Annotated in this window: 103 protein-coding genes, 4 tRNA genes, 2 rRNA genes and 1 other RNA gene (1 of these 110 running past the window's edge); 77 read left to right on the plus strand and 33 right to left on the minus strand. The window is 57.3% G+C overall.

The window, feature by feature from the left end; all coding sequences use genetic code 11:
* The first annotated feature begins 1 nt into the window (after position 1).
* The 16 genes from C7H08_RS12415 to C7H08_RS12490 all read left to right on the plus strand — a co-directional run bounded on the left by C7H08_RS12415 (position 2) and on the right by C7H08_RS12490 (position 14,191).
* Positions 2 to 78: transfer RNA gene (locus C7H08_RS12415), tRNA-Ile, on the plus strand.
* Between the two features lie 95 nt (positions 79 to 173).
* A tRNA-Ala gene (locus tag C7H08_RS12420) sits at positions 174 to 249 on the plus strand.
* Positions 250 to 578: 329 nt separating this feature from the next.
* A 23S ribosomal RNA gene (locus C7H08_RS12425) occupies positions 579 to 3,469 on the plus strand.
* A gap of 90 nt (positions 3,470 to 3,559) precedes the next feature.
* Positions 3,560 to 3,675: ribosomal RNA gene (gene rrf, locus C7H08_RS12430) — 5S ribosomal RNA — on the plus strand.
* A gap of 113 nt (positions 3,676 to 3,788) precedes the next feature.
* Positions 3,789 to 5,339, plus strand: coding sequence for a 2-isopropylmalate synthase (locus C7H08_RS12435; RefSeq protein ID WP_106672361.1), 1,551 nt, complete (start codon positions 3,789 to 3,791; stop codon positions 5,337 to 5,339).
* A 38-nt stretch (positions 5,340 to 5,377) separates the two neighbouring features.
* Complete coding sequence (locus tag C7H08_RS12440) at positions 5,378 to 6,202, plus strand: hypothetical protein (RefSeq protein ID WP_106672363.1); 825 nt, start codon at positions 5,378 to 5,380, stop codon at positions 6,200 to 6,202.
* Positions 6,199 to 6,678, plus strand: coding sequence for a ribosomal protein S18-alanine N-acetyltransferase (gene rimI / locus C7H08_RS12445; RefSeq protein ID WP_106672365.1), 480 nt, complete (start codon positions 6,199 to 6,201; stop codon positions 6,676 to 6,678). Before C7H08_RS12440 ends, rimI begins: the two co-directional genes overlap by 4 nt.
* Before the next feature lie 61 nt (positions 6,679 to 6,739).
* On the plus strand, positions 6,740 to 8,320 hold the full coding sequence (gene prfC, locus C7H08_RS12450; RefSeq protein WP_106672369.1) for a peptide chain release factor 3: 1,581 nt from the start codon (positions 6,740 to 6,742) through the stop codon (positions 8,318 to 8,320).
* A gap of 21 nt (positions 8,321 to 8,341) precedes the next feature.
* Positions 8,342 to 9,130: a TatD family hydrolase gene (locus C7H08_RS12455; RefSeq protein ID WP_106672371.1), complete on the plus strand. Its 789-nt coding sequence runs from the start codon at positions 8,342 to 8,344 to the stop codon at positions 9,128 to 9,130.
* Positions 9,131 to 9,336: 206 nt separating this feature from the next.
* Positions 9,337 to 9,765, plus strand: coding sequence for a 50S ribosomal protein L13 (gene rplM, locus C7H08_RS12460; RefSeq protein WP_106672373.1), 429 nt, complete (start codon positions 9,337 to 9,339; stop codon positions 9,763 to 9,765).
* 12 nt (positions 9,766 to 9,777) lie between these two features.
* Positions 9,778 to 10,170, plus strand: coding sequence for a 30S ribosomal protein S9 (rpsI, locus tag C7H08_RS12465; protein ID WP_106672376.1), 393 nt, complete (start codon positions 9,778 to 9,780; stop codon positions 10,168 to 10,170).
* 236 nt (positions 10,171 to 10,406) lie between these two features.
* Positions 10,407 to 11,000, plus strand: coding sequence for a ubiquinol-cytochrome c reductase iron-sulfur subunit (gene petA / locus C7H08_RS12470; RefSeq protein ID WP_106672379.1), 594 nt, complete (start codon positions 10,407 to 10,409; stop codon positions 10,998 to 11,000).
* Complete coding sequence (locus tag C7H08_RS12475) at positions 11,000 to 12,232, plus strand: cytochrome b (protein ID WP_106672383.1); 1,233 nt, start codon at positions 11,000 to 11,002, stop codon at positions 12,230 to 12,232. The genes petA and C7H08_RS12475 overlap by 1 nt, the downstream gene beginning before the upstream one ends.
* The gene (locus C7H08_RS12480; RefSeq protein WP_106672386.1) at positions 12,232 to 12,987 is read left to right on the plus strand and encodes a cytochrome c1; all 756 of its coding nucleotides are present in this window, start codon (positions 12,232 to 12,234) and stop codon (positions 12,985 to 12,987) included. The genes C7H08_RS12475 and C7H08_RS12480 overlap by 1 nt, the downstream gene beginning before the upstream one ends.
* A 105-nt stretch (positions 12,988 to 13,092) precedes the next feature.
* On the plus strand, positions 13,093 to 13,722 hold the full coding sequence (locus C7H08_RS12485; RefSeq protein ID WP_106672389.1) for a glutathione S-transferase N-terminal domain-containing protein: 630 nt from the start codon (positions 13,093 to 13,095) through the stop codon (positions 13,720 to 13,722).
* Between the two features lie 58 nt (positions 13,723 to 13,780).
* On the plus strand, positions 13,781 to 14,191 hold the full coding sequence (locus C7H08_RS12490) for a ClpXP protease specificity-enhancing factor (protein ID WP_188445305.1): 411 nt from the start codon (positions 13,781 to 13,783) through the stop codon (positions 14,189 to 14,191).
* Between the two features lie 30 nt (positions 14,192 to 14,221).
* Here the strand turns inward: C7H08_RS12490 and C7H08_RS12495 are convergent, their stop codons facing one another.
* The 3 genes from C7H08_RS12495 to C7H08_RS12505 are packed head-to-tail and all read right to left on the minus strand — an operon-like array spanning position 14,222 to position 17,130.
* Positions 14,222 to 14,812 (minus strand): D-sedoheptulose-7-phosphate isomerase, encoded by a 591-nt coding sequence (locus C7H08_RS12495; protein WP_106672395.1) that lies wholly within the window; start codon positions 14,810 to 14,812, stop codon positions 14,222 to 14,224.
* An 8-nt stretch (positions 14,813 to 14,820) separates the two neighbouring features.
* Positions 14,821 to 15,186, minus strand: a complete 366-nt coding sequence (locus tag C7H08_RS12500) for a YraN family protein (protein ID WP_106672396.1) — start codon at positions 15,184 to 15,186, stop codon at positions 14,821 to 14,823.
* Between the two features lie 12 nt (positions 15,187 to 15,198).
* Complete coding sequence (locus C7H08_RS12505) at positions 15,199 to 17,130, minus strand: penicillin-binding protein activator (RefSeq protein ID WP_227663416.1); 1,932 nt, start codon at positions 17,128 to 17,130, stop codon at positions 15,199 to 15,201.
* Positions 17,131 to 17,235: 105 nt separating this feature from the next.
* Between C7H08_RS12505 and rsmI the strand changes: the two genes are divergently transcribed.
* The 18 genes from rsmI (at position 17,236) to lpxC (ending at position 36,903) form a co-directional block, all read left to right on the plus strand.
* The gene (gene rsmI, locus C7H08_RS12510) at positions 17,236 to 18,108 is read left to right on the plus strand and encodes a 16S rRNA (cytidine(1402)-2'-O)-methyltransferase (RefSeq protein WP_106672397.1); all 873 of its coding nucleotides are present in this window, start codon (positions 17,236 to 17,238) and stop codon (positions 18,106 to 18,108) included.
* 39 nt (positions 18,109 to 18,147) lie between these two features.
* Positions 18,148 to 18,498: RNase P RNA component class A (gene rnpB / locus C7H08_RS12515), an RNA gene on the plus strand.
* Positions 18,499 to 18,803: 305 nt separating this feature from the next.
* The gene (gene mraZ / locus C7H08_RS12520; RefSeq protein ID WP_106672399.1) at positions 18,804 to 19,256 is read left to right on the plus strand and encodes a division/cell wall cluster transcriptional repressor MraZ; all 453 of its coding nucleotides are present in this window, start codon (positions 18,804 to 18,806) and stop codon (positions 19,254 to 19,256) included.
* Positions 19,253 to 20,209 carry a 16S rRNA (cytosine(1402)-N(4))-methyltransferase RsmH gene (rsmH, locus tag C7H08_RS12525; protein ID WP_106672401.1) on the plus strand — a complete coding sequence of 319 codons (957 nt, stop codon included), beginning with the start codon at positions 19,253 to 19,255 and terminating at the stop codon, positions 20,207 to 20,209. The genes mraZ and rsmH overlap by 4 nt, the downstream gene beginning before the upstream one ends.
* Before the next feature lie 26 nt (positions 20,210 to 20,235).
* Complete coding sequence (gene ftsL / locus C7H08_RS12530; protein WP_106672403.1) at positions 20,236 to 20,640, plus strand: cell division protein FtsL; 405 nt, start codon at positions 20,236 to 20,238, stop codon at positions 20,638 to 20,640.
* A gap of 31 nt (positions 20,641 to 20,671) precedes the next feature.
* Positions 20,672 to 22,414, plus strand: coding sequence for a peptidoglycan D,D-transpeptidase FtsI family protein (locus C7H08_RS12535; protein WP_106672831.1), 1,743 nt, complete (start codon positions 20,672 to 20,674; stop codon positions 22,412 to 22,414).
* A 4-nt stretch (positions 22,415 to 22,418) separates the two neighbouring features.
* Positions 22,419 to 23,903 (plus strand): UDP-N-acetylmuramoyl-L-alanyl-D-glutamate--2,6-diaminopimelate ligase, encoded by a 1,485-nt coding sequence (locus C7H08_RS12540; protein WP_106672406.1) that lies wholly within the window; start codon positions 22,419 to 22,421, stop codon positions 23,901 to 23,903.
* Positions 23,900 to 25,297 (plus strand): UDP-N-acetylmuramoyl-tripeptide--D-alanyl-D-alanine ligase, encoded by a 1,398-nt coding sequence (locus C7H08_RS12545; RefSeq protein WP_106672409.1) that lies wholly within the window; start codon positions 23,900 to 23,902, stop codon positions 25,295 to 25,297. The genes C7H08_RS12540 and C7H08_RS12545 overlap by 4 nt, the downstream gene beginning before the upstream one ends.
* The gene (gene mraY, locus C7H08_RS12550) at positions 25,282 to 26,367 is read left to right on the plus strand and encodes a phospho-N-acetylmuramoyl-pentapeptide-transferase (protein ID WP_106672412.1); all 1,086 of its coding nucleotides are present in this window, start codon (positions 25,282 to 25,284) and stop codon (positions 26,365 to 26,367) included. The genes C7H08_RS12545 and mraY overlap by 16 nt, the downstream gene beginning before the upstream one ends.
* Positions 26,368 to 26,382: 15 nt before the next feature.
* Complete coding sequence (gene murD / locus C7H08_RS12555) at positions 26,383 to 27,723, plus strand: UDP-N-acetylmuramoyl-L-alanine--D-glutamate ligase (RefSeq protein ID WP_106672417.1); 1,341 nt, start codon at positions 26,383 to 26,385, stop codon at positions 27,721 to 27,723.
* The gene (gene ftsW / locus C7H08_RS12560) at positions 27,723 to 28,922 is read left to right on the plus strand and encodes a putative lipid II flippase FtsW (protein ID WP_106672419.1); all 1,200 of its coding nucleotides are present in this window, start codon (positions 27,723 to 27,725) and stop codon (positions 28,920 to 28,922) included. The genes murD and ftsW overlap by 1 nt, the downstream gene beginning before the upstream one ends.
* A complete protein-coding gene (gene murG / locus C7H08_RS12565) occupies positions 28,915 to 30,000 on the plus strand; it encodes an undecaprenyldiphospho-muramoylpentapeptide beta-N-acetylglucosaminyltransferase (protein WP_106672421.1) in 1,086 nt (361 codons plus the stop codon). The genes ftsW and murG overlap by 8 nt, the downstream gene beginning before the upstream one ends.
* Positions 29,993 to 31,438, plus strand: coding sequence for a UDP-N-acetylmuramate--L-alanine ligase (gene murC / locus C7H08_RS12570; RefSeq protein ID WP_106672423.1), 1,446 nt, complete (start codon positions 29,993 to 29,995; stop codon positions 31,436 to 31,438). The genes murG and murC overlap by 8 nt, the downstream gene beginning before the upstream one ends.
* A complete protein-coding gene (locus tag C7H08_RS12575; RefSeq protein ID WP_106672832.1) occupies positions 31,431 to 32,408 on the plus strand; it encodes a D-alanine--D-alanine ligase in 978 nt (325 codons plus the stop codon). Before murC ends, C7H08_RS12575 begins: the two co-directional genes overlap by 8 nt.
* Positions 32,401 to 33,240 (plus strand): cell division protein FtsQ/DivIB, encoded by an 840-nt coding sequence (locus C7H08_RS12580; RefSeq protein WP_106672425.1) that lies wholly within the window; start codon positions 32,401 to 32,403, stop codon positions 33,238 to 33,240. The genes C7H08_RS12575 and C7H08_RS12580 overlap by 8 nt, the downstream gene beginning before the upstream one ends.
* A 36-nt stretch (positions 33,241 to 33,276) precedes the next feature.
* Positions 33,277 to 34,512 (plus strand): cell division protein FtsA, encoded by a 1,236-nt coding sequence (gene ftsA / locus C7H08_RS12585; RefSeq protein WP_106672428.1) that lies wholly within the window; start codon positions 33,277 to 33,279, stop codon positions 34,510 to 34,512.
* A gap of 102 nt (positions 34,513 to 34,614) precedes the next feature.
* On the plus strand, positions 34,615 to 35,772 hold the full coding sequence (gene ftsZ, locus C7H08_RS12595; RefSeq protein ID WP_106672430.1) for a cell division protein FtsZ: 1,158 nt from the start codon (positions 34,615 to 34,617) through the stop codon (positions 35,770 to 35,772).
* A gap of 213 nt (positions 35,773 to 35,985) precedes the next feature.
* On the plus strand, positions 35,986 to 36,903 hold the full coding sequence (lpxC, locus tag C7H08_RS12600; RefSeq protein WP_106672432.1) for a UDP-3-O-acyl-N-acetylglucosamine deacetylase: 918 nt from the start codon (positions 35,986 to 35,988) through the stop codon (positions 36,901 to 36,903).
* 11 nt (positions 36,904 to 36,914) lie between these two features.
* On the opposite strand, the gene C7H08_RS12605 is transcribed toward lpxC, so the two are convergent.
* Positions 36,915 to 37,367 (minus strand): DUF721 domain-containing protein, encoded by a 453-nt coding sequence (locus tag C7H08_RS12605; RefSeq protein ID WP_106672434.1) that lies wholly within the window; start codon positions 37,365 to 37,367, stop codon positions 36,915 to 36,917.
* Between the two features lie 216 nt (positions 37,368 to 37,583).
* On the opposite strand from C7H08_RS12605, the gene C7H08_RS12610 reads away from it, so the two are divergent.
* From C7H08_RS12610 to ribA, 6 genes are all read left to right on the plus strand, one after another.
* Positions 37,584 to 38,537, plus strand: a complete 954-nt coding sequence (locus tag C7H08_RS12610; protein WP_106672436.1) for a M23 family metallopeptidase — start codon at positions 37,584 to 37,586, stop codon at positions 38,535 to 38,537.
* Between the two features lie 89 nt (positions 38,538 to 38,626).
* Positions 38,627 to 41,365 carry a preprotein translocase subunit SecA gene (gene secA / locus C7H08_RS12615; RefSeq protein ID WP_106672438.1) on the plus strand — a complete coding sequence of 913 codons (2,739 nt, stop codon included), beginning with the start codon at positions 38,627 to 38,629 and terminating at the stop codon, positions 41,363 to 41,365.
* Between the two features lie 102 nt (positions 41,366 to 41,467).
* On the plus strand, positions 41,468 to 42,685 hold the full coding sequence (gene argJ, locus C7H08_RS12620; RefSeq protein WP_106672440.1) for a bifunctional glutamate N-acetyltransferase/amino-acid acetyltransferase ArgJ: 1,218 nt from the start codon (positions 41,468 to 41,470) through the stop codon (positions 42,683 to 42,685).
* A complete protein-coding gene (locus C7H08_RS12625; protein ID WP_423793512.1) occupies positions 42,648 to 43,652 on the plus strand; it encodes a Nudix family hydrolase in 1,005 nt (334 codons plus the stop codon). Before argJ ends, C7H08_RS12625 begins: the two co-directional genes overlap by 38 nt.
* A gap of 103 nt (positions 43,653 to 43,755) precedes the next feature.
* Complete coding sequence (gene moaC / locus C7H08_RS12630; protein ID WP_106672447.1) at positions 43,756 to 44,238, plus strand: cyclic pyranopterin monophosphate synthase MoaC; 483 nt, start codon at positions 43,756 to 43,758, stop codon at positions 44,236 to 44,238.
* A 132-nt stretch (positions 44,239 to 44,370) separates the two neighbouring features.
* Complete coding sequence (ribA, locus tag C7H08_RS12635) at positions 44,371 to 44,982, plus strand: GTP cyclohydrolase II (protein WP_106672450.1); 612 nt, start codon at positions 44,371 to 44,373, stop codon at positions 44,980 to 44,982.
* Positions 44,983 to 45,033: 51 nt separating this feature from the next.
* On the opposite strand, the gene dxs is transcribed toward ribA, so the two are convergent.
* From dxs to C7H08_RS12655, 4 genes are all read right to left on the minus strand, one after another.
* Positions 45,034 to 46,965: a 1-deoxy-D-xylulose-5-phosphate synthase gene (dxs, locus tag C7H08_RS12640; RefSeq protein WP_106672452.1), complete on the minus strand. Its 1,932-nt coding sequence runs from the start codon at positions 46,963 to 46,965 to the stop codon at positions 45,034 to 45,036.
* 136 nt (positions 46,966 to 47,101) lie between these two features.
* Complete coding sequence (ispA, locus tag C7H08_RS12645) at positions 47,102 to 47,998, minus strand: (2E,6E)-farnesyl diphosphate synthase (RefSeq protein ID WP_106672455.1); 897 nt, start codon at positions 47,996 to 47,998, stop codon at positions 47,102 to 47,104.
* Positions 47,998 to 48,255 carry an exodeoxyribonuclease VII small subunit gene (locus C7H08_RS12650; RefSeq protein ID WP_106672458.1) on the minus strand — a complete coding sequence of 86 codons (258 nt, stop codon included), beginning with the start codon at positions 48,253 to 48,255 and terminating at the stop codon, positions 47,998 to 48,000. The genes ispA and C7H08_RS12650 overlap by 1 nt, the downstream gene beginning before the upstream one ends.
* A gap of 57 nt (positions 48,256 to 48,312) precedes the next feature.
* Positions 48,313 to 49,086, minus strand: coding sequence for an NRDE family protein (locus C7H08_RS12655; protein WP_106672460.1), 774 nt, complete (start codon positions 49,084 to 49,086; stop codon positions 48,313 to 48,315).
* A 95-nt stretch (positions 49,087 to 49,181) separates the two neighbouring features.
* Here C7H08_RS12655 and C7H08_RS12660 point away from each other — a divergent pair, with 95 nt between their 5' ends.
* From C7H08_RS12660 to C7H08_RS12675, 4 genes are read left to right on the plus strand one after another with little or no spacing between them, the layout of a single operon-like run.
* Positions 49,182 to 49,979, plus strand: a complete 798-nt coding sequence (locus tag C7H08_RS12660; protein ID WP_106672463.1) for a sulfite exporter TauE/SafE family protein — start codon at positions 49,182 to 49,184, stop codon at positions 49,977 to 49,979.
* A gap of 10 nt (positions 49,980 to 49,989) precedes the next feature.
* Positions 49,990 to 50,778 carry a prolipoprotein diacylglyceryl transferase gene (gene lgt / locus C7H08_RS12665; protein ID WP_106672465.1) on the plus strand — a complete coding sequence of 263 codons (789 nt, stop codon included), beginning with the start codon at positions 49,990 to 49,992 and terminating at the stop codon, positions 50,776 to 50,778.
* Complete coding sequence (locus C7H08_RS12670; protein WP_106672468.1) at positions 50,775 to 51,614, plus strand: thymidylate synthase; 840 nt, start codon at positions 50,775 to 50,777, stop codon at positions 51,612 to 51,614. The genes lgt and C7H08_RS12670 overlap by 4 nt, the downstream gene beginning before the upstream one ends.
* 35 nt (positions 51,615 to 51,649) lie before the next feature.
* Positions 51,650 to 52,165, plus strand: coding sequence for a dihydrofolate reductase (locus tag C7H08_RS12675; protein WP_106672469.1), 516 nt, complete (start codon positions 51,650 to 51,652; stop codon positions 52,163 to 52,165).
* A 21-nt stretch (positions 52,166 to 52,186) separates the two neighbouring features.
* Here the strand turns inward: C7H08_RS12675 and C7H08_RS12680 are convergent, their stop codons facing one another.
* The gene (locus C7H08_RS12680) at positions 52,187 to 53,707 is read right to left on the minus strand and encodes a DEAD/DEAH box helicase (RefSeq protein ID WP_106672471.1); all 1,521 of its coding nucleotides are present in this window, start codon (positions 53,705 to 53,707) and stop codon (positions 52,187 to 52,189) included.
* A gap of 198 nt (positions 53,708 to 53,905) precedes the next feature.
* Here C7H08_RS12680 and C7H08_RS12685 point away from each other — a divergent pair, with 198 nt between their 5' ends.
* On the plus strand, positions 53,906 to 54,694 hold the full coding sequence (locus tag C7H08_RS12685; RefSeq protein ID WP_106672473.1) for an acyl-CoA thioesterase: 789 nt from the start codon (positions 53,906 to 53,908) through the stop codon (positions 54,692 to 54,694).
* A 12-nt stretch (positions 54,695 to 54,706) separates the two neighbouring features.
* Here C7H08_RS12685 and C7H08_RS12690 read toward each other — a convergent pair whose 3' ends face one another.
* The 3 genes from C7H08_RS12690 to C7H08_RS12700 form a co-directional block, all read right to left on the minus strand.
* Positions 54,707 to 55,606 carry a haloalkane dehalogenase gene (locus C7H08_RS12690; protein WP_106672475.1) on the minus strand — a complete coding sequence of 300 codons (900 nt, stop codon included), beginning with the start codon at positions 55,604 to 55,606 and terminating at the stop codon, positions 54,707 to 54,709.
* 122 nt (positions 55,607 to 55,728) lie between these two features.
* Entirely contained in the window at positions 55,729 to 55,977 is a 249-nt protein-coding gene (locus C7H08_RS12695) for a hypothetical protein (protein WP_106672477.1), read from the minus strand.
* 95 nt (positions 55,978 to 56,072) lie between these two features.
* Positions 56,073 to 56,342 (minus strand): hypothetical protein, encoded by a 270-nt coding sequence (locus tag C7H08_RS12700; RefSeq protein ID WP_227663414.1) that lies wholly within the window; start codon positions 56,340 to 56,342, stop codon positions 56,073 to 56,075.
* Between the two features lie 216 nt (positions 56,343 to 56,558).
* On the opposite strand from C7H08_RS12700, the gene C7H08_RS12705 reads away from it, so the two are divergent.
* Positions 56,559 to 57,650 (plus strand): AI-2E family transporter, encoded by a 1,092-nt coding sequence (locus C7H08_RS12705; protein WP_106672483.1) that lies wholly within the window; start codon positions 56,559 to 56,561, stop codon positions 57,648 to 57,650.
* Between the two features lie 96 nt (positions 57,651 to 57,746).
* The gene (locus C7H08_RS12710) at positions 57,747 to 58,157 is read left to right on the plus strand and encodes a peptidoglycan-binding domain-containing protein (RefSeq protein WP_106672486.1); all 411 of its coding nucleotides are present in this window, start codon (positions 57,747 to 57,749) and stop codon (positions 58,155 to 58,157) included.
* A gap of 75 nt (positions 58,158 to 58,232) precedes the next feature.
* Here C7H08_RS12710 and ilvD read toward each other — a convergent pair whose 3' ends face one another.
* A complete protein-coding gene (gene ilvD / locus C7H08_RS12715) occupies positions 58,233 to 60,068 on the minus strand; it encodes a dihydroxy-acid dehydratase (protein ID WP_106672489.1) in 1,836 nt (611 codons plus the stop codon).
* Between the two features lie 151 nt (positions 60,069 to 60,219).
* Between ilvD and C7H08_RS12720 the strand changes: the two genes are divergently transcribed.
* A complete protein-coding gene (locus tag C7H08_RS12720; RefSeq protein ID WP_106672492.1) occupies positions 60,220 to 61,473 on the plus strand; it encodes an HDOD domain-containing protein in 1,254 nt (417 codons plus the stop codon).
* A gap of 45 nt (positions 61,474 to 61,518) precedes the next feature.
* A complete protein-coding gene (locus tag C7H08_RS12725) occupies positions 61,519 to 62,097 on the plus strand; it encodes an LON peptidase substrate-binding domain-containing protein (protein WP_106672495.1) in 579 nt (192 codons plus the stop codon).
* Here C7H08_RS12725 and C7H08_RS12730 read toward each other — a convergent pair.
* Genes C7H08_RS12730 through C7H08_RS12740 form a run of 3 tightly spaced genes read right to left on the minus strand, consistent with a single transcriptional unit; the run spans position 62,094 to position 65,544 of the window.
* A complete protein-coding gene (locus C7H08_RS12730) occupies positions 62,094 to 63,545 on the minus strand; it encodes a VTT domain-containing protein (RefSeq protein WP_106672497.1) in 1,452 nt (483 codons plus the stop codon). The genes C7H08_RS12725 and C7H08_RS12730 overlap by 4 nt on opposite strands.
* Positions 63,542 to 64,540 (minus strand): GGDEF domain-containing protein, encoded by a 999-nt coding sequence (locus C7H08_RS12735; protein WP_106672499.1) that lies wholly within the window; start codon positions 64,538 to 64,540, stop codon positions 63,542 to 63,544. Before C7H08_RS12735 ends, C7H08_RS12730 begins: the two co-directional genes overlap by 4 nt.
* Entirely contained in the window at positions 64,537 to 65,544 is a 1,008-nt protein-coding gene (locus tag C7H08_RS12740; protein WP_106672502.1) for a GGDEF domain-containing protein, read from the minus strand. The genes C7H08_RS12735 and C7H08_RS12740 overlap by 4 nt, the downstream gene beginning before the upstream one ends.
* A gap of 136 nt (positions 65,545 to 65,680) precedes the next feature.
* On the opposite strand from C7H08_RS12740, the gene C7H08_RS12745 reads away from it, so the two are divergent.
* The 10 genes from C7H08_RS12745 (at position 65,681) to lipB (ending at position 74,716) form a co-directional block, all read left to right on the plus strand.
* Positions 65,681 to 66,937 carry a glutamate-5-semialdehyde dehydrogenase gene (locus C7H08_RS12745; protein WP_106672504.1) on the plus strand — a complete coding sequence of 419 codons (1,257 nt, stop codon included), beginning with the start codon at positions 65,681 to 65,683 and terminating at the stop codon, positions 66,935 to 66,937.
* A gap of 4 nt (positions 66,938 to 66,941) precedes the next feature.
* Complete coding sequence (gene nadD / locus C7H08_RS12750) at positions 66,942 to 67,592, plus strand: nicotinate-nucleotide adenylyltransferase (RefSeq protein ID WP_106672507.1); 651 nt, start codon at positions 66,942 to 66,944, stop codon at positions 67,590 to 67,592.
* Between the two features lie 70 nt (positions 67,593 to 67,662).
* Entirely contained in the window at positions 67,663 to 68,013 is a 351-nt protein-coding gene (rsfS, locus tag C7H08_RS12755; protein ID WP_106672508.1) for a ribosome silencing factor, read from the plus strand.
* Between the two features lie 2 nt (positions 68,014 to 68,015).
* Positions 68,016 to 68,486, plus strand: a complete 471-nt coding sequence (gene rlmH / locus C7H08_RS12760; protein WP_106672510.1) for a 23S rRNA (pseudouridine(1915)-N(3))-methyltransferase RlmH — start codon at positions 68,016 to 68,018, stop codon at positions 68,484 to 68,486.
* Positions 68,487 to 68,494: 8 nt separating this feature from the next.
* Positions 68,495 to 70,390 (plus strand): penicillin-binding protein 2, encoded by a 1,896-nt coding sequence (mrdA, locus tag C7H08_RS12765; protein ID WP_106672512.1) that lies wholly within the window; start codon positions 68,495 to 68,497, stop codon positions 70,388 to 70,390.
* Positions 70,390 to 71,532 carry a rod shape-determining protein RodA gene (gene rodA / locus C7H08_RS12770; protein WP_106672514.1) on the plus strand — a complete coding sequence of 381 codons (1,143 nt, stop codon included), beginning with the start codon at positions 70,390 to 70,392 and terminating at the stop codon, positions 71,530 to 71,532. The genes mrdA and rodA overlap by 1 nt, the downstream gene beginning before the upstream one ends.
* Before the next feature lie 115 nt (positions 71,533 to 71,647).
* A complete protein-coding gene (locus C7H08_RS12775; protein WP_106672516.1) occupies positions 71,648 to 72,544 on the plus strand; it encodes a septal ring lytic transglycosylase RlpA family protein in 897 nt (298 codons plus the stop codon).
* A gap of 49 nt (positions 72,545 to 72,593) precedes the next feature.
* On the plus strand, positions 72,594 to 73,757 hold the full coding sequence (locus tag C7H08_RS12780) for a D-alanyl-D-alanine carboxypeptidase family protein (protein WP_106672519.1): 1,164 nt from the start codon (positions 72,594 to 72,596) through the stop codon (positions 73,755 to 73,757).
* Positions 73,758 to 73,803: 46 nt separating this feature from the next.
* Positions 73,804 to 74,073 (plus strand): HP0495 family protein, encoded by a 270-nt coding sequence (locus C7H08_RS12785; RefSeq protein WP_106672523.1) that lies wholly within the window; start codon positions 73,804 to 73,806, stop codon positions 74,071 to 74,073.
* Positions 74,074 to 74,077: 4 nt separating this feature from the next.
* Positions 74,078 to 74,716, plus strand: a complete 639-nt coding sequence (lipB, locus tag C7H08_RS12790) for a lipoyl(octanoyl) transferase LipB (protein WP_106672526.1) — start codon at positions 74,078 to 74,080, stop codon at positions 74,714 to 74,716.
* Between the two features lie 17 nt (positions 74,717 to 74,733).
* Here lipB and C7H08_RS12795 read toward each other — a convergent pair whose 3' ends face one another.
* Positions 74,734 to 75,816 (minus strand): GGDEF domain-containing protein, encoded by a 1,083-nt coding sequence (locus tag C7H08_RS12795; protein ID WP_106672834.1) that lies wholly within the window; start codon positions 75,814 to 75,816, stop codon positions 74,734 to 74,736.
* A 272-nt stretch (positions 75,817 to 76,088) separates the two neighbouring features.
* Here C7H08_RS12795 and C7H08_RS12800 point away from each other — a divergent pair, with 272 nt between their 5' ends.
* The gene (locus tag C7H08_RS12800) at positions 76,089 to 77,540 is read left to right on the plus strand and encodes an ABC1 kinase family protein (protein WP_106672528.1); all 1,452 of its coding nucleotides are present in this window, start codon (positions 76,089 to 76,091) and stop codon (positions 77,538 to 77,540) included.
* On the opposite strand, the gene C7H08_RS12805 is transcribed toward C7H08_RS12800, so the two are convergent.
* Positions 77,474 to 77,923, minus strand: coding sequence for a YqaA family protein (locus C7H08_RS12805; protein ID WP_106672835.1), 450 nt, complete (start codon positions 77,921 to 77,923; stop codon positions 77,474 to 77,476). The two genes, C7H08_RS12800 and C7H08_RS12805, sit on opposite strands and share 67 nt — an antisense overlap.
* A gap of 56 nt (positions 77,924 to 77,979) precedes the next feature.
* Here C7H08_RS12805 and C7H08_RS12810 point away from each other — a divergent pair, with 56 nt between their 5' ends.
* Positions 77,980 to 80,106 (plus strand): methyl-accepting chemotaxis protein, encoded by a 2,127-nt coding sequence (locus C7H08_RS12810; protein WP_106672531.1) that lies wholly within the window; start codon positions 77,980 to 77,982, stop codon positions 80,104 to 80,106.
* A 157-nt stretch (positions 80,107 to 80,263) separates the two neighbouring features.
* Positions 80,264 to 80,518: a GrxA family glutaredoxin gene (locus C7H08_RS12815; protein WP_106672534.1), complete on the plus strand. Its 255-nt coding sequence runs from the start codon at positions 80,264 to 80,266 to the stop codon at positions 80,516 to 80,518.
* A gap of 83 nt (positions 80,519 to 80,601) precedes the next feature.
* Here C7H08_RS12815 and C7H08_RS12820 read toward each other — a convergent pair whose 3' ends face one another.
* On the minus strand, positions 80,602 to 81,864 hold the full coding sequence (locus C7H08_RS12820; protein ID WP_106672536.1) for a 6-phosphofructokinase: 1,263 nt from the start codon (positions 81,862 to 81,864) through the stop codon (positions 80,602 to 80,604).
* A gap of 144 nt (positions 81,865 to 82,008) precedes the next feature.
* On the opposite strand from C7H08_RS12820, the gene mpl reads away from it, so the two are divergent.
* The 4 genes from mpl (at position 82,009) to C7H08_RS12840 (ending at position 87,359) form a co-directional block, all read left to right on the plus strand.
* On the plus strand, positions 82,009 to 83,403 hold the full coding sequence (gene mpl, locus C7H08_RS12825; RefSeq protein WP_106672539.1) for a UDP-N-acetylmuramate:L-alanyl-gamma-D-glutamyl-meso-diaminopimelate ligase: 1,395 nt from the start codon (positions 82,009 to 82,011) through the stop codon (positions 83,401 to 83,403).
* Positions 83,396 to 84,016: a flavin prenyltransferase UbiX gene (locus C7H08_RS12830; protein WP_106672541.1), complete on the plus strand. Its 621-nt coding sequence runs from the start codon at positions 83,396 to 83,398 to the stop codon at positions 84,014 to 84,016. Before mpl ends, C7H08_RS12830 begins: the two co-directional genes overlap by 8 nt.
* Positions 84,017 to 84,142: 126 nt before the next feature.
* The gene (locus tag C7H08_RS12835) at positions 84,143 to 85,282 is read left to right on the plus strand and encodes an acyl-CoA dehydrogenase family protein (RefSeq protein ID WP_106672545.1); all 1,140 of its coding nucleotides are present in this window, start codon (positions 84,143 to 84,145) and stop codon (positions 85,280 to 85,282) included.
* 139 nt (positions 85,283 to 85,421) lie between these two features.
* Positions 85,422 to 87,359: a hypothetical protein gene (locus C7H08_RS12840; RefSeq protein WP_106672836.1), complete on the plus strand. Its 1,938-nt coding sequence runs from the start codon at positions 85,422 to 85,424 to the stop codon at positions 87,357 to 87,359.
* 140 nt (positions 87,360 to 87,499) lie between these two features.
* On the opposite strand, the gene C7H08_RS12845 is transcribed toward C7H08_RS12840, so the two are convergent.
* A tRNA-Leu gene (locus C7H08_RS12845) sits at positions 87,500 to 87,586 on the minus strand.
* Between the two features lie 254 nt (positions 87,587 to 87,840).
* Between C7H08_RS12845 and rnr the strand changes: the two genes are divergently transcribed.
* The 8 genes from rnr (at position 87,841) to alr (ending at position 95,944) form a co-directional block, all read left to right on the plus strand.
* Complete coding sequence (rnr, locus tag C7H08_RS12850; protein WP_106672549.1) at positions 87,841 to 90,282, plus strand: ribonuclease R; 2,442 nt, start codon at positions 87,841 to 87,843, stop codon at positions 90,280 to 90,282.
* 25 nt (positions 90,283 to 90,307) lie between these two features.
* On the plus strand, positions 90,308 to 91,045 hold the full coding sequence (rlmB, locus tag C7H08_RS12855) for a 23S rRNA (guanosine(2251)-2'-O)-methyltransferase RlmB (protein WP_106672552.1): 738 nt from the start codon (positions 90,308 to 90,310) through the stop codon (positions 91,043 to 91,045).
* Between the two features lie 240 nt (positions 91,046 to 91,285).
* Complete coding sequence (gene rpsF / locus C7H08_RS12860; protein WP_106672554.1) at positions 91,286 to 91,702, plus strand: 30S ribosomal protein S6; 417 nt, start codon at positions 91,286 to 91,288, stop codon at positions 91,700 to 91,702.
* Between the two features lie 24 nt (positions 91,703 to 91,726).
* Positions 91,727 to 91,957, plus strand: coding sequence for a 30S ribosomal protein S18 (rpsR, locus tag C7H08_RS12865; protein ID WP_044387212.1), 231 nt, complete (start codon positions 91,727 to 91,729; stop codon positions 91,955 to 91,957).
* Positions 91,958 to 91,982: 25 nt separating this feature from the next.
* Positions 91,983 to 92,849, plus strand: coding sequence for a YybS family protein (locus C7H08_RS12870; RefSeq protein WP_106672556.1), 867 nt, complete (start codon positions 91,983 to 91,985; stop codon positions 92,847 to 92,849).
* Positions 92,850 to 92,869: 20 nt separating this feature from the next.
* Positions 92,870 to 93,316, plus strand: a complete 447-nt coding sequence (rplI, locus tag C7H08_RS12875; protein ID WP_106672558.1) for a 50S ribosomal protein L9 — start codon at positions 92,870 to 92,872, stop codon at positions 93,314 to 93,316.
* 148 nt (positions 93,317 to 93,464) lie between these two features.
* Positions 93,465 to 94,871, plus strand: coding sequence for a replicative DNA helicase (dnaB, locus tag C7H08_RS12880; protein WP_106672560.1), 1,407 nt, complete (start codon positions 93,465 to 93,467; stop codon positions 94,869 to 94,871).
* The gene (gene alr / locus C7H08_RS12885) at positions 94,871 to 95,944 is read left to right on the plus strand and encodes an alanine racemase (protein ID WP_106672563.1); all 1,074 of its coding nucleotides are present in this window, start codon (positions 94,871 to 94,873) and stop codon (positions 95,942 to 95,944) included. The genes dnaB and alr overlap by 1 nt, the downstream gene beginning before the upstream one ends.
* A gap of 30 nt (positions 95,945 to 95,974) precedes the next feature.
* On the opposite strand, the gene C7H08_RS12890 is transcribed toward alr, so the two are convergent.
* Positions 95,975 to 96,331: a hypothetical protein gene (locus C7H08_RS12890; RefSeq protein ID WP_106672567.1), complete on the minus strand. Its 357-nt coding sequence runs from the start codon at positions 96,329 to 96,331 to the stop codon at positions 95,975 to 95,977.
* A gap of 156 nt (positions 96,332 to 96,487) precedes the next feature.
* On the opposite strand from C7H08_RS12890, the gene C7H08_RS12895 reads away from it, so the two are divergent.
* A complete protein-coding gene (locus C7H08_RS12895; protein ID WP_106672570.1) occupies positions 96,488 to 97,369 on the plus strand; it encodes a sugar nucleotide-binding protein in 882 nt (293 codons plus the stop codon).
* 11 nt (positions 97,370 to 97,380) lie between these two features.
* On the opposite strand, the gene fnr is transcribed toward C7H08_RS12895, so the two are convergent.
* Entirely contained in the window at positions 97,381 to 98,130 is a 750-nt protein-coding gene (fnr, locus tag C7H08_RS12900) for a fumarate/nitrate reduction transcriptional regulator Fnr (RefSeq protein WP_106672837.1), read from the minus strand.
* 283 nt (positions 98,131 to 98,413) lie between these two features.
* On the minus strand, positions 98,414 to 99,337 hold the full coding sequence (ylqF, locus tag C7H08_RS12905; protein ID WP_106672573.1) for a ribosome biogenesis GTPase YlqF: 924 nt from the start codon (positions 99,335 to 99,337) through the stop codon (positions 98,414 to 98,416).
* Positions 99,338 to 99,576: 239 nt separating this feature from the next.
* On the opposite strand from ylqF, the gene C7H08_RS12910 reads away from it, so the two are divergent.
* Both C7H08_RS12910 and C7H08_RS12915 read left to right on the plus strand, forming a co-directional pair.
* Complete coding sequence (locus tag C7H08_RS12910) at positions 99,577 to 100,020, plus strand: Spy/CpxP family protein refolding chaperone (protein ID WP_106672838.1); 444 nt, start codon at positions 99,577 to 99,579, stop codon at positions 100,018 to 100,020.
* Between the two features lie 233 nt (positions 100,021 to 100,253).
* The gene (locus tag C7H08_RS12915; RefSeq protein WP_106672577.1) at positions 100,254 to 102,308 is read left to right on the plus strand and encodes a BCCT family transporter; all 2,055 of its coding nucleotides are present in this window, start codon (positions 100,254 to 100,256) and stop codon (positions 102,306 to 102,308) included.
* Positions 102,309 to 102,360: 52 nt separating this feature from the next.
* Here C7H08_RS12915 and C7H08_RS12920 read toward each other — a convergent pair whose 3' ends face one another.
* From C7H08_RS12920 to C7H08_RS12965, 10 genes are all read right to left on the minus strand, one after another.
* Positions 102,361 to 104,838: an efflux RND transporter permease subunit gene (locus C7H08_RS12920; RefSeq protein ID WP_106672581.1), complete on the minus strand. Its 2,478-nt coding sequence runs from the start codon at positions 104,836 to 104,838 to the stop codon at positions 102,361 to 102,363.
* Between the two features lie 48 nt (positions 104,839 to 104,886).
* Complete coding sequence (locus C7H08_RS12925) at positions 104,887 to 106,107, minus strand: methyl-accepting chemotaxis protein (protein ID WP_106672584.1); 1,221 nt, start codon at positions 106,105 to 106,107, stop codon at positions 104,887 to 104,889.
* Positions 106,108 to 106,114: 7 nt separating this feature from the next.
* Entirely contained in the window at positions 106,115 to 107,161 is a 1,047-nt protein-coding gene (gene lipA / locus C7H08_RS12930; RefSeq protein WP_106672587.1) for a lipoyl synthase, read from the minus strand.
* A 131-nt stretch (positions 107,162 to 107,292) separates the two neighbouring features.
* Positions 107,293 to 108,570: an O-acetylhomoserine aminocarboxypropyltransferase/cysteine synthase family protein gene (locus C7H08_RS12935; RefSeq protein ID WP_106672589.1), complete on the minus strand. Its 1,278-nt coding sequence runs from the start codon at positions 108,568 to 108,570 to the stop codon at positions 107,293 to 107,295.
* Between the two features lie 151 nt (positions 108,571 to 108,721).
* Positions 108,722 to 109,933 (minus strand): serine hydrolase domain-containing protein, encoded by a 1,212-nt coding sequence (locus C7H08_RS12940; protein WP_106672591.1) that lies wholly within the window; start codon positions 109,931 to 109,933, stop codon positions 108,722 to 108,724.
* A 101-nt stretch (positions 109,934 to 110,034) separates the two neighbouring features.
* Positions 110,035 to 110,111: transfer RNA gene (locus C7H08_RS12945), tRNA-Met, on the minus strand.
* A gap of 92 nt (positions 110,112 to 110,203) precedes the next feature.
* The gene (ychF, locus tag C7H08_RS12950) at positions 110,204 to 111,295 is read right to left on the minus strand and encodes a redox-regulated ATPase YchF (protein WP_106672593.1); all 1,092 of its coding nucleotides are present in this window, start codon (positions 111,293 to 111,295) and stop codon (positions 110,204 to 110,206) included.
* An 82-nt stretch (positions 111,296 to 111,377) separates the two neighbouring features.
* A complete protein-coding gene (pth, locus tag C7H08_RS12955) occupies positions 111,378 to 111,968 on the minus strand; it encodes an aminoacyl-tRNA hydrolase (RefSeq protein ID WP_106672596.1) in 591 nt (196 codons plus the stop codon).
* Between the two features lie 34 nt (positions 111,969 to 112,002).
* Positions 112,003 to 112,638, minus strand: coding sequence for a 50S ribosomal protein L25/general stress protein Ctc (locus C7H08_RS12960; protein WP_106672839.1), 636 nt, complete (start codon positions 112,636 to 112,638; stop codon positions 112,003 to 112,005).
* Positions 112,639 to 112,829: 191 nt separating this feature from the next.
* Positions 112,830 to 113,717, minus strand: the 3' portion of a protein-coding gene (locus C7H08_RS12965; protein WP_106672599.1) for a ribose-phosphate diphosphokinase. It continues 63 nt past the right edge of the window; only the last 888 of its 951 coding nucleotides appear in the window; the start codon falls outside the window, past its right edge; it ends in the stop codon at positions 112,830 to 112,832.

Below are 113,717 nucleotides of genomic sequence, written 5' to 3' on the forward strand. Positions count from 1 at the left end.
CGGGTCTGTAGCTCAGGTGGTTAGAGCGCACCCCTGATAAGGGTGAGGTCGGTGGTTCAAGTCCACCCAGACCCACCAAAATCGCCCAGTTCGGCGTTATCGAATGACTTGCATAGCAGGCTATGCGGCGCCATTCGATGCCTTGATCTGAACGATTTTAGACATAGCTTACTGGGGCTATAGCTCAGCTGGGAGAGCGCCTGCCTTGCACGCAGGAGGTCGGCAGTTCGATCCTGCCTAGCTCCACCAAATATTAACTGACTAACTACGGTTAGCAGTGTACAGAAACGAATGTTTCAGATTGATGAAATCTTCCTTTCTGATCACTGGGTCAGATTTGCTCTTTAACAAATTGGACGAGATAGAACACGAAACTATTTTTCTCATTATCTCCGAGAGAAATAGGTTCAATGTGATAACGATTTCAAGCGTTATCCGGTGTTGTCGTTGAAGTGGTTGTATATGACTTCGAGCGACTGTCTCTGAACCTCATCCTGGATGAGAAAGCTGGTTTCACTTCGGTGGAGTCGGGGCTCTTGTTTGTGGTGGCGTACAGATCAGTTGTCTTGGGGTTATATAGTCAAGCAACTAAGCGCATACGGTGGATGCCTTGGCAGTCAGAGGCGATGAAAGACGTGGAAGCCTGCGATAAGGTTCGGGGAGCTGGCAAACAAGCTGTGATCCGGGCATTTCTGAATGGGGAAACCCACCTAGTTTCGGCTAGGTATCTTGCACTGAATACATAGGTGTAAGAGGCGAACCGGGGGAACTGAAACATCTAAGTACCCCGAGGAAAAGAAATCAACCGAGATTCCCTAAGTAGCGGCGAGCGAACGGGGACTAGCCCTTAAGCTAGACAACTGGTAGGAGAAGGCTCTGGAAAGTGCCGCCATAGTGGGTGATAGCCCCGTATCCGAAACCTGAGTCTAGTGAAATCGAGTAGGTCGGCGCACGAGAAACGTTGACTGAATATGGGGGGACCATCCTCCAAGGCTAAATACTCCTGACTGACCGATAGTGAACCAGTACCGTGAGGGAAAGGCGAAAAGAACCCCTGTGAGGGGAGTGAAATAGATCCTGAAACCGTATGCGTACAAGCAGTCGGAGCAGACTTGTTCTGTGACGGCGTACCTTTTGTATAATGGGTCAGCGACTTATGTTCAGTGGCGAGGTTAACCGTTTAGGGGAGCCGTAGGGAAACCGAGTCTGAATAGGGCGAATTAGTCGCTGGGCATAGACCCGAAACCGGGCGATCTATCCATGAGCAGGTTGAAGGTTGAGTAACATCAACTGGAGGACCGAACCCACTGTCGTTGAAAAGCCAGGGGATGACTTGTGGATCGGAGTGAAAGGCTAATCAAGCCCGGAGATAGCTGGTTCTCCCCGAAAGCTATTTAGGTAGCGCCTCGGACGAATACCACAGGGGGTAGAGCACTGTTTCGGCTAGGGGGTCATCTCGACTTACCAACCCGATGCAAACTCCGAATACCTGTGAGTACTATCCGGGAGACACACGGTGGGTGCTAACGTCCATCGTGAAGAGGGAAACAACCCAGACCGCCAGCTAAGGTCCCAAAGTACCAGTTAAGTGGGAAACGATGTGGGAAGGCTCAGACAGCTAGGAGGTTGGCTTAGAAGCAGCCATCCTTTAAAGAAAGCGTAATAGCTCACTAGTCGAGTCGGCCTGCGCGGAAGATGTAACGGGGCTCAAACTGGTCACCGAAGCTGCGGATGCATCGCAAGATGCGTGGTAGGGGAGCGTTCTGTAAGCCTGCGAAGGTGTGTTGAGAAGCATGCTGGAGGTATCAGAAGTGCGAATGCTGACATGAGTAACGACAATGGGAGTGAAAAACTCCCACGCCGGAAGACCAAGGTTTCCTGCGCAACGCTAATCGGCGCAGGGTGAGTCGGCCCCTAAGGCGAGACCGAAAGGTGTAGTCGATGGGAAACGGGTTAATATTCCCGTACCTTGGATAGCTGCGATGGAGAGACGGAGAAGGCTAGGTGAGCCGGGCGACGGTTGTCCCGGTTTAAGCGTGTAGGGAGTGGGCTTAGGCAAATCCGGGCCCACAATTCTGAGACGCGACGACGATTGCCCTAGGGCGAGAAGTCATTGATGCCATGCTTCCAGGAAAATCTTCTAAGCTTCAGGCTATTCGAGACCGTACCCCAAACCGACACAGGTGGTCAGGTAGAGAATACCAAGGCGCTTGAGAGAACTCGGGTAAAGGAACTAGGCAAAATGGTGCCGTAACTTCGGGAGAAGGCACGCTGGTGGTAGGTGAGACCCCTTGCGGGTGGAGCTGAAACCAGTCGAAGATACCAGGCCCCTGCGACTGTTTATTAAAAACACAGCACTGTGCAAACACGTAAGTGGACGTATACGGTGTGACGCCTGCCCGGTGCCGGAAGGTTAATTGATGGGGTTAGCATTCGTGCGAAGCTCTTGATCGAAGCCCCGGTAAACGGCGGCCGTAACTATAACGGTCCTAAGGTAGCGAAATTCCTTGTCGGGTAAGTTCCGACCTGCACGAATGGCGTAACGATGGGGGCGCTGTCTCTACCCGAGACTCAGTGAAATTGAAATCGCCGTGAAGATGCGGTGTATCCGCGGCTAGACGGAAAGACCCCGTGAACCTTTACTATAGCTTCACAGTGAACTTTGAACATGCTTGTGTAGGATAGCTGGGAGGCTTTGAAACCAGGACGCCAGTCCTGGTGGAGCCAACCTTGAAATACCAGCCTGGCATGTTTGAGGTTCTAACTTGGTCCCCTTATCGGGGATGAGGACACTGTGTGGTGGGTAGTTTGACTGGGGCGGTCTCCTCCCAAAGCGTAACGGAGGAGCACAAAGGTGGGCTAAGCATGGTCGGACATCATGCGGTTAGTGTAATGGCACAAGCCCGCTTGACTGCGAGACAGACACGTCGAGCAGGTGCGAAAGCAGGTCATAGTGATCCGGTGGTTCTGTATGGAAGGGCCATCGCTCAACGGATAAAAGGTACTCCGGGGATAACAGGCTGATACCGCCCAAGAGTTCACATCGACGGCGGTGTTTGGCACCTCGATGTCGGCTCATCACATCCTGGGGCTGAAGCCGGTCCCAAGGGTATGGCTGTTCGCCATTTAAAGTGGTACGCGAGCTGGGTTTAGAACGTCGTGAGACAGTTCGGTCCCTATCTGCCGTGGACGTTGGAGATTTGAGGAAAGCTGCTCCTAGTACGAGAGGACCGGAGTGGACGAACCTCTGGTGTTCGGGTTGTCACGCCAGTGGCATTGCCCGGTAGCTACGTTCGGACAGGATAACCGCTGAAAGCATCTAAGCGGGAAGCCCCTTCCAAGATGAGATCTCCCTGAGGCCTTGAGCCTCCTGAAGAGCCGTTCAAGACCAGGACGTTGATAGGCTGGGTGTGTAAGCGCTGCGAGGCGTTGAGCTAACCAGTACTAATTGCTCGTGCGGCTTGACTATATAACACCCAAGACAATTGCGGATAACGCTAAGCAACATCGAAATCAACATCACACGTTCTATCTCGTCCCCCAGTGATCAACCGTTTTGTCTGACGACTATAGCGGTCTGGAACCACCTGATCCCATCCCGAACTCAGCAGTGAAACAGACCAGCGCCGATGGTAGTGTGGCTTCTGCCCATGTGAGAGTAGGTCATCGTCAGACTCTTAATACCCTAACCCCCGATAGCACCGCTGTCGGGGGTTTTTTATTTGTGGCTCGGGAGAAGTGATATACTCCCCGTATCAATCAAAACACGTTCTGATGGGAGCCTTGCAATGGCCGCACCTGATCATCTGGTCATTTTCGATACTACGCTTCGGGACGGCGAGCAAAGTCCCGGCGCCACCATGAACAAGAATGAAAAGCTTCGTATTGCCAAAATCCTCGAAAAGCTTCGAGTTGACGTGATCGAGGCGGGTTTCGCTGTTGCCAGTCAAGGCGATTTTGACGCCGTCAAAGCGATTGCTGAAACCATCAAGGATTCTACGGTTTGCAGCCTCGCTCGGGCATTGGACAAAGACATCGATCGCGCGGCCGAAGCAATTCGTCCTGCTGCCAGTGGTCGTATTCACACCTTCATTGCTACATCTCCCATTCATATGAAGCACAAGCTTCAAATGGAGCCAGATCAGGTTGTTGAGCAGGCTGTGCGCGCGGTAAAGCGGGCTCGTAGCCACGTCGATGACGTTGAGTTTTCCTGCGAAGATGCCGGCCGTTCCGAGCTTGATTTCCTATGTCGTATCATCGAAGCCGCGATTGATGCCGGTGCCCGCACCATCAATATTCCAGATACCGTGGGTTACGCCATTCCTGAGCAGTTTGGTGAAACCATCCGGCAGCTGTTAAACCGGATTCCCAATGCCGACAAAGCCATTTTCTCGGTACATTGCCATAACGATCTCGGTCTTGCCGTTGCGAACTCATTGGCCGCCGTCAGCAATGGCGCGCGTCAGGTTGAGTGTACGATCAATGGGTTGGGTGAGCGTGCCGGTAATGCTTCGCTCGAAGAGATTGTGATGGCGGTTCGCACACGCAAGGACCTTTTCAGCCTTGACACCCGCATCGACAGTCAACACATCGTACCGGCCTCCCGCTTGGTTTCGACTATTACCGGCTTCCCGGTGCAACCCAATAAGGCCATCGTGGGTGCCAATGCGTTTGCCCATGAGTCGGGTATTCACCAGGACGGCGTTCTGAAGCATCGTGAAACCTACGAGATCATGCGTGCCCAAGATGTCGGCTGGCACACTAACAGTCTGGTTCTGGGCAAGCATTCTGGCCGTAATGCCTTTCGAACCCGTTTGCTGGAACTCGGCATCCAGTTCGAGACTGAAACCGAATTAAATGAGGCATTTACTCGATTCAAGGCACTGGCAGATCTCAAGCATGAAATCTTTGATGAAGATTTGCAGGCCATTGCCAGTCATACCCGCCAGAAGGAAGAAGACGGTCGGTATGGCTTGGTCTGCATGCAGGTATGCTCTGAGACCGGAGTAGTTCCGAAGGCCCGGCTCACCATGCTGGTGGATGGCAAAGAACACGCGGTAGAGGCAGAGGGTAGCGGCCCGGTAGATGCTACCTTCAAGGCAATCGAGTCATTGGTCGATTCCGGCTGTAACCTGCAGTTGTACTCAGTCAATAATATCACCAGCGGAACCGATGCTCAGGGTGAGGTAACGGTTCGCCTTGAGCGTGGCGGTCGCATCGTGAACGGTGTCGGGGCAGACACCGATATCATAATGGCCTCAGCTAAAGCCTATATTGAAGCTTTGAATCTCATTGCCCGTGGCGGTATCCGCCAGCATCCGCAGGTAGCGGACGTTTGAATTTCAGTGGTGGGAGAGCCTGCTAAGTGGCGCACGAAATGACTCGATCGGAAAGTGAGCGACAGTTCTATCTCGGCATGGCGGGTATCCGTATGTGGTATGCCCGAGAACCTTTGCCTGGCGCCGCTCCCAGCCCGGAGTTTGATTTCGGAGTAGCGCCGGCAGGCAAGGCTGAACGGATGGTGTCTATCGCACCCGGTCCACGACCCGCGGCCCCGCCTGAATCCACAGCAGATGTCGGTAAGAAAGATAAGCTGGCCCGTCTGAAGACGCTGATGGATACGGTGCCGGACAAGCCTACAGCTTCTGCCCGGCATCAGAGCCCGAAGCCAGTTGAGGTTCCGGCTGCCGTGACGTCGTCAAAGGTAGGGAGCGATGTACAGGCCACCGAGGATTCTGAGCCAGGTGTACCGCACGGCAATGCACTGACCCAGGTGCCCAGGCTTTGCTTGCAGTCCTGGTCGGGTAGCCGGGTTCTCCTGCTGGCCAATCTCTCCGAGGAAGCGAGTCTGTCGTTGCAGGAAACCCTGGCCATGAATATTGTGCGTTGTCTGGGCGATTCCAGCGCCAGTGAACTGGGTATTCTTCGCTGGCCTTTGTTTAATAACGTGAAAGTATCGCTGAACAGTGAGGCAGATCTTACCGCTCTGGTGCGCGACTATCTGGCTGCCGTCTCGGGTAAAGTTGTGATTACACTCGGGCTTTCCGCAGAATTGTCAGTGATCACCGATATCCTCGCCGATGTGCTTGAGAAGGCGCCGGACGTTGTCTTCGAGCAGTCCCTCGCAGCACTGGCTGCGGACCCGGTACTCAAGGGGCAGTTGTGGCAGTTGATCAAACCCTTGGCCGTCAAGGGCCGATGATTCCCTCGGTATTGCGCCAGGTTGAGCTTCAGGATATGGACGTGCGTGCCCTTACCGAGATTGACCTTCCGCAGGTGCTTGAGCTGGAGCGGCTGGGCTATTCACATCCCTGGACGGAAGGGGTGTTTCTGGACTGCTTCAAAGACACTTACCGGCTCTGGGCGATGGTTCAGGGAACTGATGTTCTGGGCTACGCTGTGATCAGTTATATGGTCGATGAAGCTCATCTTCTGAACATCTGCCTCCACCCCGGGTTGCGGGGGCATGGCGCTGGTCGGCGGTTGCTGCGTCACGCACTTGCGGCATCCTTGAAAGATGGCATGGTGCAAATGATACTCGAGGTCCGGGCCGGCAACGATGTGGCGTCGACACTCTATCTAAGCGAGGGTTTTGAAGAAATCGGTCGTCGGCCGGGATATTATCCGGACGCAAACGGTCGGGAAGATGCTCGAGTTATGGCATACCGGTTCACGTGAGCCTTGCCTAACCCGTATAATAGTGCGCTTTTCATCCAACCCATTCAGGTTTTTGTTGTCTATGTCTAACCTATCTCAGGAAGTGGCCAAGCGCCGCACCTTTGCGATCATTTCGCACCCGGACGCCGGTAAAACCACCATTACCGAAAAAGTACTGTTGTTCGGTCAGGCGATTCAGAAGGCGGGGACGGTGAAGGGTAAAAAGTCCGGTCAGCATGCAAAGTCTGACTGGATGGAGATGGAAAAAGAGCGGGGGATCTCGGTAACCACCTCTGTGATGCAGTTTCCCTACGGTGGCAAGTTGGTCAACCTGCTGGATACGCCGGGGCACGAGGATTTCTCCGAAGATACTTACCGCACTCTGACCGCTGTCGATTCCTGCCTGATGGTGATTGACAGTGCCAAGGGTGTTGAGGAGAGAACCATCAAGCTGATGGAAGTCACGCGCCTGCGCGATACGCCAATCCTGACCTTTATGAATAAGTTGGACCGGGATACCCGGGACCCGATTGAGTTGATGGATGAAGTCGAAGATGTCCTGAAGATCGCCTGCGCGCCCATTACCTGGCCGATCGGCATGGGCAAGAGCTTCAAGGGGGTTTATCACCTGTACCGGGATGAAGTGGTTCTCTATCAAACCGGTCAGGGCCACGCCATTCAGGAGAAGCGTGTCATCAAGGGGCTGGACAACCCGGAATTGGAGAGGGCTCTTGGCAGTTACGCTTCAGAATTGCGCGATGAAATCGAGCTGGTAAAAGGGGCGTCACATGAATTTGATCGTGAGGCGTTTCTGGCCGGCCAGTTGACCCCGGTGTTTTTCGGAACGGCGCTCGGTAATTTCGGCGTGGACCATATGCTCGATGGCCTGGTTGAATGGGCGCCGGCGCCACTCGCGCGTGAAACCGATACCCGGAAAGTAGAGCCGACAGATGAGGGGTTCTCCGGCTTCGTGTTCAAGATTCAGGCAAACATGGATCCCCAGCATCGGGATCGCGTGGCCTTTATGCGGGTTGTTTCCGGTCAGTACAGTCAGGGCATGAAAGCCCGTCATGTACGGATTGCCAAGGAGGTGCGATTTTCCGATGCGCTGACTTTTATGGCCGGTGATCGGGAGCATGCGGAAGAGGCCTTTGCTGGCGATATTATCGGTCTGCACAACCACGGTACCATTCAACTGGGGGACACCTTCACCGCCGGAGAAGACATGAAGTTCACCGGCATTCCCAACTTTGCTCCGGAGCTGTTCCGCCGCATTCGCCTGAAGGATCCGCTCAAGGCCAAGCAGCTGCAGAAAGGGCTTATTCAGCTGTCTGAAGAGGGGGCGGTTCAGGTGTTCCGACCGGTGAAGAATAACGACCTGATCGTCGGGGCGGTTGGTGTTCTGCAGTTTGATGTGGTGGTGAGTCGCTTGAAAAGCGAGTATAAGGTTGAGGCGATCTACGAGCCGATTAACGTAGCGACAGCCCGATGGGTAACCTGCGATGATGAGCGCAAGCTCGACGAGTTCCAGCGCAAAAACCAGGAAAATGTGGCTTTGGATGGCGGCAATCGCCTGGCCTATATTGCGCCGACTATGGTGAACCTGAACCTGGCGCAAGAGCGCTATCCGGATGTTGAATTCCATAAAACCCGAGAGCATTAAATCGGCCGGGCAGGCATAGGCATGCAGCTGATTGACGCCCATTGCCATTTCGACTTCCCCCGGTTTGATCAGGTGCGCGATCAAGAGCTCGCTCGTGCACGGCGTCAGGGTGTGTCGGCACTGGTGATTCCAGGTGTACGGCGCCGCGATTGGGGCAGGGTTCAGGCACTCGCCTCACCGGAGCAGGGCCTTTGGTACTGTCTAGGCATTCACCCCTGGTTTGTGGGCGAGCATGGACCACAGGATCTGCAACTGCTGGAGTCTACGCTGTCCGCTTCTCCCCGGGGGTGCGTCGGACTCGGTGAATGCGGTCTGGATGCGCTTCAAGGGGATATCGCCGTGCAGGTGGAGTGGTTTCGCGCGCAGGTTAGTATTGCTGCCCGAGTCGATCTGCCGTTGGTTATCCACTCTGTGAAGTCGCACGATCAGGTGCATGCCACCCTCCGTTCGCTACACTGGTCTGGCCGGGCTCTGGTGCATGGTTTCTCCGGTAGTTATCAGCAAGCAAAAAAACTGGTGGATCTGGGTTGTTACATCGGTGTCGGTGGCGTGATTACCAGTGCACGGGCCCATAAGACCAGAGAGGCAATCGCCAGATTGCCCCTTGAGGCGCTGGTTCTTGAAACCGACGCGCCGGACATGGCGCCTGCCGGGGTAGCGAAGGGTATGAACACTCCGGCCTATTTGCCATTGATTATGCGTGCATTGGCGGATCTTCGCGGTGAGTTGCCGGAGCGCTTGGCGCCGACTCTGTTGAACAACACGTGCGCATTATATGGTTGGCCCGAAGCGCAGAGAGTGCCAAAATAGCTTAATAATGAATTACGTTTCGACGGGGTTGGTTTTCCTGGAAGGTTCGAGTATACTTCGCGCCCTGGCTTTTCAAGGCGATGTCACTATCTCAGCCCCGAATGGTGTCATGGCAACATTAATACAGGTGTGAACCTCCTCCGGATGCCTTGTATGTACCGGTGGTGGTTTCTAACGTTTCTTTTATAGCGTTCAAGGCGGAATCAATGAAGACTCTGAGTGCGAAACCAGAAACCGTAAAACGTGACTGGTACGTTGTAGACGCAGCCGGCAAGACGCTGGGTCGTCTGTCAACCGAAATCGCCCTTCGTCTGCGGGGCAAGCATAAGCCTGAGTATACCCCTCACGTGGACACTGGCGACTATATCGTTGTAATTAATGCCAGCCAGGTGCAGGTTACCGGCAAAAAGGCATCAAATAAAATGTATTATAGCCACACCGGCTTTCCAGGTGGAATCAAATCCATCAGTTTCGAGAAGCTGGTAGACAAGGCTCCTGAGCAAATCATTCTGAAGTCTGTCAAAGGCATGCTTCCGAAGGGTCCGCTCGGCCGCGCCATGTTCAAGAAGCTTAAAGTCTACGCCGGCGCTGAGCATGCTCATGCAGCCCAGCAGCCCAAAGAACTCGACATCTAACGGAAGGCGGATATGTCTGTAGCACAAAATTACGGTACTGGTCGCCGCAAGTCATCCACGGCTCGGGTATTCATCAGGCCGGGAAGCGGTAACATTTCTATCAACGGTCGCACCATCGAAGATTTCTTCGGTCGTGAGACGCTTCGCATGATCGTTCGTCAGCCTCTGGTGGTTGCCGAGTCCACTGATCGTTTTGATATCATGGTCACCGTAAAGGGTGGTGGTACCAGCGGTCAGGCAGGAGCGATTCGTCATGGACTGACTCGTGCATTGTTGGATTACGACGAAACTCTGCGCGGTGCGTTGCGTAAAGCGGGTTACGTTACCCGTGATGCTCGTAAGGTTGAGCGTAAAAAGGTTGGTTTGCGTAAGGCGCGTAAGCGTCCGCAGTACTCCAAGCGTTAATCGACATTCCGTGTCGATGGGAAAACCCGGCCCTATGGTCGGGTTTTTTTGTATCTGGGGCCTGACCAGGTTTTGATCTGGGGCAGGGATAAGCGCCGGGATGAGTCTTTCCGGCTTGTAAGCCGGGGGTAATTTCATTACCATTTCAGCGCTTATAATTTTGGGTTGTGAAGTCCTTTTCGAAGCGCAGTGCCGGTTCTCCGCGTCTGTGCCTCGCCTGATGGGAGAAAACCATAATGAGTAATGGCGACGTGAACCAAGGTCGACGCCGATTTTTGATCGGTGCTACGTCCGTGGTAGGTGGTGTCGGCGTCGTCGGTGCAGCGGTTCCTTTCGTGGCGTCCTGGAATCCCAGTGCGAAAGCGGAAGCGGCCGGTGCGCCGGTAACATTCAATGTCGACAAAATCGAACCCGGTCAGCAGATAACGGTTGAGTGGCGTGGTAAGCCGGTGTGGATTATCCGCCGCACTGAGGAAATGCTCGAGAACATTGAGCAGCTGTCTTCACGCCTGAAGGATCCTGAGTCTGAAGATCCTCAGCAACCGGCATATATCACCGGTGCTCAGCGCTCAATCAAGCCTGAGTTTATTGTTCTGGTGGGTATATGTACTCACTTGGGCTGTGTGCCAAGCTACCGTCCTGAAGTGGCTCCTGCAGATCTTGGCGATGATTGGCTGGGCGGTCTGTTCTGCCCCTGTCATGGGTCCAAGTTTGATTTGTCGGGTAGGGTGTTCAGTGGACAGCCAGCGCCTCTGAATCTCGAGGTTCCGCCATACCGCTTTGACAACGACACGACCATGACAGTCGGTCTTGATCCGGAGGCAGCGTAATGCACAAACTTCTCAATTGGGTAGATGAGCGTTTGCCGGTCGTCGACGCCTGGAATAAACACCTGGCGAAGTATTACGCGCCCAAGAACTTCAACTTCTGGTATTTCTTTGGCTCTCTGGCCATGCTGGTTCTGGTTAACCAATTGGTGACTGGTATCTGGTTGACCATGAGCTATAACCCGTCAGCGGAAGGAGCGTTTGCCTCCGTTGAGTACATCATGCGTGATGTCGAGTGGGGCTGGCTGTTGCGCTACCTGCACTCCACCGGTGCTTCGGCATTCTTTGTGGTGGTATATCTGCACATGTTCCGCGGTCTGATGTATGGCTCTTACCAGAAGCCGCGCGAGCTGATCTGGATTTTCGGCATGCTGATCTATCTGGTGCTGATGGCAGAAGCGTTTATGGGCTACCTGCTGCCCTGGGGCCAGATGTCTTACTGGGGTGCCCAGGTTATCGTTAACCTGTTTGGCGCAATCCCGGTTATTGGCGAAGACTTGTCTCTGTGGATACGTGGTGACTATCTGATCTCCGGTATTACCCTGAACCGCTTCTTCGCACTGCACGTTGTCGCACTGCCGATTGTGCTGCTCGGCCTGGTCGTTCTTCATATCCTCGCCCTGCATGAAGTGGGATCCAATAACCCTGACGGTATCGACATCAAGAAGAACAAGGACGAAAACGGCATCCCGAAAGACGGTATCCCGTTCCATCCTTACTACAGCGTTCATGATCTGATGGGCGTGGCGGTGTTCTTCTTCATCTTCTTTATTGTGGTGTTCTACTTCCCGGAAATGGGGGGATTGTTCCTCGAGAAGCCAAACTTCCAGCCGGCAAATAACCTGGTAACGCCTGCGCACATTGCGCCAGTCTGGTACTTCACACCGTTCTACGCGATGCTGCGTGCGGTGACTGTCGACCTGTTCGGCTTGGATGCCAAGTTCTGGGGCGTGGTTGTCATGGGTGCAGCGATTGCGATCCTGTTCGTGCTGCCATGGCTCGACAAGAGCCCGGTTCGTTCTATTCGGTACAAGGGCTGGTTGAGTAAGATAGCGTTGGCAATCTTCGTGGTGAGCTTTGTGGTGCTGGGCTATCTCGGTATTGTGCCGGCCACTGCGGGGCGTACCCTTGCTGCTCAGATTCTGACTGCGCTGTACTTCCTCTACTTCATTCTCATGCCGTTCTATACGCGCATGGAAAAAACCAAGCCAGTTCCAGAGAGGGTGACAGGATAATGAGAAAGCTGATCTTTGGTCTTTTCATCGTGATCCTGCCGGCCCTTGGGCTGGCAGCTGCTCCCGGCGGTGCTCTGGATACCATGAAGCCGGACCACACCATTAAGGAGTCTCTGCAGAGCGGTGCAGCTCTGTTTACTAACTACTGTATGGGTTGTCATTCCATGGAATACGCCCGTTACAAGCGGGTAGCTGATGATCTTGAGATTCCTGCTGCTCTGTATGAGGAAAATCTGATTTTCACCGGTGCCAAAATCGGTGAATTGATGAAAATCTCGATGAGCAAGGACATGGCGGCCAGCTGGTTTGGTGCTCCGCCACCTGACCTGACCCTGGTTACCCGTGTGCGTGGCGAGTCCTGGGTATACTCATACTTGCGTGGCTTCTATGAGGACGACACGCGTCCGTTGGGCGTGAATAACGTGGTCTTTGACAACGTTGGCATGCCCCATGTGTTGGTTGAGATGCAAGGGCTGTGTGCCGAGGCGCCTCGGATTGGCGTTGACGCGACGGTTGAGCCACTCAGTGGCAATATCAACAATGCGGATGCGTGTCCGGAGTATGCCATCGAGGGAAGCATGTCTTCTGCTGAATTCGATCGTGCCATGTGGGACCTGACCAACTTCATGTCTTACATGGGGGATCCGGTGAAGGTTGAGCGCGAGCGTCTTGGTATTTTCGTGTTGATCTTTGTGGCGATTTTCTTCATCTTTGCATACCTGCTTAACCGCGAGTACTGGAAAGACGTACACTAAGATTTAGGGTATAATCCCCAATCCTGAATTCCAGCGGGTCGGTAAGGCTCGCTGGAATTTTGCGTTTGAGCATTGTTTCGATTTTCAGAATCGTGAGGTAGTTATATGGGCGTTGTGACCAAGCGGTCATCAATGACGTTTTTCTCGGATCCGGCCAGTCATTACAGCCACCGTGTGCGCATTGTGCTGGCAGAGAAAGGTGTTACCGTTGATATTGTCGATGTGGATCCGGACAACCCGCCGGGCGAACTGGCGGATCTGAATCCTTACAACGCCCTGCCAACCTTGGTGGATCGGGATCTCGTGCTGTACGAGCCCAACATCATGATGGAATATCTGGATGAGCGTTTTCCACACCCGCCGCTGTTGCCGGTTTACCCGGTGGCCAGGGCCAACAGTCGTCTGATGATTCATCGTATTCAGAAAGACTGGTGCAGATTGGTGGACCAGATTGTGGCGCAGCCAACAGGTAAAGCGTCCGATGCTGCCCGCAAAGAACTGAAAGAGAGCTTGCTTGCGGCCGGCCCCTTGTTTGCAGAAATGCCCTTCTTCCTGTCGGAAGAGTTCACAATTGTTGACTGTTGTATTGCTCCGATTCTTTGGCGTTTACCCGCTTTGGGAATCGATATGAGCGACAAGCAGGCCAAACCTCTGCAAAAGTACATGGACAGTATCTTTGCCCGTGAAGGGTTCAAGGCGAGCCTTTCGGATCTGGAAGAAGATATCCGCAGTTGATTGGCAAAGCCCGGATGCCGGGGCAGGAGTTGTTGCAGTGCCTGATATGAATATCACCATGACGTCCAGCCGGCCCTATCTTTTGCGGTCTTTGAACGAGTGGATTCTGGATAACGACTGCACGCCCTACATAGTGGTGGATGCAGGCGTTCAGGGTGTCCAGGTGCCCACGGAACACGTTGCCAACGGGCAGATTGTCCTGAATGTCAGCCCCGGGGCCGTTCGCAGCCTGGTGATTGGTAACGGAGCGCTTGAGTTCAGCGCCCGCTTTGGTGGCGTGCCAATGCAAGTGTTCATTCCGTTGCAGGCCGTCATGGCAATCTACGCCAAAGAGAACGGTGAAGGTATGGTGTTTGGCAGTGAGCCAGGCTCGCCCGATCCTGAGGGTGGGGGGGATTCAGAAAACTCCGCCGGTCAGCGCACGGATGAGCGGCCTAGCGGGAGGCCTACCCTGAAAGTAGTTAAATAAACAAAAAGCCGGCACTTGCCGGCTTTTTGTTTACCCGCCAAACAGTTTGTGGTCCAGCAGGTCGCATAGCGTGTTTATGATTAACAGCATGAGCGGTGTTGCTTCGTGCGGGGCCAGATCGTTCAGGGCGATTTCGTGATCTTCCGGGTGCATCAGCGAAGTGATGTCGGACTTTTCCCGCGCGCTTAACACCACCACCTGCATCTCACGGTCGTGAGCCGCCTGGATCGCCTGGATCAGATTGGCTTTGTGGCCGTCGTCAACGACAACAAAGAGCAGGTCGCCGGGTTTGCCGATGGCCCTGACCTGACGTGAAAAGGTGTCGTTGAATCGGTTATCTCTGCAAATCGCTGAATAGGTGGTTGCGTCAGCTCCCAGGTTGATCGCGGGTAACGCCGGTCGGTCCTGCTCGAAGCGATTCAGCAACGCCGTACAAAAATACTGGGCAAGGATGTTGGCGTTGCCATTGGCGCAGGCGATAATTTTGCCGTCCTGCAGAAGAGTGGTGACAAACGCATTGGCCACCTCTTCAATATCGGGCCCGGCAGTAGTGGCGGCCTGGGCAGTCTGTTCCATGTGATTTGCGAACCACTGGTTTATCTTCTGTGCGGTGTCGGTCATTGTCTCGCTTAATCTGCCTGGATTGCGTTTCTTATCCATTGTACCCGGTATTTCTGTACCGTACCCGGCATGATCGCCACGACGTCGATTCGGGACGGGATGTCCCAGAGGTTGTGTCGATGAAGGTAATAAGATGCGGCGCGCACTAGCCGGCGCTGCTTGCTCTGGGTGACAGAGCTGGCCGGGTCAACCAGGCTGCCCGGTCCCCGGTAACGCACTTCAAAAAATACCAGGGCATCCCCGTCACGACCAATCAGATCGATTTCGCCGCCCCGATTATAGACGTTCTGGCCCACAATGGTGATGCCACGGCTGGCGAGGTAGCGTGCTGCCACGCCTTCATAGTACGCGCCGATCTCACGGCTGCCATCCATGGCCTGGTTCTCCTAGAGGTTGAGAGCGCCTTCCTGGCCGCCCCGCAAGGTCTCTTCGCGGGTCTCTCGTTCATTCAGTTCGGGTGTCAGGGCGGGGCTCCCGCTTCGGAACTGCGCCCACAGTTGTTGCCGGTGGATGACACCGTTCGGCGTCATGCTGAGCGTGCCGGTTTGGCCTTCGATGGCAGCATCTTCAATCTGGCGCAGCAGCGGTAATCGTTTGCTCAGCTGCCAGGCATCGGCTCCCATTGCGAACAGGCGCCCTAGCTGGCCCCGGGTGCCGCTGAGGTTTTGTTCGGCCTGGGCACGCAGGGCGTTATCTTGTGCGAGCACCCAGGGAATATCGGTGAAGACCACCTGATTGAGGTCGCGGTCACGGGCCGGGTCAGGCGTGCCTTCATAGACAATGGATGGGGAGTAGACCGGAAGATCGCCGGCAAAATAGAAGGCGAAAAGCGGATTAAACTGTCGGGCAATCATGGGTTCCGCTACCAGCACAATGGCCTCTGCGTCCTGGCGGCGCCGGGGTTCGAATTCGACATTCATTCCGATGGTTCGTTCTACCTGAATGGCGCGTTGTCGTGATGTTGTCACCCCCAGCAGATCGGCCGTTACTGAGCGGAAATTATCTTCAGGGAAGAACCGTTCAATCTCGAGAATCTTGCCATCGTTCTGCGCCATGCGCTGGAGAAGTGCCTGTTCTACTCGGTCACCCCATTCCCCGCTTGGGATAAGGGCCAACACTTGCTGCAGTCCTTGGGATGCCAGTTGGTCGGCAATCTGGCGAGCTTCATCCTCGGAAGACAGGCCATATTGGTATAGCCCGTCAGGAACCCGGTTGCCGGCCGGCAGGTAATTGAGACCGAGGACCGGCACAGCAAGGGTGTTCATCGCGCTCAGGCCGGCGAGTGCGTCCTTTTCAAGCGGGCCGACAATCAGGTCAATCCGTTGCTCAGCCAGTTCGTCATAGAGGGCGATAAAGGGTTTGGTAGAAGTGTCCAGTATCCGGATGTCGGTTTGGTCACGATCAACGCTTTCATCGCTGTAATAGGCGGCCAGAAAGCCGTCTCGAATGGCTCGGCCAGCGCTTGCCAGTGAGCCTTGAAGCGGCAGGGCCAGCACGATCCGTTCAGGCCGGCTGGTGGCCAGGTCGGCCAGCAAGCTGAGCTCCATTGGCAGAATCTGGGCGGCAGGGTGGCCTGGCCAGTTGTTTTGCCAGCTCCGGATCAGGCGCCCCTGTTCGTCAAGTCCTGCGTCTCGGCTTCTCAGGGTGGAGGCCAGCTCGAGCCAGCCTTGTTCTTCAAAGCCAATGGCGTTGGCGGAGGCTTCGTTGAGTTTCTGAATTGGTATCGCTTTCAGGTAATGCCAGATCTGGCTGTGCACTTCCCGTGGATCGCTCTGGCTGTCAGTCTGGCTCAGCAACATCAGGGACATTGCCGCGGAAAGGTGATCGTCAGTCAGGGCAAAGGTGCGTGCCTGGAGCTCGGCCGCGCGCCCGATAACGTCGCTGGGGTAGCTCAGGAACTGATCCGGTGACATCTGCGCGGTTAGTTCCCGTGCCCACTCGCTGTCCTGAAGTTCGACGGCACCGGCCATCGCCAACAGTCGCTTCTGGTTGGCGATGTCACCACTAGTGTTGCTCAGTTGATCGCTGCGCAGAATCTGCCTGGCCGCGGTATGGTTGTCCCGATCCTGAAAGTCATTGGCAATCCGCAGCAGGTAGCGTTGGGCCGTTGCGGGATCGCGCTCGCTGCTGGCAAACTCGAGGGCCTGTTCTGCGGTTTCCGCAACGTGGCTGTCCAGATTCACGGTGGCGCAACCTGCGGTCAGGAGCAAAAACAGGGTGATCAGGGTAAAAGCTATTCGTTGGCTGCGGTATTTTGTCATGGCAGGCTCGGTGGTCTCCGGATCATTAGGCTTGTGGTGCCGCTCTATCGGTGGCAAGTTTACCAGCTCCGGGCCCATTTCACATGACATGCTCGTCATGGGCGCGGAGGTGTTGTTTCGGGAGTGATCTTGCTCCTGTTTTTCATTAGCGGGAGTGTGTGTATGTCCGGTTCGGATCGTGTTCGGCAGGAAGAGGGTGGGCTTCTTTACGTAGTGGCAACACCGATTGGCAATCTTGATGATCTTTCTGAGAGAGCTCTGCAGGTCCTGTCGAAGGTTGATCTGGTTGCTGCAGAGGACACCCGCCATACTGGCAGGCTTCTGCAGCACCTCGGGCTTAGCAAGCAGATGATCGCATTGCATGACCATAATGAGCGGGGGCGGGTTGCCAAAATCCTGGAGGTTCTGGGTGAGGGGCGTCAGGTGGCGCTGGTGTCGGATGCCGGTACTCCGTTGATTTCGGATCCGGGGTACATTGTGGTTCGTGAGGTTCGGGCGGCCGGTTTCCCGGTGTCGCCAATTCCCGGGCCTTGTGCGCTGGTGGCGGCGTTGTCCGTGGCCGGCTTGCCTACAGACCGGTTCCTGTTTGCCGGATTTTTGCCTGCTAAAGGCTCTGGTCGGCGATCAGCGCTGACCGAGTTGAGCGCGGAGACGGCAACCCTGGTGTTTTATGAGTCGCCCCACCGCATTACCGATCTGATGGCGGACCTGGTGACGGTGTTCGGTGCGGAGCGCGAGTGTGTACTAGGGCGGGAGCTGACCAAAACCTTTGAGACCTTTTACGCCGGCAGCGCTGAAGCGGTGCTTGCGCAATTGCAGGGCGACCCCCACGGCGCCCGTGGCGAATTTGTGGTAATGGTTCATGGCGCGGCGCCCCTGCCTGCAGGCGAAGGGGCGTCACTGGATACAGACAAATTGCTGGGGTTGCTGATAAAGGAGTTGCCGGTGAAAAAAGCGGCACGAATTGCGGCAGAGGTCAGTGGGTTGGGCAAAAATGAATTGTACCAGCGGGCACTGGAGCTGAAAGGCAATTAAAGCCTTGCATGGCGGCTTGTGCAAATGTATTGTCGGCCCCGAGCTCGCCAGACAGTCGCCGCCGGTTTTACCGGGGGAGGAAAGTCCGGGCTCCATAGGGCAAGGTGCCAGGTAACGCCTGGGCGGCGTGAGCCGACGGAAAGTGCAACAGAGAGTAAACCGCCTAAGCGCCTTCGGGTGCCGGTAAGGGTGAAACGGTGCGGTAAGAGCGCACCGCGTGACTGGCAACAGTTCACGGCGATGGTAAACCCCACCTGGAGCAAGACCAAATAGGAATCCTATGGCGTGGCCCGCGCTGGATTCGGGTAGGTTGCTTGAGGCCTGTGGCGACGCAGGCCCTAGATGAATGACTGTCCAAGACAGAACCCGGCTTATCGGCGAGCTCGTTTTTTTCCTGCCAATTCGTAATGTCCATCCTTCTCATAACACAGCCTTTATACCCAAAAAGTCTTAAACTTTAGGCTACCTCTTCAGAGTTCTCTGCAGGTACTTGTTTTTTCTCCTTTTCTTTGCGTGTTTCTAACCTTTCCATAAGTTTCTCGTTTGTAACCTCTTGTCATTAAAGGAACTTTTACCTGTGTGGTGTCGATTGCGGCGCTTGCATTGTCTATTGCGTGTTTCTATAGTGTGCGGAAGTGGGAGAAAGTGGTTTGAAGTGGTTTTTTGTGGAAAAAATACCCTTGGATACGGCATAAATGAGTAACTTTCTTGGCAGTCATGCCATCAATATGGACGCGAAGGGTCGCCTGGCGATCCCGACAAAGGTGCGTGAAGAGCTCGCGCAGCTTTGTGGTGGCCGTATTGTTCTGACTGCCAACGCCGATGAAGAGCATTGTCTTCTGCTGTATCCCGAGCCGGCATGGGAATCGCTGCGGCCCCAGATCGAAGCGTTACCGAACATGAACAAAGCGGCTCGGCGGTTACAGCGATTGATCCTTGGTAACGCGGCGCCGATGGAGTTGGACTCCGCGGGCCGAATTCTGGTGCCGCCCACATTGCGACATTATGCTCATCTGGAGAAAAAACTGATGCTGATCGGCCAGGGCAAGAAACTGGAACTCTGGAGCGAAGAGCGTTGGTTCGCCTGGCTGGATGAAGCCTCTGGCGACGATGATATGCCACCGGAAATGGAGGCGTTGTCGCTATGAAGGATGCAGGGCAGGAGCCCGCTCAGGGATTCGGGCATCGCTCGGTACTGTTGGACGAGGCTGTCGATTATCTGGTTAACGATCCGTCGGGACGCTATGTGGATGCCACTTTTGGTCGTGGCGGCCACAGCCGGCTGATTCTCACTCAGCTGAGCGAGCAGGGTGAACTGCTGGGTATTGATAAGGACCCGGAGGCGATTGCGGCGGCTGAGGCACTGGCGGCGGAGGACAGCCGGTTTTGCGGGTACCACGGCTCCTTTGCCGAACTGTCACAGGCGCTGGACAGTCAGTCGTGGCCCACCGTTAATGGTGTGTTGATGGATCTGGGGGTGTCGTCACCTCAGCTGGATGATGCCGCTCGTGGTTTTTCGTTCATGCGCAACGGGCCGTTGGATATGCGGATGAACCCGCAGCAGGCCCCGACCGCGGCGCAGTGGTTGGCTGAGGCTGATGAACGGGATATTGCCGATGTGATCTGGCGTTACGGCGAGGAACGATTTTCGCGCCGTATTGCTCGGCTGGTTGTCGCAAAGCGGCAAGAAGAGGCGATCGAGACGACCCGTCAGCTGGCGGAGTTGGTCGCACAAGCTGTGCCGAAGAAAGAAAAGCACAAACATCCGGCTACCCGAACGTTTCAGGCAATCCGGATTTTTATCAACCGGGAGTTGGAAGATCTGGAAGCTGGGCTCAAATCAGCCGTTGAGCGCTTGGCTCCGGGCGGTCGCCTGGTGGTGATCAGCTTTCACTCGCTTGAAGATCGCTTGGTAAAGCGTTTCATGCGGGACCTGGCCCGCGGGCCGCAAATTCCGAAAGGTGTGCCGGTGACGGCGGATCAGGAAAGGTCTGATTATGTGCTGGTCGGTAAGGCCAGCAAGGCCAACGAACAGGAAATTGTCGACAATGTCAGGGCTCGCAGCGCCGTCATGCGGGTGCTGGAGCGACGGGTCAACTAATTGAATTCGCAGGGGAGCGTGACGTTATGGGCGCGGTAGCCATCGAACAATCAACGAAAACCACCAGAATCAGCAAGCAGCGGGTTCGAGACGGTGTAGCGACAGCGGTTCGCCTGTCGCGGCAGGTATTTGATACCACCTGTGAAACCCGGGTGCTGGTCACTCTGGGTCTGGTGGCAGTGCTGATGTTGTCTGCTATCGGGGTGGTTGTCAGTGCCCATGAAAACCGGGAGCTGTTCAATACCCTTTCCGGCTTGCAGCAGGCGCGCGACGGATACCAGCGAGAGTGGAGTCAGTTGTTGCTTGAACAGAGTGCGCTGAGCGCTCATGGGCGTGTAGAGCATCTTGCGGCAGAACGTTTCAATATGGTGGTGCCAGGGCGTGAGGATATTGTTCTGGTGCCTCTGATGGCGCCGCTTGCGGCGAGATAATGATCCTAACAAGCACATCAGGGTGATCGATTTGTCCGGTCAGGGAAATCAGGCAGCAAGCTGGCAGCAGCGTTTGTCCGCGGGGTTTAAAGCCTGGCGCTTCGGCTCTGTGCTGGGCATTTTCCTGCTGGTCATGCTGGGTATCGGCTGGCGTTTGGTGGATCTGCATGTGGTGGATAACGAGTTTCTGCGCCAGCAAGGTGACGTCCGGACCATCCGGGTGGAATCGATTGATGCGCACCGTGGTGTGGTGACCGATCGCCATGGTGAGCCGTTGGCGGTGAGTACACCGGTGCAGACACTATGGGCCAACCCCTCAGAAATCGATCCCGATGATCCAAGGCTTGGCGGCTTGGCGAGAGTCCTGGGAATGACAGAAGGCGCTCTTAGAGAGCGCCTTCGGACGTTTGCGGGGCGTGAGTTCATTTATCTTCGCCGCAAGGTTCAGCCAAGTCTTGCCCGTGAAGCCTTGGAGTTGGGCGTTGGTGGGATCTACGCACGCCAGGAGTACCGTCGCTATTATCCGGCAGGCGAAGTGACCGCTCATGTTGTCGGGTTCACCAATATTGACGAGTTCGGTCAGGAAGGTATTGAACTGGCATATAACCAGTGGCTGACCGGTGAGCCTGGCCGGAAGCGCGTGCTGAAAGACAACCGTGGGCGTGTAATCAAAGATTTGATGTTGATTCGTGACGCCAGGGCCGGTCGCGATCTCGAGTTAAGCCTGGACTTGAGGCTGCAGTATCTGGCTTACCGGGAGCTCAAAGCGGTGGTAACCGCTCACAATGCCAGGGGCGGAACGTTGGTCATGCTGGACGTTGACACCGGCGAAGTGCTGGCCATGGTGAATCAGGGCTCGTACAACCCTAATGACAGGGCGCAGTTGTCTGCAGAAAATATGCGTAACAAGGCTATCACCGACCTGTTCGAGCCCGGGTCGACGATTAAACCGATCACCATCGCCGCGGCTCTTGAGACCGGAAAGTATAAGGCGACCACTGTTATTGATACATCGCCCGGCTTTCGCCGGTTCGGGCGCTTTACCATCCGGGATGCGCGCAATTATGGGGCCATAGATCTGACCGAAATGATCGTCAGATCCAGCAACGTCGGGGTCAGCCACATAGCTACGGAGCTAGGTGGGGGTGTGTTGAGAAATCTGTTTGCTCGAGTAGGCCTTGGGCAGGCAACCGGAATCGGCTTCCCTGGAGAAGCGGTCGGCGTTTTACCTGCCCCGCCACAGTGGCGACCGGTGGAAGAATCCACTCTGTCCTATGGTTACGGTATGAGTGTGAATGCCTTGCAGTTGGCGCAGGCCTACATGGTGATTGCCAATGGCGGCATCCGCTACCCGCTCAGTCTTATGAAGCAGGATGCGTCGCCGCAGGGGCAGCGGGTGTTAAGCGAGGATGTAACCCGGGCCGTGCGCGATATGCTGAAAGAGGCTGTTGCGAGTGGTACTGGCGGCCGCGGGCAGCCGGGGTTGTACGCGGCTGGTGGCAAAACAGGCACGGTGCACCTGGTGGGCGCCAGTGGTTATGAAAAGAGTCAGTACAAAGCGATATTTGCGGGCATGGCTCCGATTGATGACCCGCGGATCGTCACGGTTGTGGCCGTGGATGCGCCCCAGTCTGGTGAATATTACGGTGGCGAGGTGGCTGCCCCGGTATTCGCGCGAGTTATGGGCGACGCACTGCGACTGCTGAATGTGAAGCCTGAACTGGAAGTCACCGGGGCGAAAGCCCCGAAAGCCGCTTCCGGCGAGAGAGGGTAGCGCCATGTGCATCACATCCATCAGCAATTTATTGCAAGGCATTGCGGACGTGCCGTCGGTGTTTGACGTCACGATTCACGGTTTGCAGACGGACAGCCGGTTGGTTTGCCCGGGTGATGCCTTTATCGCCCTGGCTGGTTCCAGCACCGGTCCGGAGCACTACCTGGATAAGGCCGTTGCCGCCGGAGCAACGGCGATCCTGTTGGAGGCGTTTGATGTCAGGGAGTGCCATGAACGTCACGGCGCCCTGATCGTTCCGGTCGTCGGCCTGCGGTCGCAGCTGGGTCGGATTGCCGATCGCTTTTTTGAGCATCCTTCGCGCCATCTGCGGCTGATTGGGGTAACCGGCACCAACGGCAAAACTTCGGTCACCCACTACATCGCGCAGTTACTGCGGGACACCGGTACGCCCTGTGGGGTGCTGGGCACCCTGGGTTATGGTATGCCGGGTAAGCTGCAGCCGGCCACTCACACTACGCCGGATGTGGTGCAGGTCAATCGGGTGATTAACCGGGTTCGCAACGACGGTGGTCGGGCTGCGGTTATGGAGGTGTCCTCGCACGCACTGGATCAGGGTCGGATCGATAAACTGACCATGACCGGCGCGGTATTTACCAATCTGACCCGGGACCATTTGGACTACCACGGTACCATGGGCGCTTACGGCGACGCCAAGGCGCGCCTGTTCAAGCGGGAAGAGCTGCATTTTTCCGTGATCAATTTTGATGATCCTTTCGGGCGCCAGCTCTTTGAGCAGCTCGATGGGCAGTGTGATCGGGTTCGTTACAGCCTCCACGAGGCCCAGACCGAACTGTGGTTGAAAGACTTTACGCCGGAAGCCTCCGGATTTCGTGCCCGGGTTGATGGTCAATGGGGCGAGTTTGATCTGCAGGTGCCTCTGTTGGGCAGCTTCAATGCCAGTAATGTGCTGGCGGCGCTGGCGACGGTATTGACTCTGGGTGTGCCGGTTGACCGGGCGGTGGCGGCAACCGCCGGTCTGACACCGCCACCGGGCCGGTTGGAACGTTTCACCGGCGCGGATGGTAAGCAAGTGGTAGTGGATTACGCCCACACGCCGGATGCCCTGGCGAACGCCTTGGCGGCTTTGCAACCGCACGTCGACGGCAAGTTGATTTGTGTCTTCGGCTGCGGCGGTGACCGGGATCCCGGCAAGCGTCCGGAGATGGCCCGCGAAGCGGAACAACGATCGGATGTAGTGATTGTCACTGACGACAACCCACGATCGGAAGACCCGGTGCGGATCGTCAGTGATATCGCCGCTGGGTTTTCTGATGCCGCGGGCTATCAAGTTATTCACGATCGGGCTGAAGCTATTGCGGCGGCCGTTGCCATGGCGGGCTCGAACGATCTGGTGCTGGTGGCCGGTAAAGGTCATGAAGCCTGGCAGGAAGTTGGCGGTCAGAAACTTCCGTTCAGTGACGCTGAGCAGGTGCGCCACCTTTTGCAGCTGAACGGAGGTGTCGCATGATGCGCGCGTTTTCATTGGCGCAGGCCCGCGACTGGCTGCAGGCCACCATGGCCGGGACCCCGGCGGATGCGGACTCAATACGGTTTGACGGGGTATCCACCGATACTCGTTCTGTCGGCCCGGGTCAGCTGTTTGTAGCCTTGCGTGGCGAACACTTTGATGGCCATGAGTTTTTGGCGCAGGCACAGGCTCAGGGGGCTATTGCCGCGGTGGTCGACACCGAGGATGGCGCGGTTGCCATTCCTCAATTAGTGGTGGCTGATACCGTTAATGGCCTGGCGCAACTGGCTGCGGGCAATCGCAATGAAAGTGGTGCGCAGCTGGTGGCCGTTACCGGCAGCAGTGGTAAAACCACGGTTCGGGAAATGACTTCGGCAATTCTGGCAGGCATGGGTTCCACCCTCGCTACTGAGGGCAACCTGAACAATCACATCGGGGTGCCGCTCACGTTGTTCCGGCTGGCCCCCGAGCATCGCTACGGTGCCATCGAGTTGGGTGCCAGTGGTTTGGGCGAAATTGCACATACGGTCGCGGTGGTTCGCCCGACAGTGGCGATCCTGACTAACGCCGGTCAGGCTCATCTCGAAGGATTTGGCAGCTACCAGAACATCGTGATCGCCAAAGGCGAGATTATAGACGGTGTCGCTACGGATGGTGTGGTGGTGCTGAACCGGGACGATCCGGCCTTCGAGCAATGGCACCAGCGGGCAGGTCAGCGAAAGGTGATTAGCGTGTCTCGTGCCGGACACCCTGATGCGGACTATCAGATCGCCGCCAGTAATACCGAAGGCGATGGCTTTGACGCACTGGTTCGCGGGCCCGGGGGCTGGCAATGCCAGGTTCGGATTCCGTTGGCGGGCGAGCATAACCTTACCAATGGCTTGCTGGCTCTCGCCGCATGTCGGGCGCTGGGCGCCACCGATCAACAGATCGTTGAGGGACTGCGCGCGGTGCAGGCGGTCAAGGGCAGGTTGCAGGTTCTGAAATTGACGGCAGGCTTTACCCTGATCGATGACAGTTACAATGCCAACCCAGCGTCGATGAAAGCGGCGATGGATGTGTTGGCGGGCTATCCGCGGCTGCGCGTGGCGGTGCTCGGCGCGATGGCGGAGCTGGGTCCGGATACCGAAGCCTTGCACCGTGATGTGGGGGCCCATGCCCGGGCGCAGGGTATTGATCGATTGATCGTGGTCGGAGCCGGCGGCGAGGGATACGCGGCCGGCTTTGGCGACGCCACAGAAATGTTCCAGAGCCATGACCAGGCTGTGGATGCCATCGTTAGTGGCAGCCCTGAGGCCATAACCGTACTGGTGAAAGGTTCTCGCAGTTCCGCCATGGATCGCGTGGTGGAGGGAATTCAAACAAAGGTGACCAACACATGCTGCTCTGGCTGACAGAGATTTTATCGCCATATTTTTCCGCCCTGACGATGTTTCAGTATCTGACCCTGCGCGCAATCATGGGGGTGCTGACGGCCCTGCTGATCTCGCTGCTGATCGGCCCGGTGATGATTCGTAAACTGAGCCAGTATCAGATCGGTCAGGCGATTCGGGATGACGGCCCGCAGACCCACCTCAGTAAAGCGGGCACGCCCACCATGGGGGGAGCGCTGATTCTGGTGGCGATTGCGATTTCCACGCTGCTGTGGGCAGACCTGAGCAATCGCTATGTCTGGGTAGTGCTGGTGGTGACCTTGCTATTTGGCGCCATTGGTTGGGTAGACGACTACCGCAAAGTGGTGGAGCGAAACCCCCGCGGCCTGCCCGGGCGCTGGAAGTATTTCTGGCAGTCGGTGTTTGGCGCGGCCGCGGCCATAGTGCTTTATACCACTGCTACGCTGCCCCAGGAAACGTCGCTCTATCTGCCGTTCCTGAAGGATGTATCGCTGACGCTTGGACCGGTCATGTTCATTCTGCTGACCTACTTCGTGATTGTCGGTAGCAGTAACGCCGTCAACCTGACTGACGGTCTGGACGGCCTGGCGATCATGCCGACGGTCATGGTGGCCGGCGCTCTCGCCATTTTTGCCTACGTGTCAGGCCACGCCCAGTTTGCTAACTACCTGTTGATTCCGCACCTGCCCGGTGCTGGCGAGCTCATCATCTTCTGTTGCGCCCTGATTGGCGCCGGTCTTGGGTTTCTCTGGTTCAACACCTATCCGGCCCAGGTGTTCATGGGGGATGTTGGTGCGCTGGCCTTGGGGGCTGCGCTGGGGGTGGTGGCGGTGATCGTACGCCAGGAGATTGTGTTGTTCATCATGGGCGGCGTGTTCGTGATGGAGACTGTCTCGGTGATTCTGCAGGTGGCCTCGTATCGGCTGACTGGTCGACGCATCTTCCGGATGGCGCCGTTGCATCATCATTTTGAACTGAAAGGTTGGCCAGAGCCGCGGGTTATCGTGCGGTTCTGGGTGATTACTGTGGTTCTGGTCCTGATTGGGCTGGCCAGTCTGAAAATCCGATAGGAAGTTGAAACGGCTATGAGCGTCATTATTTCGGATCGTCGCACATTGGTGGTAGGGCTGGGTAAAACCGGACTCTCCTGCGTGCGCTATCTGTCCGAAAAAGGCCGCGACATTGCCGTGGCGGACAGTCGCCAGAACCCGCCGGGACTGCAAGAATTGCAAGCTGGCTGGCCCGACGTGTCGGTCTATCTGGGCGACTTTGATAAGAATATCTTTGCTGGCTTTAACGAGCTGGTGGTGAGCCCCGGGATCAACATTGCCGAGCCTGCTATTGCTGCTGCCGCAGCAAACGGTGCCAGTATTCGCGGTGACATTGACCTGTTTGCCGAGGCCGCTGATGCGCCGATCATCGCCATCACCGGCTCCAACGGCAAAACCACGGTGACCACCCTGGTTGGCGAGATGGCGCAGGCGGCCGGCCGCAAAGTGCAGGTGGGCGGCAATATCGGTACGCCGGCGCTGGATCTTTTGGGTCGGGGCGCTGACCTGTACGTGCTGGAGTTGTCGAGTTTCCAGCTGGAAACCACAGATGAACTGAACGCCGAGGTGGCAACGATACTGAACGTCAGTGACGATCATATGGATCGCTACCCGGACAAGATGGCGTATTTTCAGGCCAAACAGCGGATTTACCGAGGTTGCAAAAACGCCGTGGTGAACCTGGATGACGCCCTGAGTACCCCGATGGCCCGGGATACCCTGCGTTTTGTCTGTTTCGGTTTTAACCGGGTTAATCCGGAAACCTTCAGCACCCGCGACGATGATCAGGGTACCTGGGTCACCTTCGGATTCGACAATCTGTTGCTGGCCAGTGAGCTGAACCTGCTGGGCCGGCACAACCTCAGCAATGTGATGGCAGCGCTGGCATTGGGTCAGGCCGCCGGTTTGCCGATGGCGTCGATGCTGGAAGCCGTCCGTGCATTCCGGGGCTTGCCGCACCGCTGTGAATTTGTGCGCAATCTGGACGATGTCGATTACATCAACGATTCCAAGGGCACCAACGTCGGTGCCACCGTCGCGGCTATCGACAGCCTGGTGCCGGAGCAGGGCAAGGTCATTCTGATTGCCGGCGGTGAGGGCAAGGGGGCCGATTTTGCGCCGCTGGCCGAACCGGTAGCCCGGCACTGTCGCGCCGTTGTGTTGATCGGCCGGGATGCCAGCGCCATGGCCGACGTGTTGCCGGAGGGGGTTGCCGTCATCAAGCCCGAGTCCCTGGCTGCGGCCGTGACCGAGGCGCGTCGTCAGGCAAAGGCCGGCGACCGGGTGCTGCTGTCCCCGGCGTGCGCAAGTTTTGACATGTTCCGGGATTACAACGATCGCGGCGATCAGTTCCGCGCGTTGGTGGAGGCACTGTGATGCAGGCAGGTGCAGGCAGCTATCGTCAACAAACCTGGATCGGTGACATTCAGCCATTGCCCGTGTTGGTAGTGGCATCGGTGGCGCTTCTGGTGGTCGGCGTGGTGATGATTTCGTCTGCCTCAATGGACATGGCCGCCGTCACCATGGGCAACAGCTATCACTACGTTATCCGTCAGATTATTTTTGCCGGGCTGGGCTGTCTGGTGGCGCTGATTGCGGTCAACGTGCCGGTGTCCTGGTGGGAGCGCAGCGGCTGGTTGCTGCTCGGGATCGGTATGCTGGTACTGGTGCTGGTGCTGACGCCCATGGGGCGGACAGTGAATGGCTCAACCCGCTGGATTCCCCTGGGTCTGTTCAATGTTCAGGTCTCCGAAGTGGCCAAGCTGTGCCTGATCGCCTATCTCGCCGGCTATGTGGTGCGCCGCCGCGATGAGCTGTTAAACACCTGGTTGGGTTTCTTCAAGCCTTTGGTAGTGCTTGGGTTGGCGTCAATGTTGTTGGTTATCCAGCCCGACTTTGGCGCCACCGTGGTATTGGTGACCGCCGCTGCGGGCATGATTTTTCTGAGCGGCGTCAGGCTCACGCGCTTTGCCCCGCTGGTGGGCATTCTGGCCGTGCTGGGCACAATTCTGGTGGTGACCCAGCCGTACCGACTGAAACGGGTGGTGAGTTATCTGGACCCGTGGAAAGACCAGTTTGACACTGGTTACCAGCTTACCCAATCGCTGATTGCCTTCGGCCGAGGCGAGTGGGGCGGTGTTGGCCTGGGCAATTCAATCCAGAAACTGTTCTTTCTGCCGGAAGCGCACACCGACTTTATCTACGCGATCATTGCCGAAGAGTTCGGATTGCTCGGCTCGCTGATTGTGTTGGCGCTGTTCACCGCGCTGGTGGTCAGCGGTTTTATGATCGCCCGGCGCGCAGAGAAGGCCGGTATGCCCTTCGGAGCCTGTTTCAGCTATGGCCTTACGCTGCTGATGGGCCTGCAGGCCGGTATCAACATGGCCGTGAGCACCGGCCTGCTGCCGACGAAGGGCCTGACTTTACCCCTGGTCAGTTATGGCGGCTCAAGTCTGCTGATCACCTGCATTGGCATTGGCGTGCTGGCCAGAGTGGAGTTGGAGCGGCTGGACAAAGTACGAATGAGTTCGGAAACCACAAAGCACAAACCACGGGGAGGTGCAGTGTATGAATAAACCCCGTCGTTTTTTGATGATGGCCGGTGGTACCGGTGGTCATGTTTTTCCAGCGCTGGCCACGGCCCGGGCGTTGCAGGAACAGGGCCATGAGGTGTTCTGGCTGGGCGCCAAAGGTGGCATGGAAGAGCGCTTGATAGGCGACACCGACATTCCATTGTCACTCATCCATATTTCTGGCCTGCGCGGCAAAGGCAAGCTGGCCTTGCTGTCAGCGCCGTTCCGCCTGACGCGGGCCCTGGGCGAGGCCTTCACCCTGCAGCGCCGGATCAAACCGGACTGCGTGGTGGGTATGGGCGGCTTTGTCACCGGCCCTGGCGGTGTTGCGGCCTGGCTGCGGAAAACGCCGCTGGTGATTCATGAACAGAACGCCATTGCCGGCATGACCAATCGTTGGCTGACCCGGTTTGCCGCGTCCGTGCTGGAAGCCTTTCCCGGCAGCTTCGGTGACAAGGTGATTACTCGCTGTACCGGCAACCCGGTACGCAAGGACGTTGCCGACATCGTCGAGCCGGAACAGCGCCTGAAGGACCGCAGTGGTCCAATCCGGGTGCTGGTGATCGGTGGCAGCCTGGGGGCGCAGGTGTTCAATCAGCAGCTGCCGCAAGCGCTGGCTTTGCTGCCGGAAGCCCAGCGCCCGGACGTCCGGCACCAGTGTGGTGAGAAAAATCTGGATGCGGCCCGCGCCGCCTACGACACCGCTGGGGTATCCGCCAGTGTCGAGCCGTTTATCCGGGACATGGCCGGCGCCTATGCCTGGGCTGATCTGGTGGTGTGCCGTGCCGGTGCCCTGACCGTGTCGGAACTGTGTGCGTCGGGAGTTGGTGCCGTGCTGGTGCCGTTCCCCCACGCGGTGGACGATCATCAGACCCAAAACGGCCAGCACATGGTCAAGGCGGGCGCGGCGATTCTGATACCGCAACCAAAAATGACTCCGGAAGTGCTGGCGGAAACCCTGCAGGATCTGGCCGGCAACCGGGAACGAATTCTGAACATGGCGAAGGCCGCGCGCGCGCTGGCCCGCCCTGATGCAACGGAGAGAGTCGTGAATTACTGTCTGGAGGCCGCCAATGGCTGATGCAACCAATCCGCCGCTGGTCTATCAGGTGCCGGAAATGCGCCGTATTCGCCAGATCCACTTTGTTGGTATCGGTGGTGCTGGCATGAGTGGCATTGCCGAGGTTCTCAAGAACCAGGGCTATGACGTGTCTGGCTCAGACCTTAAAGAAAGTGCGGTCACCGATCGCCTCCGTGCCATGGGCGTGGAAGTGCAGATCGGCCATCGCGAAGAAAACACTGAAAATGCCGACGTCGTGGTGGTGTCTTCTGCCGTTGCTGGCGACAACCCGGAAGTGGTCGCGGCTCGCAGCCGTCGGGTGCCGATTGTGCCCCGCGCCGAGATGCTGGCCGAAATCATGCGCTACCGCCATGGCATTGCCATTGCCGGTACCCATGGCAAGACCACCACCACCAGTTTGATCGCCTCGATCCTCGGTGAGGCTGGTCTGGACCCGACCTTTGTCATTGGCGGCAAACTCAACAGCGCCGGCACTAATGCCCAGCTTGGTGGTTCGCGCTATCTGGTGGCCGAAGCAGACGAGAGCGATGCTTCGTTTCTGCATCTGACCCCGGTGATTTCTGTGGTCACCAACATTGAAGCAGACCACATGGACACCTACGGCGGCGACATCGAAAAGCTGAAACAGACCTTTGTCGATTTTCTGCACAACCTGCCGTTCTACGGTATTGCCGTGATGTGCGTGGACGACGATTACGTGCAGGAAATTCTGCCCAGGATCTCCCGGGCCATCATTACCTATGGTATCGACAATCCCGACGCGGATTACCGGGCCGAGCAGATCACCTCTGACGGTCTGATCACTCATTTCCTGGTACGTCGACCCGGTGGTCGGTCAGACCTGAACGTCGAGCTGAAGATGCCGGGCCGTCACAACGTGCTGAATGCCCTGGCATCCATCGCCGTAGCCACTGATGAAGGCGTGGATGATCAGGCCATTTGCCGTGGGCTAGCTGGGTTTGCCGGTGTTGGCCGGCGTTTTCAGGTGTATGGCGAATACTCGATTGCCAAGGGTTCGGTCACGCTGGTGGATGATTATGGCCATCACCCCACCGAGGTCGAAGCGGTGATTCGGGCGGCACGGGGTGCATGGCCGGGGCGTCGAATTGTCATGTTGTACCAGCCGCACCGCTACACCCGTACCCGGGATCTGTACGAAGACTTCGTGCGGGTATTGGCGGAGCCGGACGGCTTGCTGTTGATGGACGTGTATTCCGCCGGTGAACCGGCGATTCCGGGCGCCGACGGTCGCGCCTTATGCCGCAGCATTCGACAGCGTGGCAAGGTGGAGCCGGTGTTCGTTGAAGATAACCGCGAAATCGAAGGTCTGCTGGCGAACATGCTCCAGGATGGTGACCTGTTGATTACCCAGGGTGCCGGAGATATTGGTGGTGTGGCTGCGCGACTGGCTGCAGCGGGGGTGGCAACAAATGAGTGATCTTGGCCATCACAACGCACAGCCCTATCAGGCATCACCGGAACTGGTGAAGGCGCTTGGGCGTGTGGCGGTGTTCATGGGCGGCGATTCCGCCGAGCGGGAAGTGTCACTGAAGAGTGGCAAGGCTGTGCTGTCGGCGCTGCAATCCGCGGGTGTTGATGCGTTTGGTGTCGATGTCCGGGGCTGCTTGCTGCGCACCGTCGACAACCCGGAATTTGACCGTGTGTTTATCGCTCTGCATGGCCGGGGCGGCGAAGATGGCACCCTACAGGCGATTCTGGGCCAGGCTGGTATTCCTTACACCGGCAGTGAAGTGCTGGCGTCGGCATTGGCCATGGACAAGCTTCGGACCAAATACGTGTTTGAAGGCTGTGGCCTGCCGACACCTGCGTTCCGGGCCATGACCTCCGTGGCAGAAGCGGAAGAAATCTTCGCCCGCCTGGGTGCACCGCTTAGCGTCAAGCCGGCCCACGAAGGTTCCAGCATTGGCATCCGAAAAGTGTTCAGTGCGGCTGAATTGGCTGAGGCCTATCAGGAAGCCGCGGCGCTGGATGATCTGGTATTGGTCGAACAGTGGATCGAAGGCCCGGAGTTCACCGTCAGCTTGCTGCAAAACAAGGCATTGCCGGCTATTGGGTTGAGTACCGATCATGCGTTTTACGATTACGACGCAAAGTACCTGGCGGACGACACCCGCTACCGGATCCCTTGCGGGCTGGCGCCGGACGACGAAATCCGGCTGCAGCAGCTGGCCCTGGACGCCTTCCGCGTGGTGGGCTGCCGAACTTGGGGCCGGGTCGACATCATGCAAGACACCGCCGGCGAGTTCTGGCTGCTGGAAATCAATACCGTGCCGGGTATGACCGACCACAGCCTGGTGCCGATGGCGGCCAGGGCGGCGGGTATCAGTTTCGAAGAGCTGGTGGTCCGGATTCTCAAAGACACTCTGCCGGAGGCGGGGAATGCTTGAAACACTGCTGATCCGAAGCCGGGCGGTACCGCCTGAGCAACCCCGGCGACGGGGGGCAACCTCGGTTGATTCGGGGCGGGATCGGTTTGGTGTGTTAAGAGCGGTGTTGGCGGCGGTGCCCTGGTTCCAGGTCGGGCTGGGCGCGAGCATTGTGTTGCTGGCGGCAATGGTGCCCTGGGCAACGGATCGGCTACTGACCGCCATGGATCAGCAGATTGTCGCGGTTGATGTGCGTGGCGAGTTTGTCGGAGATAGCCGGATTGAGGTTGAACGGTCGGTTGGTGCCTGGGTAGGCAAGAGCTATTTCGCCACTGACCTGGCGGAAATTAAGTCCGAACTTGAGCGGCGGCCGTGGGTGGCATCGGCCGCGATCAAACGAGTCTGGCCGGGTCGGCTGGAAATTGATATTCGCGAGAAGAAGCCACTGGCGTACTGGACAGACGGTCGCCTGGTCAGTCGTTCCGGGGAGTTATTCTCACCGCCGAACCCTGAGGTGGCCGGGCGGCTTCCCCGGTTGGCGGGGCCCGACGTGCGAGTCAGGGAGGTAATCGCCATGGCACGATCCATGAGTGATCAGTTGGCAGGGTTCGGGCTCGGGTTTGCCGGGTTGTCGGTGGAGCAACGGGGTGCCTGGACACTCACGCTGTCAAACGGAATTGAAGTGGTGTTGGGCCGTGATCAGGTCGAACAACGGTTCGAGCGTTTTATCACAGTTTATGAAAACCGGTTGGCGGCCAGAGTAGATGAAGTCAGCCGGGTTGATGTCCGCTACTCCAATGGTGTGGCGGTGCAGTGGAAGCCGGAAGCGGGTATTGCCGCTCCGAAATCCTGATAACGAATATTACGAACCTGGGGTTTGGTGAAACACATGTCATCGGTTGAAACGGAAAACATGATTGTCGGACTGGATATCGGAACGTCCAAGGTGGTTGCGATAGTCGGCAAGCGCAAGATGGACGGAACCATCGAAGTGGTCGGGATTGGCTCGCACCCATCCCGCGGTCTCAAGCGTGGCGTGGTGGTGAACATTGAAATCACCGTGCAGGCCATTCAGCGTGCCGTCGAAGAGGCGGAGCTGATGGCCGGCTGCCGGATCCATTCGGTTTATGCCGGTATTGCCGGCAGTCACATTAAAAGCCTTAATTCCCACGGCATCGTTGCCATTCGGGATCGTGAAGTTACTCAGGCTGACATTGACCGGGTAATCGATGCGGCGCAGGCGGTGGCCATTCCCGCCGACCAGAAGATCCTGCACATTCTGCCGCAGGAATTTGTGATCGATAACCAGGAAGGCATCAAGGAGCCCATGGGCATGTCCGGGGTGCGACTGGAGGCGAAGGTGCATCTGGTGACCTGCGCGGTGAACGCCGCCCAGAACATCGAAAAGTGCGTCAAGCGCTGCGGCCTGGAAGTCGATGACATTATTTTGGAGCAGTTGGCGTCCAGTCACGCGATCCTGACCGAAGACGAAAAGGAGCTGGGTGTCTGCGTGGTGGATATGGGCGGCGGTACCACCGACATTGCGGTGTTTACCGGCGGGGCGATCCGGCACACGGCGGTGATCCCCATTGCTGGTGATCAGGTCACTAATGACATTGCCATGGCATTGCGTACGCCCACGCAGAATGCCGAAGAGATCAAGATCAAATACGCCTGTGCGCTGACTCAGCTCGCCGGTGCCGATGAAACCATCAAGGTGCCCAGCGTAGGCGATCGAGCGCCCAGGGATCTGTCACGCCAGGCGCTGGCGGAAGTGGTAGAGCCTCGCTATGAGGAGCTGTTCACCCTGGTGCAGTCGGAGCTTCGCCGGTCCGGATTTGAAGACATGATACCGGCAGGCATCGTGATTACAGGCGGTTCATCCACCATGGAGGGCGTGGTTGAGCTGGCTGAGGAAATCTTCCATATGCCGGTAAGACTGGCCTGTCCGCAGGCGGTCTCCGGTATGACGGAAGTGGTCAACAACCCGATTTACGCCACCGGCGTGGGCTTGTTGATTCATGGCTTTCGGCAAATGGATCTTGGCCGGGCGCCGGTGCTCAAGGGGGACGATGCTCCCTCACTGATTGAGCGCATGAAAGCCTGGTTTACTGGTCATTTCTGACGGTGGACCAGCAGGTAGTGCACGAAGATATCTCGAAAAATACACAACGATCGAATGAAACCGGTCTGGAAAGATCGGACACAGCACGAAGGAGTAGGGACAATGTTTGAACTCGTCGATAGTGTTCAGCAAAACGCAGTAATCAAGGTTGTCGGTGTTGGTGGTGGTGGCGGTAATGCCGTACGTCACATGCTTAACAGCGACATTGAGGGCGTCGAATTTATTTGCGCCAACACAGATGCCCAGGCTCTGAAAGACCTGGACGCACGTCAGATTATCCAGCTTGGTGGCAACATCACCAAGGGTTTGGGCGCTGGTGCCAACCCGGAAGTGGGCCGTCAGTCTGCTCTGGAAGACCGCGATCGTATTGCCGAAGCACTGAGTGGCTCGGACATGGTGTTCATCACCGCTGGCATGGGCGGTGGTACCGGTACTGGGGCCGCACCGGTAGTGGCAGAAGTTGCCCGGGAACTGGGTATCCTGACCGTAGCCGTGGTCACCAAGCCGTTCCAGTTTGAGGGCGGCAAGCGTATGAGTGTGGCCGAATCCGGCCTGCGCGAACTGGCAGAAAGTGTTGACTCGCTGATCACCATTCCCAACGAAAAGCTGTTGGCGGTGATGGGCAAGAAAACCAGCCTGCTGGATGCCTTTGCCTCTGCCAACGATGTGTTGCTGGGCGCGGTTCAGGGTATTGCGGATCTGATTACTCGCAACGGTATGATCAACGTTGACTTTGCCGATGTAAAAACCGTGATGTCGGAGATGGGCAACGCCATGATGGGCACTGGTCGCGCAACCGGTGAAAACCGCGCCCGTGAAGCCGCTGAGGCCGCGATACGCAGTCCGCTGCTGGAAGACATTAACTTGCAGGGCGCAAAGGGTATCCTGGTCAACATTACTGCAGGCATGGACCTCAATCTGGGTGAGTTCTCCGAGGTTGGCGATATTGTGCGGGAGTTTGCTTCAGACTCTGCCACCGTCGTGGTGGGTACCGTTATTGACCCGGATATGACTGATGAGCTGAAGGTGACTGTGGTTGCCACTGGCCTGGGTGGTGAGCGTGAAAAGCCGGCCAAAGTAGTGGACAACACCCGTACGCTGGATGGCAAGACTGATTACAACCAGCTGGACCGTCCGGCCGTACTGCGTCGTCGCGCGGTATCGCACGGTAACGTGGCGTTGGATCAGAGCAAAGAAAGCGAAGAGCAGGGCGTGGACTATCTCGATATTCCCGCATTTCTTCGCAGGCAGGCTGATTGATAATCTGTCTCAAATGTGACGTGGGGCAGGATTCATGAAAAATTATGAATCTTTAAACCCTGGTCAAACGTGAGCTGGTTAACCATAGCCGATGACTATTGCAGATGTTAAGTAAAGTCATGTTGGTTAAATGGTGCTCAGCCTTGAATTCTGATATTCTCCGAGCAGTTTTTTGCCTAGAATATCGAACTTTTGTGACGGAATAATGAACCGATGATCAGACAACGGACACTCAAAAATACCATCCGTGCCACCGGCATTGGCCTGCACTCGGGGGAAAAAGTGTACCTGACCCTCAAGCCTGCCCCGGTCGATACGGGTATCATCTTCCGCCGGACCGATCTTGACCCGATGGTTGAAATCCGGGCGTGTGCGGAAAATGTAGGTGAGACCATGCTGTCCACGACGCTGGTAAAAGACGGTGTCCGTGTGGCGACAGTAGAGCACCTGCTCTCAGCCATGGCTGGTCTTGGAATAGATAACTGCTTTGTCGAGCTGAGCGCGGCCGAAGTGCCGATTATGGATGGCTCTGCGGGCCCGTTCGTGTTTCTGCTGCAGTCTGCAGGCATCTCAGAGCAGGATTCGGCCAAGCGCTTTATCCGCATCAAGCGTGAGGTCACAATTGATGAGGGCGACAAAAAAGCGACCTTCCTGCCGTTCGAAGGCTTTAAGGTCAGCTTCGGCATCGACTTTGACCACCCGGTGTTCAAGGGCCGCGCCCAGACCGCGACGGTGGACTTCTCAAGCACCTCCTTTGTGAAGGAAGTGTCTCGCGCCCGGACTTTCGGATTCATGCGCGACATCGAGAAGCTGCGTGCTATGAACCTGGCGCTTGGCGGTAGTGTTGATAACGCCATTGTGGTAGACGACTACAAGATTCTCAACGAAGACGGCCTTCGCTACGAGGATGAGTTCGTCAAGCACAAGGTACTGGACGCCATCGGTGATCTTTACTTGTTGGGCAACAGCCTGATTGGTGAGTTCCGTGGTATCAAATCCGGTCACGATCTGAATAACAAGCTGCTGCGCAAGCTCAGAGCAGAGGAAGATGCATGGGAAGTGGTTACCTTCGATGATGAAGCGACCGCGCCTATCTCTTACATGAAGCCTGCGCTGGCGGTTCAGGGCTGAGGCGGGACGCCTCAATCCTGGACGTGACCTGCGAGTTTTTCGAGAACTTCGCGTAATGCTTTATCCTTCGTGTGCCCGGCTTCCTCTTTGAGGAGCCGGGCATTTTCTTTGCTCAGTGGTGTGGACTTCATCGCCGGCCTGGCCCGGAATCTGAGCGGGGAAACCTTGATCTTTACCTTCCAGACAAACCTGAACAGTTCATGCTGACGCAAGGACTCCATGACTTCGTGCTGCCTGAAGCGCAGGCGTGTGGCCTTGCTGGCGTTGTCGGTTGCCAGCACCAGTTCGCCGTTGCTGCAACTGACAAACCGGGTGCCATCGGCCAGTTCGTCCGGGATGGCGGCCAACACCAGTTGCTCGGCTTGCTGATGCAGCTCAGCTTTGGTGAGTAACGCTTTAAGCGTTGAGCCGGGTCTTGAGGACGTCTTGCCAAAGATCATTTTTTGATCATTTTTTTCGCGCATAGCCGGTTTTTTCTCGACGAGGCCGTTTACGATTGGTTACACTTCGGCACGGTTTGTGCGTAGCGCTGGTGATGCACTCGTTTTACATTGTGTTCGACAAGTGTGTCTACCGGGCGCTGCGATTTATCAGTACGTAGTTGTTGCCAAGGATAGCAGAACCGCTCGGAATATTATTTCCGGGTCGCAGCACTACAGGGACATGGTTGCGGCTCTACAATGAAATCGAACGACAATATGAACGTAATCTTCGTTGGCAAACGTCACGGCCGTTCGCGGGCAGTGCCGCTTGGTGCGGGCGTTATCGCTGGCCTGATCTTTTTTGGGGTGGCAATGCTGATAGCCGCTGGCTGGGCAGGTTACCAGATGGCGGTCAGTAAGGCTGAAGCTAAGTTGCCGACCGAATCGGAACTGGTTGCAGACTGGCAGGAAAAGCTGAGTCAACAGCGAAGCGATGTGTCGCAGATCCGGATCAGTGCTCAGGAGCAGATTGATGCGCTGACCATAAGGCTGGGCGATATTCAGGGTCGGCTGCTAAGGCTGGATGCCTTGGGGCAGCGCTTTGTTGAATCTGGTCTGGTGACCAGTGACGAGTTCAATTTTGATCAGCCAGCTGCTGTTGGTGGTCCTGAAGATACCCTGGATGGTGATTCTTACAGCGCGCCGCAGCTTACTGATATGATCAATCAACTGGAATTATTGATTGACGATCGGGAAAAACAGCTGCGTCTGCTCGATAAGGTATCATCCCGGCACAAGCTGGAAAACGAGCTGTATTTACAGGGTCGGCCCATTACCTGGGGTTGGCTATCGTCACCTTATGGTTATCGCAGCGACCCCTTCACCGGAAAGCGTCGCTGGCATGCCGGTGTCGATCTGGCTGGTAAAGAAGGCAGCGATATCATTACCGTGGGTGCTGGCGTTGTGACCTTTGCCGGAGATCGGTTTGGTTATGGCAACCTGGTCGAGGTTGATCATGGCGAGGGGCTGGTTACCCGTTATGCACATGCGAAAACAGTGAAAGTAGAAACCGGCGATGTGGTGCAGAAAGGCCAGGTTGTTGCCTTGATGGGCAGTACCGGTCGTTCGACTGGCCCACATGTACATTTTGAAGTTATCCGCAATGGCAAGTCCGAAAATCCTGAGAAATATATCAAGCGCGCAAGCCGCTGATTCCGTTCCCGTGAACCCCACCTTTTGTCCTTTCACCAAATAAGGTTAGAATGCCGGCTTCCTCCGTTTAACTGAAGAAGCAGTGGTCTATGTTCACAAAGCTTGCAACGAAGATGTTCGGCAGTAAAAACGCCCGAGAAGTCAAGAGAATGCGTAAGGTCGCCCTGCGCATCAATGAACTTGAAGAGCAGTATGGCGGTCTGTCGGATTCCGAGTTGCAGGGCAAGACTGCCGAATTCCGTCGTCGTCTCGAGGATGGCGAGGCTCTGGACGCGCTGCTTGCGGAAGCCTTTGCAACGGTCCGGGAGTCCAGTCGACGGGTAATGGGGATGCGCCATTACGACGTCCAGCTGATCGGTGGTATGACACTGCACGAAGGCCACATCGCCGAAATGAAAACCGGTGAGGGCAAGACTCTGGTGGCGACCGCGGCGGTCTATCTTAATGCGCTGCCGGGCAAAGGTGTTCACGTCGTTACGGTCAACGATTACCTGGCCAGCCGCGATGCGGAGTGGATGGGCAAGCTGTACCGTTTCCTCGGCATGCAGGTTGGTGTGGTTGTTGCGGGCCAGCCGCCGGAAGAAAAGCGGGCGGCTTACCAGGCCGACATCACCTACGGTACCAACAACGAATTCGGCTTTGACTACCTGCGCGATAACATGGCGTTCAGTATTGCTGACAAGGTCCAGCGTGGGCTCAACTACGCCATTGTCGACGAAGTCGACTCTATCCTGATTGACGAAGCCCGTACCCCGTTGATTATCTCTGGTGCGGCGGAAGACTCCTCCAAGATGTACCAGGCCATTAACACGCTGGTCCCCAACCTGGAAAAAGGGGAAGTCAGTGAAGATGAGGCCGTCGAAACCACCGGCGATTTCACCATTGACGAAAAATCCCGCCAGGTGGAGCTTACCGAAGCCGGCCATGAGAAGGTGGAAGAACTTCTGCTGAGTCAGGAGCTTCTCAAAGAAGGGGAAAGTCTGTATTCCGCGGCAAACCTGAGCCTGCTGCACCACGTGCACTCGGCGCTGCGGGCGCATCATCTGTTCCAGAAAGATGTGGATTACATCGTGCAGGGCGGTCAGGTGGTGATCGTGGACGAGCACACCGGCCGGACTATGCCGGGCCGTCGCTGGAGTGAAGGGTTGCATCAGGCCATTGAAGCCAAAGAAGGGCTGAAGATTCAGGCTGAGAGCCAGACCCTGGCCTCTACTACCTTCCAGAATTATTTCCGTTTGTACGACAAGCTGGCCGGCATGACCGGCACAGCCGATACCGAAGCCTTCGAGTTCCGCCAGATTTACGGCCTGGACGTGGTGGTGATCCCGCCGAACAAGCCGATTCAGCGGATTGATTACAACGACCTCGTGTATCTGACTCAGGACGAGAAGTTTCACGCCATTATTGATGAAATCAAAGATGTGACCGCGGATGGTCGCCCGGTACTGGTCGGTACGGCATCGATCGAAGCTTCTGAATTGTTGGCCATGCTGCTGAAGAAGGCGCGCATTGATCACAAGATCCTGAACGCCAAGCAGCACGAGTCTGAGGCGATGATTATTGCCCAGGCCGGTCGTCCGGGCGCGGTAACAATCGCCACCAACATGGCGGGCCGGGGTACCGATATCGTGCTGGGTGGTAACTGGGAGTTCGAAGTGGCGGTCATGGACAACCCCTCGGAAGAGGATGTGGCCCGACTGAAGGCGGAATGGACCGATCTGCACAATCAGGTGCTGGACGCCGGGGGCTTGCACATCATCGGTACCGAACGCCACGAATCCCGTCGAATTGACAACCAGCTGCGTGGCCGTGCCGGCCGCCAGGGGGATCCGGGTTCTTCCCGTTTCTTCCTGTCGCTGGAAGACAACCTGATGCGAATTTTCGCCCCTGAGCGGGTGAAGAACCTGATGCAGGCAATGGGCATGAAGAAAGGCGAGGCCATTGAGCACCGCATGGTCAGCAACGCCATCGAGAAGTCCCAGCGCAAAGTGGAAGGCCGGAACTTCGACATGCGCAAGACCTTGCTCGAATACGACGATGTGGCCAACGACCAGCGCACGGTAATTTACGATCAGCGCAACGAGGTGATGGCGTCAAACGACATCTCCGAGATGATCGATACCATTCGTGGTGATGTGGTAGATGCTATGGTCAGCGAGTTTATTCCGCCCCAGAGTATGCCAGAACAGTGGGATGTGCCGGGCCTGGAGGCTCAGTTGCAGTCTGAAATGGCCATCGATCTGCCGGTCCAGGCCTGGCTGGATGAGGACAGCAAGCTGCACGAAGAGAATTTGCGCCAGAAGATCCTGGACGCCGTTGTGAGCGAGTACAAAACCAAGGAAGAGATTGCCGGCGCCGAGCCCATGCGCAATTTTGAGAAACAGGTCTTTCTGCAGGTGCTGGATACCCTGTGGAAAGAGCACTTGTCCAATATGGACCACCTGCGCCGGGGCATTCATCTACGTGGTTATGCCCAGAAGAATCCGAAGCAGGAATACAAACGCGAGGCGTTTAACCTGTTTGAGAGCATGCTTGAGAGCATGAAGCGTGACGTGACCCGAGTGTTGAGTCATGTCCGGGTGCAAAGCCGCGAAGAAATGGAAGAAATCGAGCGTCGTAGGAAGGAAGAGCTGGAGCAGGAGATGGCGCGTGCCAAATTGCGGCATGATCAAACCAGTGCCACCCAGGTTCAGGGTGATGACGGAGAGAGCCAGTCCCAGGCCACCCCGGACACTTTTGTTCGCCAAGAGCGCAAGGTTGGCCGAAACGAGCCCTGTCCCTGCGGGTCTGGCAAGAAGTACAAGCAGTGTTGCGGTAAGGTCAGCTAACGCCTTGCCACAAACGCAGAGACCGGAACCCGCAAGCTGCCAGGTTATTGGCTGTTTGCGGGTTTTGTCGTTTTCAGATTCGGATCATTTCAGGAGGCAGGCATGGCGGTAGGTCCCGGAACTTTACCTGAGTTTTACCCGGTAGCGGGTATCAAACTGGGCATTGCAAGCGCAGGCATCAAGAAGCCTGGTCGCAAGGATGTTGTGGTGTTCGAGCTGGCGCCGGAGTCCCGCGTGGCCGGGATATTTACCCGCAACCAGTTCTGTGCCGCCCCGGTGGTGGTCAGCCGGCGCCATCTGGCTGAGAGTGCCCCGCGCTATTTACTGATCAATACGGGCAACGCCAATGCCGGCACCGGTGACCGTGGTCTGGCCGACGCTCTGCAGTGCTGCCAGGCGCTGGCGGAAAAGGCGGGAGTCAACGCAGCCGAAGTACTTCCGTTTTCCACCGGGGTGATTGGTGAGCCGCTCCCGGTCGACAAGATCGTGAGCGCCATACCGGAGGCCCTGGCCGCCGCCCGTGAAGACCGCTGGGCCGAAGCTGCCAGTGGCATCATGACTACCGATACTCGCCCGAAAGGGGCCTCGGTCCGCATCGATATAGGCGGGTATCCGGTGACAATTTCCGGTATCAGTAAAGGCGCGGGCATGATTCGCCCGAATATGGCCACGATGTTGGGCTTTATTGGCACCGATGTCCGGGTTGCTCCGGACGTATTGCAGGCGTTGGCCTCAGAGCTCGGAGAGAAGTCGTTTAACCGGATTACCATTGACGGCGACACGTCCACCAACGATGCCTGCATGCTGATGGCCAGTGGCCAGTATGGCGGTCCTGAACTTACCGCCGACAGTCCTCATCTGCCGAAGCTGAAAGAAGCGCTGTGGCAGGTATATCTGGAGCTGGCTCATGCCATTGTCCGGGACGGTGAAGGTGCCACCAAGTTTGTCACCATTGAGGTCAGTGGCGCCTTCAGCCAGCAGGAAGCGCTTGACGTTGCTTACACAGTGGCGCATTCGCCTCTGGTCAAGACGGCCTTGTTTGCGTCTGATCCGAACTGGGGCCGGATTCTGGCGGCGGTTGGCCGGGCCGGGGTGGCAGACCTGAATCTGAACACATTGGAAATCTATCTGGGTGATGTTTGTCTGGTGCGTAACGGTGGCCGGGCTGAGGATTATTCCGAAGCGCGGGGTCAGGCGGTCATGGACCGGGACGAGATCACCATTGCCATCGACTTGAAGCGCGGCGCGGTTAATGAAACGGTCTGGACCTGCGACTTCTCCCATGACTACGTCACCATCAATGCCGACTACCGCTCCTGAGACGCCGCCCGGGTCAGACTCGGCTAAAAAGTGCATACACGTCGCGGTCGCGGTGATTATCCGTGCTGGCCGGGTGTTGATTGCCCGCCGTCTGGATCATGCCCATCAGGGTGGGCTGCTGGAATTTCCGGGCGGTAAGGTGGAGTCAGGGGAAACCGTGCAGCAGGCACTGGTGCGGGAGATCCGTGAGGAAACCGGGCTGCAGGTGCCGCTGGCCAGCCTGGAGCCAGTGATCGGCATCCGCCATGACTATGGCGACAAACAGGTGTTTCTGGACGTCTGGAAAACCACTGAGGCCCAGGGCAATGCGGAGGGCCGCGAAGGCCAGGCCGTCGACTGGCGAGCGCCCTCTGCGCTCAAGGATGACGATTTTCCAGCGGCCAATCGGCCGATTATCCGGGCGCTGAATCTGCCCGGCCGGCTCGCGATCTCCGGCGCCATAACGTCCCGGGTGGCGGGCGGCAGCCGGCTCAAAGTGGCGCTGGCGAAGCTGGACAGCCCACTGCTGGTGCTTAGAGCCCCGGAGTTGGCGGTTGAGGAGTATCGGCAGCTGGCGGCGCAAGCGCTGGCAGTGTGCGCGGAGGCGGGTATTGGCGTGATTCTGCATGGTCAGCCGGGCTGGCTAGAGGAGTTTCCGGGCGCTGCCGGCTTGCATTTGCCCTGGCGAGAGGCTGAGCGGCTCTCAGGGCGTCCTGTGCCGGCAAATCGATGGCTTGGCGTGTCCTGCCATGACTCCGGCCAACTGCGCCATGCCGAGCGTCTGGGGGCGGATTACGCGACGCTCGGGCCGGTGCTGCCTACGCCCACCCATCCCGAACAGTCAGGCCTGGGCTGGGCGCAATTCGAAGCTCTGGTTGCCGGAGCATCAATACCGGTCTATGGTCTCGGCGGTATGGCACCGGTCCATGAAAATCTCTGTCGCGAACGCGGTGGCCAGGGCATTGCCGGCATCAGCTATTGGTGGTGATCCGGTTTCTGGCGCCAGTGGCTGCCGGAGATTACGGGTTTAACCACCGTCAAACCTGTGAAATAGTAGAATTTCAAACACTAATACCGAGCGGGAGAGCGTCGTGAGCAAGTTGACCCATCTGGATGATAAAGGTGAAGCCCGAATGGTGGATGTGACCAGCAAGGCGGTCACTGAGCGGGAGGCCCGGGCTGAGGCCACAATCCGCATGGCACCGGAAACCCTGCGGATGATTATTGACGGTGAGCACCCAAAAGGCGATGTGTTGGCCACCGCCCGGATCGCCGGTATTATGGCGGCCAAGAAAACCCACGATCTGATTCCGCTGTGCCACGCCCTGAATCTGACTTCAGTTAAGGTCGAGCTATCCCCGGGTGATGACGGGGCCTCAGTGTATATTCTGACCCGTTGCAAGCTGTCCGGCCAGACCGGTGTTGAGATGGAGGCACTGACGGCCGCCAGCATTGCCGCGTTGACCCTGTACGATATGTGTAAGGCCGTGGACAAGGCCATGGTGGTGGATGGCGTGCGGTTGCTGGAGAAAAAAGGCGGCCGCTCCGGTCACTGGGTTGCCCCCGGGCGATGATCCGCTTGCTGGCGCTGGCCGTAATCTTGCTTGTAACGAAGCCTTCGGAGAGGAAACGTGTCAACACTACGCCAGGCAAGCAGCCGCATGATAGAATGCCCGCCCAATTTGTCAGAACCACGAGGAAACACAGTGGCTGTTCGTTACATTGAGACCTGCCGTTTGCCTACCCCTTTCGGTGTGTTTGACATGCACGGCTTTGAAGAGCCAGACACTGGTAAGGAGCACGTGGCATTGACGCTGGGTGATATCAGTAGCGATGAACCGCTGTTGGCACGAACCCATTCCGAGTGCCTGACCGGCGACGCTCTTTACAGCATGCGGTGTGATTGCGGGTATCAGCTGGAAGAAGCGCTCCGCTGTATCGCCCTTGAAGGGCGCGGTCTGCTGATGTATCTGCGTCAGGAAGGTCGTGGCATCGGCCTGATCAATAAGATCCGGGCCTATCGGCTTCAGGATGAAGGTGCTGATACCGTCGAAGCTAACGAGCAGCTGGGCTTTGGTGCCGATTTACGCGATTACAGCATGTGCAAGGACATGCTGGAGCATTTGGGTATTACCAGTCTCAAGCTGATGACCAATAATCCCAGAAAGGTCAAGGCGCTGGAGTCTTACGGTATCCGGATTTCCGAGCGTGTGCCGCTGCATGTGGGGCGCAATCCTCATAACGAACATTATTTGAACACCAAGCAAAGCAAGCTTGGTCACTGGCTGGAAACCCATCAAGACGATGATCCTGCCTGAGGCAGGTCGTCGAGACCACAGCTGAGCAGTTCATTCAGCCGTGGTCTTCGCTCACTTCACTGCACTGAGGTTGCCCTTGCCGAGCCGTTCCAGGCGGCAGGCAACTGTGTTGCGAATAGCCTCGGGGTCCAGTCCGCACTCCTTCAAAAGTTGCTCATGCTTACCGTGATCGACAAAACGGTCGGGTAGGCCAAGCTGCAATACCGGCATGGTCACCTCCCGGGCATTCAGGCATTCGGTCACGGCACTGCCGGCACCACCGGCAACCACATTCTCTTCCAGCGTTACCAGCAAATCGTGATGTTCGGCCAGCTCGAGCACCAAAGTCTCATCCAGCGGCTTGACGAAGCGCATGTCGGCCACGGTGGCATTCAGGGCTTCGGCCGCGCTCAGAGCGGAGCCTAACAAGGTGCCAAAGTTGAGAATTGCAACCCGGGCACCTTCACGCACCACGCGGCCTTTGCCAATCGGCAGTGTGGTAAGCGCCTGCTGGATTTCCGTGCCTGGGCCGGTGCCTCGCGGATAACGCACCGCTGCCGGGCCGTTAAATTGAAGGCCGGTATGCAGCAGCTGCCGGGTCTCATTTTCATCCGATGGGGTCATTACCAGCATCTTGGGGATGCAGCGCAGGTAACTGATGTCGAAAGCGCCGGCGTGTGTCGGCCCGTCTTCACCAACCAGACCGGCCCGGTCAATCGCAAACAACACATCCAGGTCCTGAATAGCGACGTCGTGGATCAGTTGGTCGTAGCCACGCTGCAGGAAGGTGGAGTAAATCGCCACCACCGGCTTGGCCCCATCACAGGCCATGCCTGCGGCTAGCGTGACGGCATGTTGCTCGGCGATGGCAACATCAAAATAGCGGTCCGGGAAACGTTCTGAGAACGCCAGCAGATCGGAACCTTCACACATGGCGGGCGTGATGCCGACCACTCGCTCATCTTGCCCGGCAGCATCGCACAGCCATTGGCCAAAGACGTTGGCGTATTTGGGGCTGGCTGGTTTTGGCTGCACCGGCTCTGGTTTACTCGGTGGCACCGGTTCAATCTTGTTGATGGCATGATAGCCGATGGGGTCTGCCTCGGCCGGGGCAAAGCCTTTGCCTTTAGTGGTCACCACGTGCAGGAACTGGGGGCCATCGAGCTCACGGATGTTTTCCAGTGTTTCCACCAGCAACGGCAGGTCGTGGCCATCAATGGGGCCGATGTAGTTGAACCCCAGTTCTTCGAACAGCGTGCCCGGCGCAATCATGCCCTTGAAGTGTTCTTCGGTTTTCTTGGCAAGAGCCATCAGGTGCGGGGTGCTTTTCAGCACTTTCTTGCTGCTGTCGCGTACCTGATTATAAGTGCGGCTGGCCAGCAGTTTGGCAAAGTAGTTGGATAGCCCGCCCACGTTGCGGGAAATGGACATGTCGTTGTCGTTCAGGATCACCAGCATGTCGGCGTGCAGGTGGCCGCCATGATTGAGCGCTTCAAAGGCCATACCCGCTGTCATGGCACCGTCGCCAATCACCGCAATGCTTTTGCGTCCGGTTTTTTGCATGCGCGCCGCAATGGCCATGCCCAGCGCAGCACTGATGGAAGTGCTGGAATGGCCAACGCCGAAGGTATCGTATTCACTCTCCGCCCGTTTTGGAAAACCTGCCAGGCCATCCTTGCGCCTGATGCTGCCCATCTGTTCCCGGCGGCCCGTAAGAATCTTGTGGGGATACGCCTGATGGCCCACATCCCAGATCAGGCGGTCAAAAGGAGTGTTGAACACGTAGTGCAGGGCAATGGTCAGCTCGAGGACGCCCAGCCCGGCACCAAAATGACCCCCTGTCTGCCCTACCGACCAAAGTAGAAACGAGCGGAGCTCACGGGCCAGTTGCGGCAGGTCTTCCGCAGGAAGTTGGCGCAGTTGGGCGGGTATGTCGATCCGGTCTAGCAGGGGCGTATTTGGCCGCTGCGACGGGATTTCCCTGAAAATATATGTGTCCTGCATCAGCTAGGGTCTTTATCGGAATATGGATTCTGTGACTGGCATTATAGGGGAACAGGTAGGCCTGTTTCATACTTCCCGGGCCAGATGTTACAAAATGGTTGCGCTTGGCTCGTCAGGTTGCCGCTCGCGGCGTAGCCTAATGGCTTCGCGCCACCACATAATCGGCCATCGCTCGCAGCACTTCAGCTTCTTCGCCAAAGTTGTCCAGTGCACTCTGGGCCTGGTATAGCAGATTGCTCAGGTGCTCACGGGCGCCGGAAATGCCCAGCAGGGATGGATAGGTTGGTTTTTCCCGGGCGACGTCCGAACCCTGACGTTTGCCAATAACTTCGGTCTCGCCTTCGATATCCAACAGGTCATCCTGTACCTGGAACGCCAGGCCAAGGGCACTGGCGAACGCGGCAAGCGCCGCCAGCTGTTGCTCTGTCACCGCATCTGTAGTCAGGGCGCCAAGGCGAACACTGGCTTCAATCAGGGCGCCGGTTTTGTGCCGGTGCATGTTTTCCAGTTGTTTAATGGTCAGTTGTCGACCAACCGACTCCAGGTCAATGGCCTGGCCGCCGACCATGCCCTGATGGCCGCTGGCCCTGGTCAGCGTGTTGATCATGGTAATGCGCTGATGGTCCGAAAGTTCCGGCGCTTCTGAAAGCAGCGCAAATGCCAGTGTTTGCAGAGCGTCTCCGGCCAGTATCGCGGTTGCTTCATCGAAGGCGATATGTACCGTTGGACGGCCTCGGCGCAGGTCATCATCATCCATCGCGGGCAGGTCATCATGAATCAACGAGTAAGCGTGCACCAACTCCAGCGCGCAGGCAGGGGCAATCGCCCTGGTCTGGTCAGAACCGAGTGCTTGCGCAGCCGCCAGGCAGAGCGCCGGGCGAATGCGTTTGCCGCCACCCAGAACACTGTAACGCATGGCCTCATCAAGCCGAGGCGAGGCGGCGCCGGCCCGAATCAAACGATCGAGCTCCCGATCAATTTGCTTGCGGCTTTGCTCCAGAAAATCTGAAGCCAGAGTCAGGCGGTCATTCATCAGTTGGCGTCGTCCGCTGAAAAAGGACGGGTTTCAAGTGAGCCATCACTGTTCTGAACCAGCTGCTCGACCCTCTGCTCGGCGGACTTCAGGACACTCTGACAGTCGCGTGTCAGCTTTACGCCCCGCTCGAAAGCTGCCAGTGAGTGTTCCAGAGAGAGTTCGCCCTGCTCGAGATCGCGAACCAGTTTTTCCAGCTCGTCCAGGGATTTTTCAAAGTCGGCAATGGATGTGCTGCTGTTGTTCTCGCCGGCCATGGGCGACCTCCGGTCGGGTGGTTCAGAAAGTGTGGAGATTATACCAGAGTCCCCGGGCTATCGCTGCCAGGCGAACTGCCGTTTTTCCAGTGCCTCGGCATTCGGTCCCCAGGATTGTTCGGTCACCTGGATCAGGCCCATAGCAGAGACTGTGACGATGGTTGTTGCCCGGGTTCCGTAGTGGTCGCCAACGATAAACGGTGACGACAGAAAGCGCTCGGTTTCAACGCCAACGCCGGTGTCGGGCAAGGTGTGATCGGGAGCCGGTGTATTGTCTTGCAGCAGAGTCAGCAATTGGCTGTGCAGGGGGTTGGCATCTTTACGCGCTGTTTCAACGCAATGGCCGACGGCGGTGCGAAGTCGCAACAGTTTTGGCCAAGGCGTTTGCAGCAGGTGGTTACTCAGGCCGTAAACACCGCGGTGGATATGCCGGCCCGGATGAGCATCCCGATTGCTGTAATACCAGCCGCCAGCGGCTGATAGCGACACCAGATTAAAACCGGAATAACGGGCGGGGGCTGCATCCAGGCGTGCCTGCAAGACGTTGGTGTCCAGGTTCAGTGCGTCCAGTGGCAGTTCGCCACGGCTGTGACTGCCTGCTTCGGCACTGCCTTCACGGACATTGGTGACCGCCGTCACCTGCCCGTCGGAACTGATGGCCAGCCAGGTACCACCGGATGCCAAATCCCGCCCGGCCAGAACCGGCTGGCCACTGAACGGCTGCCACCAGTCCATGGCTGCGGTCGGGCGCCGAAAAAATTCATCCCGGTTGGCGGCCACGACCAGGGGGAAGTGAGAGCTCTGACCAATGGCAAAAGCAATAAGGCACATGTCTGACGGACTTCCTTTTAGGATCTGGGGCTGCAGGTGCTGGCAACTATGCGTATCATACCAGCCTGATTTCTTCTCGGGATAAAACGAAAATCATGACCCTGATCGGTGTAATCATTCTGTACCTGCTGCTCGGTGCGGTGGCCGGCACCATGGCAGGCCTGTTCGGCATCGGAGGCGGTCTGGTCATCGTGCCGGTACTGATCTTCACCTTCGCGTTTCAGGGGTTCAGCCCGGAGATTACCGCTCATTTGGCGATTGGCACCTCACTGGCTACCATTGTGTTTACCTCCATCAGCTCGATACGCACCCATCATTTGCACGGGGCGGTGCGCTGGGGGGTGGTTCGGCCAATGACGGTGGGCATTGTCCTGGGTGCTATTATTGGCGCCTGGACCGCAGCTCTGCTGAGCGGCCCGATGTTGCAGGCCATCATTGGTGTGTTTGCCATTCTGGTGGCTGTTAAAATGCTGCTGGAGGTCAACCCCAAGCCGGGGCGAGACGTACCGGGCACGATTGGCCTTGGCGTGTCGGGCGGATTGATTGGCTGGATTTCCGCTATTTTCGGCATTGGCGGTGGCACCGTATCGGTCCCGTACCTCACCTGGTGTAATGTGCGCATGCAGCAGGCGGTGGCCACATCTGCCGCGCTGGGCCTGCCCATTGCCCTTGCAGGTGCGGCGGGCAATATCTGGACCGGTTGGCAGCACCCTGAGCTGCCGGATCTGAGTATAGGGTTTATCTATCTGCCGGCGCTGGTGGGGGTTGTCGCGACGAGCGTGTTCTTTGCCCGTATTGGCGCGAAATTGGCGCACCGCCTTGACGGTCGCTTGCTGAAACGTATTTTTGCCGTTGTGCTGATCATCGTCGGCCTCCGATTCCTGCTGAGCTGAGAGCGTATTCATGTTGCAACACCCCCAGTTTGACCCGGTGGCCATTGCCATCGGCCCCCTGGAAATTCATTGGTATGGCTTAACCTACCTGTTCGGCTTTGCTGCCGGCTGGTGGTTGGGCCGACTGCGCAGCCGCAAACCCTGGTCGCCGCTGAACGAGGAGCAAGTGGGGGATCTTCTGTTTTACCTGGCTCTGGGGGTCATACTGGGCGGCCGCTTTGGCTACGTGCTGTTCTACAATTTTGACAGCTTTCTGGCCGATCCGCTCTGGCTGCTGCGGGTTTGGGAAGGCGGCATGTCGTTCCACGGCGGCCTGTTGGGTGTGATGCTTGGCTTGTGGTGGTTCGGCCGGAAAACCGGTGCGGGCTTCTGGAAAATTGCTGACTTTGTCGCCCCCCTGGTGCCGGTCGGGCTTGGCGCTGGCCGTATCGGCAACTTTATCAATGGCGAGTTATGGGGCAAGCCCACGGACGTATCCTGGGGTATGGTTTTCCCGCAGGCCCCAGACAGCCTCGCCCGCCATCCCTCCCAGCTTTATCAGTTTGCTCTGGAAGGCGTGGTGCTGTTTGCTATTCTGTGGTGGTTCTCGTCCAAACCCAGGCCCCGAATGGCGGTTTCCGGCCTGTTCCTGGCGTGTTACGGTGCGTTCCGCTTCCTCACCGAATTTGTGCGCCAGCCCGACCCGCAGCTGGGTTATCTGGCCTTTGACTGGCTCACCATGGGCCAGGTTTTGTCCCTGCCCATGGCCATCGCCGGTGCTGTTCTGATTGCTATTGCTTACCGGAGAGAGACTGCATGAAAGCCTACCTCGACCTGATGCACGACGTCGTCGACAACGGATTCGATAAAGGCGATCGCACCGGCGTTGGCACCCGTTCGGTGTTCGGTCGCCAGATCCGCTTTAACCTGCAGGAAGGCTTTCCGCTGGTCACCACCAAGAAAGTCCACCTTCGTAGCATCATCTACGAACTGCTGTGGTTCTTGCGTGGCTCCACTGACAATAACTGGCTGAAAGAGCGCAAGGTGTCGATCTGGAACGAGTGGGCGCTGGAAAACGGTGACCTGGGCCCCATCTATGGCAAACAATGGCGCAGTTGGCAGTGCCACAATGGCCGGGTTGTTGATCAGATCAGCGACGTTATCGAGCAAATCCGCCACAAGCCCAACTCCCGGCGTCTGATCGTCTCCGCCTGGAACCCCGCCGAACTGCCGGACGAGTCCGTTGGCCCTCAGGACAATGTTCGGGAAGGCCGCATGGCGCTGGCACCCTGCCACTGTCTGTTCCAGTTCTACGTGATTGACGGCAAGCTGTCCTGCCAGTTGTACCAGCGCAGCGCGGATCTGTTTCTGGGGGTGCCGTTCAACATTGCCTCTTATGCGCTGCTGACACACATGATTGCCCAGCAGTGTGATCTGGATGTGGGTGAGTTCGTGCATACCTTTGGTGACTGTCACCTGTACCAGAACCATTTGACCGACGACATCGTCTTCGAACAGCTCAAGCGTGAGCCCAAGCCGCTGCCGACACTGATGATCAAACGCAAGCCGGCGTCGGTTTTCGAATACGAATTTGAAGATTTCGAGTTTGAAGGCTACGACCCTTACCCGGGCATCAAGGCGCCCATCGCGATTTGATCGCTAACTCCTAACCTTGAGGACGTCAGACAAACATGCGAACGGCACTGATCGTGGCCATGGCCCAAAACCGGGTTATTGGCCGGAATAACCAGCTTCCCTGGTATCTGCCGGGTGATTTGCGGTACTTCAAGCAGGCTACCATGGGTAAGCCCATTATTATGGGGCGCAAAACCTGGGAGTCTATAGGTCGGCCATTGCCGGGCCGGATGAACGTGGTGATATCGCGGAATCCGGAATGGCATGCGCCTGCGGGAACTGTTGCAGCGGAATCCTTGGAAGCGGCGCTGAAAAAAGCCGAAGCTCAGGCCGAATTAGAAGGCGGGGATGAAGTAATGATTATTGGCGGCGGTCAGATTTATGCTGAAGCACTGCCCGCGGTCGACCGCATCTACATTACTCAGGTCCATGCCGAGGTAGACGGGGATGCGTACTTTCCGGAAGTGAACTGGGATGACTGGCAAGAGATCGGACGCGAAGACTTTTCCGCGTCCGATAATAATCCGTATGACTACAGCTTTGTCGTCTATCAGCGTAACCGGTCAAACTGACCGGTTACGCCAGAGGGCCGATTAGCGCGGGGCGCGCTTCGGGCCGCCTTTGCCGGCACCGGCAGGCTTGCCCCTGGGGCCGTCTTTGCGAGGGCCATTGGGCTTGCCACCGTCTTTTCGGAAGCTCTTGTTGGGCGCTCCCTTGCGGAAGTTGCCTTTGCCTGAGGGCGGACCTTTTCTGTCGCGGCGCGGTGCAGCGGCGGATACATCGGGCAATGCTTCTGGCTGGTCCAGCGGCAATGAGTCCGGTTGTGAGGCTTCCATCCAGCAGGCCAGAGCGCCCGCTACCATGGTGATGTCCATATCGTTGCGCTCGGCGATGTCATCCAGTAAGGCAATCGCCTTGGCTGCACGAGGATCATCTGCGAAACCCAGCAACTGCGACTCAAACTGCTCGACACGCATTTGCTGTAACGCGGCCGGTGAGGGCAGCTGGTACGGCTCCATCGGAGAATTGGTGGCGCGCTCGAGGGTGCGCAGCCAGCTGCGTTCACGGGGCGTGACCAGCAGAATTGCTTTGCCGGTTCGGCCAGCACGACCGGTACGGCCGACGCGGTGAATATAGGCTTCGGTATCGTAAGGCACGTCGTAGTTGATGACGTGAGTAATGCGCACGACGTCCAGGCCACGGGCAGCGACGTCGGTCGCGACGATGATGTCTTTCTTGCCACGCTTCAGGTCTTCAACGGTCTGTTCACGCTGACGCTGGTTGAGGTCACCGCTCAGGGGGGCGACGGCATGGCCGCGGGCAGACAGTTTCTCGGCCAGCAACGTGGTTTCTGCCTTGGTGCGCACGAAAATGATCGCGGCATCAAAAGGCTCGACTTCCAGAATGCGAGTCAGGGCGTCCAGTTTGCGTTCGGCGTAGACCGGCAGCACGTACTGGGAAATTTTCTCAACGGTCCGGGTTTCGCTTTCAATGCGTACTTCCGTCGCGTTCTTCAGATAGGTCTGAGCAACTTTCTTGATCTGCGCCGGCATGGTGGCGGAGAACAGTGCGCGCTGACAGTTGGGCGGTGTCTTAGCCAGAATCGCCTCAACATCGTCGATAAAGCCCATGCGCAACATTTCGTCGGCTTCATCCAGCACCAAGGCGCGCAGATTGTCCAGCTTCAGGCTGCTTTTGCGCAGATGGTCCAGCAGTCGGCCCGGGGTGCCCACGATAACTTGGGCGCCGCGCTTGAGGCCGCGAATCTGTGGCGAGAAGTCCTGGCCACCGTAAATTGGCAATACGTGAAACTGCTTGAATTTGCTGGCGTAAGTCGTAAAGGCTTCGGCCACCTGAATCGCCAGTTCCCGGGTCGGGGTCAGCACCAGAATCTGGGGCTCGGCGAGGTTGGCATCGATGCGGCTCAGCAACGGCAGCGCAAAGGCTGCGGTTTTTCCGGTGCCGGTTTGAGCAACGCCCAAGAGATTATTGCCGGCCAACAAGGCTGGAATGGATTGTGCCTGGATGGGCGACGGAGTTTCATAGCCAACGGCGACAACTGCTTCCAGTACAGCGGGAGCCAGCCCCAGTTCGGCAAAAGACAATTCTGACATGAATGTACTCGGTATTCGAAGGGTATAGCATTACAAAGGCAATGCATGATTTCGGAGTATTATAGTCGGTTTGGGGATTTTTTAACACGCTTATTGCCAATATTTCTGGTAGGTAATTGCCGGGGCGCTGCTATTGTTAGTCATCCGGAACTGGGGCAGTCTTAACGTTTGCAGGCTAACCAACAGGATCTACAGGTTATGACGTTTGATGAACTTCTGGGTGCAGTGCGACAGAGCAGTGAGGTGGTAATCCCTTCGAGTTGGGGGCAGGGCAGGGCAACGTTCGGTGGCCTGGTCGCAGCGCTGGCGTTTGATGTGATGGCATCAAAAGTGGCAGGCGGCCGGGCCATGCGGGCATTGCAGGTATCGTTTGTCGGACCGGTGGAACCCGACGTACCGGCGCTGTTTGAAGCTGAACTGCTGCGTGAGGGCAAGGCCGTGTCTCAGGTGCAAGGCCGGATCATCCAGAACGGCGAGCCTCGGTTGGTGTGCCTGGCCAGTTTTGGTGGCGACCGCGAATCAGTCATTCAGGTCGCACCATTACCGGCACCGAAGGCGACCCCGGTCGAGCAGTGCCAGGCGCTGCCGTATATTCCACGGGTAACTCCTGAGTTTACCCAGCACATCGACATGCGCTGGGCCTTTGGCGGCATGCCGTTCTCCGGCAAGGGTGGGCGTGAAATGGGCGGCTGGATGCAGTTTCGGGAGGCTCCTCAGACCCTGACGGACGCACACATTGTCGCCTTGGTGGATGCCTGGCCGCCGGCGCTGTTGCCTCATCTGACAGCCCCGGCCCCCGCCAGTTCGCTCAGTTGGGCCCTTGAGATCGTTCACCCCAGGCCCACTATGGCGCCGGGCGACTGGTTGCTGTACCGGGCCACGATCGATCAGGCAGGTTCTGGCTACGGTCATACCCACGCCGGTATCTGGACTCAACAGGGGGAGTTGGTCGCGTTGAGCCGGCAAACCGTTACGGTATTTGGTTAATTCCGAGTTCTGTCAGGCGGCCTGTTCCGCTTTCAGGGCATCCAGAATAACCCTGGCAAACTCTCTGGGCGAGTCTTCCTGAAGGAAATGACCGCCGCGCAGGGTGATGTGTGGCTGGCCTAAAGCTCCCGGAATTCGGCGCTGCATGTGCCGATCCCCACCCCGGGTGATCGGGTCACCGTTGCTGAAGCAGGTGATAAAGGGTTTGCGCCATTTTTCCAGGGTTCGCCAAGCTTCGCGATTGGCGGCACTGGCGGGATCCTGCGGTGTTACCGGCACCAGCGCCGGGAAGGCGCGGGCGCCGGCCTTGAAAGCGGCATTGGGAAAGGGCGCTTCATAGGCTGCCATTTCATCAGCACTCAAGGCGCGTTCGGTGCCCAGTTGAATAATGCGGGCAACCGGGAACCAGGGGCTGTGGCTGGCAAACGCCTTCCAGGCCCGGAACACCGCCGGGACCGGCGTGTCACCCGTAGGTAGCATGCCGTTGCCAACAATGATTCTGCTGAAGCGGCGGTGGTGCTCGGCAGCAAGCCTGAGCCCGAGCAGTGAGCCCCAGTTCTGGCATACCAGCGTAATATTGTGGAGATTCAGCGTGTCGATCCAGCGGGTCAGCCATCTCATGTGGTTGTCGTAGCTGTAATCGGCTACATCGGCTGGCTTGTCAGACTTCCCGAAACCGATCAAATCGGGCGCGAGCACCCGATGTCCGGCCTCTGCCACCGCCGGGATCATGTGCCGGTAAAGATAAGACCAGGATGGCTCGCCGTGCAGCATGATGACTGGATCTGCACCAGCAGGGCCTTCATCGACGAAGTGCATCCGCAGGCCAGGCTCGACATCCAGGTAGTTCGCTTTGAAAGGATAATCCGGAAGGCTTGCGAAACGGGCTTCGTCGGTTCTCAGAATACGCATGCCATCGACTGTCCTGACTGATTGGTTGCGTGACTGCCATTAAGACAATCGTCGGACGTCAGAATAAATCAGATGGAAAGCCGGTGTGTTTGAATTGCGTAACAGTGCGTTGCCGGTTTGAATCAGGATGCGATGCCAAACCGGCGCTCGGGGTTATCGATCCGGGCCAACGCTTCATCGCAACAGTTCAGGGCACCGCAATCGTCTGCAGAGCAAAGGCCGATGGTGTTGCACTGAATAGCCTGATGGTCATTGCCTTGATTGCTGAATATCCGGTTCCGGGACAGCATAGATCGGCAATGTCCGCACAGAAGCGTCGGCACTGCGCTGCCCTCGGCCAGAATAGCTGTGTAATGGGTGTTATCGGTCATAAAATCCTCCTGATACTTCAAACATAAGGTCAGAGTGTGACATTTCAAAGTCATCACAGAGTCCTCATTGATTTCAGTTTGAGCGGATATACGTATCAGGCGTCAGGATCGACCACGGGGCGGCGGTTCGATCGTTTGTCTTCCCAGTCCAGATTTTTAGGATCGTACCAGTCGATTTTTTCCATGACTTTTTGGCGGGTGAGCCGGGAGAGAGTGGGCCACAGTTCCTTAAAGTCTTCCAGGCCCCTGTCACGCTGTTTTTGTTGTTTGCTTTGCAGGCGGTTGAGAATGCGCGGCAACTGCAAGGCTTCGCCGAGCTGGCCGGGTACCAGGACATCCTGCCCCATCACCTTGCGGCGGTGCATGCGGGCAGCCAGAACCTTTTGAAGCTGGGCCGCTGCCTCTAGGGCAGTTTCAACAGTAAATGTATCTGAGTCCAACAACATACCCTGTAATTGGTTGATTGTTAGCCTGCCACTATATCCCGAAGTTGGCTATAGTGGCCACGCTGTCGTGTTAGTCTGTTTTTCCAAAAATGTTCCGTCGCCGATGGACGCTTATGGCACCAGGACTCTAAGGTTATGTACGCAAAACTTGAAACACGGACTTTTCTGGCGATGCTGGTGGGCGTTTCCATCGCCTTTGCCCTGTTGATGAAGCCTTTTTTCGGGCCGATTTTCTGGGCGATAGCCATTGCTCTGATTTTCTATCCTGTGCAGCAGCGACTGACACGCCGGTTTGGGGACCGTCCAAACATCAACGCCCTAATTACCCTGCTGGTATGTATGGTCATTGTGGTTCTTCCCGTGCTGGGCCTGGGTGCGGCGTTGATCACGGAAGGCTTGGGTATCTATCAAAAAATTCAGAGTGGCGACATCCGGCCCGGTGAATATATCGATCAGATTAACCAGTCGTTTCCGGCGATTCAGGCCTTTCTCGGCCGGTTTGACATAGACTTTATGGAATTCCGGGATCGTGCGGTCAACGCGTTTCTGGGCGGTAGTCAATTTCTGGCCAAGCAGGCCTTTGGCATCGGCCAGAACACGTTTCAGTTCTTCCTAGGGCTGGCGTTGATGATCTACGTGGCGTTTTTCCTGATCAGGGACGGGCAGCAGCTGGTGGAGCTGCTCATTAAGGCCTTGCCGCTTGGGGACGAGCGTGAGCGCCTGCTGTTTGCCAAGTTTGCCGAAGTGACCCGGGCAACGGTTAAAGGCAACCTGTTTATTGCGATTATTCAGGGCGGCCTTGGCGGGCTTATTTTCTGGATACTGGGGATTAATGGCGCGTTGCTGTGGGGGGTGGTGATGGCCATCTTCTCCCTGCTACCCGCCGTTGGCGCCGCTATTGTCTGGGTGCCTGCAGCGGTTTACCTTGCCGCCATTGGTGACATTATACCAGCGGTGATTCTGTCGGTTTATGGCATGGTAATTATCGGCCTGGCCGACAACGTGTTGCGCCCGATTCTGGTGGGCCGTGATACCAAAATGCCGGATTATCTGGTGCTGTTATCAACCCTGGGTGGCTTGGTCATGTTTGGTATCAACGGGTTTGTGATGGGCCCGTTGGTGGCAGCACTGTTTATGGCGTTCTGGGGCATATTCATTCGGGAGTTCAGTGAAGAGTCCCGCCCTCGTTCTGGGGAGCGTGAGTCAGGTTCGGCAGAGAGCGACTAAAGTATGGTAGGGTTGATGAATCGCCCGGGCTTGTGGGGATGGGCGCCACACAATAATAAATAGACCGATACCCCTGAGGTATCAGGAGTAAGTCAGTTGTCTACGACGAACGCTTTCAGTAATCCGTTACGAAAGGTGGCTCTGGCCGCCGGTACCCTCGCCCTTCTTGTAACCACTTCCCTGGCCCAGGCCAACGATGTCGTCGCCCTCAAGCATGCCTTGTATGGCGCAGGCTATGACATCGAGAACGTCGGTCCAGTGCTGGACGATACAACCCGGGCAGAGTTGGAGCGCTTTCAGCGTGAGCAGGGGCTGGAGCCCAGTGGTGTTCTGAATGAACCCACCGAGCGCGCCCTTGGCCTGATTTCAGTCCAGCAAGCCGCAGGCGCGTCGGACCAGCCCGCGGCCGCGAGTGCACCGTTGGCAGCCGCAGGCGCCGCTGAACCTCAGGCCGCCGATGAAGCCGTCGAAGAGGAAGAGGAAGATAGTGGCTGGTCGCTCTGGTAATTGCCGGCCCAACAAAAAAGCCCGCCTGGCATCCACCTGGCGGGCTTTTTTGTTGGGCTCAGAGCGGCGCGGCGATCAGTCCAGCTTGGAAAGATCCCTGACCGCGCCTTTGTCGGCGCTGGTTGCCAGCAGAGCGTAAGCTTTCAGTGCGGCCGATACTTTCCGGTCGCGCGGCAGCTCAGGCTTCCAGCCTTTGGCATCCCGTGCCTGGCGCCGTTGCCCAAGCACGTCATCGCTGACCTGCAGGTTGATCGAGCGCTCCGGAATGTTGATCAGGATGCTATCACCATCTTCGATCAGGCCGATGGCACCGCCGGCAGCGGCTTCTGGCGAAGCGTGACCGATGGACAGGCCAGACGTACCACCGGAAAAACGCCCGTCGGTCAGCAGTGCGCAGTCCTTGCCCAGCCCTTTGGATTTCAGGTAACTGGTCGGGTACAGCATTTCCTGCATGCCGGGGCCGCCCCGGGGGCCTTCGTAGCGAATGATGACGACGTCACCGGGTGTCACTTCATCGCTCAGAATACCGGCAACGGCAGCATCCTGGCTTTCAAACACCCGGGCCTTGCCTTCAAACACGTAAATGCTTTCATCCACGCCGGCGGTTTTCACCACGCAGCCATCCTGTGCGATGTTGCCGAACAGCACTGCCAGGCCGCCCTCGGATGAATAGGCGTTTTCAACCGAACGGATGCAGCCCGTCTCGCGGTCTCCGTCCAGGCTTGGCCAGCGTGTAGACTGACTGAAGGCGGTCTGGGTAGGGATGCCGGCGGGGCCGGCTTTATAGAATTCGACCACTTCCGGCGTCGGGGAGCGCATGATGTCCCAGAGCTCAAGCGCGTCTTTCATGGTTTTGCTGTGCACGGTTGGCAATTCGGCGTTGATCAGGCCGCCGCGCTCAAGCTCGCCCATGATGCCCATGATGCCGCCGGCACGGTGCACGTCTTCCATATGATACTTGGGAGAGTTGGGAGCGACTTTGCAAAGCTGCGGTATCTTTCTCGATAGCTGGTCGATCTCCGCCAGAGTGAACGCCACGCCGCCTTCCTGGGCCGCCGCCAACAAGTGCAGGATGGTATTGGTAGAGCCGCCCATGGCGATGTCCATCACCATGGCGTTTTCAAAGGCTGAGAGCGACGCAATGCTGCGCGGTAGCACGCTGGCGTCATTGTGTTCGTAATAGCGCTTGGCATTCTCCACAATCTGTCGACCAGCATTCAGGAACAGTTGCTCGCGGTCGGCGTGGGTGGCCAGCATCGAGCCATTGCCCGGCAGAGCCAGGCCGATGGCCTCGGTCAGGCAGTTCATCGAGTTGGCGGTAAACATGCCACTACAGGAGCCACAGGTCGGGCAGGCGCTGCGCTCATATTCGGCCACCATTTCGTCACTGGCGCTGGGGTCGGCTGCGATGACCATGGCATCGACCAGGTCCAGTTTGTGCTCGGAAAGCTTGGTTTTACCGGCTTCCATCGGGCCGCCGGAGACAAAGATGGTGGGGATGTTCAGGCGCAGGGCCGCCATCAGCATGCCCGGTGTGATCTTGTCGCAGTTGGAGATACACACCAGCGCATCGGCACAGTGGGCGTTGACCATATATTCGACAGAGTCGGCGATGATTTCACGGGAGGGCAGGGAATAGAGCATGCCGTCGTGGCCCATGGCGATGCCGTCGTCGACAGCGATGGTGTTGAATTCTTTGGCAACGCCACCGGTAGCTTCGATTTCGCGGCAGACCAGCTGGCCCAGGTCTTTCAGGTGAACGTGACCGGGCACAAACTGGGTGAACGAGTTGGCGACGGCGATGATGGGTTTGCCGAAGTCTTCATTGGTCATGCCGGTGGCGCGCCAAAGGGCCCGAGCACCGGCCATATTGCGGCCAGCGGTTGATGTGTGAGAACGATACTGGGGCATGGTGAGCTGCTTTCTCTCTGGTTATCTGGTTTGGACTAAAACGCAAAGGATACCAGATTCAACGGTAGTCGCATGGCTGTTTTGCCAGTGGGTGTTTACAATACGTAACAGTGACAAGAGTTTTCCAACAGAATGTCAGGGGAGTCTGTATATGGGAGGCCAGGAAAGCCTGCCGCTGCGTCGTCTGAAAGATTTCCAGCCACTGGGCCGGTTGACGGATGATCAGCTTGTTTTGCTTGCCAGCCGGGCCGAGCGCAGAACCCACGGTCCGGGACAGCGGGTGATGGAAAGAGGCGTTCGGGACGGCCTGGACTACTTTCTGATTTCCGGGAAAATTGAGCTTGAGTCTGTTGATGGCCGCAAGACCGTCATCGAGGCAGAAACGGAGAAATCACTCAATCCCATTGCCCGGCTGCAGCCCCGGATGTATGACGTTACGGCGGTAAAACCCTGTGAATTCCTGGTAATCGAGCAAGATATTCTCAATCAGATGTTACGGGCGGCACCGATAGCGCAGGTTGAGATGGACTCCGGTGATGGCGGCGGGGATGAGAGCGAAGAGCACCATTTGCTGATGGAGTTTTACTCTGAACTTCGATCTAACCAGGTCAAGTTGCCCAGTGTTCCGGATGTCGCCTGGAAAGTCCGGCGGGTGGTCGATAAAGAGGATTCCTCTGCACTGGAAGTGGCCAGCGCCGTGTCGGCCGATCCTGCCATGGCGGCAAAACTGGTCCGGTCCTGCAACAGTCCGCTGTATCGTGGTTTCAGTGACGTGCACAACGTTCGTGATGCCGTGGTTCGCCTGGGTATGCGGACCACCCGTCAGCTGGTGACCGTGTTTGCCATGCGCGAAGTGTTCAAGACCCGGCGGACGGCACTGCAGAATGAGATGGAACAGCTGTGGCGGCATTCCCGTGAGGTGGCGGCCCTGTGTTGGGTGCTGGCTGACCATGCCACCCGGATCGATCCGGAAGAAGCTTTGCTGGCCGGGTTGCTGCACGATATCGGCATTGTGCCTGTGTTAGTGCAGGCGGAGCACCACGTCAATCTGTTTGCGGACGAGAAAAACCTCAAGCATGCGATGGCCGAACTTCGAGCGGATGTGGGGTGTGCTGTGCTTGAGAACTGGGAGTTCCCGAAAAGCTTTGTGCAGGCGGCCCGACACGCAGAAGACTGGCACTATGAGTGCCGCGAATCGACACCTCAGCTGGTTGATGTTGTGATTGTCGCGCAGTTGCATTCCATGATCGGCTCCAGTCAAAATGCCGGACTGCCCGCCTTCGACCAGGTTCCGGCCTGGCGCCGGTTGGGAGAGCTGGATCTCAATGCGTCCCGAAGTCTCGAGTTGCTGAGCGAGGCTCGTGGACGAGTCGATGAAGTTCAGAAACTCCTATCGATCCGATAACGTGCTCACGATGCCGGAGTCCGCTGCCCAGTGAATGACACTATTATGAATGTTCCTCTGTTTCCGCTGAATTCGATTGTGTTACCCAAGGGGCGCATTCCCCTTCAACTGTTTGAGCCTCGATACATCGACATGCTGTCCCGGTGTATGAGGGAGGACCGTGGCTTTGTTGTTGTATTGCTACGTGAAGGTGCAGAAACGGCCAGTAAAGCGGCGTTCTACGATATCGGTACGTACGTCCGGATCATCGATTTCCAGCAATTGGATAATGGTTTGTTGGGCATTACCGTTGAAGGTGAGCGGAAGGTGTCGGTGGTGCGTAGCTGGCAGCAGGACGATGGCCTGAACCTGGGGGATGTGGAATGTCTGCTCACTGAGGCGGAAAGCCCGGTGCCAGAGCACTACCATGAGTTGCCCTCGGTATTACGCGCGCTGTTCCGTCACCCGGTGGTGGGTGACCTGGGCATGGAGGTAAACTACGAGGACGCCCGGGACGTTGGCTGGCGGCTGACCGAGCTGTTGCCATTAGACAAGCAGGAAAAGCAAAGACTGGCCGAGCTGCAGGATCCGCTGGAGCGGCTGGACCGGCTGCAGGAACTACTCGAAGCGCTTGAACAGAATTAAGGCAGCGGCGTGTAGGCGAGGCTGGCGGTGTCCCACTGTATCGACACATAAATCGCTGTGAAGATCACCCAGAATGCCACCGCCGCCCAGGTAGAAACATCCGGGGATATCGGCACGCGGTCATAGCGGCTGTAGCTTGCTCGTATTACCCCGGTTATCGCCAGCCCCAGCAACAGCCCGCCAAGAATATCGGTAAACCAGTTTGCGCCCAGATAGAGCCGGCTGAGGACCATGGGGAGCAACGGCAGTGAGAGCACGACGTAGGCTTGCCATCGCTGTTTTTTGCGGTTTTCGCCGGCAATGAAACTGGCAGCCATGGTAACCAGAACCGTCGCCCCGGTCGCGTGAGCGCTTGGGTAAGCGCCAGAGATAGCGGGGCTCAGCACCTGGTCCGGACGATCAACCGACAACCCCGCCTTGAACAGCCATACACTGACCACGCTCAGCAGTGCAGCCGCTGCAATGTGGAAGGCGGCGGCGTAATAGCCCCGGAAGCCCAGCACCAATACCGTCAGAAGCGCAGCGCCCAGTAACACCGGAGGGTCGCCCAGAAGCGTGGCTGCCACGGCCGGAAGGTCCAGCAGCGGTTGCCTTAGCGCGCCGAACCAGGCCAGGGCCAGCTCATTGAACTCGGAAATCCGGCGACTGAAGGAAACGAGCTGGGTCAGGATCAGATACATGGCCAGCGTAGCGCTCGCCAACACGATTGAGGGCAATGGGAACTCGCCTTTGCGAGTGGGCCTTTCGTTGGTGTAAAGCCGCCAGAAGCGATGAGTAGTGTCGTATCGTGCCATCAGGGATTCCAGCCAGCGGTACAATCTGCTGCCTTCACCAACGCCAAGGCGAAACTGGAGAACCACCACATAAAGCACGACCAGAACAGCGCCGCTGATGGCGATCACCGGATAAAAGTGAGGAGGTGGTTTGATCTCGCTGGCTAATGCGCTGCCCACGGCATAACCCGGCACAACATAAACCAGTGCCCAGCCCACTGCGGAAATGAGGTTGAACGTTAGAAAGCGTTGCCAGGACATATGTAAAGCCCCGGCAACCAGAGGTATGACCGGGCGAATCGGGCCGATAAAGCGGCCGGCAACCACGCTTTTGCCGCCGTGGGCGATGAAAAAGGCCTCACCCCGAGTGACCAGTCTCGGGTAGCGACTGAAGGGCCAGACGGAATGCAGGCGGCCCTTGAAGTAGCGGCCGACGGCAAAGCTGATGATGTCACCAGTGACGGCCCCCAGCCCTGCCCACATCAACGCCTCGGACAGCGGCATGCCAGATTTTCCTGCCAGCGCGGCAAACCCGAACAATATGGCAACCCCGGGTACGATGAGGCCGACGATGACAAGCGATTCCGCCATGGCTGTGGCGAACAGCACGAGGATCAGCCAGCCCGGGTTATCGCCCACCCAGGCGGCAGCGTCTGCCCACCAGGTGCCGCTCATGCTTCGACCGACTCTCCCGGGCTGAACCAGGCAGAATCCATGCCTCGTTTACGGGCTTCGTGTATCGCCTGGTGAGCCCGGTTGCGCAGCGATGCGGTGCTGGTGTCGCCGTTGCCGCGAGTGGTACAGCCGAGGCTGACCGACGTTCTGCCGATGCCGGTCCACTCATGCTCACCGATGGTTCTGCGGATTCGTTCGGCAATAACGCGAACGCCTTCCTCGGGCGTGTAAGGCAAAATAAGGAAAAACTCCGACTCATCAAGGGTGTACAGCGTATCGCCGGCACGGATGACCCCGAACAGATGCTCCGTGACGGCCTTGAATAACGTTTGTAAGCCCACTTTGCCGTGCAGGTCGCGAACTTCGTCCGCGTAATCCAGGCTGAGGTTGATCACCGACAGCGGATGCCCGGTGGCAATGGCGCGACTGATTTCCTTCTGCAGGGTTTCGTCGAGAAAGCGCGAATTATGAGCGCCGGTTACCGGATCGGTAATCGCCAGATCCTCCGCTGACTGGGCAATATGGTCGTAATGCCAGGTGTACAGCGCAACCACCACCAGTAGCAGGATCAGGCCTGCCGTGGTGATCAGCGCATCTGCGCCCGGTTGGCTGAACCAGAGACTGCCAATCACCGGCACCAGCAGCAGAATCGAAAGTCCCAGGCCCCGGCGCAAAGGCAGAATCAGCAGGTTGAGTACCAGCAATGGCATTGCCCAATGCGTCACGCCCGGGCTGTTGAGAGCGAGGATTGCGGCTACCAGGCCGCCGTTCAGCCCGGCAAGAATCAGCAAGTGCCCAGGCGCCGACAATTGCTGGCGTCGACACACCAGGGTATAGATCAGGCCAGACAGCAGCAGTCCGGTCATGACCAGCGCCAGATAGAACAGCTCATAAAAGCCGTATCGGAGATTCTGCAGGGCCAGAGTAAAAATGAACAGGGCGGTCAGGCCGTATCCAAAGCTGTGGGTCCAGGTTCTTAGTCGTGTTTCTGTCATTGCATTGTGTCCTGCGGGCCAGGTGCATCCTGGTGCACCCAGTTGCTGTATGCCTGGGTGCGGTTGCCGCCCTGTTGTTGAGCTCGCCGGAGCGCATTGGCTGCGCTCTGCTGCAGGCTGTCTGCGTCGTCACCAATGTTCAGGCCGGAAATGCCGGTGCTGACAGTCAGTTTCATGCCGTGAGACGCCAGCAGCTTGCAAAGCCCGATGCGTATTTTTTCGGCGCTGATGGCCGCCCCGGAGGTGTTGATGCCGGGGAGGATGACCAGGAACTGGAGGTCGGCAACCCGATAATAGGTGTCGAAGTCGCGGAGTTGCGAATGCAGATAGCGGCCCATTCTCGGCAGAATGGCGCGAATGTCTTCGTCCGGGTCGTTGTCGCTAAGGTGAGTGTCCAGGCCGATCATCATCACCGACATATCGGTACCTTCGCGCTCACTGCGTTGGATTTCCTTGTGCAGGTCGGCTGACAGGTACTCCCGGCTGGCGGCCTGGGTAAGTTCATCGGTGCGCCTTAACGGGGCCAGTTGTCCGGTTTTGTATTCGCGCAGAAAAATCAGCAGGGCCGAAAGCAGGGTGGTCAGCACAAATGCGCTGATCATCTGATGGCGATCGGGTAGCGCGACCGCCCACTGGGTGCTGATCAGTATGGCAAACGTCAAAAGTGCCGTAATCAGCGCCGCCAGAGAGGGCCGTAACAGGGCAAAGGTGACCAGAGGCAGAGCATAGAGCCAGTGGCTCAGTGCCCAGGGGCCGATCCACACGGCGGTTATTAGCACCAGTACCAGCGCCATGAAGCAAATTGTTCTGAGTTGGCGCCAGGGCAACGGCTGCGGTTTGCTGCCTTGAACGTTGATGGCCAGGCTGATGCCAGCTGCTGCGGCAGCACTGGCTGCGGCCAGGGGTTCGCCCAGTACTATACAAAGCGCGCTGGTGATTGCCAGGATGACAAAGCCGGCCCGTGAGAGCTTGCCTGGCAGAAATTTTTCAGCCGACTGGGGCATTGTGTCTGTCCTTTGCTGAAGCATCCATTTGAATCCGTGCAGCGCTATAATAGTCGTTTGGGATGCGGACTTGAAACGGGAAAGGTAAAGTATCTGACTCGTTCCGGAATCAGCGTGCAACTAATAAGGTACTCCAATGGATGTAGCAGCCTACATGGCAGAGCTTGGTCAACAGGCAAGGGCCGCAGCTCGGGAAGTGGCCCGGTCAACCACGGCGGTGCGCAATCAGGCCTTGCTGGCGACAGCTGATGCCCTGGATAAGGCCCGTCAGGAACTGGTTCTAGCCAATCAAAAGGATCTTGCCAGTGGCCGGGCCAGCGGCCTGGACGATGCCATGCTGGATCGGCTGGAACTCACTGGAGCCCGCATTGACACCATGATAGAAGGGCTGCGCCAGGTCGCTGCTCTGCCAGATCCGGTCGGGGTAATTACCGACATGACTTATCGCCCGTCTGGTATTCAGGTGGGCAAGATGCGCGTACCGTTGGGAGTGATTGGCATTATTTACGAGTCCCGGCCCAACGTGACGGTCGAAGCCGCCAGTCTGTGCCTGAAATCCGGTAATGCCACCATTTTGCGTGGCGGCTCTGAAGCCATTCACTCCAACCAGGCTATCGCGGCGTGCCTGGCCTCCGGGCTGGCCTCCGTCGGTTTGCCCGAATCCGCGGTGCAAGTGGTGACCACTACCGACCGGGCGGCGGTCGGTGAGCTGATCACCATGCCTCAGTACGTTGATGTGATTGTCCCGAGGGGTGGGAAAGGCCTGATCGAGCGGATCAGCCGCGACGCCAGGGTGCCGGTCATCAAACACCTGGATGGCATTTGCCATGTCTATATCGACAGTCACGCCGACCCGGAGAAGGCGCTGAGGGTCGCGGTTAACTCAAAAACCCATCGCTACGGTACTTGCAACACCATGGAAACCCTGTTGGTGGATCAGGAAATTGCTGACGATATGCTGCCGTTGCTGGCGGCAGAGTTCACCGCCAAGGGCGTGGAGCTTCGAGGCTGTGAGCGCACCCGTACCGTCCTGAACGATATTGTTCAAGCCACGGAAGACGACTGGCATGCAGAGTACCTGGCGCCGGTGTTGGCGGTTCGGGTTGTGGACGGTCTTGATGGGGCGATTGATCACATCAACCATTACAGCTCACAGCACACCGACAGCATCATTACCGAAAACTACACCCGGGCCCGCCGATTCCTGACCGAGGTAGATTCCAGTTCGGTCATGGTGAACGCCTCCACCCGTTTTGCCGACGGTTTTGAATACGGATTAGGTGCAGAAATCGGCATCTCCACCGACAAGATCCACGCCCGTGGGCCGGTTGGTCTGGAGGGGTTGACGTCACAGAAGTACGTGGTGTTCGGCGACGGTCACGTCCGGGCCTGATCTGATGCATGTTATTTATGGCGGCACCTTTGACCCGATCCACCATGGCCATCTGCGCCTGGCGCTGGAGATTTCTGATGCGCTGGCGGTGGACCGGGTTGACTTGGTGCCGTGCCATATTCCGCCCCACCGGGGCAGCACCGGGGCATCGTCCGAGCAGCGGCTGGAGTTGATCCGGCTGGCGATCGCCGGCGAGCACCGGCTGTGTGTGGATGATCGCGAGCTGCGCCGGGCCGGCGCGTCTTACACGGCAGACACGCTCAGGCAATTGCGCCACGAGTTGGGCCAGCAGGAACCGCTGGTTATGGTTGTGGGTACTGACGCCTTTGCGGCCTTCGATCGCTGGCAGGAGTGGACGGATATTCCTGCGCTTGCACACATCGTCGTGGTTCAGCGCCCGGGTGCTGACATCCCCGTCGGCAGTGAGGCCGCGCGCCTGTTGTCCGGGCGTCACGCCTCGGGGCCTGACGTCTTGAGGTCAAGCCCTTGTGGCGCAATTCTGCAGTTGGATCCACCCTTGTTGGACATTTCGGCCACCGGCATTCGCCAGCGGATTGCCCATGGCCGCTCCCCCCGATACCTGACGCCCGACCCGGTCTGGCAAAGAATTCAATCTCTCTGCCTGTACGGTGCGTGCCCCGACGGGAACTTTTAGTGATACAATCGCGTCTGAATATCACTTATCGGGTGGCCACTCTGGTCAGAGCCCGGAAAACAGGGTAATTATGCAGGCAGAACAACTGAAAGATCTGGTCGTAACCGCACTTGAAGACATCAAGGCTCAGGATATCAGCGTGATTGATGTCCGTGATCGTACCAGCGTCACTGACTATATGGTTCTTGCATCCGGTACCTCCAGCCGTCACGTTAAATCGCTGGCCGATTCTGTCGTCTCTGACGCCAAGGATCAGGGTGTGAAGACTGCTAACGTCGAAGGTGCAGGTGGCAGTGACTGGATTCTGGTGGATCTGGGGGATGTGGTGGTGCATTTGATGATGCCTGCAACCCGTGAATTCTATGATCTGGAGCGCTTCTGGCGCGATGCGCCAGATGTTGGTGCAGCAGGCAGCGAGTAATCATGAAACTGCGTCTGATCTGTGTGGGGCAAAAGATGCCCGACTGGGTCAGTGCGGGGTACCAGGATTACGCTCGTCGAATGCCGCCTGAGTTGCCCCTGGAACTGACTGAGATCCCCATGGCTCACCGTGGCAAGAATCCGGATATCCCCCGGCTCATGCAGCGGGAAAGCGATGCTATTCTGGCTTCGGTTGGTCAACGTGATCGGGTAGTTGCTCTGGAAGTCGGGGGGAAGCCCTGGTCGACGGAGAAACTGGCCGGTCAGCTGGAAAGCTGGCAACAGGAGGGCCAGGATATCTGTTTCCTGGTGGGCGGGCCGGATGGTCTGGCCGGTGCCTGCCGGCAGCGAGCCGACCAACAGTGGTCATTATCTCCGCTCACCCTGCCTCATCCCCTGGTGCGAATTGTTCTGGCTGAACAACTGTATCGTGCCTGGTCTATTACCCGTAACCACCCATACCATCGGGCCTAGGAGTCGTTATGGCCTGGGGTGAATTCAAAAATACGGCTGCCGAGCGCCGGCTGTTCCAGCGTCGCGCCCTGGTCATGCTGGCTCTTGTTCTGATGACCATGATCGGGCTGCTGGCCCGAATGTATCAGCTGCAAATTGTCGAGCATGACATCTACACCACGCTGTCCGACAAAAACCGCGTGCAGGTGCAGTCGGTGCCGCCACCGCGCGGGCTGGTGTATGACAGGGGTAATAACCTGCTGGCTGAAAACCGTCCGGTTTTCAGTCTGACGCTGGTGCCTGAACGTGTTGACGGTATGGACGCAACGCTGGCAAGGCTGGCCGATATACTCGACATTGCCGAGGAAGATCTGGAGCGTTTCCAGCGCCGGCTTCAAGAACCCCGCCGTCCCTTCCAGGAACTCCCGCTGAGTTACGACCTCAGTGAGGAAGAAATCGCCCGTATGGCCGTCCACCGCCATGAGTTCCCGGGTGTCGAGGTCAGGGCAGAGTTGGTCCGGTACTATCCGCACAGCGAGCTCACTGCTCATGCCCTTGGCTTTGTCAGCAGAATAAATCGCGAAGAGCTCCAGCGTATTGATCCGGTGAACTACGCCGGCACCAACTACATCGGAAAGTCCGGGATCGAGCGTTTTTACGAGCAAGTGTTGCACGGCACCGTCGGCTATCAGCATGTTGAAACCAATGCCCGAGGGCGAATTCTCAGAGTGCTGGAGCGAGTCAACCCGGTGCCGGGCGAAGACCTGCAGTTGCATTTGGACCTCAGGCTCCAGCGCAAGGCGCATGAACTCCTGGAAGGGCGACGGGGTGCGATCATAGCAATTGAGCCAGACACCGGAGGCATCCTGGCCCTGGCCAGCGTGCCAGGTTTTGATGCGAACAAGTTTGTCACCGGTATCAGTGTGGACGATTATCGCAGCCTCAGTACCGACATCGACAAGCCGCTGTTCAATCGCGTGCTTCGTGGTCAGTACCCGCCGGGTTCGACGATAAAGCCGATGATGGCGATCGCTGCGTTGGACAGTGGTGTGACGGACAGGGAAAGGCGAATCTGGGACCCCGGGTACTTTCAGTTGCGCGAAGGCGGCCGGCGTTTCCGGAATTGGAACAGATCTGGTGACGGTTGGGTTGACCTCAAGACCTCCATGGCAAGATCCAATGACGTGTACTTCTACTCAGTTGGCGTTGAAATGGGTGTTGGTGTGATGTCGAAATACCTGGCGCATTTTGGCTTTGGCGAAGACGCCACTCTGGACGTGTCGGGTGCGCTCAGTGGCTTGTTGCCGACGGCTGACTGGAAACGAGGCGCCAGAAATGAGCCTTGGTACCCGGGAGACTCAGTCAACATGAGCATTGGTCAGGGCTTTTTTCTGTCAACGCCCTTGCAGTTGGCCACGGCCACCGCGCTGATTGCCAATCGCGGAGAGTGGATAGAGCCGCGGTTCCTGAAGGATATTCGTGGTGATCGACCGGTTGAGGAATTTTTGCCTAAAGCAACCCATGAACCACTGACGCTGAAAAACCCCGATGACTGGGAGTATGTCGTGGATACCATGGTCGAAGTAATGCATGGTGCAAAGGGGACAGCGAGGGCTGCAGGCCGAGGGGCAAATTATTTGATTGCCGGTAAAACCGGCACCGCGCAGGTGTACAGTCTGGCAGAAGACGAGGAGTACGACGAGGAGCAGATTCGGGAGCGTTTGCGGGATCATGCCTTATTCGTCGGGTTTGCGCCGGCTGATGACCCCAAGCTTGCCGTGGCCATCATTGTGGAAAATGGCGGTGGAGGCAGCTCGAACGCTGCACCGGTGGCGCGGGCTTTGTTTGATGCCTGGCTGGAGGAGTTTCCGGCCGCAGAACAGCAAGCCGTAATCAGTCAGCTTGAACGGGAGGAGGCTCGCTAATGGCGCTCGGAGGCTTACTCAATAGCTCTGCCGATAATCACCTGACGCGATCCCGAAGCGTGTGGTCAGCGATTCACCTGGATCCGCTGCTGTTATTGTTACTTCTTTTGTTGATCGGCGCCGGTTTGTTTGTGCTGTATAGCGGCGCTGACCGAAATATCGAAGTCGTCAAAGCGCAGGGCATTCGTTTCGGTGTTGCTTTGGTTGTGATGTTGGTCTTTGCCCAGCTGGACCCGGCGGTCTTTCGTCGTTGGGCGCCCTGGCTCTATCTGGCGGGTATGATGGGGTTGGTGGCCGTTCTGGTGGCAGGTGTCGGCGCCAAGGGCGCGCAGCGTTGGCTGGCGATTCCGGGCCTGCCTCGATTTCAGCCGTCAGAGTTGATGAAGCTGGTCGTGCCGATGATGGCGGCCTGGTACCTTTCCAGGCACTATCTGCCGCCCAGGCTGTCCCACGTTGCGCTCGGATTGCTCATTGTTCTTGTCCCCATGGGGCTGATCATTCAACAGCCAGACCTCGGCACCTCGTTATTGGTTGGGATGGCAGGCATTTTCGTGGTGTTCTTTGCGGGCATCAGCTGGAAACTGATTGCGGCGTTTTTTGCGATGGTGTCAGTGTCGGCCCCGATGATGTGGTTCTTTGTTATGAGGGATTATCAGAAACAGCGGGTGCTGACTTTGCTGGACCCGCAAAGCGATCCGCTCGGGGCCGGTTGGAATATTATACAGTCGAAGACTGCGATCGGCTCTGGCGGTATGGATGGTAAAGGCTGGCTCCAGGGAACTCAGTCCCATCTGGAGTTTCTGCCGGAGAGTCATACCGATTTTATCGTTGCGGTACTGGCGGAAGAGTTCGGCTTCATCGGCATGATGCTGTTAATGGTTTTGTATTTCCTGATCGTGCTCAGGTGCCTTTATATCGCGGCGACCGCGCAGGATTCGTTCAGCCGGTTACTGGCAGGCGCTCTGACCATGACCTTTTTTATCTATGTCTTTGTCAATGTTGGCATGGTCAGCGGCCTGTTACCGGTGGTTGGTGTGCCCCTGCCACTGATCAGCTACGGCGGCACGTCCGGAGTGACGCTGATGGCCGCGTTCGGGGTGTTGATGTCGATTCACACCCATCGTCGGATGATCACGGCGTGAGGGTTTACCCGGATGATGGCTTCCCGGTAATGGTTAATACTACCGGGAACCCGGTACAATATTTCAGGTCACTAAGGCTTGATGCGGGGTGAGAGTGCGTGGGTTGCCAACGATAATGGTTAAAGAACAACGAATCGGGTGGACAGGATTGATTGCGGTTCTGGTTTTGGCTGGGTGCGGAAGTGCACCGAAAGCGCCAGAGCCGGATCACTCGTCCCGGTACACCATGAAGCAGGATCGCGCTCCGTCCGGGAGTTTTGACGTCTCGGGCCTGCAAGACGCGGTGCCCCGTTATGAGGCGCCCCGCACCGCCGGTAACATGTCCCAATATCAAGTTTGGGGCAAGACGTATCGGGTCATGGACAGTAACGAGGGATACGTGGCCCGGGGCGTAGCCAGTTGGTACGGTGAAAAATTTCACGGTCACAAAACCTCCAATGGCGAGATTTTCGACATGTATTCTATGTCGGCCGCCCATAAATCCATGCGCATTCCCAGCTACGCCCGGGTCACCAACCTCGACAATGGCCAATCGGTGATTGTCAGAGTGAATGATCGCGGCCCGTTTCATGGGGATCGCCTGATTGATTTGTCCTATGCTGCCGCCAAAAAGCTCGGCTACAAATCACAGGGCACTGCGAAGGTTGAAGTTGAAGCCATCACGGTGCGGGAAAACGGCGCGATGACTCTGGCTGGCAAACCTTTCAAGTCCGGGACGGTCGTTCCGGTGACAGACAGTGACTCTGCGCCGAATGAGCGGCAGGCTCCGGACCTGGGATTGTTTGTGCAGCTGGGATCGTTCAGTCAACCGGATCCGGCCGAGGCACTGCTGGCCAGAGCCAGCAATGTGCTTCAGCGACCAATGCGGGTTCGACAGGTCACCACCGACACCGGCCGCTTTCATCGGGCCCAGATCGGGCCTTTCAGTGACGAAATGGAAGCCCGTAACGCTCAGAGTTTATTGAAATCTAACGGTTTCGCTCAGTCTATTGTGCTGACTGATTCCCGTTGATGACCTGAAATCTTAAAAGAAACACACCTTACGACGAATGAACTTACCCATGGCTCTTAATTCAGTGATTCGCAGTTTTTTCCTGGTTTTGTCCCTGACCATCATTCTGGTTGGGCAGGCCATTGCCCAGTCAGTGTTAATTCCGGCGCCGCCGCAGATTGCTGGTAGCTCCTGGGTGCTGATGGACCCATTGACCGGTCACATCATCATGGAGCACAACAGCGGTGAGCGGCTGCCGCCCGCCAGCCTAACCAAAATGATGACGGCCTACATCGTCGAGCGGGAGCTCGATGAGGGCCGAATCGCGATGACCGACCTGGTGCCGATCAGCGTCAAGGCCTGGCAGACCGGCGGCTCCCGTACCTTTGTCCGGGAGGGCACACAGGTGCCGGTTGAGGATCTGCTTAAAGGGGTGATTATTCAGTCCGGTAACGATGCTTCGGTTGCTCTTGCAGAGTTTGTCGCAGGGAGCGAAAGCGCTTTTGTCGATATCATGAACCAGCAGGCAACGCTGCTGGGCATGACCAACACCAACTTCGAAAACGCAACCGGGTTGCCATCGCCGAATCAATACTCGACCGCTTACGATCTGGCAGTGTTGGCCCAGGCGATCATTGAGGACTACCCCGAGAACTATCCACTGTATGCGGTCAAGAGCTTTACCTTTAACAATATCCGACAGCCCAATCGCAATAGCCTGTTGTGGCGGGATGAGAGTGTCGATGGCCTGAAAACCGGCCATACCGAAGAGGCTGGTTATTGTCTGGTGGCGTCTGCCAAGCGTGACGACACTCGCCTGATCGCCGCAGTCATGGGCACCAGCAGTGCTCAGGTGCGCGCTCAGGAAGTCCAGAAGATGCTCAACTACGGTTTTCGTTACTACGAAACCGCGCGCTTGTTCCGAGCTGGGCAGGAGCTGGTGGATGCGAGGGTCTGGGGCGGCAATAGCGATCAGATTTCGATCGGGCTGGCGGAGGACGTTCACGTGACTATTCCCCGTGGCTCGAAAGATCAGCTTGAATCGGTGGTGGATCTGGATTCTGTCATCAAAGCACCCATCAAGGTCGGTGATGAGCTGGGCCGCATTCAGGTCACGCTTAATGGCGAGAGCGTCGTCGATGAGCCAGTGCTGGCGTTGACCGAAGTACCGCAAGGTGGACTTTTCAAGCGCCTGTGGGACTCGATCAAGCTGTTTTTCGTACAACTTTTTTAACAGAGGCGGCTGGCGTGAATGGTCAGTCGTCGGGGAGTAATGCGACATGAGTGACCCGAAACCGCCGAAAATAGAGTTTCCCTGTGACTATGTCATCAAAGTCATCGGAAACGCGGCGCCAGATTTCACCGAGTTTGTGTTGGATGTGGTGGAGCAACACTCCCCAGGGGTCTGTGAAGCCGACCTGTCGATAAAGGATAGCAGTAAGGGGCGTTTTTCATCGGTTCAGCTTAAGATTGTGGCGACTGGTGAGGAGCAACTCAAGGCGCTGTTTGAAGACCTGAAAGCAAGCGGCCGGGTTCACATGGTGCTCTGATAACATGACAGACCTGATTGTCCGCTCGCTGGGGCAGCAGCCCTACATGGAAACCTGGGAAGCGATGAAAGCCTTCACCGCCAACCGGGACGCAACCACGGTCGATGAACTGTGGTGCCTGGAGCACCCTCGGGTGTTCACACAGGGTCAGGCCGGTAAGGCTGAGCACATCCTGTTGCCGGGCGATATCCCGGTGATTCAGGTCGACCGGGGCGGGCAGGTCACTTATCACGGCCCGGGGCAACTGGTCATCTATCTGCTGGTTGACCTGTCACGGCGAAAAATGGGCGTGCGCACTTTGGTGGATGAGATCGAACAGGCCATTGTGCGCACGCTGGCCCAGTCAGAAATAGATGCCGCGCCGAGGCAAGACGCGCCTGGTGTGTATATCAACGGTGCCAAGATCGCATCGTTGGGATTGCGGGTGCGCCGGGGGTGTTCTTTTCATGGTCTGGCGCTTAACGTGAACATGGATATGGAGCCGTTCAGCCGGATCAATCCCTGTGGCTACGCCGGAATGTCCATGTGCCAGGTCAGTGATTTTGAACCCGGCATCTCCGTTTATGAGATCGAGCGCAGGTTGGTAAAGGCGCTGGTTAGCGGGCTTGGGCATCAGCAGGTGGCGCATCGTTCGGGCTGGTGACGCTGGGACAGGTCGTGTTAACTGCCCGCCGCCCGGCAGGTACGGTTTCGGCCTTCAGATTTGGCTTGGTAGAGCGCTTCATCGGCGCGTTGCAGCAATCGATCGATGGATTCTGAACCCTGGATTGTGGCGACACCAATACTGATCGTCGCGCCAATATCCATGCCGTCGGCCTGAACGGTTCTGGCTGCAACCGCCAGACGTATCCGCTCCGCCGACGCCTGAGCATCCTCCGATGAGGTTTCCGGTAGCAGAATCAGAAATTCTTCTCCGCCCCATCGAGCAATGGTGTCGACCTTCCGGCATTGTTCCGTCAGTGTTTTTCCGACCAGCACAATCATGTCGTCACCGACCTGGTGACCGAAGGTGTCGTTGACCTGCTTGAACAGATCAATGTCCATCAGCAGTACCGAGTAGTGACGGCCGTTCCTCAGATAACGCTGGTATTCGGCGTCAAGTTGCTCCAGTCCTTCCCGTCGGTTGGCCAGCCCGGTCAGCGCATCGTGTTTTGCGGCGTACTCGAATTCTTTGGCCAGCTTGATCAGCCCCAGTTTGCTGCGGCGTCGGCTCTGGTCGAGGATGTAACAAGTGACCATCTCGAATGCCAGAACAATAATCATGGTCAGCCGGAGCGTACCGCTGTAGGGCAGCTCAAATAGCGCATCACCGAGCGGACTGAACAGAAGCAAGACGGCGAGCCAACCGCCCAGGCAGGCGATAATGCCTATGCGAGCTTCGCTGATGTAAAAAATGATGGGTGGATAGGCAAATAACCAGATAATGGCCGAGCCATCTTCAACCGCTTGTATGGCCAGGAAGGTAAACAAGGCTGTGATCAGGACAATGAATACACGCCGCTGCAGGGTTTTTTGTCCAGAAAATACGAAAATGACCGCGTTAATAGCCAACAATACTGCGAAGCTGAACAGCCAGGGGGCGGTAAAAGGATCGGCCTGCTGAGTAGAGCGCCAAGCGTAGAACAGTAGCAGGGGAACCGCCGCGGCTGTCAGCCCATTTATCAGGGCCGGGACAGGAATTTCCCCCGTCACCCGGAATTGGGAAAGTTCAGAATCTGGTGTTCTGGATGCTGACTGGTTCATGGCCGGGCTTTTTTTGTAATTGATGAAGATCACATTCATAACGTTAACTGAGTCTAGATCGCATTGTGACCCAAAACTGTGTTAAATCGTAACGGAATGTCGAAACTGGTTTAAATTGATCGAAAAGTATTCACATTGGCTGCAGAAGCTGAAAATTGACGACTGATCGGTTAGGTTGTTCCGGTCTGTGATCCGTATAATGAGGTAAGGATTCCCTTGAGGTGCCGGGAGCGACCGGCAAACTCATCATTTTCTGACCATACAGGTTATCCATGTCTTCAAGTCGCCCCGGAAAATCCGTGTCTCGCATCAAAACCGGCAGCTTTGAACGGCGGTTATCGCTGACCAAGGCTGGCCTGTTTGCGGGTACCCGCATGGCATCGCACATGGCCACTAACTGGTTCAGCGATAAGGAAACCCGGGAGCAGCGCCATCGCGCAATGATGTCTAGCCAGGCTCGTTTTCTGGTGGATGAGCTGGGGCGGCTCAAGGGCAGCGTGGTCAAGATCGGTCAGGTAATGGCACTTTACGGTGAGCATTTTCTGCCGGACGAAGTTACCGAGGCGTTGCACACACTGGAAGATCAGACCACGTCGCTGGAGTGGGCTGCAATTGAACGGGTGCTTAAAGCGGAAATTGGAGCTGATCGCCTGGCGGAGCTGGAAATAGACCCGGAGCCCATCGGTGCGGCCTCGCTTGGCCAGGTGCATCGAGCGGTCAGGCTCAGTGACGGGCTGGAACTGGTGCTGAAAGTGCAGTATCCCGGCGTAGCGGATGCGGTTGACAGCGATCTCAACGCGGTCGCTCAGTTGCTCAAAGTGGCCCGGCTGGTCCGGTTCGGCCCCGAGTTCAACGACTGGCTGGAAGAGGTCCGGCAGATGATGCACCGGGAGGTGGACTATCGCCTGGAAGCCAGAACCACCGAAAAATTCCGCACCATGCTGGACTCCGATCCACGATTTGTCGTGCCCCGGGTGCTGCAAGAATACTCAACGGATCACATCATTGCCTCAACCTATGAGCATGGCCATTCGGTCGGGTCTCCGGCGGTTCGGGAGCTTTCGCTGGCCCGCCGAAGTTCTCTGGGCAAAGCAGCATTGGAGCTGTTCTTCCGTGAGTTGTTTGAATGGGGAGAAATACAGACAGATCCGAATTTCGGCAATTATCGGGTACGGATAGCCGGCGAAGAAGGCGAAGACGAAGCGCACGATCGCATTGTGCTGCTGGATTTCGGAGCCGTTCAGAGTTACTCGCGCCAGTTTCTGGACCCGGTTATCCAGATGATTCGTGCGTCCTATGAACAGGATCTCGAGCAGGTGATTGATGGCGGCATCACGCTTCGTTTCATGAGCCGGGAGTGGCCTGAGGAAGTTCTCGAGAAATTTGGCTCTGTTTGCATGTCAGTACTTGAGCCCCTGGCGGGAGATCGCCATCAATGGCCAGACTACGCAGTTAACGCCCACGGCGAGTATCGATGGAAACAGAGTGATCTGCCTTCGCGGGTCGCCAAACAGGCTGCCCGGTCGGCCATCAATCGTTACTTCCAGGTGCCGCCAAAGGAGTTTGTCTTCCTGAATCGCAAGTTGATCGGTGTATACACCTTCATCGCCGTGCTGCATTCGGAATTCAACGGTGAGGGCCTGCTCCGCAAGTACCTCTATGGCGAGGATGCCGGTGAACCGAAGCCGGTAGCTTCCAGCACCACCCAGAGCACGAAGGCATAGCGCACGCCTTTACCGATGCCCACCAGAATTACGAAGTTGAGCCAGGGCACTCGCATGATCCCGCCCACCAGAGTCAGGGGATCGCCGACGATGGGCAGCCAGCCCAGTAACAGCGACCATTGACCATAGCGGTTGAAGCGGTTCCGGGCCTTGTGCAACTGCAGTTCGCTGACCGGAAACCAGCGTTTATGTTTAAAGCGATCCACCTGCCTGCCGATAACCCCGTTAACGACAGACCCTAACGTGTTGCCAAGGGTTGCCCAGAACCACAGCCAGAATAATGGCAAACCCTGGCTGGCCAGCGTACCCAGCAGTAATTCGGAATATGCTGGCAACAGGGTGGCCGCCGCGAATGCGGTCAAAAACAGAGTCAAATAGGCCAAGGGCATCTCCATGCACTAGTCTTAGTCAGGGTTCATTCAAAAAGGTTTCGCGGTTTATGAAACAGCTTTCACTTCGCTTCAAGCTTTACGGGCTGGTTATAACGCTGCTGTTGCTGATGGGCGTGAGCATTGTCATCACCGCACAGTTGTCTCTGGGATCCATGGAAGAGCGCCTGTCCCATGAGACTCGTGCGACGGTACAGACCATTGTGATGGACCAGCTGATCGCAACGGCCGGCCAGTACGGAGAGCTGGTGACCGGTCAGTTCGAGACGGCCTACCAAACGCCCGAAGTTGTACGCAGCGTGATTACCCGAAATATCGAGGCGGACAGTTCTGGCCGGATCAGCCGGCGGGACCTGCAGGAAACCGTCGGCACTATTTTAGCCGAACAAGAGCACCTGAGCTCGATCTACGCGCAGTTTGAGCCTGACGCCTACGACGGCCAGGATATTTACTTTACCGATGGTCTGGATGAGCATAGCAGTGATCAGGGCACGCTTGAGATCTATTATTACCGTGACCCGCAAGGCAATGTTCAGTTCAGTCGCACGGAAGATCCCTCAGCCAAATACCTTGATAACCGTAATGAGTTCGGAATTCGTGAAGCGGAATGGTATCTGTGTTCCAGGGACTCTCTCAAGCCCTGCCTGATGGAGCCTTATGAATACGAGATCGAGGAAGGTTACTCCGAGTTGATGACCAGTCTGGTGGTGCCCATTCTGGATAATGGTCGTTTTGCCGGTGTCGCGGGCGTGGACATCAACCTGTCGACACTGCAGGCGACCATAACGCAGGTTAGCCAGGCCTTGTTTGACGGCGAATCGCGCGTGTCTCTGCTCAGCGAAGGTGGCCTGATTGCGGCGTCCAGTCACTATCAGGAGCATCTGGGTAGACCGCTTCAGGACGCGTTGCCGGACTTGGCCGCGGGATTTGTCCGTTTGCATCAGCAAGGCGGTCGTTTTGATAATGGCAAAACCTTGGCCGTTGCTTACCCTGTTCGTGTGGCGTTACCAGGCAGTGAATGGTCGCTGTTGATCGAGTTGCCCCGCGAAGTGGCCCTTGCCGGTGTTGAGGAAATTACCGGGCTGTTGTCGTCGGAAGTAGCAGATACCGCAGCCCGGCAAACTCTGGTGGGCGTGGTGGTGGTGCTTATGGCCATTGCCGTGCTGGTGTTACTGGTGCGCTCGGTCACCCGGCCACTGGACGAAATTCGGGACCGGATGCGAAGCCTGGCCAGTGCTGAGGGCGATCTCACCCGCGAACTGGAGATAGACACTCACGCTGAACTGATTGACCTGGCTGGCGGCTTCAACGCATTTCTTGCGCGCTTGCGAGAGATGATCGACGACCTGAAAGGTGTCAATGCACAAGTCCGAGGGCAGGCCGCAGACGTGGGCGCTATCGCCCGAGATACCGATGACCAGACCAGCCGTCAGCATCAGGATATCGACAGTGTGGTAACGGCCATGAATGAAATGTCGGCCGCGGCCGGCGAAGTGGCTGGCTTTGCCGGGGAGGCCGCTGAAAATGCCCGCGCAGCCCGTGATGGCATTCGATTCACGCAGGATACGCTTAAATCAGCCCTCAGGGGGGTGGATGCGTTGGCCGGTGACATGGGGCAGGCCAGTTCCGCCATCGGCCATGTGGCTCAGCGCAGTGAGGAAATAAACCGGATCATCGAGGTCATTCGGGGTATTGCCGAGCAGACCAACCTGCTCGCTCTGAACGCCGCGATTGAAGCTGCCCGGGCCGGAGAGCAGGGCCGTGGTTTTGCCGTGGTGGCGGACGAAGTGAGAAACCTGGCGTCAAAAACCCGCGAGTCTACCGATGAAATCAGCGCAATGATCGAGCGCCTGAAAGGGGATGTCAGTGGTGCGGTCACGGTCATACAGAGTGGTGTTGACCGTGCCACCTCGGCCGTGGATGGCACTCGCGAGGCGGATCATTCACTGGCAACCGTGGTTGAGCGTATCGGGACTATCGTTGAGCACGTGACTCAGGTTGCCACGGCGGCTGAAGAGCAGAGTTCTGTCAGCGAAGAAATCAATCGCAACCTGACACAGATCGGCGATGCCGCCACCGACCTACGCGAACTGGCGCAGCGAGTGCGCCAGAGTGGCGATGCACTCGATGGGCAAGTTCAGGTGCTGGACCGGGAACTGGGCCGTCTGAAAACCTGACAGTTCGAGCTAGCCGGGTGGGGGGGGCAGTATCGGCCGTGACTATGACAGCTATGGGCAGCATCAATTTTCAATTGATTAGTCGCATGTCATCATGGCGTCAGATTGAAAACCCTTACATTCACCGCCGGGATCATCCCTTGCGTCAGGAGGTTTTATGGAGCAGGTCACGATTTATGGCCGTACCAGTTGTGGTTTTTGTGTTCGGGCGAGAGACCTGTGTGAAGCCAGAAGCATTCCTTATACCTGGATCGACATGATTCAGCAGGGCATGAGCAAGCAAGACATCGCGGATCGCATTGGTCGTCCGGTGCACACGGTGCCGCAGATTCTGGTGGGCTCGGAATATGTCGGCGGTTGCGACGAGTTTTACGCCTATGTGCGCCAACATGAGGCGGAACTGGTGCGCTAAGAAACTGAAGAGATGTTGAACTGAGATTATAAAAAAGCCCGGCTACCAAGGTAGCCGGGCTTTTTGGTTCCAAACTGTTCAGATCAGAGGGTGAAATCCGTCCGCAGTTTTTTCTCGACCAGCTGGTTTTTCAGTTTGGCCACCTTGGGCAGGCCATCCTCAAAAGGCGGGAAGCTTTCACCGGCAATCAGCGGCTGCAAGTAATCCCGGCAATCCTGGGTGATGCCAAAGCCATCGTCGGTGATGTAGTGAATCGGCATTTTCTTTTCCTGGTTGGCCACCTCGCTCAGATTCACCTCGCCGATCGACCAGCGATACGGCTTGGCCTGTTCGCGCACGATGATAGGCATGAGTGCCTGTTTGCCAGCCAGTGCCATTTCTACCGCGATTTTGCCTACGGCGTAAGCTTGCTCGACATCAGTGGCAGAGGCAATGTGGCGAGCTGAGCGCTGCAGATAGTCTGCCACTGCCCAGTGGTATTTGTGGCCCAAGGCCTGCTTGACCATATTGGCCAGAGCCGGCGCCACGCCGCCCAGTTGGGTGTGGCCGAAAGCATCTTTGGCGCCGGCGTCCGCCACGAAACGACCGTCTTCATACTGGGCGCCTTCAGAGGCAACCACCACGCAGTAACCGTAGTCTTTCACGCACTGGTCTACCCGTGCCAGGAATGCCTCACGGTTAAACGGAATTTCCGGGAACAGGATGATGTGAGGTGGCTCACCCCCACCCTGGCCCGCCAAACCACCCGAGGCTGCAATCCAGCCGGCGTGACGGCCCATCACTTCCAGAATAAACACCTTGGTAGAGGTTTCGCACATGGACTTGATGTCCAGGCTGGCTTCCAGGGTGGAGGTGGCGATGTACTTGGCCACTGAACCGAAGCCTGGGCAGCAGTCAGTGAAGGGCAGGTCGTTGTCGACGGTTTTGGGGATACCGATGCAGGTGATCGGATAGCCCATCTTGTCAGCAATCTGGGAGACCTTGTACGCCGTATCCTGTGAGTCACCACCGCCATTATAGAAGAAGTAGCCAATGTCGTGGGCGCGGAACACTTCGATCAGCCGCTCGTACTCGCGCTGGTTTTCGGAGATGTTCTTGAGCTTGTAGCGGCAGGAGCCGAAGGCGCCGCCCGGGGTGTGGATCAACGCCTGAATGTCTTTGTCGGATTCCAGGCTGGTATCAATCAGCTCTTCTTTCAAGGCGCCGATGATGCCGTTGCGGCCGGCATAGACTTTACCGATCTGGTCCGGGTGCTCGCGCGCGGTCTGAATAACGCCACAGGCGCTGGCGTTGATAACGGCGGTAACGCCGCCAGATTGGGCATAAAATGCGTTCTTGATCGCCATCTCAGGCTGAAGCCTCCTGCTGGTTCAATGATGGCGCAGATGATACGCCAAACGTGGCGGTTTTTCATGAGCAGTTGCCGGCTCTTGACCCCGCATAGAGTATGGTAGACGCTTGGCAGGATTCAAACCGGAGGCAACACCTTAATGCACATACACATTCTGGGCATTTGCGGCACCTTTATGGGCAGCCTGGCCGTGATTGCCAGGGAGCTCGGCCACACCGTGAGTGGTTCCGATCAGGGCGTTTACCCGCCTATGAGCACCCAGCTTCAGGCCCAGGGCATTGAGCTGATGGACGGCTACCGGCCGCAGAACCTGGAACCGAAACCGGACCTGGTGTTGATAGGCAATGCCATGTCCCGTGGTAATCCAGAGGTCGAGACCGTGCTCAACCGACGCATTGATTACATGTCGGGCCCGGAATGGCTTGCCCGGGAAGTGCTGCGCCACCGCTGGGTGATGGCGGTGGCTGGCACCCACGGAAAAACCACCACCACTGCCATGTTGCTGTGGATTCTGGATCAGACCGGATTTGACGCCGGCTATCTGGTCGGGGGTGTGCCTCAAGACTTCCCGGTGTCCGCGCGGCTGGGCACCAGTGATTTCTTCGTGATCGAGGCGGATGAGTACGACAGTGCGTTCTTTGACAAACGTTCCAAGTTTATTCATTACCGCCCGAATACCCTGATTCTGAACAACCTGGAATACGACCACGCCGACATTTTCGAGAACGTCGAGGCCATCGAACGCCAGTTTCATCACCTGGTGCGGACCGTGCCATCGCAAGGGCTGATCATCCGCCCGGCGCTGGACCCGCATCTGGACAGCGCGCTCGAGATGGGTTGCTGGAGCCCGGTACAGGATACCGCGATCGGCAGCGAAGTGCCGCGCACCTCGGACTGGCGCGCCGAGCTGCTGTCAGAGGACGGCAGCCGGTTTATGGTTATCCATCATGAGCAGCCGGTGGCTATGCTGAACTGGAATCTCACTGGCCGGCACAATGTGCGCAATGCGCTGTCTGCCATTGCCGCTGCCCGCCACGTGGGCGTCACCCCGGACCATGCCGTTGCCGCACTGTGCCGGTTCTCGGGAGTGAAGCGGCGCATGGAGCTGGTGGGTGAGGTCGGCGGTGTTACCGTGTATGACGACTTTGCCCATCATCCCACCGCCATCGCGCTCACTCTGGAAGGCCTGCGCAACCGGGTCGGCGACGAGCCGATACTGGCCATCATCGAGCCCCGCTCCAACACCATGAAGCAGGGCGTGCATCAGCAAACCCTGATTCCCAGTGCTGCAGCGGCAGATCGGGTGCTCTGGGGCAACCTCAGTGACATGGACTGGTTGCCGGAGCTGGTTAACAGCTGGCGCGCCGAGCATGGCGATCTGGACCACCATGGCGTGGAGTCTTCGGTGGATGCCCTGATTGCCAGGGCGTTGGAGCAGCTGCCGGCAACCTGCCACATTGTTATCATGAGCAACGGCGGTTTTGGCGGAATTCATCAAAAACTGGTTGCCGAGTTGGAGGCGCGTCGTGGCTGAATCATCCCCGGTTATCAATCTCGCCATCACCGGCGCCTCTGGCGCGCAGTACGCGCTGCGCCTGCTGCAGTGCCTGGTTGCCGGTGGTTGTCGGGTAAACGTCATGGTCAGCCGGGCGGCGCAGGTGGTGATCGCTACCGAGACGGAGTTTCGCTTGCCCGGTTCGCCGCCGGCCATGGCGGAAGCCTTAGCCGAATACGCCGGCGCCAAGGCCGGTCAGGTGCAGGTGTTCGGCCGGGAAGACTGGTTTTCGCCGCCGGCCTCCGGCTCCGGTGAAAAGGCCCCCCTGGTAATCTGTCCCTGCAGTACCGGCACCCTGTCGGCCCTGGCCACCGGTGCCAGCAATAATCTGATTGAGCGTGCCGGCGATGTTGCTCTGAAAGAGCGCCGCCCGCTGATTCTGGTGCTGCGGGAATCGCCCTATTCGGAAGTGCACCTGGAAAACATGCTCAAGCTGACCCGCATGGGGGCCGTGATCATGCCCGCCAGTCCTGGTTTCTACCACAAGCCACAATCGCTGGACGATCTGGTGGACTTCATGGTGGCTCGGATTCTTGATCACCTTGGCCTGCCTCAGGCTCTGGTGCCTCGCTGGGGCGAAAAACAGAGCTGAGCGACACCAGCCCCGGCGATGGTTTTGGCCAAACCGATTGATGGTTTTCACCATTGAGCGAAATCCCGCCCCGCCACAGACTTGCTGAACACAATGACAAACCAACCCGTTCATCGAGGTTCAGCAATGATTCCACGTACTGTGTTTGACGCCGATCATGAAGGCTTCCGGGATTCCGTTCGCAAGTTTCTGGAACAGGAAGCCGCGCCCTATCACGCACAATGGGAAAAAGATGGTCAGGTCAGCCGGGAGCTCTGGCTAAAAGCCGGTGAGCTGGGCTTTCTGTGCCCGATGCTGCCCGAAGAATACGGCGGCGTTGGTGCCGATTTCCGCTACCCGGCGGTGATCATGGAGGAAATCTCCCGGGCTGGATTGTCCGGTATTGGCTGGGGGCTGCATTCCGACATCGTGGCGCCATATATCCTGAACTACGGTTCAGAAGAGCAGAAGCAGAAGTATCTGCCCAAAATGGCCTCCGGTGAAATGATCACAGCCATCGCTATGACCGAGCCGGGCGCGGGTTCCGACCTTCAGGGTGTAAAAACCACCGCCATCCGCAAGGACGATCATTACGTTCTGAACGGCTCCAAGACCTTTATCACCAATGGCCAGTTAGCCGATCTGGTGATCGTTGTCGCCAAGACCGACCCCAAAGAAGGCGCCAAGGGCACCAGCCTGTTGCTGGTGGAAACCGCCTGGGAAGGGTTCGAGAAAGGTCAGAACCTGAACAAGGTGGGCATGAAGGCACAGGATACCTCCGAACTGTTCTTCCAGGACGTCAAGGTCCCGGCCGGTAACCTGTTGGGCTCAATGGAAGGCCAGGGCTTTTTCCAGTTGATGCAGGAGCTGCCGGCGGAGCGCCTGCAAGTAGCCCTGACCGCTGTGGCGGCCGCAGAAGCGGCCTGGCAGTGGACTCTGGAATACGTGAAAGAGCGCAAGGCCTTCGGTAAGCCGGTAATCGCGTTCCAGAATACCCGTTTCAAACTGGCAGAACTCAAAGCTGAAATCGCCGCCGCCCGATGCTTTACCGACCGTTGCCTGGAACTGCACTTGAACAAGAAGCTGGATATCCCCACCGCGGCGATGCTCAAGCAACACACCACAGACTTGCAGTGCAAGGTGATGGACGAGTGCGTGCAGCTGCACGGTGGTTATGGCTACATGTGGGAATACCCGATTGCCCGCGCCTGGGCCGACTCCCGGGTACAGCGTATCTACGCCGGCACCAACGAGATCATGAAAGAAATCGTGGCTCGCTCGTTCTGATTACCGCCTGAAACGCCAGGCCCCGGCCCATTCCAGGGCCGGGCTGTTACCAAACTTTACAATTTGCCAAGCCGGTCAAAGTCTGCATCGGTCACATCTCCTACAGTAGCGGCACTAATAAAGATAAATGGTTGCCGCGATGAAACGCCTGATCTGTCTTACTGTTCCCTTTTTGTCTCTTGCGATCACCGGTTGCGGTGACGAATCCGATCGGCTCCCGGTCGATGGCCGTGAGTTTGACGGTGTTGAGTACGCCGAGCCGGCGCCCTATCAGGGCCGGGTGATTGACGGTTATCTGAAGAACGCTCGTGTCTGGCTGGATATGGACGGTGATGGGCAGTACACGCCTGGCCCGATGAATGTCGAGCTGACCAACGGCACGGTGGTCACCCTGGCCGCCGGCGAGCCCACGGCCATGAGTGGGGAAGGAGGCCGGTTCTCCATCGACATCTCGTCGCTGAGGGTGGACCCCGCGGTCGGCCCCAGCCTGGATCCCAGAAACTATCCGCTTTATGCCCTGGCGATTCCCGGAAAGACCCTGGAGGAAACCTATCGGGGCGACGTGGTTGTCGAGCAGGCCTACCTGATGTCGGCCAGCCCGGGAATTCGCAACGTGACGCCGCTGACCACCCTGGCCAGATTCCGGGCCGACGCGGCGCGCAGAAACAGCCTCAGTCCGGTCAGTGACAGTGAGTTGGCGAATCTTGATGGTCTCAATCTCTGGCAGGATTACATCATTGCCGGTGATGAACGAGCCCATGCTTATGCCCGAGCGTTGGCCCGGTTCATGGCCAGTCAGATTCCTGACTCCTACAATCAGGTGTTGTCCCAGCCGGGAAGTGATGGCACTGAACGTCACATGAGCACCGATGCGGTGTTCCTGCTGGGTTACTCTCTGGTGCAGAATGCCAGTGATGTCATCGCCGTGGTCGATGCTGCCGCCGCCGGCAACTTCAGCAATATCGATGTTGATGTGCTGGACCTGCCTGAGGTGCCGGTGGAGCTGGCTAACCCTGTGCTGTTGACCGGTCAGCAAGTCTTGGCGCACTCCAGGCGTGGGCAAGGCCTGCCAACCAGCACCTCCGATCTGGAACTCTCAGCCGAGCTGTTTTTCGATTACACCGAAGATGGCCAGCTGCTCTCGGTCTCCAGCCGGGGCTGCATCGCGCCTTCGCTGCCTGAGCTGGCCCGTTTGATTCAGGTGGACGGTTATATGGCACAACTGAAAACCCAGTGGCTGCCGACGGCAGCCCTTTCCTTAGAAAGTCGGAACCGATATGAAGAAGAGGGCGATGCGATTCACGAAAGGATCGTCTTCGACTGGAACAACAATCGTGCTTTCTTTGATACGGTTACCCAGTGCCACGTGGACACTTGGGAGGTGTTACCGGAAAGCTCTGAACTGGATGGCACGGCGGAAGTGTCCTGGAGTTGGACAGAGAGCAATACTGGTGTCGAGCTGATTGAACGGTTTGGCGTATCCGGAAGTGAGCGTCGAAGATTGATCACGTTGCAGGGTAACTCGCCGACAGCGTTATTGGGAGCAGGCAGGCCGGATTGGGTAACCGGTTACCGGGTGGCCCGCAATGCAATCTTTGAAGCCGAGCTCAGTTTTGTTCAGCCCGATGAATCCTGCATCCCGGAAAATACCGACCGAAACCCCCGTGATGATGCAGCCCAGTACGTCACCCATCTGTTCCCCTTTGTCTATTCCGGCGATACCGAAGCCGCCAGCAGCTTTGGACCTCGGGCCTACGAATACGATGCCAGGCTAGTAGATGGTTTGAACATAGAGCGATTGTTAAAACTGCCGTTGCTGAATTCTGCCTGGGCCGCTCTGGCGGAGGTGAACTCGGATGATGGCGCTTTCCAGTGGCAGCTGTACTATCCGAGACTGGATGCGGTCAGTCTGGGTCAGAATCGACCTAACTTGATTCAGAGTGCCTATCTTATGGATGCCTCGACCGTAGCAACGTGTGGCACCTCGTTTCTGGATGTGCCCAGAAACGCGTTTGCCCGAGTGGATTATGAGTATCAGACGCTGTCGGACTATCTGGTAGGGTTGCTGGCGGAATAGCCGTGAGGGCGATGTGTTTCGGCTTGTCGCCCGAGTTTAATCGTATAAAGTTGTAGAGCACAGAAAATGCACAACAAGATGTCTGGCTGAGCGGCTGGAAAAATAGGTCTTTGGTGCGTGCCATTTCTTGGGGAAAGAAATGGTGCCGAGGAGAGGACTTGAACCTCCACGGGGTTGCCCCCACTAGCACCTGAAGCTAGCGTGTCTACCAATTTCACCACCTCGGCAGGTGATTTGCAGTTCGCTGTTAGTTTGTTGAAAACTTAGCGTTTCTGCCATCTCAGCAAGGTTTGCCCTCAACTGATGGCGCGTACTTTAATAATTCCCTCATGAGCTGTCAAACTTTTTTTCTTAAAAAAGTTTTTGACGTATTTATGCCTATAAATTGCGCCCCGATTATGCACGTTTGCTATACCAACGTTATACTGGAGGCACAACGAATATCGCCGCCTTTATTGCGGCCTGAATAGCAAGGATCCGAATGGTTTCCAAGAAAAAAGAAGGACGGGACCCGCACGCTGACCGTGAGGCCCAGAAGTATGATAACCCGATCCAGAGCCGGGAATTTATTCTCAAACACCTGAAAGAACGCGGTGCACCGGCCACTCATGAGACGCTGTGCCAGGAACTGGGGCAGGAATCTGAGGAAGGTGTCGAGGCGTTGCGCCGTCGCCTTATCGCCATGTGTCGCGACGGCCAACTGATCTGCAATCGTCGGGATGCGTTCTTGCCTATAGAAGAAGCCGATCTGGTAACGGGCCGGATTGTCGGGCACAAAGATGGCTTTGGCTTTCTGATCCCGGATGACGAAGGTTCCGATCTGTTCCTGACGGCGCGCCAGATGCGTCAGGTGTTTCACGGCGACCGGGTAGCGGCACGAGTGGATCGCGTGGATGATCGTGGTCGTCGTGAAGGTGTGATTGTTGAGGTGCTTGAGTACCGCACGTCGCAGACGGTGGGTCGCTTTTTCAAAGAGAGCGGCATTGCCTTTGTGGTGCCTGAGAATGCGCGCATCAACCATGAAATTCTGGTGCCGGACGAGCATATTGGCAAGGCCGTGCACGGTCAGTATGTGGTTGTGGAAATCATGCGTCAGCCTACGGTGCGCACCCAGCCTACCGGCCGGATACTCGAAGTGCTAGGCGAGCATATGGCGCCTGGTATGGAAATCGACGTCGCAATCCGCTCGTACGATATTCCCCACAGCTGGCCGCCCGCAGCGGGCGAGCAAGCAGCGGCCATTCCTGACGAGGTGACGGAAAAAGATAAGGCCAATCGGGTGGATATCCGCAATATGCGGTTGGTCACCATCGATGACGAGACCGCCCGGGACTTCGATGACGCTATTTTCTGTGAGCCTCGCCCCCGTGGCGGCTATCGTCTGGTCGTAGCCATCGCCGATGTGTCTCATTACGTAAGGCCGGGTTCACCGCTTGATGAAGAAGCGATTCAGCGTGGCAACTCGGTTTATTTCCCGGACCATGTGGTGCCGATGCTGCCGGAGAAACTCTCCAATGGCCTGTGTTCCCTGAATCCGGGTGTTGACCGGTTGTGTATGGTGGCGGACATGACCATCAGTGCGGCGGGCAACATCAGCGGTTACACCTTCTATCAGGCAGTAATGCACAGTCACGCCCGATTGACCTACAACAAGGTCAGTGCCATGTTGGAGCACCCTGACACCGAGCAGGGTTATAAGTTGAGCGCCCATTACGCAGACCTGTTGCCGCATCTGCACAACCTGTACGAGTTATACAAGTTGCTTCGCCGTGCGCGTACCGAGCGGGGAGCCATCGATTTCGAAACCACGGAAACCAAGATCGTCTTCGATGCCGAGCGCAAGATTGAAGAGATCGTGCCTGTACACCGCAACGATGCCCACAAGATTGTTGAAGAATGCATGCTGTGCGCCAACGTGGCGACGGCGCGCTTCCTCAAGAAGCATGAGGTGCCGTCACTGTATCGGGTGCACGATGGCCCTTCCGAGGAGCGTCTGGGCAATCTTCGGCTGTTCCTCAGTGAGCTCGGCCTGCAGTTGGGCGGTGGCGACAAGCCAACGTCGGCAGACTACCAGCAACTGCTTGCCCAGGTGGCCGACCGGAGCGATGCCAATGTCATCCAGATGGTGATGTTGCGTTCGCTGAGTCAGGCGGTGTACAGCCCGGAAGAGAGCGGACACTTTGGTCTGGGCTTTTCCAGCTATGCTCACTTCACCTCCCCGATCCGTCGTTACCCGGATCTCATTGTGCACCGGGGGATCAAGTCCCGTATTCACAATCCGGACGTGAAGAAGGACGTGGTCTCGCCCAAGGTCGCAGATCCTGAGTTGGCGGTTTATCCCTACGATTACGCCAAAGTAAAACAGCTGGGTGAGCATTGCTCGATGACTGAGCGGCGCGCCGATGATGCCACGCGTGATGTGATGGCGTGGCTCAAGTGTGAGTTCCTTCGCGATCATGTCGGTGAGGAGCACGACGGTGTTATCGCCGCAGTCACGCCTTTCGGTTTCTTTGTGCAGTTGGCGGAGATTTACATCGAAGGCCTGGTGCATGTGTCGACGCTGAGTGGCGATTATTTCCATCACGACTCGGCCAAGCACCGCATGATTGGTGAGCGCACAGCGGTGAGCTTCCGTCTGGGTGATGAAGTGCGGGTTCGCGTTGTCCGGGTTGGTATGGAAGACCGCAAGATTGACCTGGAGCTGATCAGTACGCCGAAAAAGCGCACCGAGGATCGCGACGCCCTGGACCTGTCCAAGCGTGAAACCCGCAGTAAGGGTGACCGCAGTGGCAAGGGTGGCAAGCGTGGCAAGTCGGGCGGCGCAAAAGACAGACTGACTTCTGAGGCCGCCAGAGAGGCGTCCCGGAATGCCGGAAAGGGCAAGCCATCTGCTGCAGGCAGAAAGCGCAAACCCCGGTCGTAATCCGCTGCACAGGAAGTAATGGCTAGTGTCTCAGGAATATGTATTTGGCTGGCATGCCGTCGATGCGGTGCTCAAGCGGGAGCCCGAGCGAATCCAGCAAGTCTGGATTCAGACCGGTCGTCAGGATAAACGGGTAAAATCGGTTACCGGCGCGCTGGATGGTCTTGGGGTGCAATGGAAGGTGGTGCATCGCCGGGAGCTGGATGAGCGTGTTGGTGGCGTCCATCAGGGTGTGGTGGCTGAGGTCAGCGAAAGTCGCGAGTGGACTGAGGCTGATCTGATGGCCCAGTTGGCGGCCAGCGATAAGCCACCGTTCCTGCTGGTGCTCGATGGTGTAACCGACCCCCATAACCTGGGGGCCTGTATGCGCACGGCGGATGCCGTAGGGGTGCAGGCGGTAATTGTGCCTAAAGACAAGTCCGCCTCGCTGACGCCGGTGGCCCGCAAGGTGGCCTGCGGGGCGGCGGAGACGGTACCCTTTGTCAGGGTCACCAATCTGGCCCGCCTTCTGCGTGAGTTGAAAGACCAGGGTGTCTGGCTGATTGGCGCCGCTGGTGAGTCGGACGCCAATCTTTATCAGGCAAACTTCAAAGGCCCGGTGGCCCTGGTGATGGGTGCGGAAGGTAAAGGTATGCGCCGGCTGACCCGTGAGCATTGCGATCAGTTGATCAACATTCCGATGCTTGGTCACGTTGACAGTCTGAATGTGTCGGTGGCCACCGGTGTCTGCCTGTACGAAGCCCTGCGCCAGCGGCTCGGTTAAGCCTTGCACAACATTCCCCATGCGCATAGAATACGTGACCCCTTTTCCAAGGGGTGGTTTTGTATTGCCTGATGTCGGGTCTGCAGAATCTCGCTTTTAGTCAGGCCTTCTCTTATAAGGCTTTGCTGCTAAAGCAAAAGAAGCCGGCAGCTTTGCTGCCACCTCCTTGCTTTCATGCTCGGGAACGGGGCTTACCGCGCCCGCCGCAGAAGGAAGCTGTTCAAACCGTAGGGAGAACTCATGCGTCACTACGAAATCGTATTTATGGTACATCCGGATCAAAGCGAGCAAGTGCCCGCGATGATCGAGCGTTATACCGGCGTCATCACTGAAGATGGCGGCAAGGTACATCGCCTGGAAGATTGGGGCCGTCGTCACCTGGCTTACCCGATCAACAAGATTCACAAAGCTCACTACGTGCTGATGAACGCCGAATGTTCACAAGCCGCTATGGACGAGCTGACTCATAACTTCCGGTTCAACGATGCCATCATCCGCGAACTGATTCTGCGTCGTGACGAGGCTGTTACTGACATGTCTCCGATGAAGGCCGCCGAGTCCCGCGAGGACCGTCGTTCTGGCGGAGATGAGCGTCCACGTCGTTCGGCCGAATCTGACGATCGTCAGAACGACGATTCCCAGGACGAAGAAGAGTAATTTACCGGAGTTAGGAGTTACGTTATGGCTCGTTTTTTCAGACGTCGTAAGTTCTGCCGCTTTACGGCAGAGGGTGTTAAGGAGATCGATTACAAGGATCTGGACACCCTGAAAGGCTACATCACTGAAACCGGCAAAATCGTGCCCAGCCGTATTACCGGCACCAAAGCACGTTATCAGCGTCAGCTGGCTACCGCTATCAAGCGCGCCCGCTACCTGGCACTGCTGCCGTATACGGATAGCCACGATCAATAAGCACAGATAGACAGGACCCGGGACCATGCGTGCACTGGCACAATTTGTAATGCGCGGTCCCCTGCAGGCCGGCGGAGTTGCAGCAGTTACCACTGCCGTACCTTTGTTGTTCTGGATTGGCGCAGCAGTTATTGGCCTGGTCATTCTGAGACTGGGCGTCCGGCAGGGGCTGAGTATCGGTCTGTGGGCGTTAATGCCCGCGTTGGGCTGGGCCGTTTACGGTCAGGATCCGACGTCGCTGGTGGTGCTGTTGCAGGTGATGCTGATGGCGTCGATCCTCAGAACATCCCTGGCCTGGGAAAGAGCGCTGCTAGCCGGTGCTTTTCTGGCCATACTGACCGGGTTGTTGTTGCCCGTTATGTACCCGGCACTTCTGGACGAACTGGTTCAGGCAGGTATCGGGTTTTACGAGCAATACAACGCCGAAGTGGCCCGGACTTTAGGCAGCGATCTTGAGCTGATCATCCGGGACACTATGAACGCAAGTATGGCGGGCACCTATTTCGCCACAGCCGTCGGTATGACGATGCTGGCGAGGGCGTGGCAGGCGGGGCTTTATAACCCCGGCGGATTCCGTAAGGAATTTCATGCCCTGAGGTTGTCTCCAGCCATTGCGGTTGTGTGTGCGGTCACCATGGTGATCGGCCCGGTACTGGGGCTCAACTCCATGCTGCTGGCTTGGGCAGCGGGAACCCCGCTGTTCATTGCAGGGCTGGCGATTGTGCACGGTGTGGTTGGTCGTAAGCAGTTGAGTGGTAACTGGCTGGCAATGTTTTACGTTGCGCTGGTGCTGCTGGGTCCAAGTCTGATGATGCTGATGTTGGTTATGGCTTTTGTGGATAGCTGGCTGGACATCCGGGGGCGAATAAAACCCGCCGGGCCGGCTGAATAAAGCACGAAGAGGTTAACGAGATGGAAGTTATTCTGCTCGAGAAAGTAGCAAACCTTGGCTCTCTGGGCGACAAGGTAAAGGTTAAGGCCGGTTACGGTCGTAATTTCCTGCTGCCGTATGGCAAAGCTGTTCCTGCCACGGCCGCAAACGTACAGGCGTTCGAAGAGCGTCGCGCTGAACTGGAAAAGGCTGCCGCGGATAAGCTGGCGACTGCCCAGGCCCGCGCTGAGGCTCTGGAAGGCGCTTCCTTCACCATCACCTCCAAGGCTGGTGAAGAAGGCAAGCTGTTTGGCTCTATCGGTGTTCGTGATATCGCAGATGTTGTTTCTGCTGGCGGCACCGAAGTCGAAAAGAGCGAAGTTCGTCTGCCGGAAGGCCCGCTTCGGGTGACCGGTGAGTATGAAGTTGAGCTGCAGCTGCACAGCGACGTTGAAGTGACCATCAAGCTGGCGGTTGTTGCCGAGTAATCGGTTGCCACGGTTTGTTGATCATATAGAGTGATAAGGCCTCTGGCTTTAGCATTCTGAAACGAGCCCGAACCGGAAACGGTTTCGGGCTCGTTGCTTTCTGGTATTCTTGTCCCCGGTTTATTCATTTCATACTTGTCTGGTACCTATGGCCAACCCTACGTTCAAATCTGCGTCGATTGATCCGGAAACCAGTCGTATCAAAGTGCCACCTCATTCCGTGGAAGCGGAGCAGGCGGTGCTTGGCGGCCTGATGCTGGACAACCGGCGTTTTGACGAAATTTCCGAGATTATTTCGGCGGTGGATTTTTATCGCCAGGATCACAAGCTGATCTTTGGTGCGGTAGAGCGCCTGGCCAGCGAGAACGAACCGCTTGATGTGGTCACGCTGGCTGAGTTTCTGGAGCGGGCCGGGGATATTGAAGATGCCGGTGGGCTGTCCTATCTGGCCGAGCTGGCTGAGAAAACGCCGGGTGCCTCGAACATCAAGGCGTATGCAGAGATCGTCAAGGAGCGGTCGATTTTGCGTCAGCTTTTGGTGGTTTCGGGTGCCATTTCAGATTCTGCGTTTAATCCTCAGGGTCGCAAGAGTGCCGAAATACTGGACGAAGCAGAGCGCAGCGTTTTTCAGATTGCCGAGGCTCGCACTAAAGAAGGTTCCGGGCCCAAGGCCATCAACCCGATTCTCGCCACCGCGTTAAGTCGTATCGAAGAACTGTTTGAGTCCGGTGAGCAGACTACGGGCCTGACCACCGGGTTCCGGGACCTGGATGACCAGACGTCAGGTATGCAGCCGGCCGATTTGATCATCGTGGCAGGGCGGCCCTCGATGGGTAAGACCACCTTCGCCATGAACATCGTTGAGAATGCCCTGATCAGCACCAGCACCCCCATCCTGGTGTTCAGCATGGAAATGCCGGCAGACGCGCTGGCGATGCGTATGTTGTCTTCGCTTGGGCGTATTGACCAGACCAAGGTGCGCAGCGGCAAACTGGATGAAGACGATTGGCCCCGCCTGACATCTGCGGTGAGTCTGCTCAAAGACAAGCCGTTGTACATTGATGACACGCCCGGCCTGAGCCCTACCGAAATGCGCTCTCGTGCCCGGCGGATTGCCCGGGAAAACGACGGCAAGATTGGCCTGATCATGGTCGATTACCTGCAGCTGATGCGAGTGCCCGGCAACTCCGAAGGCCGTACCGCCGAGATTTCTGAAATTTCGCGCTCTCTCAAGGGCATCGCCAAGGAGCTGAGTTGCCCGGTGGTGGCGCTCTCGCAGCTCAACCGGAGCCTGGAGCAGCGGCCCAATAAGCGGCCGATTAACTCGGATCTACGCGAATCCGGGGCGATCGAGCAGGATGCGGATGTCATCATGTTTGTCTACCGAGACGAGGTGTACAACGAGGACACCCAGGATAAAGGCATTGCCGAGATCATTATCGGCAAGCAACGGAATGGCCCGATCGGGACCATCCGCCTGGCGTTTATCGGCAAATACACCAAGTTTGAAGACCTGGCGCACGGTGATTACGGTGATTACGGTGGAGATTATTAATGCCGCGCAGTACGGTTGCCAGCATTGATCTGGAGGCCCTCAGATTCAACTATCGACTGGCTTGCGAAAAGGCCGGTGGAGCCCGGGCTATGGCTGTTATCAAAGCCGATGGCTATGGCCATGGTATCGCAGCAGTCGCCAGCGCACTGGCGGAAGACGCTGGGAAATACGCCGTCGCCTGCATTGAAGAGGCGCTCGCCATCCGTGACAGCGGCCTCAAACAGCCAGTGGTGTTGTTGCAGGGTGTGCATGCCGGGCCTGACTTCAGTGGCTGCGCCGAGTATGGCTTTGAGCCGGTGGTGCATTGCCATCAGCAATTGCAGTGGCTCACCAAAGGTCCTGTGCCGAGATTCTGGTTGAAGGTAAACACCGGGATGAATCGGCTAGGCTTTCGCCCGGAAGATCTGCAGGGCGTGATTGCCGGCTTGGAAACGGCAGGGCAAAAACACCGGCTTATCGGGTTTGTCACACACTTTGCATGCGCAGATGATCTCAACAGTTTCATGACCACAGTGCAGACCCGCTGTTTTGAGGCGGCGACAGCCCCCTGGCCGGATCTGATGCGCAGCGTCGGCAACTCCGCCGCGCATTTTCGCTCCGATCAACCGCTTTATGACTGGAGCCGGCCCGGTATCATGCTGTACGGGGCGTCACCGATGATCGGTAAATCCGGCCTTGACCTGGGCCTGCGCCCGGTAATGACATTGCAGGCGCCCCTGATCAGTAGCCGTGTAGTGCGGGCCGGTGAATCAATTGGTTATGGCGCCACCTGGGTGGCGGATCAGGATACCCGGATGGGCATGGTGGCCATCGGTTACGGCGACGGCTACCCTCGCCACGCCGGCACCGGCACACCCGCTGCGATTGGGGGTAAGCGAGTTCGCCTGTTAGGGCGAGTGTCCATGGACATGCTGGCGGTCGACCTCACCATGGCGCCAGAAGCCCGGGAAGGGGACTTGGTGGAGCTTTGGGGATCGACGGTCAGCGTTGACGAAGTCGCCGCCTGTGCCGGCACCATTGGTTATGAGCTGCTAACCGGCGTTACCGCCCGGGTGCCCCGGATCTGTGGTTGATCAGCAGGTCCTTCGCGGCCCCGCCCGGGGTCAGGGGGTCTCTGGTTCATGAATAATTTCTTCGATAAAGTCGAGAATGGCGGCCAGGCTGCGGTCATCCAGTTTTTTCAGTACCTTATGGACCACCATCTTGCTGCCCTTAAGCATGCTGCCGATGCCCATTTTAGCCATGCCCATCATCATGCTGCTGGCATTTAGGCGGCGCAGGGGTTCGAGGAAGAAAAAGTCGAGGCCTTGTTCGGTCAGTTCGACAATCAGATTGAAAAGTTTTTCGATGGCTTCCTTGTCGGCTTTGCCGCGCTCCTTTAGCTCGCAGACGGTGTAAAGGGCCCGTGTACGCAGCTCGTCAGGGATGGGTGCCACGATATGGCTTTGTTGTTTCAGCATAGAGGTTCCTGTTGTTGTATGCTCGACAGTGAGGCTTTAATTAACACCGGCGGTTAAGGCTGCATGATAGTGCAGCAAACTGATTGCCCAGGCCATTGGCCTGAGTGATTGGTCAAGCCCGTCATATCAGTGATATTCCGGAGGCAGTGATTCAACGTGCATGTACTTGTAGTTCACGACTATGGCCCGCTGGGCAAGGTGCTTCTGGAGCGGTTGCGAAAAACCCACCTACAAGTGAGTCCGCTGCTGGTCAGCGATCCAGCTAATGCCGATCTGCATGCTCTGGAAAGCTGGATTCCAGACGATACTGACTTGATTGTTAACGCCCTTTGGCTGGTCAACCCGGAAAAGGCGGAGCACGATCGGGAGTCGACACATCAGGTGGCATTTTCGTTACCTCTGGCGTTGGGAGAGTATGCCCGGGACAGAAAAATGGCGCTGTTGCAGCTGTCTTCCTGTTACGTTTTTGATGGCAGAAAGCAGGCCGCCTATATTTCATCCAATCCGGGCCAGCCAATGAACGAGCTTGGCCGCTGGCAATGGGAGTGCGAGCAGGCGTTGCGAACCGTTTTGCCGATGCACATTATTCTTCGGACTGGCTGGAGTCTTGCGCGTTTTGTTCGGAAGGTTCAGAGGAGCGCGACCGGTAGCGATGGCCTGTTTTTGCCGGGGCGCTGCCGAGGGCAGCCGGTGGCGGTGCAGGATCTGGCGCGGGTAATTACCGCCATGGTATTGCAGGTGGACTGCGGTGCCGAAGCCTGGGGAACGTATCAGTACGCCGGGTCTGAGGAGATCAATCTGTACGAGCTCGGGTTGGCGATTACCGGCATGCCCGGCATACCTGAGGGTATCCGGATTGTGGATAAAGTGCCGGAGTGGGGCTATCTGGAGCCGGTAAACACCACGATGGCCTGTAGCAAGATCAGGAACATTTTTGGTATCAAGCAGTTATCTTGGCGAACCTGGTTGCCAGAGGAGCTTGTGTTGCTGAAAGCGAGCGCCGAGGCAGGCAACAAAAAGGAGCCGGCGGGTTTCTGAACCCGCCGCTGTTACTGTCCGCCCTGTCGTGCGAAATCCCGGGTGACCAATTGTAAGGCCTCGACATCCAGAAGCTCTACTTCCCGGCCCCGCGCGCGGATGATCCCCTGGTTCTGAAAGCGGGTAAATACCCGGCTGACGGTTTCTACGGCCAGGCCGAGGAAGTTGGCAATGTCATTCCTTGCCATGGGCAGGCTGAAGTTGGTGGGCGACATTCTGCGCCGACGGAATCGGCTGGAGAGCGACAGCAGAAGGGCTGCGATCCGCTCTTCCGCAGTATTTTTGCTCAGAAGCATGGCCAACTGGTGACTGTTCTGAATTTCCTGGCTCATCAGACGGTACATGTGGTGCTGCAGCTCGGGCAGTTTGCCGGTCAGCTCTTCCAGTTTGTCGATCGGGAATTCGCAAACGCTGGTGCGTTCCAGCACCTTGGCGGTGCAGGCGTAATTCTCGCCACTCAGGCTGTCTAGACCCACCAGTTCGCCAGGCATGAAAAAGCCGGTCACCTGCTCTTCACCACTCTCGGTAATGATGGACGTCTTGACGGAACCGCTCTTAACCGCAAAACAGGATTTGAACGGCGTACTCTGATCGAAGATGTGCTCGCCACGGTTGTAGATCCGCCCCTGCTGAACAATGTCTTCCAGCCGGTCCAGATCGTTTTCCTCAATGGCTAGAGGGAGGCAAAGGTTGCTCAGGCTGCACTGGTTACATGAGGCCTTGAGGGGAGATACCTGGTGAAGTTGTATTGCCTGGGCCATAGTTAACGAACCATCCGGGTTGATCCATATCAGACCACACAAACGTGTGATCATTGTCATTCCTGATTGGCAAACGTTGCCATTGCCCTCTGCGCAAAGGCAACGCCAAGGGCTATTCGAGTACGTTTACATGTAGCCGACACCCTCGGCGCGATTGCTTCAGCAGCGGGTTTTCATAGATTGATCGTGGTCAAGTATAGCAAAAAAATATAGCGTTATGGGCCAATTTTCAAGATTGCTCCATGCCTTGCGCAGTGGCACAGCGGGTAGGTTTTTGCGCGTGTCAGCGTGAGGTTTTCTTCCATTGTTCGGTGCGCGCGAGCTTATCGGCCGCCTGGGCCTCTTCACGGGCCCTGGCTTCCTGCAACTCTTGCTCCACCATGGCCGGGGTTTCAAGTGATATCCGGCCGAGGACGCCGGCCCTGAGCTCGTTCAACAGTATCTCTGATACCTTGTGGAGGTCCGGGATGCCGCCGCGGCGGAAGAACTTTCGTTTTTCAGCTATTGCATCCATCAGGGCAAGTCCATCCGCAGGCTGCTGGTCCAGTCCATAACGGGCCATGACCAGCTCCGAATAATGTTTAATAAGGTACTCCGCCTCGAACATCGCCACGTCCTCAAAGTCCAGCACGGCGCTGCGAATCGCACCGGTAATGGCCAGACGATAGCCGCACGCTTCAGGAGACAGTTTTGGCCAGAGGAAACCCGGAGTATCGTACAACAGAATATTATTCGGAAGTTTGATGGCTTGTTGGGCCCGGGTAACCGCAGGCTCGTTGCCGGTTTTCGCCGCCGGCCGGCCGGCCAGCGTATTGATCAGCGTAGACTTGCCGACATTTGGGATGCCGAGGATCATGACTCGGAGCGCGCTTTTCTGCCGGTCATGGCCTGGCGTCAGTTCTTCCGCCAGCTTGAGGATGCCCAGTGCTTCCTGGCGCTGGTTATGGGTCAGGGTGATGGCACGAACACCGCGTTCCTGTTCAAACCACTTGAGCCACTGCTCAGTGATGGCCGGGTCTGCCAGGTCGCGTTTGTTCAGAACCTTGATCAGCGGTGTATCCCCTCGTAAAGAAGGCACCAGCGGGTTCTCGCTACTAAACGGAATGCGGGCGTCGACCACCTCGATGATCAGATCCATCTGAGGCATGACTTTCTTGATCTCCTTTCGGGCCTTGTGCATATGCCCTGGAAACCAGTTAATGGCCATGATGTGTGCTCCGCTCGGTGTTTGAAGGCGCCATTATGCAGGGGAATGACCAAATTTTCATATAGCCGCCGGCCCGCGTGTGCTGCGGGCCGGCCGATTATTTTTCGGGAGTGTGTACAAAAAGAAGGGATGTCGGGGTGAAATGCGACGCCGTAATGTTTTAGGGTGTACACCCTTGAGCACTTAATGCAACGTAATCCGGCGGTTAATGCGTGGCTGCCGGCGACTTGGAGAAATTTATGAAGCTTGTAAAGATAATCGGTTCTGCTCTGGTAGCTCTCAGCCTTTCGATGCCGGCCTTCGCCCAGCAGGCGGCTCCCGGCCAGCCTGACCAGGTGGCCCAGTTGGCTGAGATGGTGGGTCTGTCTGAGACTCAGCAAAGTGAAATTCGCGGCATCATCAGCGAAATGGAAGGTGAGATCGGTGAGCTGCGCCAGAGCGCCCAAAGCCTCCAGCAGTCGTTGCAAGCTGAGATCAAGGCAGACTACAGCGAGTCGGCGATCCGCGATAACGCCGAAAAGCTGGGCGATGTCACCGGTGAAATTGCGGCCCTGTCGGCATTGATGCAGGCCCGTGTGGATGCCGTGTTCACGGCAGAGCAACGTGACGAGCTGGACCGTCGCATGCAGGAAATGCAGCGTCAGATGCAGCAACAGCAGCAGATGATGCAGCCGGGTCAGTAAAACGGCGATCACCATGGCCTGACCCTGGGGCGTGCAAGGCGTTTTGGGGCAGGCCGTGAGCACCATTCAATTCAGTTTTGCCCTGACGTTAGAGCTCCCTGCCTCGCACATAACCCGTGACTGATCTATAGGTTCATTACATGGATACCTGCAATTCGGTAATCCAGATAGTTCTTTTGTTCCTATAGTCATGGGCTGTAAAACAAATTCAACGACAACATGGATGCATGTCTATGACTTCAGACAAGAAAGCAATCCGGTCGACCATTCTGATACCGGTGTTTATTCCTGCGGTCGCCATCGCCTTGCTGTTGGTGGTGGGAACCATAAGTAATCCCGCTCTGGCGGGGGAAGTGTTCAGCACAACTCTGATCTGGATCACCGAAACCTTCGGCTGGTTCTACATGCTGTCGGTCGCGATTTTCTTGGTGTTCATCGTCGGTGTGGGCGCCTCCAAGTGGGGTAATATCAAGCTGGGTCCTGATCATGCCGAGGCGCAGTACTCTTTCCCGGAATGGTTCGCCATGCTGTTTTCAGCGGGTTACGGGATTGCGCTTCTGTTCTTTGGTGTGGCCGAACCGGTGCTGCACTTTGCGTCACCGCCTGCCGGTGCTGCTGAAACGGTGGATGCGGCCAAACAGGCGATGCAGATCGCTTTCTTCCACTGGGGCTTTCATATCTGGGCCATTTACGGCCTGGTCGGGCTGGTTCTGGCATATTTTGCCTTTCGCCACGGACTTCCAATGTCCATCCGGTCTGCCCTCTATCCGTTAATCGGCGAGAAGATTTACGGACCTATAGGTCACGCAGTGGATGTGTTTGCCATTCTCGGCACCATGTTCGGCATTGCCACCACACTGGGGTTGTCGGTTACCCAGATTAATGCGGGTATCAATTATCTCTGGCCTGCGGTGCCCATCAGTACCACGGTGCAGATCATTGCCATTGCCGTCATTACCGCAGCGGCGACGGTGTCGGTGGTGGCGGGTATGGACAAAGGGGTAAAGCGCCTGTCCATTCTCAACATGGCCCTGGCCATCGCCCTGATGCTGTTTGTGTTTATCGTCGGCCCGACCATCCACATTCTGGAAACCTTCCTGCAGAACACCGGCAGTTATGTCAGCGGTATCGTGGAGCGCACTTTCAATCTACAAGCGTACAGCCGCAGTGACTGGATCGGTAACTGGACGCTGTTCATTTTCGGCTGGACCATCGCCTGGGCGCCGTTTGTCGGTATGTTTATCGCCAAGATCAGCCGGGGTCGTACCATCCGTCAGTTTGTGATTGGTGTCATGCTGGTGCCCACCATCTTCACCTTCCTGTGGTTTTCGGTGTTCGGCGACACTGCCCTGCACCTGATCATGAATCAGGGGCTGGATACCTTGATCGCGGACGTTCAGGCAGACCATGCCGTGGCCCTGTTTCAGCTGTTTGAGCAGTTGCCCTGGTCGTTCTTTATCTCGCTGATCACGGTGCTGCTGATCATCACCTTCTTCGTGACCTCCTCAGACTCCGGCTCTCTGGTGATTGACTCGCTGGCGTCCGGCGGCGTGATTAACACCCCAGCCTGGCAGCGGGTATTCTGGGCGGTACTGGAAGGCGCCGTGGCGGCAGTGCTGTTGCTGGCCGGCGGCTTGAGTGCTCTGCAGACCATGACCATTGCGAGTGCCTTGCCGTTCGCCATCATCATGCTGATTGCCGCGGTCGGAATGTGGCGTGCGCTGATTATTGAGGGGCACCGTGAAACCAGCCTGCAGGCGCACATGATGAGTAACCGGCACTTGACGGGCTCGCAATGGAAGCATCGCCTGGCGGCCATGGTCGAATTCCCGGGCCGGCACCAGGTGGAAATGTACATCAAGAACACCGTGATGAAGGCCATGCGTGAGGTCGAGAAAGAACTCAAGGATCGGGGTTGGAACGCATACGCCGAATACGACGTGGAAAATGAGCGGTCACACCTGCTGGTGCATCGCGAGCATCACGTGGATTTCGTGTACGACATCCGCCTGACCGAGCACACCATGCCCGGGTTTGTGTATAGCGAACTGAAGCGGGACCCGGACCAGCCGGAGGCCTATTACCGGGCTGAGGTGTACCTGCGTCGAGGTGGCCGTGCCTACGATATTTATGGTTACGATGAGAACGATATCATCAAGGACATTCTGGATCAGTTCGAAAACTATTTGCACTTCCTGGATATCTCGCCGGGCAAGCTGCCTTGGGATATGGCAGAGCACGATGACATGATCGGAGCCCCGGATGATCCGGAGCCAGGCAAGGCCTGAATCGTTGATGATCTTAACCCCGTCTGAGCAATGCTCTGGCGGGGTTTTTTCTTTATGGGGCGGGGAACGGTCGGGTCAGAATGATCAGTCTTGGCAGCAACGTGAGAGCGCCCAGCAGCGCCATGAACATGGCAAAGCCGGTGAACAGGCCAAAATAGATGGTTGGAATGAAGTTTGACAACACCAGAATCGAAAACCCGGAGATGATGGTCAGCGAGGTAAAGAACATGGCCTGACCAATACTGCGGTGGCAGCGGTGCATGGTGGCCAGATAGTCGCCGTCTTTCGCGAACTCGGTTTTAAATCGGTGGATGTAGTGGATGGTGTCGTCCACCGCGATGCCCACGGTGATGGCGGCGACGGTAATGGTCATCATATCCAGCGGAATTCCCAGCCAGCCCATCAGGCCCAGTACAGAGCCGGCGGCAATCAGGTTGGGGGCCATGCCGATCAGTGCCAATTTTACCGAGCGGAACAGAATCAGGAACATCACCAGGATCGCGCCAAACACCACGCCGATGGTTTTGATCTGGGAGTCGAACAGGCTCTGCAGCATGTTGTTGTACATCACGGTCATGCCGGATAGCTGGATGCGTTCGTCGTCGTAACCGAGCTCGGTGGTTAGGTGCGTGCGGATGCGGTCCAGTAAATCCTGCCGGCGCAGATCCGGCATGGTTTCCAGAATCCGGATGCTGAACCGGGCTTGTTGGTGTTCTTCCGATATGTACGGGCTGAGCAAAATGTCCTGCAGATCCGCGGGCACGGCCGCCGGCACAAAGGCCAGTTCCACAGCATTCAGCGGTGTGCCGCCGTTAATCTGGGCTAACAGGTCCAGGGTGGTGCTGATCGACAGCACTTTACCGGTTTCCGGCAGGCTGTGCAGGTAGTTGTGCACCTCACTGAGCTGGCGCATTTTTTGGTAGGTGTACCAGGTGTCCCGGTAATCCTGTTCGTCGCAATCCTCGACAAACGGGTCGCAGTCGCTCGCGAAAGGGTCATCGTTGACGTTTTCCGGTGCCGGTTCATCGGTGATCACCACATCCAGCGGTGAGGTGCCGCCGAGGCGGTCATCGATGACGACCATGCCCTGATGGATTTCGGTGGAGGCTTTGAAATAGTCGATAAAGCTGTTTTCCACGGTCAGCCGGCTCAGGCCGATCACGCACAGCACGGCAATGATCCCAGAACCCACCAGCACCGTGCCGCCAAAATGCTCGGTGAAGCGAGCGAAGGCGTCGGTAAAGGGAATGCGGTCAGAGCTTACCCGCTGATCCAGCGGCGGCGGCAGCAGGCTGAGCAGGGCCGGGAAGATCAGGAAAGTCATCAGAAAGGCGACGGTCAGCCCCAGGGTCATCATCCAGCCAAAGTCGATGACTGGTCGGATGCCACTGAAGGTCAATGAGCCAAAGGCAACAATGGTGGTGATAGCCATATAGAAGCAGGGTTTGACCATGGCCATGAGTGTGCGCCGCAGAATGTCCTGCGACTGAGCCTGGGGCTCGTCGTGTTGGAACTCCCGGTAGCGCACAATCAGGTGGATGGTGAGCGACAGGGTCATGATCAGCAGCAGGGATACAAAATTGGACGAGATCACGGTGACGGGCCACTGGGCCCAGCCCAGAAACCCGATCATCAACCATACCGTGAAGCTGCAGCACAACAGCGGCACCAGCACCCAGCGCCATTGCCGGAAGATGATGGCCAGTGTCAGGATCAGAAAGCCGAGCACGCCCAGCCCGAAGGTGGACAGATCGTTCTGGATAAAGCGGATCATGTCGGAGACGATCATGGGTACGCCACCCAGGTGAATAGTGGCGCGATCCCGGTAGTCGTCGAGTATGGCGCGGACCCCCGCGATGGTGGCGTCCCGCTCTTTGCCGAGGGCTTCGGTGTACCGGATAAACTCCTGACTGACGCGCTCCAGCTGCCGTTGCTGATCGGCGTCGGCGACGCCGGTACTGACCTGGTCTCTGAGCTCATCGCGTTGGTTCAGCAGCTCGAAATAACGCTCGGGCGTTGGCAGGTTAACCTGGATCGCAGTGGTGCCGGCATCCTCGCTGAGCAGCAGGTTCGGGTACATTGGGTTGTCCAGCAGCGCCTGGCGAGCCGTATCTGGCGGTATCTCATCGTTATCAAGGGTCTTGATTTCACTATCTACGGTGTCCAGCGTCAGGTCCGGACTGTGCAACAGGGGCACGTTCAGAATACTGTTGGTCGAGCCGACAGCGGATAGGGCGTCCAGCTTGTCCCGCAGTGACCGGAAATGGCTGAGCTCGGTTTCGGTAAACAGTTCCTGATGAGGTGTGTAGGTAACTACAAGGAAGTCATCGGAGGTGGTGAACACGCGGTTGACCTGGCGATACTGCTCCAGTGAGCGATCGTTCTCCAAAACCAGGGATTCGGCTGACGCGTCCAGCCGGAACTGGTCAAAGCGGAGGGCGGCCACCGCCAGCAGTACGCCGAACAGAATCAGCACAATCCAGGGGTGTGGGAGAATAAAACGGTCGTAAAGGGCGCCAAGGCGGTTCATGAAAGACTACTCTGCTGGGAAAAACGAATGCAGAGTTTGCCACAAACCTCAGTGAACTGTGACCTTTGAGGCGGCTTGTTCCAGGGATTCGATCAGGTGTTTAAGGCGCTTGGTCATTTCTGCGCTGTCCGATAGCTGAGTAACCATGCTCTGTGTGGTTTCCCGAATACCCTGCACGTTGGCAAGAACATCATCGGTGTCCGCCGTTTGTTGGGCCGACATGTCCGCAATTTCCTGGTTGGTGCGGTCGATCCGGCTGACTACCTCATTAATCGCTTCCAGTGCTTGCTGAGCCTGTTCGGACTCGTCCACGCATCGGGCGGCATCTTCAGAACTGCCGGTCATCTGCTCAACGGCGGTTTTCATAGAAGCCAGTAGCTTGTCCAGAGTAGTCTGAATCTGCTCGGTGGAATCCTGCACCCGCCGGGCCAATTTGCGTACCTCGTCGGCAACCACGGCAAAGCCGCGCCCGTGTTCACCGGCTCTGGCGGCTTCGATGGCGGCGTTCAGTGCCAACAGGTTGGTCTGGTCGGCAATGCCCTTAATTTCGTTGATGGTCTGGCCAATGCCTTGGCTGCTTTCGGCCAGCGATTCGACGCTGCTGGCAGAGTTGCGAACCACCCGTTCCAGTTGGCGGATGCTGTCGGCACTGCGGCCGACACTGTCGCGACCGGCGATAGCGGTGTCCCGGGCCTCGTGGGACAGGGTTTTGGCGATGCCCGACTGCTCGGCAATGCCAACGAAGCTCTGTAGCATGGTCTCCACCACATCTGCGGATCGATCGGCGTCGGCCTGTTGCCGGGTCAGGTCATCCCGGCGCGCTTCTGCGGTCTCGGTCAGTTCCTGTACTTCCCGGTCCAGGCGTTCGATGGCGCCTTTCATGCTTCGGACAACCTCGACGGTGCGGTCCTGCATGGCGTTGAAGGCCACCGCCATTTCGCCAATTTCATCGGTGGACTCGGTCGGCGCCCGCTGGCTGAGATTGCCGCTGGCCTGCACGGACACCATGGTGTCTTTGAGCCGGTTCATGTGGCGTTCGATGAATGAAATCAGCAGTTGAGAGCCGGCCATTTCCAGTGCCATCAAGACAGCAACCACTAGGGAAAAGCCCGCAGCAGTGTCGGCAAAGACGTCGGCAAAGCTGCCGCCGGACTTTTCGGCAATCAGCTGCATGGCATAGAGCACCAGCAGGCACAGCACGGCAAACACCACAATATTCAGCAACCAGAACTTGTACTTCAGCCGGATGTTTCGCAGCAGGGTCAGCATGGGTGTCTCAGTCGATGGCCTTGACCGGAATCTGTACGGCGTCGGCAGGCTTGGGCACCTCGGGCACGTTCAGGCCCAGGTTGTTTTTGTCGAATACCCGGTCGGCTCGGTAGCTGGAACGCACCATGGGGCCGGACGGCACTTCCATAAAGCCTTTGGCCAGGCCGATCTCTCGGTAGCGATTGAACTCTTCCGGGGTGACGTAACGCTCCACCGCCAGATGATTCGGGGTCGGTCGCAGGTACTGGCCCAGGGTCAGGATGTCGACACCGATGGCGCGCAGGTCGTCCATGGTTTCCAGGACTTCTGCCTCGGTTTCGCCCAGGCCTAGCATCAGACTGGTTTTGGTGAGCACGTCCGGGCGGTGTTTTTTGGCATGGGCGAGTACACTCAGGGTTTTGTCGTAGCCGGCGCGAGGGTCTCGCACCTTGCCAGTCAGGCGCTCGACGGTTTCCACGTTCTGGGCGAAGACGTCGAGGCCGGAATCCACCACTTTCTCGACATCGCTCATCACTGCATCGAAATCCGGGGTCAGCGCTTCAACCGCCACTTCCGGCGTACGCTGCTTGATGGCGGAGATGCAGGCGGCGTAGTGTGCGGCGCCGCCATCTTCCAGATCGTCCCGGTCAACGGAGGTCAGGACGATATAGCGAAGCCCCATCAGCTCGACCGATTTGGCGGTGTTTTCCGGCTCTTCCGCGTCCAGCCAGCCCTTCGGGTTGCCAGTGTCGACTGCACAGAACCTGCAGGCGCGGGTGCACACAGAGCCCATCACCATGATGGTCGCGGTGCCGTTGGTCCAGCACTCACCAATGTTCGGGCAATGGGATTCCTGACAGACCGTGCTCAGGCGGTGTTCGGAGACGTTCCGGCGCACGGCGTCGTAGCGTTCGCCACCGGGCATCCGCGCTCTCAGCCATTTTGGCTTGCGCTCCAGGGGCTTGTCTTCCGTAGTGGCGGCCGATCGCTTGACGCCGTCCTTGATGGCACTGAAGCCGTGTTCGTTACGGAATTTGGAACCACTGGTGATGCGGGGTTTGGCGCTGTCGCTCATGGGGCCGGGAGCTCTCTGATCAGGGTATGGAGAACTTTAAAGGGTAATCGGCGGAGCGTATAGATACAAGGCAGATACGGGCAATCACGGGGTCACCGGGCACGACATTGGTCGTACCCGGTTGAGCGTTATCAAGCCTGGGATTTGTCCAGGGCCTGGGTGACGTCGGCAATGATATCGTCCACGTGCTCGATGCCGATCGACAAGCGCACCAGATCCTCACTGACGCCGGCACTCTTCAGTTCGTCTGCGTCGAGCTGGCGGTGGGTGGTGGTGGCGGGGTGGCAGGCCAGGGATTTGGCATCGCCGATGTTGACCAGTCGCAGGATCAGGTCCAGGGCGTCAATGAACTTCGCACCGGCCTCGCGGCCACCCTTGATGCCGAAGCTCAGAATGCCCGAGGCCTTGCCGCCACAGATCTTCTCGCAGGTGGCCTTGTAGGGGCTGTCGGCCAGAGTCGCGTAGTTGACCCACTCAACGGCCGGGTGATCCTGCAGGAATTGGGCAACTTTCTCGGCGTTGGCGCAATGCCGTTCCATGCGCAGCGCCAGGGTTTCCAGGCCTTGCATGATCAGGAAAGAATTGAACGGCGACAGCGCCGCGCCAGTATTGCGCAAGGGCACCACACGACAGCGGCCGATAAAGGCAGCAGCGCCCAGCGCTTCGGTGTAGACCACGCCATGGTAGGACGGATCTGGCTGGTTCATCATCGGGAATTTATCGGCACTGGCGGCCCAGTCGAATTTGCCGGAATCCACCACAATGCCCGCCACTGTTGTACCATGGCCGCCGATGTATTTGGTCAGGGAGTGCACCACGATATCCGCACCATGCTCAAACGGACGGCACAGGAACGGTGTGGCGACGGTGTTGTCGACGATCAGCGGGATGCCGTGTTTGTGGGCAATGTCGGCCCACGTCTGGATATCGACCACATTGCCGGCCGGGTTGCCGATGGATTCACAGAACAGCGCGCGGGTCTGGTCGTCGATGGCGTTTTCCACCGCCTCGAAATCATCGTGGGGCACCATTTTGCAGTTGATACCCTGGTTCGGCAGTGAGTGGGCGAACAGGTTGTAAGTGCCGCCATAGAGCTGACTGGTGCTGACAATGTTGTTGCCCACTTTGCAGATGGTCTGCAGAGCGTAGGTGATCGCGGCCATGCCAGAGGCGACCGCGAGCGCGCCAATGCCCCCTTCCAGGGCCGTCATGCGCTCTTCCAGAACCGAGTTGGTCGGGTTCATGATGCGGGTATAGATGTTGCCCTGCACCTTCAGATCAAACAGATCAGCACCGTGCTGGGTGTCGTCGAAGGTGTACGAGGTGGTCTGGTAGATCGGCGTAGTGGCGGCCTTGGTGGTCGGGTCGCTCTTGAAGCCGGCGTGCAGTGCGAGGGTTTCCGCTTTCATCACAACATTCCTTGCAGGTGGTTTGTGTTTGATTGTTTTGGGGCCCTGAGTATGCCATAGGCCATGGATCTATCGCACAGCTCGAGGTGTTATAGCCTTATATGCAAACAGCTAACCACCTGGCTTGTGAGAGATTAATGGTTTGGCCAGTTTATACCAGCGCCCCATAGACCAGTGCTCGCAGTTCCTGCCGCAACGGGTAAGACGATGAGGGTATCAGTTGAGTCATGAAAATGACGACCAGGTCTTCCTGAGGGTCCACGAAGAAGCTGGTGCTGGCCAGCCCGCCCCAGCCGAACTCGCCTTCGGAGCCAATGGTTTGGGATTTGGCCACGTCCGTCTTGACCGAGAAACCCAAGCCGAAGCCGCTGCCCTGGTAGGGCGTCTCGGTGAAGCCACCAATCGACAGGGCAGGGAGGTCCTGGTTATCCGGCAGGTGGTTGCGGCGCATAAACTCCAGGGTTTTGCGTCCGATAATCCGTTGCCCCTGGAATGCGCCGCCCTGGCACAGGGCCTGGGCAAAACGGTGATAGTCGTCGATGGTTGACACCAGTCCGCCCCCGCCCGACAGGAAGCGGGGGTGCTTCAGGTACTTTGAGCGCTCAGGATCGTCCTGCAGTTTCAGGGTGTCGCCGGGCTGGCGCAGGTAGCAGGCCGCAAAGCGATCCTGCTGATCCGGACGTACCTGAAAACCGGTGTCGGTCATGGCCAGTGGCCGGAAGATGTGTTCGTCAAAATAATCAGCCAGTGACTGGCCAGAGAGCTGCTGCACCAGGTAGCCCAGCACATCCGTCGACACCGAATAATTCCAGGCGGTACCGGGCGAGAATTCCAGGGGCAGTTCCGCCAGCCGCTCCACCAGTTTGTCCAGGGTCAGGATGGAGCTGCCATCCAGCTTCAGCTGACGGTAGGCCGCATCCACTTCTGTACGCTCGGTGAAACCGTAGGTCAGGCCAGAGGTGTGGGTCATCAGGTCCCGGATGGTCATGGTGGTGGTTGCCGGCTCGGTTTCAAAATCCGGGTAACGGCCGCTCTTATAGACCCTAAGATTACGCCAGGACGGGATGTACTTGTGCACGGGATCGTTCAGCAGAAACTTGCCCTGCTCATACAGCTGCATCATCGCGATGGAGGTCACAGGCTTGGTCATGGAATAGATGCGGAACAGGTTGTCCCGCTGCATCGGCCTGTTGCGTTCGATATCCATCAGACCCTGGGCATCGGCCCACACGATCTCGCCATGCCGGGCCACCAGGGCGGCGAAGCCGGATAGCTTGCCCGGTTGAACGTAGTGTTCGTTAAAGTACGGACTGATCCGGGTGAGCCGGTCCAGAGACAAACCGGAAACGAGTGATGCCGGCATGGGCGATGGTCCTGTGCTGAATAATGTCAGTCGGGCTGGTAATCCCAGTGGGGCCAGAACGAAAAAAGCCCGGCTCTTGCGAGTCGGGCTTTTAAGAATACTGGTAGCAAGGGGCGGAGTCGAACCGCCGACCCCAGCATTATGAGTGCTGTGCTCTAACCAACTGAGCTACCTTGCCATTTCGTGTAGGGGCAGGCCCTGAACGAGGCGCGTATTTTCGGTATTTGGGCCTGGCCTGTCAAGGCTTTGAGCCCAAAATAACCCGAAAAATTACACGTTAAAGCGGAAGTGGATCACGTCACCGTCCTGAACGATGTATTCCTTGCCTTCCAGGCGCCATTTGCCGGCATCTTTGGCGCCGGCTTCGCCGTTGTACTGCACGAAGTCGTCGTAGCTGACGATTTCGGCGCGGATGAAGCCACGTTCGAAGTCGGTGTGAATCACTGCGGCGGCCTGGGGCGCGGTGGCACCAACCCGGACGGTCCAGGCGCGCACTTCTTTCACGCCGGCGGTGAAATAGGTTTGCAGGTCCAGAAGCTTGTAGCCCGCGCGGATCACGCGATCCAGGCCGGGCTCGTCCATGCCCATTTCATCCAGGAACATGGCTTTTTCTTCGTCTTCCAGCTCGGAGATCTCGGCTTCCATCTTGTTGCAGATGGGTACCACGGAAGCATTTTCCGAGGCGGCAATGGCCCGAACGGTGTCCAGGTGTGGGTTGTTCTCGAAGCCGTCTTCATTGACGTTGGCAATGTACATGGTGGGCTTGACGGTCAGCAGGCACAGCTCACGGACCAGCGCCATCTGGTCTTTATCCAGATTCATGCTGCGCACCGGCGTGCCTTCGTTCAGTACCGGTAACAGCTTCTCGAACATGTCCAGTTGAGCCTTGGCTTCTTTGTCGCCACCTTTGGCGATGCGCTGCACCCGCTTGATGGCTTTTTCCACGGTATCCAGGTCGGCCAGCGCCAGCTCGGTATTGATCACTTCAATGTCGGAGGCAGGATCGATCTTGTTGGCCACGTGGATGACGTTACTGTCTTCAAAGCAGCGCACCACGTGGGCGATGGCGTCGGTCTGGCGGATGTTGGCCAGAAACTGGTTGCCCAGGCCTTCACCTTTGGAGGCGCCAGCCACCAGGCCGGCGATGTCTACGAATTCCATGGTCGTGGGCACCACCCGCTGGGGTTTGACGATCTCGGCCAGTTTGGTCAGGCGCGGATCGGGCATGGCGACAACGCCAGCGTTGGGCTCGATGGTGCAAAACGGGAAGTTTTCCGCACCAATGCCGGCCTTGGTCAGTGCGTTGAACAGGGTAGATTTGCCGACGTTGGGAAGGCCGACGATGCCGCAGTTAAATCCCATGGAATGCCTCTGCTGGTGCAAATAATTTGGACGGATTATACCGGTGTATCGGTACCGGTGCGAGTAAGGGGTTGTGTCTTGCTCAGACTGTAGGCTTGAAGCTGTGCAGGCGATTCATCGCGGCGGCGAGTTTGCCGCTGGCCGCGTCAGGCAGTACCCGCAGGATCTCATCGATCACCGCGTTTAGTTCTTCGGTTTCCTGTTTGCCGAGACGGCCGAGCACATAGCCGGTAACTTTGCGGCTGTCGCCAGGGTGACCAATGCCAATGCGAAGTCGCTGGAAATCATGGCTGCCCAAGTGGGCAAGGGTGTCACGCAAACCGTTGTGGCCACCGTGTCCGCCGCCTTTTTTGAGTTTGGCGGTGCCAGGGGGGATGTCGAGCTCGTCGTGGGCAACCAGAATTTGTTCGGGGGGGATCTTGTAGAAATCCGCCAGTGCCTTGATGGCCAGGCCGCTGCGGTTCATGAACGTGCTGGGGTTGAGCAGATGCAGGTCAAGACCTTGCCATTGGATGCGGGCGTAGAGCCCGTGGTACTTTTTCTCGGGGCGGAGTGTCTGGCCCGCAGTGCGGGCCAGAGCCTCGACGAACAGGGCGCCGGCGTTGTGGCGGGTATTCTCGTAGTCGGCACCTGGATTGCCCAGACCAACCACCATGACAATATCCTGTGCCATACGCCAGCATTCCCCTACATCACACCTGGAGTGATTACTCCTGGTCTTCGCCTTCTTCGCCTTCTTCGGCGTCATCAACCTTGGCACCGCGCGGCTTATGAATAGCCACAACAGGCAAGTCGTAATCTTCGCCCTGAATCAGAGCGGCAACCCTGACGCCTTTCGGCAGCTTCAGGTCGCTCAGGTGAACCACCTGGTCCATTTCAACAGTGGCCATATCCACTTCAATGAACTCGGGCAGGTTCTGCGGCAGACAGATCACTTCTACTTCGTTGATCTGGTGGTTGGCTACGCCGCCCTGAAGCTTGATGGCCGGTGCTGTGTCTTCGTTCAGGAAGTGCAGCGGAACGTTAACGTGGATTTCGTGGTCCTTGTCAACGCGCAGGAAGTCGGCGTGGGTCAGCAGCGGCTTGTACGGGTGACGCTGCAGATCTTTCAGAATCACGCTCTCTTTCTTGCCATCCAGCTCGATGGTCAGAACGTGAGAGAAGAAAGCCTCGTTCTCCAGAGCTTTTTTCAGCTCGTTGTGCCAAATGGAGATGGAAACGGCTCCTTTGTCACCGCCATAGACGATGGCCGGGATTTTCCGTTCCTCACGACGCAGGCGGCGGCTCGCACCTCTCCCCTGAACGTCGCGAGGAAATGCTTCAATTACAAATTCCTGGGACATGGTATGTACCTCAATCGTCATCTGAACTGCCCGCGACCAGGCGTCTGAACAGATGATATTTTTCGAATAGCCTCAGAATATTTTCTTCGGCTGACTAAAAGAGTCGGGAGCCTTGCAGGGCTCCCGACTCAGATGCTGTTACAGCGTATTTTAACCTGCTGATCTGTCTGACTATCTCTGGAGGTTTCGGGTCAGACGTTCTCGAACATGGCGCTGATGGACTCTTCATTGCTGACGCGGCGAATGGACTCCGCGAGCAGGCCAGCCATGCTGAGGACGCGGATTCTATCACAATTCTTTGCTTTGTCACCCAGCGGGATGGTGTCGCAAACGATCAGTTCGTCCAGTTCGGACGCATTGATGTTATCGATAGCAGGCCCCGAAAGCACCGGGTGGGTGATGTAGGCAACAACCCGCGCAGCGCCGTGCTCCTTGAGCGCTTTGGCGGCTTTGCACAGGGTGCCTGCGGTATCAATGATGTCGTCCACCAGTATGCAGGTCTTGTCTTTGACATCACCGATGATGTGCATGACCTGGGATACGTTGGCCTTCGGGCGACGCTTGTCGATAATAGCCAGATCGGCATCATCCAGTCGCTTGGCAACGGCCCGGGCACGAACAACGCCGCCCACGTCTGGTGACACCACCACAAAGTTTTCGAAGCGTTGCTTCTCGATGTCTTCGAGCATGACCGGTGTGGCGTAAATGTTGTCTACCGGGATGTCGAAGAAGCCTTGAATCTGATCGGCGTGCAGGTCGAGAGTCAGCACACGATCCACGCCGATGCTGGAAATCATGTCGGCCACGACCTTGGCACTGATGGCTACTCGCGTTGAACGAACGCGACGATCCTGACGGGCGTATCCATAATAAGGGATAACGGCGGTGATTCGTGTTGCGGAGGCACGGCGAAGTGCGTCTGCCATCACGATCAGTTCCATCAGGTTATCGTTGGTGGGGAAGCAGGTGGGCTGAATGACGAAAACGTCATGGCCCCGAACATTCTCATCAATCTCGACAGTGGTTTCACCGTCACTGAACCGGCCTACTGTGGCCTGGCCCATGGGAATATGGAGTTT

The organism is Marinobacter halophilus, from assembly GCF_003007685.1.
GTDB classification, from domain to species: Bacteria; Pseudomonadota; Gammaproteobacteria; order Pseudomonadales; family Oleiphilaceae; genus Marinobacter; species Marinobacter halophilus.

What these genes read in the sequence shown, in the direction of transcription:
- ftsZ (WP_106672430.1), top strand. Translation starts at nt 34,615, where the DNA reads ATGTTTGAACTCGTCGATAGTGTTCAGCAAAACGCAGTAATCAAGGTT.
- C7H08_RS12740 (WP_106672502.1), bottom strand. Translation starts at nt 65,544, where the DNA reads ATGCCCCAGTCGGCTGAAAAATTTCTGCCAGGCAAGCTCTCACGGGCC.
- C7H08_RS12940 (WP_106672591.1), bottom strand. Translation starts at nt 109,933, where the DNA reads ATGCCGGCATCACTCGTTTCCGGTTTGTCTCTGGACCGGCTCACCCGG.
- C7H08_RS12700 (WP_227663414.1), bottom strand. Translation starts at nt 56,342, where the DNA reads ATGCACCGCCGCAAGGTGATGGGGCAGGATGTCCTGGTACCCGGCCAG.
- ispA (WP_106672455.1), bottom strand. Translation starts at nt 47,998, where the DNA reads ATGAATGACCGCCTGACTCTGGCTTCAGATTTTCTGGAGCAAAGCCGC.
- rpsF (WP_106672554.1), top strand. Translation starts at nt 91,286, where the DNA reads ATGCGTCACTACGAAATCGTATTTATGGTACATCCGGATCAAAGCGAG.
- rsmI (WP_106672397.1), top strand. Translation starts at nt 17,236, where the DNA reads ATGTCCGGTTCGGATCGTGTTCGGCAGGAAGAGGGTGGGCTTCTTTAC.
- pth (WP_106672596.1), bottom strand. Translation starts at nt 111,968, where the DNA reads ATGGCACAGGATATTGTCATGGTGGTTGGTCTGGGCAATCCAGGTGCC.
- C7H08_RS12500 (WP_106672396.1), bottom strand. Translation starts at nt 15,186, where the DNA reads ATGGATGGCAGCCGTGAGATCGGCGCGTACTATGAAGGCGTGGCAGCA.
- C7H08_RS12575 (WP_106672832.1), top strand. Translation starts at nt 31,431, where the DNA reads ATGAGTGATCTTGGCCATCACAACGCACAGCCCTATCAGGCATCACCG.
- C7H08_RS12725 (WP_106672495.1), top strand. Translation starts at nt 61,519, where the DNA reads ATGAATGTTCCTCTGTTTCCGCTGAATTCGATTGTGTTACCCAAGGGG.
- C7H08_RS12660 (WP_106672463.1), top strand. Translation starts at nt 49,182, where the DNA reads ATGACCCTGATCGGTGTAATCATTCTGTACCTGCTGCTCGGTGCGGTG.
- C7H08_RS12925 (WP_106672584.1), bottom strand. Translation starts at nt 106,107, where the DNA reads ATGCTGACCCTGCTGCGAAACATCCGGCTGAAGTACAAGTTCTGGTTG.
- C7H08_RS12605 (WP_106672434.1), bottom strand. Translation starts at nt 37,367, where the DNA reads ATGCGCGAAAAAAATGATCAAAAAATGATCTTTGGCAAGACGTCCTCA.
- ftsL (WP_106672403.1), top strand. Translation starts at nt 20,236, where the DNA reads ATGGGCGCGGTAGCCATCGAACAATCAACGAAAACCACCAGAATCAGC.
- lipA (WP_106672587.1), bottom strand. Translation starts at nt 107,161, where the DNA reads ATGAGCGACAGCGCCAAACCCCGCATCACCAGTGGTTCCAAATTCCGT.
- rpsI (WP_106672376.1), top strand. Translation starts at nt 9,778, where the DNA reads ATGTCTGTAGCACAAAATTACGGTACTGGTCGCCGCAAGTCATCCACG.
- rplM (WP_106672373.1), top strand. Translation starts at nt 9,337, where the DNA reads ATGAAGACTCTGAGTGCGAAACCAGAAACCGTAAAACGTGACTGGTAC.
- C7H08_RS12735 (WP_106672499.1), bottom strand. Translation starts at nt 64,540, where the DNA reads ATGACAGAAACACGACTAAGAACCTGGACCCACAGCTTTGGATACGGC.
- rplI (WP_106672558.1), top strand. Translation starts at nt 92,870, where the DNA reads ATGGAAGTTATTCTGCTCGAGAAAGTAGCAAACCTTGGCTCTCTGGGC.
- fnr (WP_106672837.1), bottom strand. Translation starts at nt 98,130, where the DNA reads ATGGCCCAGGCAATACAACTTCACCAGGTATCTCCCCTCAAGGCCTCA.
- mpl (WP_106672539.1), top strand. Translation starts at nt 82,009, where the DNA reads ATGCACATACACATTCTGGGCATTTGCGGCACCTTTATGGGCAGCCTG.
- C7H08_RS12455 (WP_106672371.1), top strand. Translation starts at nt 8,342, where the DNA reads ATGCAGCTGATTGACGCCCATTGCCATTTCGACTTCCCCCGGTTTGAT.
- C7H08_RS12795 (WP_106672834.1), bottom strand. Translation starts at nt 75,816, where the DNA reads ATGAACCAGTCAGCATCCAGAACACCAGATTCTGAACTTTCCCAATTC.
- dxs (WP_106672452.1), bottom strand. Translation starts at nt 46,965, where the DNA reads ATGCAGGACACATATATTTTCAGGGAAATCCCGTCGCAGCGGCCAAAT.
- rnr (WP_106672549.1), top strand. Translation starts at nt 87,841, where the DNA reads ATGGTTTCCAAGAAAAAAGAAGGACGGGACCCGCACGCTGACCGTGAG.
- rodA (WP_106672514.1), top strand. Translation starts at nt 70,390, where the DNA reads ATGGCGCTCGGAGGCTTACTCAATAGCTCTGCCGATAATCACCTGACG.
- dnaB (WP_106672560.1), top strand. Translation starts at nt 93,465, where the DNA reads ATGGCCAACCCTACGTTCAAATCTGCGTCGATTGATCCGGAAACCAGT.
- C7H08_RS12870 (WP_106672556.1), top strand. Translation starts at nt 91,983, where the DNA reads ATGCGTGCACTGGCACAATTTGTAATGCGCGGTCCCCTGCAGGCCGGC.
- C7H08_RS12920 (WP_106672581.1), bottom strand. Translation starts at nt 104,838, where the DNA reads ATGAACCGCCTTGGCGCCCTTTACGACCGTTTTATTCTCCCACACCCC.
- C7H08_RS12745 (WP_106672504.1), top strand. Translation starts at nt 65,681, where the DNA reads ATGGATGTAGCAGCCTACATGGCAGAGCTTGGTCAACAGGCAAGGGCC.
- mraY (WP_106672412.1), top strand. Translation starts at nt 25,282, where the DNA reads ATGCTGCTCTGGCTGACAGAGATTTTATCGCCATATTTTTCCGCCCTG.
- C7H08_RS12800 (WP_106672528.1), top strand. Translation starts at nt 76,089, where the DNA reads ATGTCTTCAAGTCGCCCCGGAAAATCCGTGTCTCGCATCAAAACCGGC.
- argJ (WP_106672440.1), top strand. Translation starts at nt 41,468, where the DNA reads ATGGCGGTAGGTCCCGGAACTTTACCTGAGTTTTACCCGGTAGCGGGT.
- C7H08_RS12840 (WP_106672836.1), top strand. Translation starts at nt 85,422, where the DNA reads ATGAAACGCCTGATCTGTCTTACTGTTCCCTTTTTGTCTCTTGCGATC.
- C7H08_RS12655 (WP_106672460.1), bottom strand. Translation starts at nt 49,086, where the DNA reads ATGTGCCTTATTGCTTTTGCCATTGGTCAGAGCTCTCACTTCCCCCTG.
- C7H08_RS12625 (WP_423793512.1), top strand. Translation starts at nt 42,648, where the DNA reads ATGACTACGTCACCATCAATGCCGACTACCGCTCCTGAGACGCCGCCC.
- lgt (WP_106672465.1), top strand. Translation starts at nt 49,990, where the DNA reads ATGTTGCAACACCCCCAGTTTGACCCGGTGGCCATTGCCATCGGCCCC.
- C7H08_RS12785 (WP_106672523.1), top strand. Translation starts at nt 73,804, where the DNA reads ATGAGTGACCCGAAACCGCCGAAAATAGAGTTTCCCTGTGACTATGTC.
- ylqF (WP_106672573.1), bottom strand. Translation starts at nt 99,337, where the DNA reads ATGGCCATTAACTGGTTTCCAGGGCATATGCACAAGGCCCGAAAGGAG.
- nadD (WP_106672507.1), top strand. Translation starts at nt 66,942, where the DNA reads ATGCATGTTATTTATGGCGGCACCTTTGACCCGATCCACCATGGCCAT.
- ychF (WP_106672593.1), bottom strand. Translation starts at nt 111,295, where the DNA reads ATGGGATTTAACTGCGGCATCGTCGGCCTTCCCAACGTCGGCAAATCT.
- lpxC (WP_106672432.1), top strand. Translation starts at nt 35,986, where the DNA reads ATGATCAGACAACGGACACTCAAAAATACCATCCGTGCCACCGGCATT.
- ilvD (WP_106672489.1), bottom strand. Translation starts at nt 60,068, where the DNA reads ATGCCCCAGTATCGTTCTCACACATCAACCGCTGGCCGCAATATGGCC.
- C7H08_RS12495 (WP_106672395.1), bottom strand. Translation starts at nt 14,812, where the DNA reads ATGACCGACACCGCACAGAAGATAAACCAGTGGTTCGCAAATCACATG.
- rsmH (WP_106672401.1), top strand. Translation starts at nt 19,253, where the DNA reads ATGAAGGATGCAGGGCAGGAGCCCGCTCAGGGATTCGGGCATCGCTCG.
- C7H08_RS12915 (WP_106672577.1), top strand. Translation starts at nt 100,254, where the DNA reads ATGACTTCAGACAAGAAAGCAATCCGGTCGACCATTCTGATACCGGTG.
- rsfS (WP_106672508.1), top strand. Translation starts at nt 67,663, where the DNA reads ATGCAGGCAGAACAACTGAAAGATCTGGTCGTAACCGCACTTGAAGAC.
- C7H08_RS12815 (WP_106672534.1), top strand. Translation starts at nt 80,264, where the DNA reads ATGGAGCAGGTCACGATTTATGGCCGTACCAGTTGTGGTTTTTGTGTT.
- C7H08_RS12890 (WP_106672567.1), bottom strand. Translation starts at nt 96,331, where the DNA reads ATGCTGAAACAACAAAGCCATATCGTGGCACCCATCCCTGACGAGCTG.
- prfC (WP_106672369.1), top strand. Translation starts at nt 6,740, where the DNA reads ATGTCTAACCTATCTCAGGAAGTGGCCAAGCGCCGCACCTTTGCGATC.
- C7H08_RS12580 (WP_106672425.1), top strand. Translation starts at nt 32,401, where the DNA reads ATGCTTGAAACACTGCTGATCCGAAGCCGGGCGGTACCGCCTGAGCAA.
- C7H08_RS12435 (WP_106672361.1), top strand. Translation starts at nt 3,789, where the DNA reads ATGGCCGCACCTGATCATCTGGTCATTTTCGATACTACGCTTCGGGAC.
- rpsR (WP_044387212.1), top strand. Translation starts at nt 91,727, where the DNA reads ATGGCTCGTTTTTTCAGACGTCGTAAGTTCTGCCGCTTTACGGCAGAG.
- C7H08_RS12440 (WP_106672363.1), top strand. Translation starts at nt 5,378, where the DNA reads ATGACTCGATCGGAAAGTGAGCGACAGTTCTATCTCGGCATGGCGGGT.
- C7H08_RS12675 (WP_106672469.1), top strand. Translation starts at nt 51,650, where the DNA reads ATGCGAACGGCACTGATCGTGGCCATGGCCCAAAACCGGGTTATTGGC.
- murC (WP_106672423.1), top strand. Translation starts at nt 29,993, where the DNA reads ATGGCTGATGCAACCAATCCGCCGCTGGTCTATCAGGTGCCGGAAATG.
- C7H08_RS12695 (WP_106672477.1), bottom strand. Translation starts at nt 55,977, where the DNA reads ATGACCGATAACACCCATTACACAGCTATTCTGGCCGAGGGCAGCGCA.
- alr (WP_106672563.1), top strand. Translation starts at nt 94,871, where the DNA reads ATGCCGCGCAGTACGGTTGCCAGCATTGATCTGGAGGCCCTCAGATTC.
- C7H08_RS12670 (WP_106672468.1), top strand. Translation starts at nt 50,775, where the DNA reads ATGAAAGCCTACCTCGACCTGATGCACGACGTCGTCGACAACGGATTC.
- C7H08_RS12610 (WP_106672436.1), top strand. Translation starts at nt 37,584, where the DNA reads ATGAAATCGAACGACAATATGAACGTAATCTTCGTTGGCAAACGTCAC.
- C7H08_RS12810 (WP_106672531.1), top strand. Translation starts at nt 77,980, where the DNA reads ATGAAACAGCTTTCACTTCGCTTCAAGCTTTACGGGCTGGTTATAACG.
- C7H08_RS12835 (WP_106672545.1), top strand. Translation starts at nt 84,143, where the DNA reads ATGATTCCACGTACTGTGTTTGACGCCGATCATGAAGGCTTCCGGGAT.
- C7H08_RS12820 (WP_106672536.1), bottom strand. Translation starts at nt 81,864, where the DNA reads ATGGCGATCAAGAACGCATTTTATGCCCAATCTGGCGGCGTTACCGCC.
- rimI (WP_106672365.1), top strand. Translation starts at nt 6,199, where the DNA reads ATGATTCCCTCGGTATTGCGCCAGGTTGAGCTTCAGGATATGGACGTG.
- C7H08_RS12545 (WP_106672409.1), top strand. Translation starts at nt 23,900, where the DNA reads ATGATGCGCGCGTTTTCATTGGCGCAGGCCCGCGACTGGCTGCAGGCC.
- C7H08_RS12650 (WP_106672458.1), bottom strand. Translation starts at nt 48,255, where the DNA reads ATGGCCGGCGAGAACAACAGCAGCACATCCATTGCCGACTTTGAAAAA.
- murG (WP_106672421.1), top strand. Translation starts at nt 28,915, where the DNA reads ATGAATAAACCCCGTCGTTTTTTGATGATGGCCGGTGGTACCGGTGGT.
- ftsA (WP_106672428.1), top strand. Translation starts at nt 33,277, where the DNA reads ATGTCATCGGTTGAAACGGAAAACATGATTGTCGGACTGGATATCGGA.
- C7H08_RS12960 (WP_106672839.1), bottom strand. Translation starts at nt 112,638, where the DNA reads ATGTCCCAGGAATTTGTAATTGAAGCATTTCCTCGCGACGTTCAGGGG.
- C7H08_RS12680 (WP_106672471.1), bottom strand. Translation starts at nt 53,707, where the DNA reads ATGTCAGAATTGTCTTTTGCCGAACTGGGGCTGGCTCCCGCTGTACTG.
- murD (WP_106672417.1), top strand. Translation starts at nt 26,383, where the DNA reads ATGAGCGTCATTATTTCGGATCGTCGCACATTGGTGGTAGGGCTGGGT.
- C7H08_RS12730 (WP_106672497.1), bottom strand. Translation starts at nt 63,545, where the DNA reads ATGAGCGGCACCTGGTGGGCAGACGCTGCCGCCTGGGTGGGCGATAAC.
- rlmH (WP_106672510.1), top strand. Translation starts at nt 68,016, where the DNA reads ATGAAACTGCGTCTGATCTGTGTGGGGCAAAAGATGCCCGACTGGGTC.
- C7H08_RS12690 (WP_106672475.1), bottom strand. Translation starts at nt 55,606, where the DNA reads ATGCGTATTCTGAGAACCGACGAAGCCCGTTTCGCAAGCCTTCCGGAT.
- C7H08_RS12780 (WP_106672519.1), top strand. Translation starts at nt 72,594, where the DNA reads ATGGCTCTTAATTCAGTGATTCGCAGTTTTTTCCTGGTTTTGTCCCTG.
- C7H08_RS12540 (WP_106672406.1), top strand. Translation starts at nt 22,419, where the DNA reads ATGTGCATCACATCCATCAGCAATTTATTGCAAGGCATTGCGGACGTG.
- mrdA (WP_106672512.1), top strand. Translation starts at nt 68,495, where the DNA reads ATGGCCTGGGGTGAATTCAAAAATACGGCTGCCGAGCGCCGGCTGTTC.
- C7H08_RS12935 (WP_106672589.1), bottom strand. Translation starts at nt 108,570, where the DNA reads ATGAAAGCGGAAACCCTCGCACTGCACGCCGGCTTCAAGAGCGACCCG.
- C7H08_RS12475 (WP_106672383.1), top strand. Translation starts at nt 11,000, where the DNA reads ATGCACAAACTTCTCAATTGGGTAGATGAGCGTTTGCCGGTCGTCGAC.
- C7H08_RS12775 (WP_106672516.1), top strand. Translation starts at nt 71,648, where the DNA reads ATGGTTAAAGAACAACGAATCGGGTGGACAGGATTGATTGCGGTTCTG.
- C7H08_RS12490 (WP_188445305.1), top strand. Translation starts at nt 13,781, where the DNA reads ATGACGTCCAGCCGGCCCTATCTTTTGCGGTCTTTGAACGAGTGGATT.
- C7H08_RS12720 (WP_106672492.1), top strand. Translation starts at nt 60,220, where the DNA reads ATGGGAGGCCAGGAAAGCCTGCCGCTGCGTCGTCTGAAAGATTTCCAG.
- C7H08_RS12480 (WP_106672386.1), top strand. Translation starts at nt 12,232, where the DNA reads ATGAGAAAGCTGATCTTTGGTCTTTTCATCGTGATCCTGCCGGCCCTT.
- petA (WP_106672379.1), top strand. Translation starts at nt 10,407, where the DNA reads ATGAGTAATGGCGACGTGAACCAAGGTCGACGCCGATTTTTGATCGGT.
- C7H08_RS12485 (WP_106672389.1), top strand. Translation starts at nt 13,093, where the DNA reads ATGGGCGTTGTGACCAAGCGGTCATCAATGACGTTTTTCTCGGATCCG.
- ftsW (WP_106672419.1), top strand. Translation starts at nt 27,723, where the DNA reads ATGCAGGCAGGTGCAGGCAGCTATCGTCAACAAACCTGGATCGGTGAC.
- lipB (WP_106672526.1), top strand. Translation starts at nt 74,078, where the DNA reads ATGACAGACCTGATTGTCCGCTCGCTGGGGCAGCAGCCCTACATGGAA.
- secA (WP_106672438.1), top strand. Translation starts at nt 38,627, where the DNA reads ATGTTCACAAAGCTTGCAACGAAGATGTTCGGCAGTAAAAACGCCCGA.
- C7H08_RS12705 (WP_106672483.1), top strand. Translation starts at nt 56,559, where the DNA reads ATGTACGCAAAACTTGAAACACGGACTTTTCTGGCGATGCTGGTGGGC.
- C7H08_RS12910 (WP_106672838.1), top strand. Translation starts at nt 99,577, where the DNA reads ATGAAGCTTGTAAAGATAATCGGTTCTGCTCTGGTAGCTCTCAGCCTT.
- C7H08_RS12685 (WP_106672473.1), top strand. Translation starts at nt 53,906, where the DNA reads ATGACGTTTGATGAACTTCTGGGTGCAGTGCGACAGAGCAGTGAGGTG.
- mraZ (WP_106672399.1), top strand. Translation starts at nt 18,804, where the DNA reads ATGAGTAACTTTCTTGGCAGTCATGCCATCAATATGGACGCGAAGGGT.